The 113,457-nt window shown below is 69.8% G+C and carries 105 protein-coding genes and 3 pseudogenes (2 of these 108 cut by a window edge); 79 read left to right on the top strand and 29 right to left on the bottom strand.

The genetic code is table 11. The features are described from left to right. The 8 genes from whiA to pgi form a co-directional block, all read left to right on the top strand. Positions 1-958, top strand: partial view of a DNA-binding protein WhiA gene (gene whiA / locus QF027_RS12465; RefSeq protein WP_031057649.1) — the 3' portion only. The gene continues 32 nt to the left of window position 1, outside the view; the window shows 958 of its 990 coding nt (coding positions 33-990); the start codon falls outside the window, past its left edge; its stop codon occupies positions 956-958. Positions 959-1,104: 146 nt separating this feature from the next. Continuing rightward, on the top strand, positions 1,105-4,056 hold the full coding sequence (locus QF027_RS12460) for a M14 family metallopeptidase (protein ID WP_307074503.1): 2,952 nt from the start codon (positions 1,105-1,107) through the stop codon (positions 4,054-4,056). 213 nt (positions 4,057-4,269) lie between these two features. Then, positions 4,270-5,280, top strand: coding sequence for a type I glyceraldehyde-3-phosphate dehydrogenase (gene gap / locus QF027_RS12455; RefSeq protein ID WP_306983135.1), 1,011 nt, complete (start codon positions 4,270-4,272; stop codon positions 5,278-5,280). A 123-nt stretch (positions 5,281-5,403) separates the two neighbouring features. Continuing rightward, on the top strand, positions 5,404-6,615 hold the full coding sequence (locus QF027_RS12450; protein ID WP_307074502.1) for a phosphoglycerate kinase: 1,212 nt from the start codon (positions 5,404-5,406) through the stop codon (positions 6,613-6,615). A gap of 5 nt (positions 6,616-6,620) precedes the next feature. After that, entirely contained in the window at positions 6,621-7,397 is a 777-nt protein-coding gene (gene tpiA, locus QF027_RS12445) for a triose-phosphate isomerase (protein ID WP_307074500.1), read from the top strand. Positions 7,398-7,499: 102 nt separating this feature from the next. After that, on the top strand, positions 7,500-7,730 hold the full coding sequence (secG, locus tag QF027_RS12440) for a preprotein translocase subunit SecG (RefSeq protein ID WP_020120079.1): 231 nt from the start codon (positions 7,500-7,502) through the stop codon (positions 7,728-7,730). Positions 7,731-7,944: 214 nt separating this feature from the next. Next, positions 7,945-8,280, top strand: a complete 336-nt coding sequence (locus QF027_RS12435) for an RNA polymerase-binding protein RbpA (protein WP_003957010.1) — start codon at positions 7,945-7,947, stop codon at positions 8,278-8,280. Positions 8,281-8,534: 254 nt separating this feature from the next. Then, positions 8,535-10,190 carry a glucose-6-phosphate isomerase gene (gene pgi / locus QF027_RS12430; protein ID WP_307074499.1) on the top strand — a complete coding sequence of 552 codons (1,656 nt, stop codon included), beginning with the start codon at positions 8,535-8,537 and terminating at the stop codon, positions 10,188-10,190. A 65-nt stretch (positions 10,191-10,255) separates the two neighbouring features. On the opposite strand, the gene pgl is transcribed toward pgi, so the two are convergent. From pgl to tkt, 5 genes are read right to left on the bottom strand one after another with little or no spacing between them, the layout of a single operon-like run. After that, positions 10,256-11,038 carry a 6-phosphogluconolactonase gene (gene pgl, locus QF027_RS12425; protein WP_307074497.1) on the bottom strand — a complete coding sequence of 261 codons (783 nt, stop codon included), beginning with the start codon at positions 11,036-11,038 and terminating at the stop codon, positions 10,256-10,258. After that, positions 11,035-12,186 carry a glucose-6-phosphate dehydrogenase assembly protein OpcA gene (gene opcA, locus QF027_RS12420; RefSeq protein WP_307074494.1) on the bottom strand — a complete coding sequence of 384 codons (1,152 nt, stop codon included), beginning with the start codon at positions 12,184-12,186 and terminating at the stop codon, positions 11,035-11,037. Before opcA ends, pgl begins: the two co-directional genes overlap by 4 nt. After that, entirely contained in the window at positions 12,183-13,706 is a 1,524-nt protein-coding gene (zwf, locus tag QF027_RS12415) for a glucose-6-phosphate dehydrogenase (protein ID WP_306983148.1), read from the bottom strand. The genes opcA and zwf overlap by 4 nt, the downstream gene beginning before the upstream one ends. A gap of 4 nt (positions 13,707-13,710) precedes the next feature. Beyond that, on the bottom strand, positions 13,711-14,829 hold the full coding sequence (gene tal, locus QF027_RS12410) for a transaldolase (protein ID WP_307074492.1): 1,119 nt from the start codon (positions 14,827-14,829) through the stop codon (positions 13,711-13,713). 33 nt (positions 14,830-14,862) lie between these two features. Then, complete coding sequence (gene tkt / locus QF027_RS12405; protein ID WP_307074490.1) at positions 14,863-16,950, bottom strand: transketolase; 2,088 nt, start codon at positions 16,948-16,950, stop codon at positions 14,863-14,865. Positions 16,951-17,305: 355 nt separating this feature from the next. On the opposite strand from tkt, the gene QF027_RS12400 reads away from it, so the two are divergent. The 4 genes from QF027_RS12400 (at position 17,306) to QF027_RS12385 (ending at position 20,722) form a co-directional block, all read left to right on the top strand. Further along, positions 17,306-18,259, top strand: coding sequence for a heme o synthase (locus QF027_RS12400; protein WP_062038391.1), 954 nt, complete (start codon positions 17,306-17,308; stop codon positions 18,257-18,259). Positions 18,260-18,303: 44 nt separating this feature from the next. Further along, the gene (locus tag QF027_RS12395; protein WP_307074488.1) at positions 18,304-18,636 is read left to right on the top strand and encodes a hypothetical protein; all 333 of its coding nucleotides are present in this window, start codon (positions 18,304-18,306) and stop codon (positions 18,634-18,636) included. A gap of 231 nt (positions 18,637-18,867) precedes the next feature. Further along, entirely contained in the window at positions 18,868-19,974 is a 1,107-nt protein-coding gene (locus QF027_RS12390) for an amidohydrolase family protein (protein ID WP_307074485.1), read from the top strand. 19 nt (positions 19,975-19,993) lie between these two features. Then, on the top strand, positions 19,994-20,722 hold the full coding sequence (locus QF027_RS12385) for a nucleotidyltransferase domain-containing protein (protein WP_307074483.1): 729 nt from the start codon (positions 19,994-19,996) through the stop codon (positions 20,720-20,722). On the opposite strand, the gene QF027_RS12380 is transcribed toward QF027_RS12385, so the two are convergent. From QF027_RS12380 to QF027_RS12365, 4 genes are all read right to left on the bottom strand, one after another. Further along, on the bottom strand, positions 20,677-21,699 hold the full coding sequence (locus QF027_RS12380) for a COX15/CtaA family protein (RefSeq protein ID WP_307074481.1): 1,023 nt from the start codon (positions 21,697-21,699) through the stop codon (positions 20,677-20,679). The two genes, QF027_RS12385 and QF027_RS12380, sit on opposite strands and share 46 nt — an antisense overlap. Positions 21,700-21,736: 37 nt before the next feature. Then, on the bottom strand, positions 21,737-22,507 hold the full coding sequence (locus QF027_RS12375; protein WP_307074479.1) for an ABC transporter permease: 771 nt from the start codon (positions 22,505-22,507) through the stop codon (positions 21,737-21,739). A 272-nt stretch (positions 22,508-22,779) separates the two neighbouring features. Further along, positions 22,780-23,703 carry an ABC transporter ATP-binding protein gene (locus QF027_RS12370; RefSeq protein ID WP_306983167.1) on the bottom strand — a complete coding sequence of 308 codons (924 nt, stop codon included), beginning with the start codon at positions 23,701-23,703 and terminating at the stop codon, positions 22,780-22,782. 10 nt (positions 23,704-23,713) lie between these two features. Continuing rightward, positions 23,714-24,583, bottom strand: coding sequence for an aminoglycoside N(3)-acetyltransferase (locus QF027_RS12365; RefSeq protein ID WP_307074477.1), 870 nt, complete (start codon positions 24,581-24,583; stop codon positions 23,714-23,716). 161 nt (positions 24,584-24,744) lie between these two features. On the opposite strand from QF027_RS12365, the gene QF027_RS12360 reads away from it, so the two are divergent. The 8 genes from QF027_RS12360 (at position 24,745) to QF027_RS12325 (ending at position 31,308) form a co-directional block, all read left to right on the top strand. Beyond that, entirely contained in the window at positions 24,745-25,488 is a 744-nt protein-coding gene (locus tag QF027_RS12360; protein WP_306983173.1) for a helix-turn-helix transcriptional regulator, read from the top strand. Next, the gene (gene sufB, locus QF027_RS12355; protein WP_306983174.1) at positions 25,485-26,906 is read left to right on the top strand and encodes a Fe-S cluster assembly protein SufB; all 1,422 of its coding nucleotides are present in this window, start codon (positions 25,485-25,487) and stop codon (positions 26,904-26,906) included. The genes QF027_RS12360 and sufB overlap by 4 nt, the downstream gene beginning before the upstream one ends. Positions 26,907-26,968: 62 nt before the next feature. Continuing rightward, positions 26,969-28,150, top strand: a complete 1,182-nt coding sequence (gene sufD, locus QF027_RS12350) for a Fe-S cluster assembly protein SufD (RefSeq protein WP_306983177.1) — start codon at positions 26,969-26,971, stop codon at positions 28,148-28,150. Then, on the top strand, positions 28,150-28,467 hold the full coding sequence (locus tag QF027_RS12345) for a non-heme iron oxygenase ferredoxin subunit (protein ID WP_057618340.1): 318 nt from the start codon (positions 28,150-28,152) through the stop codon (positions 28,465-28,467). Before sufD ends, QF027_RS12345 begins: the two co-directional genes overlap by 1 nt. Positions 28,468-28,474: 7 nt before the next feature. Next, positions 28,475-29,239, top strand: coding sequence for a Fe-S cluster assembly ATPase SufC (sufC, locus tag QF027_RS12340; RefSeq protein ID WP_306983180.1), 765 nt, complete (start codon positions 28,475-28,477; stop codon positions 29,237-29,239). Next, complete coding sequence (locus QF027_RS12335; RefSeq protein ID WP_306983181.1) at positions 29,236-30,492, top strand: cysteine desulfurase; 1,257 nt, start codon at positions 29,236-29,238, stop codon at positions 30,490-30,492. The genes sufC and QF027_RS12335 overlap by 4 nt, the downstream gene beginning before the upstream one ends. 16 nt (positions 30,493-30,508) lie before the next feature. Then, positions 30,509-30,979: a Fe-S cluster assembly sulfur transfer protein SufU gene (gene sufU / locus QF027_RS12330; protein WP_306983183.1), complete on the top strand. Its 471-nt coding sequence runs from the start codon at positions 30,509-30,511 to the stop codon at positions 30,977-30,979. Next, positions 30,976-31,308 carry a metal-sulfur cluster assembly factor gene (locus QF027_RS12325; protein ID WP_028809645.1) on the top strand — a complete coding sequence of 111 codons (333 nt, stop codon included), beginning with the start codon at positions 30,976-30,978 and terminating at the stop codon, positions 31,306-31,308. The genes sufU and QF027_RS12325 overlap by 4 nt, the downstream gene beginning before the upstream one ends. 68 nt (positions 31,309-31,376) lie before the next feature. On the opposite strand, the gene QF027_RS12320 is transcribed toward QF027_RS12325, so the two are convergent. Further along, complete coding sequence (locus QF027_RS12320) at positions 31,377-32,195, bottom strand: AbfB domain-containing protein (RefSeq protein ID WP_307074476.1); 819 nt, start codon at positions 32,193-32,195, stop codon at positions 31,377-31,379. Between the two features lie 303 nt (positions 32,196-32,498). On the opposite strand from QF027_RS12320, the gene QF027_RS12315 reads away from it, so the two are divergent. The 4 genes and pseudogenes from QF027_RS12315 to QF027_RS12300 all read left to right on the top strand — a co-directional run bounded on the left by QF027_RS12315 (position 32,499) and on the right by QF027_RS12300 (position 35,838). Next, on the top strand, positions 32,499-32,819 hold the full coding sequence (locus tag QF027_RS12315; RefSeq protein ID WP_306983188.1) for a DMT family transporter: 321 nt from the start codon (positions 32,499-32,501) through the stop codon (positions 32,817-32,819). Beyond that, the gene (locus tag QF027_RS12310; RefSeq protein WP_306983189.1) at positions 32,819-33,376 is read left to right on the top strand and encodes a TetR/AcrR family transcriptional regulator; all 558 of its coding nucleotides are present in this window, start codon (positions 32,819-32,821) and stop codon (positions 33,374-33,376) included. The genes QF027_RS12315 and QF027_RS12310 overlap by 1 nt, the downstream gene beginning before the upstream one ends. Before the next feature lie 565 nt (positions 33,377-33,941). Beyond that, positions 33,942-34,931: a 2,3,4,5-tetrahydropyridine-2,6-dicarboxylate N-succinyltransferase gene (gene dapD, locus QF027_RS12305; protein ID WP_307074474.1), complete on the top strand. Its 990-nt coding sequence runs from the start codon at positions 33,942-33,944 to the stop codon at positions 34,929-34,931. 340 nt (positions 34,932-35,271) lie between these two features. Beyond that, positions 35,272-35,838: pseudogene (locus QF027_RS12300) on the top strand (SigE family RNA polymerase sigma factor). Here QF027_RS12300 and QF027_RS49590 read toward each other — a convergent pair. After that, positions 35,811-36,032, bottom strand: a complete 222-nt coding sequence (locus tag QF027_RS49590) for a hypothetical protein (protein ID WP_373431090.1) — start codon at positions 36,030-36,032, stop codon at positions 35,811-35,813. The pseudogene QF027_RS12300 and the gene QF027_RS49590 sit on opposite strands and share 28 nt — an antisense overlap. Between QF027_RS49590 and QF027_RS12295 the strand changes: the two are divergent. Further along, a pseudogene (locus QF027_RS12295) lies at positions 36,006-37,060 on the top strand (WD40 repeat domain-containing protein). The gene QF027_RS49590 and the pseudogene QF027_RS12295 overlap by 27 nt on opposite strands. Here QF027_RS12295 and dapA read toward each other — a convergent pair. Continuing rightward, complete coding sequence (dapA, locus tag QF027_RS12290) at positions 37,061-37,954, bottom strand: 4-hydroxy-tetrahydrodipicolinate synthase (protein ID WP_306983196.1); 894 nt, start codon at positions 37,952-37,954, stop codon at positions 37,061-37,063. It lies immediately after the preceding pseudogene. A gap of 152 nt (positions 37,955-38,106) precedes the next feature. On the opposite strand from dapA, the gene QF027_RS12285 reads away from it, so the two are divergent. From QF027_RS12285 to QF027_RS12270, 4 genes are read left to right on the top strand one after another with little or no spacing between them, the layout of a single operon-like run. Continuing rightward, the gene (locus QF027_RS12285) at positions 38,107-38,235 is read left to right on the top strand and encodes a hypothetical protein (protein WP_263973619.1); all 129 of its coding nucleotides are present in this window, start codon (positions 38,107-38,109) and stop codon (positions 38,233-38,235) included. Further along, positions 38,232-38,924, top strand: coding sequence for a hypothetical protein (locus QF027_RS12280; protein WP_307074472.1), 693 nt, complete (start codon positions 38,232-38,234; stop codon positions 38,922-38,924). Before QF027_RS12285 ends, QF027_RS12280 begins: the two co-directional genes overlap by 4 nt. A gap of 52 nt (positions 38,925-38,976) precedes the next feature. Continuing rightward, entirely contained in the window at positions 38,977-39,396 is a 420-nt protein-coding gene (locus QF027_RS12275; protein ID WP_307074470.1) for a phage holin family protein, read from the top strand. After that, positions 39,393-39,896 (top strand): DUF3618 domain-containing protein, encoded by a 504-nt coding sequence (locus tag QF027_RS12270; RefSeq protein WP_307074468.1) that lies wholly within the window; start codon positions 39,393-39,395, stop codon positions 39,894-39,896. The genes QF027_RS12275 and QF027_RS12270 overlap by 4 nt, the downstream gene beginning before the upstream one ends. A gap of 55 nt (positions 39,897-39,951) precedes the next feature. Here QF027_RS12270 and QF027_RS12265 read toward each other — a convergent pair whose 3' ends face one another. Then, on the bottom strand, positions 39,952-40,923 hold the full coding sequence (locus QF027_RS12265; protein ID WP_307074467.1) for a YihY/virulence factor BrkB family protein: 972 nt from the start codon (positions 40,921-40,923) through the stop codon (positions 39,952-39,954). A 115-nt stretch (positions 40,924-41,038) separates the two neighbouring features. Here QF027_RS12265 and QF027_RS12260 point away from each other — a divergent pair, with 115 nt between their 5' ends. The 3 genes from QF027_RS12260 to QF027_RS12250 all read left to right on the top strand — a co-directional run bounded on the left by QF027_RS12260 (position 41,039) and on the right by QF027_RS12250 (position 43,154). Further along, positions 41,039-41,740, top strand: coding sequence for an antibiotic biosynthesis monooxygenase (locus tag QF027_RS12260; RefSeq protein WP_306983212.1), 702 nt, complete (start codon positions 41,039-41,041; stop codon positions 41,738-41,740). Positions 41,741-41,819: 79 nt separating this feature from the next. Continuing rightward, the gene (locus QF027_RS12255; protein WP_306983214.1) at positions 41,820-42,416 is read left to right on the top strand and encodes an ArsR/SmtB family transcription factor; all 597 of its coding nucleotides are present in this window, start codon (positions 41,820-41,822) and stop codon (positions 42,414-42,416) included. 3 nt (positions 42,417-42,419) lie between these two features. Continuing rightward, positions 42,420-43,154, top strand: a complete 735-nt coding sequence (locus QF027_RS12250) for an SRPBCC domain-containing protein (RefSeq protein ID WP_307074465.1) — start codon at positions 42,420-42,422, stop codon at positions 43,152-43,154. 11 nt (positions 43,155-43,165) lie between these two features. Here the strand turns inward: QF027_RS12250 and QF027_RS12245 are convergent, their stop codons facing one another. Then, positions 43,166-44,989 (bottom strand): endonuclease/exonuclease/phosphatase family protein, encoded by a 1,824-nt coding sequence (locus QF027_RS12245; RefSeq protein WP_307074462.1) that lies wholly within the window; start codon positions 44,987-44,989, stop codon positions 43,166-43,168. Between the two features lie 277 nt (positions 44,990-45,266). Here QF027_RS12245 and QF027_RS12240 point away from each other — a divergent pair, with 277 nt between their 5' ends. From QF027_RS12240 to QF027_RS12205, 8 genes are all read left to right on the top strand, one after another. After that, complete coding sequence (locus QF027_RS12240) at positions 45,267-46,691, top strand: hypothetical protein (protein ID WP_307074460.1); 1,425 nt, start codon at positions 45,267-45,269, stop codon at positions 46,689-46,691. Between the two features lie 233 nt (positions 46,692-46,924). After that, a complete protein-coding gene (locus QF027_RS12235; protein ID WP_306983224.1) occupies positions 46,925-48,370 on the top strand; it encodes an alkaline phosphatase PhoX in 1,446 nt (481 codons plus the stop codon). 454 nt (positions 48,371-48,824) lie between these two features. Continuing rightward, a complete protein-coding gene (locus QF027_RS12230) occupies positions 48,825-50,405 on the top strand; it encodes a TROVE domain-containing protein (RefSeq protein ID WP_306983229.1) in 1,581 nt (526 codons plus the stop codon). Between the two features lie 93 nt (positions 50,406-50,498). Further along, complete coding sequence (locus QF027_RS12225) at positions 50,499-51,146, top strand: GntR family transcriptional regulator (RefSeq protein ID WP_306983231.1); 648 nt, start codon at positions 50,499-50,501, stop codon at positions 51,144-51,146. Positions 51,147-51,175: 29 nt separating this feature from the next. Then, positions 51,176-52,216: a 1-aminocyclopropane-1-carboxylate deaminase gene (locus QF027_RS12220; RefSeq protein WP_306983233.1), complete on the top strand. Its 1,041-nt coding sequence runs from the start codon at positions 51,176-51,178 to the stop codon at positions 52,214-52,216. A gap of 21 nt (positions 52,217-52,237) precedes the next feature. Beyond that, positions 52,238-53,278 carry a LacI family DNA-binding transcriptional regulator gene (locus QF027_RS12215; RefSeq protein ID WP_307074457.1) on the top strand — a complete coding sequence of 347 codons (1,041 nt, stop codon included), beginning with the start codon at positions 52,238-52,240 and terminating at the stop codon, positions 53,276-53,278. 52 nt (positions 53,279-53,330) lie between these two features. Then, entirely contained in the window at positions 53,331-54,215 is an 885-nt protein-coding gene (locus QF027_RS12210; RefSeq protein ID WP_307074455.1) for a LysR family transcriptional regulator, read from the top strand. Positions 54,216-54,288: 73 nt separating this feature from the next. Then, positions 54,289-55,347 (top strand): tartrate dehydrogenase, encoded by a 1,059-nt coding sequence (locus QF027_RS12205; RefSeq protein ID WP_306983239.1) that lies wholly within the window; start codon positions 54,289-54,291, stop codon positions 55,345-55,347. Positions 55,348-55,434: 87 nt separating this feature from the next. On the opposite strand, the gene QF027_RS12200 is transcribed toward QF027_RS12205, so the two are convergent. Then, positions 55,435-57,057: a PucR family transcriptional regulator gene (locus tag QF027_RS12200; protein ID WP_307074452.1), complete on the bottom strand. Its 1,623-nt coding sequence runs from the start codon at positions 57,055-57,057 to the stop codon at positions 55,435-55,437. A 279-nt stretch (positions 57,058-57,336) separates the two neighbouring features. On the opposite strand from QF027_RS12200, the gene solA reads away from it, so the two are divergent. From solA to QF027_RS12130, 14 genes and pseudogenes are all read left to right on the top strand, one after another. After that, complete coding sequence (solA, locus tag QF027_RS12195; protein WP_307074450.1) at positions 57,337-58,491, top strand: N-methyl-L-tryptophan oxidase; 1,155 nt, start codon at positions 57,337-57,339, stop codon at positions 58,489-58,491. Between the two features lie 112 nt (positions 58,492-58,603). Then, positions 58,604-59,284 (top strand): haloacid dehalogenase type II, encoded by a 681-nt coding sequence (locus tag QF027_RS12190; protein ID WP_306983247.1) that lies wholly within the window; start codon positions 58,604-58,606, stop codon positions 59,282-59,284. A 98-nt stretch (positions 59,285-59,382) separates the two neighbouring features. Next, positions 59,383-60,477: an ABC transporter substrate-binding protein gene (locus tag QF027_RS12185; RefSeq protein ID WP_307074448.1), complete on the top strand. Its 1,095-nt coding sequence runs from the start codon at positions 59,383-59,385 to the stop codon at positions 60,475-60,477. Further along, entirely contained in the window at positions 60,470-61,636 is a 1,167-nt protein-coding gene (locus QF027_RS12180) for an ABC transporter ATP-binding protein (protein ID WP_306983251.1), read from the top strand. The genes QF027_RS12185 and QF027_RS12180 overlap by 8 nt, the downstream gene beginning before the upstream one ends. 3 nt (positions 61,637-61,639) lie before the next feature. Further along, entirely contained in the window at positions 61,640-62,542 is a 903-nt protein-coding gene (locus tag QF027_RS12175; RefSeq protein WP_306983252.1) for an ABC transporter permease, read from the top strand. Beyond that, positions 62,539-63,378, top strand: coding sequence for an ABC transporter permease (locus QF027_RS12170; protein WP_307074446.1), 840 nt, complete (start codon positions 62,539-62,541; stop codon positions 63,376-63,378). Before QF027_RS12175 ends, QF027_RS12170 begins: the two co-directional genes overlap by 4 nt. Positions 63,379-63,411: 33 nt before the next feature. Then, the gene (locus QF027_RS12165) at positions 63,412-64,692 is read left to right on the top strand and encodes an NAD(P)/FAD-dependent oxidoreductase (RefSeq protein WP_307074444.1); all 1,281 of its coding nucleotides are present in this window, start codon (positions 63,412-63,414) and stop codon (positions 64,690-64,692) included. A 43-nt stretch (positions 64,693-64,735) separates the two neighbouring features. Next, positions 64,736-66,187: an NAD-dependent succinate-semialdehyde dehydrogenase gene (locus QF027_RS12160; protein ID WP_307074442.1), complete on the top strand. Its 1,452-nt coding sequence runs from the start codon at positions 64,736-64,738 to the stop codon at positions 66,185-66,187. Position 66,188: 1 nt separating this feature from the next. Then, complete coding sequence (locus tag QF027_RS12155; RefSeq protein ID WP_306983260.1) at positions 66,189-67,172, top strand: D-2-hydroxyacid dehydrogenase; 984 nt, start codon at positions 66,189-66,191, stop codon at positions 67,170-67,172. Positions 67,173-67,205: 33 nt separating this feature from the next. Beyond that, positions 67,206-67,532, top strand: a pseudogene (locus QF027_RS12150) (carbohydrate ABC transporter permease); the annotation flags it as partial. Beyond that, positions 67,522-67,647 (top strand): hypothetical protein, encoded by a 126-nt coding sequence (locus QF027_RS12145; protein ID WP_307074440.1) that lies wholly within the window; start codon positions 67,522-67,524, stop codon positions 67,645-67,647. The pseudogene QF027_RS12150 and the gene QF027_RS12145, both read left to right, overlap by 11 nt. Before the next feature lie 11 nt (positions 67,648-67,658). Continuing rightward, on the top strand, positions 67,659-67,799 hold the full coding sequence (locus QF027_RS12140; RefSeq protein ID WP_307074438.1) for a hypothetical protein: 141 nt from the start codon (positions 67,659-67,661) through the stop codon (positions 67,797-67,799). 421 nt (positions 67,800-68,220) lie between these two features. Then, entirely contained in the window at positions 68,221-68,625 is a 405-nt protein-coding gene (locus QF027_RS12135) for an NUDIX hydrolase (protein ID WP_306983263.1), read from the top strand. Between the two features lie 61 nt (positions 68,626-68,686). After that, positions 68,687-69,253 (top strand): TetR/AcrR family transcriptional regulator, encoded by a 567-nt coding sequence (locus QF027_RS12130; protein ID WP_307074436.1) that lies wholly within the window; start codon positions 68,687-68,689, stop codon positions 69,251-69,253. An 11-nt stretch (positions 69,254-69,264) separates the two neighbouring features. On the opposite strand, the gene QF027_RS12125 is transcribed toward QF027_RS12130, so the two are convergent. The 8 genes from QF027_RS12125 to QF027_RS12090 form a co-directional block, all read right to left on the bottom strand. Further along, entirely contained in the window at positions 69,265-70,029 is a 765-nt protein-coding gene (locus QF027_RS12125) for a class I SAM-dependent methyltransferase (protein ID WP_307074434.1), read from the bottom strand. A 114-nt stretch (positions 70,030-70,143) separates the two neighbouring features. Beyond that, on the bottom strand, positions 70,144-71,382 hold the full coding sequence (locus tag QF027_RS12120; RefSeq protein ID WP_307082346.1) for a TerD family protein: 1,239 nt from the start codon (positions 71,380-71,382) through the stop codon (positions 70,144-70,146). Between the two features lie 73 nt (positions 71,383-71,455). Further along, positions 71,456-72,445, bottom strand: a complete 990-nt coding sequence (locus QF027_RS12115) for a zinc-dependent alcohol dehydrogenase family protein (RefSeq protein WP_306983269.1) — start codon at positions 72,443-72,445, stop codon at positions 71,456-71,458. Continuing rightward, positions 72,442-73,278, bottom strand: coding sequence for a carbohydrate ABC transporter permease (locus tag QF027_RS12110; protein WP_306983271.1), 837 nt, complete (start codon positions 73,276-73,278; stop codon positions 72,442-72,444). The genes QF027_RS12115 and QF027_RS12110 overlap by 4 nt, the downstream gene beginning before the upstream one ends. Beyond that, positions 73,275-74,213 carry a carbohydrate ABC transporter permease gene (locus tag QF027_RS12105; RefSeq protein ID WP_059206220.1) on the bottom strand — a complete coding sequence of 313 codons (939 nt, stop codon included), beginning with the start codon at positions 74,211-74,213 and terminating at the stop codon, positions 73,275-73,277. The genes QF027_RS12110 and QF027_RS12105 overlap by 4 nt, the downstream gene beginning before the upstream one ends. Next, on the bottom strand, positions 74,210-75,583 hold the full coding sequence (locus tag QF027_RS12100) for an ABC transporter substrate-binding protein (protein WP_306983274.1): 1,374 nt from the start codon (positions 75,581-75,583) through the stop codon (positions 74,210-74,212). Before QF027_RS12100 ends, QF027_RS12105 begins: the two co-directional genes overlap by 4 nt. Positions 75,584-75,660: 77 nt before the next feature. Beyond that, positions 75,661-76,431, bottom strand: coding sequence for a DeoR/GlpR family DNA-binding transcription regulator (locus QF027_RS12095; protein ID WP_306983276.1), 771 nt, complete (start codon positions 76,429-76,431; stop codon positions 75,661-75,663). Between the two features lie 258 nt (positions 76,432-76,689). Further along, positions 76,690-77,499: an NAD-dependent epimerase/dehydratase family protein gene (locus QF027_RS12090; RefSeq protein WP_306983278.1), complete on the bottom strand. Its 810-nt coding sequence runs from the start codon at positions 77,497-77,499 to the stop codon at positions 76,690-76,692. A 217-nt stretch (positions 77,500-77,716) separates the two neighbouring features. Here QF027_RS12090 and QF027_RS12085 point away from each other — a divergent pair, with 217 nt between their 5' ends. Beyond that, positions 77,717-78,658, top strand: coding sequence for a 5-dehydro-4-deoxyglucarate dehydratase (locus QF027_RS12085; protein WP_307074433.1), 942 nt, complete (start codon positions 77,717-77,719; stop codon positions 78,656-78,658). Further along, the gene (locus tag QF027_RS12080; RefSeq protein ID WP_306983280.1) at positions 78,655-79,815 is read left to right on the top strand and encodes a hypothetical protein; all 1,161 of its coding nucleotides are present in this window, start codon (positions 78,655-78,657) and stop codon (positions 79,813-79,815) included. Before QF027_RS12085 ends, QF027_RS12080 begins: the two co-directional genes overlap by 4 nt. Here the strand turns inward: QF027_RS12080 and QF027_RS12075 are convergent. Next, positions 79,752-81,164 (bottom strand): MFS transporter, encoded by a 1,413-nt coding sequence (locus QF027_RS12075; protein WP_307074431.1) that lies wholly within the window; start codon positions 81,162-81,164, stop codon positions 79,752-79,754. The genes QF027_RS12080 and QF027_RS12075 overlap by 64 nt on opposite strands. 134 nt (positions 81,165-81,298) lie before the next feature. On the opposite strand from QF027_RS12075, the gene QF027_RS12070 reads away from it, so the two are divergent. From QF027_RS12070 to QF027_RS11970, 21 genes are all read left to right on the top strand, one after another. Then, positions 81,299-81,883: a TIGR03086 family metal-binding protein gene (locus QF027_RS12070; RefSeq protein ID WP_306983284.1), complete on the top strand. Its 585-nt coding sequence runs from the start codon at positions 81,299-81,301 to the stop codon at positions 81,881-81,883. A gap of 74 nt (positions 81,884-81,957) precedes the next feature. Beyond that, a complete protein-coding gene (locus QF027_RS12065; RefSeq protein WP_307074429.1) occupies positions 81,958-82,713 on the top strand; it encodes an MBL fold metallo-hydrolase in 756 nt (251 codons plus the stop codon). Between the two features lie 161 nt (positions 82,714-82,874). Then, the gene (locus QF027_RS12060) at positions 82,875-83,531 is read left to right on the top strand and encodes a GntR family transcriptional regulator (RefSeq protein WP_306983288.1); all 657 of its coding nucleotides are present in this window, start codon (positions 82,875-82,877) and stop codon (positions 83,529-83,531) included. Beyond that, positions 83,528-84,439 (top strand): dihydrodipicolinate synthase family protein, encoded by a 912-nt coding sequence (locus QF027_RS12055; protein WP_307074427.1) that lies wholly within the window; start codon positions 83,528-83,530, stop codon positions 84,437-84,439. Before QF027_RS12060 ends, QF027_RS12055 begins: the two co-directional genes overlap by 4 nt. Further along, a complete protein-coding gene (gene araD / locus QF027_RS12050) occupies positions 84,436-86,166 on the top strand; it encodes an L-arabinonate dehydratase (protein ID WP_306983295.1) in 1,731 nt (576 codons plus the stop codon). Before QF027_RS12055 ends, araD begins: the two co-directional genes overlap by 4 nt. A gap of 129 nt (positions 86,167-86,295) precedes the next feature. Then, positions 86,296-87,231, top strand: coding sequence for a carbohydrate ABC transporter permease (locus QF027_RS12045; RefSeq protein WP_306983297.1), 936 nt, complete (start codon positions 86,296-86,298; stop codon positions 87,229-87,231). After that, a complete protein-coding gene (locus QF027_RS12040; RefSeq protein WP_306983300.1) occupies positions 87,228-88,124 on the top strand; it encodes a carbohydrate ABC transporter permease in 897 nt (298 codons plus the stop codon). The genes QF027_RS12045 and QF027_RS12040 overlap by 4 nt, the downstream gene beginning before the upstream one ends. Positions 88,125-88,516: 392 nt before the next feature. Then, positions 88,517-88,690 (top strand): hypothetical protein, encoded by a 174-nt coding sequence (locus QF027_RS12035; protein ID WP_307074425.1) that lies wholly within the window; start codon positions 88,517-88,519, stop codon positions 88,688-88,690. After that, a complete protein-coding gene (locus QF027_RS12030) occupies positions 88,687-89,970 on the top strand; it encodes a pectate lyase family protein (RefSeq protein WP_307074422.1) in 1,284 nt (427 codons plus the stop codon). The genes QF027_RS12035 and QF027_RS12030 overlap by 4 nt, the downstream gene beginning before the upstream one ends. Further along, entirely contained in the window at positions 89,967-91,121 is a 1,155-nt protein-coding gene (locus QF027_RS12025) for a Gfo/Idh/MocA family protein (protein ID WP_307074420.1), read from the top strand. Before QF027_RS12030 ends, QF027_RS12025 begins: the two co-directional genes overlap by 4 nt. Further along, positions 91,118-91,963, top strand: a complete 846-nt coding sequence (locus tag QF027_RS12020) for a DUF6807 domain-containing protein (protein ID WP_306983306.1) — start codon at positions 91,118-91,120, stop codon at positions 91,961-91,963. Before QF027_RS12025 ends, QF027_RS12020 begins: the two co-directional genes overlap by 4 nt. Then, entirely contained in the window at positions 91,960-93,459 is a 1,500-nt protein-coding gene (locus QF027_RS12015) for a glycoside hydrolase family 43 protein (RefSeq protein WP_307074418.1), read from the top strand. Before QF027_RS12020 ends, QF027_RS12015 begins: the two co-directional genes overlap by 4 nt. A 33-nt stretch (positions 93,460-93,492) precedes the next feature. Then, the gene (locus QF027_RS12010; protein ID WP_307074416.1) at positions 93,493-95,466 is read left to right on the top strand and encodes a pectinesterase family protein; all 1,974 of its coding nucleotides are present in this window, start codon (positions 93,493-93,495) and stop codon (positions 95,464-95,466) included. 73 nt (positions 95,467-95,539) lie between these two features. Then, a complete protein-coding gene (locus QF027_RS12005; RefSeq protein ID WP_306983312.1) occupies positions 95,540-96,883 on the top strand; it encodes an ABC transporter substrate-binding protein in 1,344 nt (447 codons plus the stop codon). Between the two features lie 93 nt (positions 96,884-96,976). Beyond that, a complete protein-coding gene (locus QF027_RS12000; protein WP_306983314.1) occupies positions 96,977-97,771 on the top strand; it encodes a rhamnogalacturonan acetylesterase in 795 nt (264 codons plus the stop codon). A 35-nt stretch (positions 97,772-97,806) separates the two neighbouring features. Further along, complete coding sequence (locus QF027_RS11995; protein WP_307074413.1) at positions 97,807-99,126, top strand: pectate lyase family protein; 1,320 nt, start codon at positions 97,807-97,809, stop codon at positions 99,124-99,126. A 109-nt stretch (positions 99,127-99,235) separates the two neighbouring features. After that, the gene (locus QF027_RS11990; protein WP_307074411.1) at positions 99,236-100,366 is read left to right on the top strand and encodes a pectinesterase family protein; all 1,131 of its coding nucleotides are present in this window, start codon (positions 99,236-99,238) and stop codon (positions 100,364-100,366) included. 1 nt (position 100,367) lies between these two features. Next, positions 100,368-101,396 (top strand): pectinesterase family protein, encoded by a 1,029-nt coding sequence (locus QF027_RS11985; protein WP_307074409.1) that lies wholly within the window; start codon positions 100,368-100,370, stop codon positions 101,394-101,396. Continuing rightward, the gene (locus QF027_RS11980; protein WP_307074407.1) at positions 101,383-102,540 is read left to right on the top strand and encodes a dienelactone hydrolase family protein; all 1,158 of its coding nucleotides are present in this window, start codon (positions 101,383-101,385) and stop codon (positions 102,538-102,540) included. Before QF027_RS11985 ends, QF027_RS11980 begins: the two co-directional genes overlap by 14 nt. A gap of 38 nt (positions 102,541-102,578) precedes the next feature. After that, positions 102,579-103,691 carry a right-handed parallel beta-helix repeat-containing protein gene (locus QF027_RS11975; RefSeq protein WP_307074405.1) on the top strand — a complete coding sequence of 371 codons (1,113 nt, stop codon included), beginning with the start codon at positions 102,579-102,581 and terminating at the stop codon, positions 103,689-103,691. A 95-nt stretch (positions 103,692-103,786) separates the two neighbouring features. Continuing rightward, positions 103,787-104,584 (top strand): HAD family acid phosphatase, encoded by a 798-nt coding sequence (locus QF027_RS11970; protein WP_307074403.1) that lies wholly within the window; start codon positions 103,787-103,789, stop codon positions 104,582-104,584. Here the strand turns inward: QF027_RS11970 and QF027_RS11965 are convergent. Continuing rightward, positions 104,581-106,779 (bottom strand): family 43 glycosylhydrolase, encoded by a 2,199-nt coding sequence (locus tag QF027_RS11965; protein WP_307074401.1) that lies wholly within the window; start codon positions 106,777-106,779, stop codon positions 104,581-104,583. The two genes, QF027_RS11970 and QF027_RS11965, sit on opposite strands and share 4 nt — an antisense overlap. Before the next feature lie 208 nt (positions 106,780-106,987). Between QF027_RS11965 and QF027_RS11960 the strand changes: the two genes are divergently transcribed. Continuing rightward, positions 106,988-108,142, top strand: a complete 1,155-nt coding sequence (locus QF027_RS11960) for a right-handed parallel beta-helix repeat-containing protein (protein ID WP_307074400.1) — start codon at positions 106,988-106,990, stop codon at positions 108,140-108,142. 99 nt (positions 108,143-108,241) lie between these two features. On the opposite strand, the gene QF027_RS11955 is transcribed toward QF027_RS11960, so the two are convergent. The 3 genes from QF027_RS11955 to QF027_RS11945 form a co-directional block, all read right to left on the bottom strand. Then, a complete protein-coding gene (locus QF027_RS11955) occupies positions 108,242-109,942 on the bottom strand; it encodes a rhamnogalacturonan lyase B N-terminal domain-containing protein (RefSeq protein ID WP_307074398.1) in 1,701 nt (566 codons plus the stop codon). 89 nt (positions 109,943-110,031) lie between these two features. Continuing rightward, on the bottom strand, positions 110,032-110,883 hold the full coding sequence (locus QF027_RS11950) for a hypothetical protein (RefSeq protein ID WP_307074396.1): 852 nt from the start codon (positions 110,881-110,883) through the stop codon (positions 110,032-110,034). Beyond that, positions 110,880-111,446: a SigE family RNA polymerase sigma factor gene (locus QF027_RS11945; RefSeq protein ID WP_307074394.1), complete on the bottom strand. Its 567-nt coding sequence runs from the start codon at positions 111,444-111,446 to the stop codon at positions 110,880-110,882. Before QF027_RS11945 ends, QF027_RS11950 begins: the two co-directional genes overlap by 4 nt. A gap of 235 nt (positions 111,447-111,681) precedes the next feature. Between QF027_RS11945 and QF027_RS11940 the strand changes: the two genes are divergently transcribed. Next, on the top strand, positions 111,682-113,085 hold the full coding sequence (locus QF027_RS11940; RefSeq protein ID WP_307074392.1) for an NCS2 family permease: 1,404 nt from the start codon (positions 111,682-111,684) through the stop codon (positions 113,083-113,085). A 13-nt stretch (positions 113,086-113,098) separates the two neighbouring features. On the opposite strand, the gene QF027_RS11935 is transcribed toward QF027_RS11940, so the two are convergent. Then, a protein-coding gene (locus QF027_RS11935; protein WP_307074390.1) for a peptidoglycan D,D-transpeptidase FtsI family protein crosses the window boundary here: on the bottom strand, positions 113,099-113,457 show its 3' portion. It continues 1,093 nt past the right edge of the window; 359 of the gene's 1,452 nt are visible here — the last part of the coding sequence; the start codon falls outside the window, past its right edge; it ends in the stop codon at positions 113,099-113,101.

Genomic DNA, 113,457 nt, shown 5'->3' with positions numbered 1-113,457 from the left:
CTCCCGGCTCCCCGTCACCCGGACCTGCTGCAGAAAGGCGGAGGTCTCCGCCATCCTGCGGTTCGCCGGCGGCCTCCACCTGGTGAGCGGGCGCATTGTGATCGAGGCGGAGCTGGACACCGCGATGGCGGCCCGCAGACTGAAGCGGGACATCCTGGAGATCTTCGGCCACAGCTCCGAACTGATCGTGATGGCACCGGGCGGACTGCGCCGCGGTTCGCGTTACGTCGTCCGGGTCGTGGCCGGCGGTGACCAGCTGGCCCGCCAGACCGGCCTGGTCGACGGCCGGGGACGCCCGATCCGGGGGCTTCCCCCGCAGGTCGTCTCCGGTGCCACCTGCGACGCCGAGGCCGCCTGGCGCGGAGCCTTCCTGGCGCACGGCTCGCTCACCGAGCCCGGCCGCTCTTCCTCCCTGGAGGTGACCTGCCCGGGCCCCGAGGCCGCGCTCGCCCTGGTCGGCGCCGCCCGCCGCCTCTCGATCGCCGCCAAGGCCCGCGAGGTCCGCGGCGTGGACCGCGTGGTCGTCCGGGACGGTGACGCGATCGGTGCCCTGCTCACCCGGCTGGGTGCCCACGAGTCGGTGCTCGCCTGGGAGGAGCGCCGGATGCGCCGCGAGGTGCGGGCCACGGCGAACCGTCTCGCCAACTTCGACGACGCCAACCTCCGCCGCTCCGCGCGCGCGGCCGTGGCCGCCGGAGCCCGGGTCCAGCGGGCCCTGGAGATCCTCGCCGACGACGTTCCCGAGCACCTCGCCGCCGCCGGGCGGCTGCGCATGGAGCACAAGCAGGCCTCCCTGGAGGAGTTGGGCGCGCTCGCCGACCCGCCGCTGACCAAGGACGCCGTCGCCGGCCGTATCCGCCGCCTGCTGGCCATGGCCGACAAGCGCGCCTCCGACCTCGGCATTCCGGGCACGGAGTCCAGCATCACCGAGGAGATGGCCGACAACCTGGTCGGCTGACCGTCACTCACCACGCCGGTGCCGACGCCCACTTGGGACGTCGGCACCGGCGTTTGCGTATCCGTGAGGCGCCCTTGACTGGATCATCAAGTGTCATGAGCCTGGCATCTGTTCGCTGCTGTGGCGGACCACCGCAAGGGGGGCTCATGAGACGAAGAGCGAGACCGATCCTCGCCGTTGGCGCGCTCCTGCTCGGCGGCGCGGGCATCGCGCCCGTCGCCCAGGCCGCGGAGAGCGCAGGTTCTCCTGATCCGAACGAAGTCAAGGTCTTCCGCGCCGAGGTGACCAGCGGGCAGGTACCCCTGCTGCTGGCGGCCGGGCAGGACGGCCACGAACTGAGCGAGCAGGTGCCCGCGAAGGGCACCGCGACCGTCGAGGTCTACCTCACCGACCAGGAGGCCCGGAAGCTCGAAGGGCAGGGCGTCGAGCTCACCGAGCACACCCTGACCGCCAAGGCCGAGGCCCGCGTGGACAAGGCCGCCGAGGGTGTGTTCCGGCCGTACAGCGGAAGCGGCGGCCTCCAGGAGGAGATCCTCGCGACGGCCCGGGCCAACCCCGGCCTCACCAAGGTCGTCTCCATCGGCAGGACCGTGAACGGCCAGGACATCCTCGCGCTCAAGCTGACCAAGAACGCGAAGAAGTCCAAGGACGGCGCCAAACCCTCCGTCCTCTACATGTCCAACCAGCACGCGCGCGAGTGGATCACGCCGGAGATGACCCGCCGGCTGCTCCACCACTACGTCGACAACTACAAGAGCGACAAGCGCGTCAAGAAGATCGTCGACTCCACCGAGCTGTGGTTCGTCCTGTCGGCCAACCCCGACGGCTACGACCACACCTTCCAGAGCGACGGCAACCGCCTGTGGCGCAAGAACCTGCACGACAACAACGGCGACGGCACCATCGGTGTCGGCGACGGCGTCGACCTCAACCGCAACTTCTCCTACAAGTGGGGCTACGACAACGAGGGTTCGTCCCCCAACCCCACCAGTGAGACCTACCGCGGCGCGGCCCCCTCCTCGGAGCCCGAGACCAAGGCACTGGACGCCTTCGAGAAGCGGATCGGCTTCACGTACGGCATCAACTACCATTCCGCCGCCGAACTCCTCCTCTACGGCGTCGGCTGGCAGGTGGCCACCGACACGCCCGACGACATCATGTACAAGGCGCTCGCCGGCACCCCCAACAACTCCGCCATCCCCGGCTACCGTCCGCAGGTCTCCTCGGAGCTGTACACCACCAACGGCGAGGCGGACGGCCACGCGTCGAACGTCAACGGCCTGGCGATGTTCACCCCCGAGATGTCGACCTGCCAGACCGCCTCGGACCTCGACCCGAACGACCAGTGGAACGCGGCGGACTGCCAGTCGGTCTTCAACTTCCCGGACGACGAGAGGCTGATCCAGCAGGAGTTCGAGAAGAACATCCCCTTCGCGCTCTCCGTCGCCGAGTCCGCGGCCAAGCCCGACCAGCCGAAGTCGTCGCTCGGCCTGAAGGCCGCCGACTTCACCCCGAAGCCGTTCACCACCTCCTACTCGCGCGGTGCGGACCAGGAGGTCTCCGTCGTCGTACGCAGGTCCGTGCGCGACAAGGAGCTCAAGTACCGCGTCAACGGCGGCCGTACGAAGGACATCGCGCTCAAGGCCTGGAAGGGCGGCGAGACGTACGGCGGTGAGGACAACCTCTCCTTCGACGAGTACCGCGCCAAGGTCGCCGACGGCGATCCGGGCGACAAGGTCGAGGTCTGGTTCACCGGCCGGACGAAGAGCGGAAAGCCCAGCTCCAGCGCGCACTTCACCTACACGGTGGCCGAGCGGCCGCGCGCGGACGTGCTCGTGGTCGCCGAGGAGGGCGCGACCGCCGAACAGGCGCAGACCTACGTGGACGCCCTCAAGGCGGCCGGCCGCAGGGCGATCGTCTGGAACGTCGCCACACAGGGCGCGCCCGACGCGCTCGGCGTGCTGGACCACTTCAGGACCGTCGTTCACTACTCGGGCGCGACCGTCCCGGGCAACCCCACCCAGCTCCAGCTACGCGCCTTTCTGAACGAGGGCGGCAAGCTGATCGAGGCGGGCGAGCGGGCCGGCGGCAGCGTCGACCTGGGCGGCGGCACCCTGTCGAACGACTTCAGCCAGTACTACCTGGGCGCCTACACCCGTACGACCCTGCCGGGCGCCTCGGCCTTCCAGGGCACCGGCAGACTCGCCGGAGCCGGCGCGAGCCTCGCAGCCGCCCCCGGCAACCCGCTGGACACGGCCGGATCCTTCAGCGTCACCTCGGACAACCTGCCCGTGGCGACCTTCCCGCAGTTCGCGAGCGCGGGAGCCGGCACGTACCCCGGCACACCCAACCCGTACGGACCGTACGAGGGCACCTCCATGGCGGCCGTCACGCACAGCGACTACGCCTGGAACCGCCTCACCCGCACCATCGACCTCACCCAGGTGACCGCCGCGCAGGCGCCCACGCTGCGCACCCGGATGCTCTGGGACACCGAGGAGGGCTACGACCACGCCGCCCTGGAGGCGCACACTGCCGGGGCGGACGACTGGACCACGCTCCCCGAGAAGGGCGGCGCCACCAGTACCGCCGTGCCCGAGGAGTGCGGTGCCGGGTTCTTCATCGCGGCCCACCCCGCTCTCGAGCGCTATCTGACCCTGGGCACCGACGGCTGCACGGCCTCCGGCACCAGTGGCCGGTGGAACAGCCTCACCGGGGCCTCGGCCGGCTGGCAGGAGGTCTCCTTCGACCTCTCCGCGTACGCGGGCAAGAAGGTCGAGGTGTCCTTCAGCTACATCACCGACCCCGGGTCCGGCGGTCGCGGCGTCCTCGTCGACAACACCTCGGTCGTCGTCGGCGGCCAGAACGTCGAGACAGAGGGCTTCGAGACCTCGCTCGGCGCGTGGAGCGTGCCCGGGCCGCCCGCGGGCAGCCCCGCGGTCGTGAAGGACTGGGGGCGCGCCGGAGAGCTGTTCAAGACCTACGGAGCGGTCACCACGGACGACACCGTGCTGCTGGGCTTCGGCCTGGAGCACGTCACCGCGGCGGCCGACCGCACGGTCCTGCTCGCCAAGGCGCTCGCGGCCATAGGCGGGTGAACGCCGCGTGACTCGATGTAGTCATTACGGGTGACCGGAGATCTCGGTCCAGGGCGGTCCGTACCCCTACTGGCGGGTACGGACCGCCCTGCCGGGTATGGGGCATCTCGATGTCACCCCGCCGGGCTCAGGGAGGTAGGGTCGGGGGTGGTCGGGGACATCCCATACAGCTCGCCGGTCTCACAACCGGCGTACCAACGAGGAGATCGGTTCGTGACGATCCGCGTAGGCATCAACGGCTTTGGCCGCATCGGTCGTAACTACTTCCGCGCGCTGCTGGAGCAGGGTGCTGACATCGAGATCGTGGCTGTCAACGACCTGGGTGACACCGCGACCACCGCGCACCTGCTGAAGTACGACACCATCCTGGGCCGCCTCAAGGCCGAGGTGTCGCACACCGCCGACACGATCACCGTCGACGGTCACACCATCAAGGTGCTGTCCGAGCGCAACCCGGCCGACATCCCGTGGGGCGAGCTGGGCGTCGACATCGTCGTCGAGTCGACCGGCATCTTCACGAAGAAGGCCGACGCCGAGAAGCACATCGCGGGCGGCGCCAAGAAGGTCCTCATCTCGGCTCCGGCCAAGGACGAGGACATCACCATCGTGATGGGCGTCAACCAGGACAAGTACGACCCGGCGAACCACCACGTCATCTCCAACGCCTCCTGCACCACCAACTGTGTGGCGCCGATGGCCAAGGTCCTCGACGAGAACTTCGGCATCGTCAAGGGCCTGATGACGACGGTCCACGCGTACACGAACGACCAGCGCATCCTGGACTTCCCGCACTCGGACCTGCGCCGCGCCCGCGCCGCCGCCGAGAACATCATCCCGACCACCACGGGTGCCGCCAAGGCCACCGCGCTGGTCCTCCCGCAGCTCAAGGGCAAGCTGGACGGCATCGCCATGCGCGTCCCGGTCCCGACCGGTTCGGCCACCGACCTGGTCGTGACGCTGCAGCGCGAGGTCACCAAGGACGAGGTCAACGCCGCGTTCAAGAAGGCCTCCGAGGACGGCGACCTCAAGGGCTACCTGTCGTACACCGAGGACCCGATCGTCTCCTCGGACATCGTCAGCGACCCGGCCTCCTGCACGTTCGACTCCTCCCTGACCATGGTCCAGGAGGGCAACTCGGTGAAGATCCTCGGCTGGTACGACAACGAGTGGGGCTACTCCAACCGCCTCGTCGACCTCACGGTCTTCGTCGGCAACCAGCTCTGATCGACCGATCAGGCACCTAGGTGTGTGAGCAAGGGCTCGGGCAGCGTGAGGACGCGTTGCCCGAGCCCTCACTCACGTGATCAGCTTTCGTACGATCCAGAGCCCTCCTCAGGAGTCCCCTTTATGAAGACGATCGACGAACTCCTCGCCGAAGGCGTGGCCGGCAAGCGGGTCTTCGTCCGCGCCGACCTCAACGTGCCGCTGTCCGGCACCACCATCACCGACGACGGCCGTATCCGAGCCGTTCTGCCGACCGTGAAGGCCCTCGCCGACGCCGGCGCCCGCGTGGTCGTCGCCTCGCACCTGGGCCGCCCCAAGGGCGCTCCGGACCCGGCCTTCTCCCTCGCCCCGGCCGCCGCCCGCCTCGGTGAACTCCTGGACGCCCCCGTGGAGTTCGCGACCGACACGGTGGGCGAGTCGGCCACCGCCACGGTCGCGGGCCTCGCCGACGGCCAGGTCGCGGTCGTCGAGAACCTCCGCTTCAACGCCGGCGAGACCTCCAAGGACGACGCCGAGCGCGGCGCCTTCGCGGACCAGCTCGCCGCCCTCGCCGATGTCTACGTCGGCGACGGCTTCGGCGCGGTCCATCGCAAGCACGCCTCGGTGTTCGACCTCCCGGCCCGGCTGCCCCACTACGCAGGGCACCTCATCGCCACCGAGGTCGGCGTCCTGAAGAAGCTCACCGACGACGTCAAGCGCCCCTACGTGGTCGTGCTCGGCGGCGCCAAGGTCTCCGACAAGCTCGCCGTCATCGACGAGCTGCTCGGCAAGGCCGACCGCATCCTCATCGGCGGGGGCATGGCCTTCACCTTCCTCAAGGCCAGGGGCCACGAGGTCGGCGCCTCCCTCCTCCAGGAGGACCAGATCCCGGCGGTTCTGGAGTACATCGAGCGCGCCGAGAAGACCGGCGTCGAGCTGGTCCTGCCGGTCGACGCGGTGGTCGCCCCCGCGTTCCCGGACCTGAAGACCAAGGCCCCGGCCGACTCCACCACCGTCGCCGCGGACGCCATCCCCGCCGACCGGATGGGCCTGGACATCGGCCCGGCGTCCGGCAAGCTGTACGCCTCGAAGATCACCGACGCCGCCACCGTCTTCTGGAACGGTCCCATGGGCGTCTTCGAACACCCCGAATTCGCCGAGGGCACCAAGGCGGTCGCCCAGGCTCTCCTCGACTCCGCGGCCTTCACGGTGGTCGGCGGTGGCGACTCCGCCGCGGCCGTCCGCACCCTGGGCTTCGACGAGAACGCATTCGGCCACATCTCGACCGGTGGCGGCGCCTCCCTCGAATACCTCGAGGGCAAGACGCTCCCCGGCCTCGCCGCACTGGAGGACTGACCTACATGAGCACGCGCACGCCGATCATGGCGGGCAACTGGAAGATGAACCTCAACCACCTCGAGGCCATCGCCCACGTCCAGAAGCTCGCCTTCGCCCTCGCGGACAAGGACTACGAGGCCGTCGAGGTCGCCGTCCTGCCGCCCTTCACCGACCTGCGCTCCGTGCAGACCCTGGTCGACGGCGACAAGCTCAAGATCAAGTACGGCGCCCAGGACCTCTCGGCGCACGACTCCGGCGCCTACACCGGCGAGATCTCCGGCTCGATGCTGGCCAAGCTGAAGTGCACGTATGTGGCGATCGGCCACTCCGAGCGCCGTCAGTACCACGCGGAGACCGACGAGATCGTCAACGCCAAGGTCAAGGCGGCCTACAAGCACGGCCTCATCCCGATCCTGTGCGTCGGCGAGGAGCTGGACGTCCGCGAGGTGGGCAACCACGTCGCCCACACCCTCAGCCAGGTCGAGGGCGGCCTCAAGGACATCCCGGCCGAGCAGGCCGAGTCCGTCGTCATCGCCTACGAGCCGGTCTGGGCCATCGGCACCGGCAAGGTCTGCGGAGCGGAGGACGCCCAGGAGGTCTGTGCCGCCATCCGCGGCAAGATCGCCGAGCTGTACTCGCAGGAGCTGGCCGACCAGGTCCGCATCCAGTACGGCGGCTCCGTCAAGGCCGGCAACGTCGCCGAGATCATGGCGCAGGCCGACGTCGACGGGGCGCTCGTGGGCGGTGCGTCACTCGACGCCGACGAGTTCGTCAAGATCGTGCGCTTCCGGGACCAGTGAGTATGCGGTAAGCGGGATCCGTCGTACCCTTGCGGGGGCACTGCCGTGAGGCTGTGCCCCTGTCGTCCATCCAGATCCGAGGAAGTTGGTCCAGCCGTGGTTATGGGGTTCTCGATCGCCCTGATCGTCTTCAGCGGCCTGATGATGCTGCTGGTGCTCATGCACAAGGGCAAGGGCGGCGGCCTCTCCGACATGTTCGGTGGCGGTATGCAGTCCTCCGTCGGCGGGTCTTCGGTCGCCGAGCGCAACCTCGACCGGATCACCATCGTGGTCGGTCTGCTGTGGTTCGCGTGCATCATCGTGCTCGGTCTCCTCATGAAGACGAACAGCTGAGCGGCGACGCCACACACAGCACGTACATTCCGCACGTAAGGCCCCATGTTCGGTACGCGCAGCTGAGCGCGGCCTATCATGGGGCTTGCGTCTAGGTGTGGGGGCTGTAACTCCAACCACTGGACGCGCGTTGGGCCTTACGTAGACTGAGGCGCTCGCAACGAAGCGACACGCCGACTCGCTTCGCGGCACCATCACGCAGGGAGTTACGACCGTGGCAAGTGGCAACGCGATCCGAGGTAGCCGGGTCGGGGCGGGGCCGATGGGCGAAGCCGAGCGGGGCGAGTCCGCGCCCCGTCTGCGCATCTCCTTCTGGTGCTCCAACGGGCACGAGACGCAGCCCAGCTTCGCCAGCGACGCGCAGGTCCCCGATACCTGGGACTGCCCCCGCTGCGGCTTTCCCGCCGGACAGGACCGGGACAACCCGCCGGACCCACCGCGCACCGAGCCGTACAAGACGCACCTGGCGTATGTACGGGAGCGGCGCAGCGACGCCGACGGCGAGGCGATCCTCGCCGAGGCGCTCGCCAAACTGAGGGGCGAGATCTAGAGTCGACAGCCGGCCGGGACACCGAGAGGTGCCTGGCCGGAGCCGTTTCCCGGTCGGCTGACGCGCTGCGAGGGTTCGCTCTGCCCTGTTCGCGACGGCCTTCTTCGTCCTGTCCATCGCCTCGCTGATACTCGCGCTCCACGCGAACGTACCTGTTGGTGCGCCGGACGCCGACGCCACCACGGGTCGAGCGCCGCGCTGATCAACTAGGTTGGAACAGCTGGCACAGGCACGAAAGAAGGCTGAAGTCGGACATGAACGAAGACGGCCGTACCAGGCTCAACCGGACGCCCGAGTGGACCGCGCTGGCCGAGCACCGCGAAGAGCTCGGCGAGGTGCGGCTGAGGGAGCTGTTCGCCGCCGATGCCGGACGCGGCACCGCGTACACACTGCGGGTCGGCGACCTGTACGTCGACTACTCCAAGCACCTCGTCACCGACGAGACACTGCGGCTGCTGCGCGAACTCGCCGCCGCGACCGACGTCTTCGGCCTGCGGGACGCCATGTTCCGCGGCGAGAAGATCAACACGACCGAGGACCGGGCCGTGCTGCACACCGCCCTGCGTGCCCCGCGCGACGCGGTCATCGAGGTCGACGGGGAGAACGTCGTCCCGGGCGTGCACGCGGTGCTCGACAGGATGAGCGACTTCGCGGGCCGCGTCCGCTCCGGCGAGTGGACCGGCCACACCGGCAGGCGTATCAAGAACGTCGTCAACATCGGTATCGGCGGCTCCGACCTGGGCCCCGCGATGGCGTACGAGGTGCTGCGCGGCTTCACCGACCGCGACCTCACCGTCCGCTTCGTGTCGAACGTCGACGGCGCCGATCTGCATGAGGCCACCCGCGACCTGGACGCGGCCGAGACGCTGTTCGTCATCGCCTCGAAGACCTTCACCACGATCGAGACGATCACCAACGCCACCTCGGCGCGCGCGTGGCTGCTCGGTGAGCTGAAGGCGGATCAGGAGGCGGTCGCCCGGCACTTCGTGGCGCTGTCGACGAACGCCGAGAAGGTGGCGGACTTCGGCATCGACACGGCCAACATGTTCGAGTTCTGGGACTGGGTCGGCGGCCGCTACTCCTACGACTCGGCGATCGGTCTGTCGCTGATGATCGCCATCGGGCCCGACCGCTTCCGCGAGATGCTCGACGGCTTCCACCTCGTCGACGAACACTTCCGCACCGCCCCGGCCGAGTCCAACGTACCTTTGCTCCTTGGCCTGTTGGGCATCTGGTACGGCAACTTCCATGACGCGCAGTCGCATGCGGTGCTGCCGTACAGCCACTACCTGTCGAAGTTCACCGCGTATCTCCAGCAGCTGGACATGGAGTCCAACGGCAAGTCGGTGGACCGTGACGGCAACCCCGCGGAGTGGCAGACCGGGCCGGTGGTGTGGGGTACGCCCGGCACCAACGGGCAGCACGCCTACTACCAGCTCATTCACCAGGGCACCAAGCTCATCCCGGCGGACTTCATCGGCTTCGCCCGTCCGATCGACGAGCTGTCCGACGCCCTCAGGGCGCAGCACGACCTGCTGATGGCGAACTTCTTCGCCCAGACCCAGGCGCTGGCCTTCGGCAAGACTCCGGACGAGGTGCGTGCGGAGGGGGTGGCCGAGGAGCTGGTCCCGCACAAGACGTTCAAGGGCAACCACCCGACGACGACGATCCTGGCCCGCGAGCTGACCCCGTCGGTCCTCGGCCAGCTCATCGCGCTCTACGAACACAAGGTGTTCGTCCAGGGCGCGATCTGGGACATCGACTCCTTCGACCAGTGGGGCGTCGAGCTCGGCAAGGTCCTGGCCAAGCGCGTCGAGCCGGCACTCACCGAGGGCGCTGAGGTGCCGGGCCTGGACGCGTCCACGAAGGCCCTGGTGACGACGTACCGGGAGCTGCGCGGACGGCAGTGAGAACGCGGACGCCGGGCTCCTCCTGGGAGGGACCCGGCGTCCGACTGCCTTCTCGAAGGCGGCTGTTACGACGAAGCCGGCGGATACAGCGACCTCGGCAGCTGGGAGGCCGCCGCCGAGTCCAGCAGCCACAAAGTGCGGGCCCGGCCACGGGCCCCGGCCGCCGGCGCCTGGATCTCACCCGCGCCGAACAGGGCGATCGCCGCGGCCTGGGCCTTGTCCTCGCCGGCCGCCAGGAGCCAGACCTCACGGGCCGCGCGGATGGCGGGCAGCGTGAGGGTGACCCGGGTCGGCGGTGGCTTCGGGGCGCCGTGGACGCCGACGACCGTGCGCTCGGTCTCCCGTACCGCGGGGAGCTCCGGGAACAGGGACGCCACGTGGGTGTCCGGGCCCACGCCCAGCATCAGGACGTCGAAGGTCGGGACCGCGCCATGGTTCTCGGGACCGGCCGCACGGGCCAGCTCCTCGGCGTAGGCCGCCGCCGCGGCCTCGACGTCGTGCCCGTGGGGACCGTCCGACGCAGGCATGGCATGCACACGCTTCGGGTCCAGCGGTACGGCGTCCAGCAGGGCCTCGCGGGCCTGCGTGACGTTGCGCTCCGGATCGCCCTCGGGCAGGAAGCGCTCGTCGCCCCACCACAGGTCCAGACGGCTCCAGTCGACGGCGTCCCGGGCGGGCGCCGCGGCCAGCGCGGCGAGCAGGCCGTTGCCGTTGCGGCCGCCCGTGAGGACCACGGACGCCGAGCCCCGGGAGGCCTGTGCGTCCACGATCTTCGTGATCAGACGGGCCGCAGCGGCCTGGGCCATCAGCTCCTTGTCGTGGTGCACGACGAGCTGCGGGGTGCTCACTTCGCCGCCTTCCCGGACAGGCCGGAAGGGACCGGCTTCAGCGATGCCGACGGCGCCGCTTCCTCCCCGGAAGCTTTCGCAGGGCCCTGGACAGGGGCTTTGACGGCGACTTCCGCGGAGGCTCCGGCTGCGACCGGCTCCGCGGAGACGGAATATCCGGAGTCGGGTTCGCCGACGGCGGAGCCGGGTTCTCCTTTGGGAGCCGGTTCCGGAAAGGGCGCCGACGGGTTCAGCCGTTCCACCCCGAACCGCAGCGCGGAGGCGTACGTGTCGTCCGGGTCCAGCCGGCGCAGCTCCTCCGCGATCAGCTCGGCGGTGTCCCGGCGCTTGAGCGCCACCGCCCGGTCCGGCTGGCCCTGGATGGAGAGCGTGGCGAGCGAGCCGTCCGCGCGGTCCAGGACGATCGGACCGCTGTCCGTGTGCAGGCGTACGGCCGTGAGGCCCGGACCGCTCGACAGCGACCGCTTCACCGGCACGTCCAGCCGGTCCGCCAGCCACATCGCCAGCAGCTCGCAGCTCGGGTTGAACTCCTCGCCCTCCACCTCGACGGCGTCCACCTTGCAGGTGACCTGGTCGAGCGCGGCGGCCAGCATCGAGCGCCACGGCGTGATCCGGGTCCAGGACAGGTCGGTGTCGCCCGGGGTGTAGGTGTCGGCGCGCGCCGTCAGCTCGCGCACCGGCTGCTCGGAGGAGTAGGTGTCGGTGACCCGCCGCTGGGCGAGCGCCCCGAGCGGGTCCCCGGCCGGGTCGAGCGGTGCGTCCACCGGCCACCAGACGACGACCGGCGCGTCCGGCAGCAGCAGCGGAAGGACGACCGACTGGGCGTGGTCGACGACCTCGCCGTACAGCCGCAGCACCACCGTCTCGCCGGTGCCGGCGTCGGCGCCCACCCGCACCTCGGCGTCGAGGCGGGACTGGGTGCGGTCACGAGGACTCCTCGACACCCGCTTGATGACCACCAGCGTGCGCGAGGGGTGCTCGCGGGACGCGTCGTTGGCGGCCTTGAGGGCGTCGTAGGCGTTCTCCTCGTCCGTGACGATGACCAGCGTGAGCACCATGCCGACGGCCGGTGTGCCGATGGCCCGGCGGCCCTTGACCAGCTCCTTGTTGATCTTGCTGGCGGTGGTGTCCGTGAGGTCTGTCTTCATGGCCGGCGCCAGCTCCGTCCCTCTCGTGCGAGCATTTCGTCCGCCTCGACCGGGCCCCAGGTACCGGAGGGGTACTGGGCGGGCTTGCCGTGCGTGTCCCAGTACTCCTCGATCGGGTCGAGGATCTTCCAGGACAGCTCGACCTCCTCCGTGCGGGGGAAGAGGTTCGAGTCGCCGAGCAGGACGTCGAGGATCAGGCGCTCGTACGCCTCGGGCGAGGACTCCGTGAACGACTCGCCGTAGGCGAAGTCCATGGACACGTCCCGGATCTCCATCGAGGTGCCCGGCACCTTGGAGCCGAAGCGGACGGTGACGCCCTCGTCGGGCTGGACGCGGATGACGATCGCGTTGGAGCCGAGCTCCTCGGTGGCCGTCGTGTCGAAGGGGGAGTGCGGTGCCCGCTGGAAGACCACCGCGATCTCGGTGACCCGGCGGCCGAGCCGCTTGCCGGTGCGCAGGTAGAAGGGGACGCCCGCCCAGCGGCGGTTGTCGATCTCCACCTTGATGGCCGCGTACGTGTCGGTCTTGGACTGCGGGTCGATGCCGTCTTCCTGGAGGTAGCCGACCGCCTTCTCGCCGCCCTGCCAGCCCGCCGCGTACTGTCCGCGCACGGTGTCCCGGCCCAGGTCCTTCGGCAGCTTCACCGCGCCGAGCACTTTGGTCTTCTCGGCTGCCAGCGCGTCCGCGTCGAAGGAGGCGGGCTCCTCCATGGCCGTGAGGGCCAGGAGCTGGAGCAGGTGGTTCTGGATGACGTCACGGGCGGCGCCGATGCCGTCGTAGTAGCCGGCCCGGCCGCCGATGCCGATGTCCTCGGCCATCGTGATCTGCACGTGCTCCACGAAGGACCGGTTCCAGATCGGCTCGAACATCGTGTTGGCGAAGCGCAGCGCCAGGATGTTCTGGACGGTCTCCTTGCCCAGGTAGTGGTCGATGCGGAAGACCTGGTCCGGGGCGAAGACCTCCTCGACGGTCGCGTTGAGCTCCTCGGCCGACTTGAGGTTGTGGCCGAAGGGCTTCTCGATGACCGCGCGCCGCCAGGAGCCGCTCGACTGGTCGGCCAGCCGGTGCTTCTTCAGCTGCTGGATGACCACGGGGAAGGCGGACGGCGGCACGGACAGGTAGAAGGCGAAGTTGCCGCCGGTGCCCTGTGCCTTGTCGAGTTCGTCGATGGTGTCGCGCAGCCGCTCGAACGAGTCGTCGTCGTCGAAAGTGCCCTGGACGAAGCGCATCCCCTGGATGAGCTGCTGCCAGACCTCCTCGCGGAACGGTGTCCTGGCGTGCTCCTTGACGGCGTCGTGGACGACTTCCGCGAAGTCCTCGTTCTCCCAGTCCCGCCGGGCGAAGCCGACCAGCGAAAAGCCCGGTGGCAGCAGACCCCGGTTCGCGAGGTCGTACACGGCGGGCATGAGCTTCTTTCGTGACAAATCGCCCGTGACGCCGAAGATGACCAGGCCCGACGGCCCCGCGATACGCGGGAGCCGTCGGTCGGCGGGGTCACGCAGCGGGTTGCTGCTCGACAAGAGTTCAGCCCTCCGATGGGGCGAGGCGCTGAAGCTCCGCCTCGGTCGACTTGAGCAGGTCGTTCCACGACGCCTCGAACTTCTCGACGCCCTCGTCCTCCAGGAGCTGCACCACCTCGTCGTACGAGATACCGAGCTTCTCGACGGCGTCGAGTTCCGCACGGGCCTGCTCGTACGTACCGGCGACCGCGTTGCCGCGGATCTGGCCGTGGTCCTCGGTGGCGAACAGGGTCGCCTCCGGCATGGTGTTCACCGTGTTCGGCGCCACCAGCTCGTCGACGTACAGCGTGTCCTTGTAGGCCTTGTCCTTGACACCGGTCGAGGCCCACAGCGGACGCTGCTTGTTGGCGCCGGCGTTCTCCAGCTTCGACCAGCGCTCGCCCGAGAAGACCTCCTCGTACGCCTGGTAGGCGAGGCGCGCGTTGGCGACGCCGGCCTTGCCGCGGGCGGCCTTGGCCTCGTCGGTGCCGAGCGCGTCGATGCGCTTGTCGATCTCGGTGTCCACACGGGACACGAAGAAGGACGCCACGGAGTGGATCTTCGACAGGTCGAGACCCCGCTCCTTGGCCTTCTCCAGGCCGGCCAGGAAGGCGTCCATCACCTCGCGGTAGCGCTCGAGCGAGAAGATCAGCGTGACGTTGACGCTGATCCCGAGGCCGATGACCTCGGTGATCGCCGGGATGCCGGCGCGGGCGGCCGGGATCTTGATGAGGGTGTTGGGGCGGTCGACCAGCCAGGCGAGCTGCTTGGCCTCGGCGACCGTCGCCTTGGTGTTGTGCGCCAGGCGCGGGTCGACCTCGATCGACACGCGACCGTCCTGGCCACCCGTGGCGTCGAAGACCGGGCGCAGGATGTCGGCCGCGTCCCGGACGTCCGCCGTGGTGATCATGCGGATGGCCTCTTCGACCGTGACCTTGCGGGCGGCGAGGTCGGACAGCTGCTGGTCGTAGCCGTCGCCCTCGGAGATCGCCTTCTGGAAGATCGACGGGTTGGTGGTGACGCCCACGACGTGCTGCTGGTCGATCAGCTCGGCGAGGTTGCCGGACGTGATCCGCTTGCGCGACAGGTCGTCCAGCCAGATCGCCACGCCTTCCTCGGAGAGGCGCTTGAGTGCGTCTGTCATGGAATTACATCTCCTACGTGTCGTATGTGAGCGTCAGCGCTGGGCGGCGGCGAGAGATTCCCGCGCCTTCGCGGCCACGTTCTCGCCGGTGAAGCCGAACTCCTGGAAGAGGACCTTGCCGTCCGCGGAAGCACCGAAGTGCTCCAGGGAAACGATGCGACCGGCGTCCCCGACGTACTTGTGCCAGGTAAGGCCGATACCCGCCTCCACCGCGACACGGGCCCTCACGGCCGGGGGCAGGACGCTGTCCCGGTACCCCTGGTCCTGCTCCTCGAACCACTCCACGGACGGCATGGAGACGACGCGCGTCGGCACCCCGTCGGCCTCCAGCTGCTCGCGTGCCTCGACGGCCACGTGCACCTCGGAACCGGTGGCGATGAGGATGACCTCGGGCGTCCCGGTGGAGGCCTCGAACAGGACGTAACCGCCCTTGACGGCGTCCTCGTTGGGCTCGTACGTCGGCACGCCCTGACGGGTCAGCGCCAGGCCGTGCGGGGCACCCTTGCCGAACTCCTTGGTCCAGCGCTTGAGAATCTCGCGCCAGGCGATCGCCGTCTCGTTGGCGTCGGCCGGGCGGACCACGTTCAGGCCGGGGATCGCGCGCAGCGCGGCGATGTGCTCGACCGGCTGGTGCGTCGGTCCGTCCTCGCCGAGGCCGATGGAGTCGTGCGTCCACACGTACGTCACCGGCAGGTGCATCAACGCCGAGAGCCGGACGGCGTTGCGCATGTAGTCGGAGAAGACGAGGAACGTACCGCCGTAGATACGGGTGTTGCCGTGCAGCGCGATGCCGTTCATCTCCGCGGCCATGGAGTGCTCGCGGATGCCGAAGTGGATCGTGCGGCCGTACGGGTCCGCCTCCGGCAGCGGGTTGTCCGCCGGGAGGAACGAACTGTTCTTGTCGATCGTGGTGTTGTTCGAGCCCGCGAGGTCGGCGGAGCCGCCCCACAGCTCGGGGATGACCGCGCCGAGGGCCTGGAGGACCTTGCCGGACGCGGCACGCGTGGCGACACCCTTGCCGGGCTCGAAGACCGGAATCGCCGACTCCCAGTCCTTGGGCAGCTCACCCGCGGCGATGCGGTCGAACTCGGCCGCGCGCTCGGAGTTGTTGTTCCGCCACTCCTGGAAGGACTTCTCCCACTCGGCCCTGGCCTGACGGCCGCGCTCCAGCGCCTGGCGGGTGTGGTCGATGACCTCGTCCGCGACCTCGAAGGACTGCTCCGGGTCGAAGCCCAGCACCCGCTTGGTCGCCGCGACCTCGTCGTCGCCGAGCGCCGAGCCGTGCGCGGCTTCGGTGTTCTGGGCGTTCGGGGCGGGCCAGGCGATGATCGAGCGCATCGCGATGAAGGACGGCTTGTCCGTCACCTGCTTCGCGGCCTCGATCGCGTTGTAGATCGCGTGCGGGTCGATGTCGCCGTCCGGCTTCGGGGCGACGCGCTGCACGTGCCAGCCGTACGCCTCGTAGCGCTTGACGGTGTCCTCGGAGACGGCCGTCTCGGTGTCGCCCTCGATCGAGATGTGGTTGTCGTCCCACAGCAGGATGAGGTTGCCGAGCTTCTGGTGACCGGCCATCGAGGACGCCTCGGCGGAGATGCCCTCCTGGAGGCAGCCGTCACCGGCGATGGCGAAGACGAAGTGGTCGAAGGGGGAGGTGCCCTCGGGGGCCTCCGGGTCGAACAGACCGCGCTCGTAGCGGGCGGCCATCGCCATGCCGACGGCGTTGGCGACACCCTGGCCGAGCGGACCGGTGGTCGTCTCGACGCCCTTGGTGTGGCCGTACTCCGGGTGGCCCGGGGTCTTCGAGCCCCAGGTGCGGAACGCCTTCAGGTCGTCCAGCTCCAGGCCGAAACCGGCCAGGTACAGCTGGGTGTACAGGGTCAGGGACGAATGGCCGGCGGACAGCACGAAGCGGTCGCGCCCGACCCAGTCGGGGTCGGCCGGGTCGTGCCGCATCACCTTCTGGAAGAGGGTGTAGGCGGCGGGAGCCAGGCTCATCGCCGTACCGGGATGGCCGTTGCCGACCTTCTGTACGGCGTCGGCGGCCAGGACGCGGGCGGTGTCCACGGCCCGCTGGTCCAGCTCGGTCCACTCGAGGTCTGTGGTGGTCGGCTTGGTGCTCACCCTGGGTCAGGGCTCCTCTCCACATGTCACGCATGTCGAAATGCCGGTGCACGGGACGCCCGGCCGTTGTCGAGCCTACCCCCGCAAGTACGTGCGTTTTTTCGAGTCATTCCAGACTGCCGGGCCGGGCGGGGATCCGCCTCCCGACTGGCCCGTACCGGCATTCGGCAAGTGAATACGCAGCCGCTCGTACGAGTGCTCAACCGAGTGACGCCGAGCTCTTCCGGGGCCGTCCTCGGACACGACTCGACCCCCGCGAATGCCCGGGTATGGGCAACGTCTACAGTGGCGTGGTACGCGCGAGCCTTTACCGGGACTTCACACGGGTGAGGCTTGCTGGGATGTCTCTGTAGGGGTGTGCGTGACGGCCGTCGAATCCCGTCCAGCGGGTGTGCTCGGTGCGAGCCAGAGCCCGGTTCACCGGCCGTTCGGGGCCCGTGTCAAGGCGTTCGTGGCGCTGACCAAGCCGCGGATCATCGAGCTGCTGCTGATCACCACCGTTCCGGTGATGTTCCTGGCGCAGCAGGGTGTGCCGGACCTGAAGCTGGTCCTGCTCACCTGCGTCGGCGGCTACCTCTCGGCAGGCGGCGCCAACGCGCTCAACATGTACATCGACCGCGACATCGACGCCCTGATGGACCGCACCTCGCAGCGTCCACTGGTGACCGGCATGGTGTCGCCGCGCGAGTGTCTGGCCTTCGGCATCACGCTGGCGGTCGTCTCGACGCTCCTGTTCGGACTCGCCGTCAACTGGCTGAGCGCCTGGCTCTCCCTCGGCGCGCTCCTCTTCTACGTCGTCGTCTACACGATGATCCTCAAGCGCCGTACCTCGCAGAACATCGTGTGGGGCGGCATCGCCGGCTGCCTGCCGGTCCTCATCGGCTGGTCGTCCGTCACGAACTCCATGTCGTGGGCGCCGATCATCCTCTTCCTGGTCATGTTCTTCTGGACGCCGCCGCACTACTGGCCGCTGTCCATGAAGGTCCGCGAGGACTACGCGCGCGTGGGCGTGCCGATGCTGCCGGTCGTCGCCTCCAACAAGGTGGTCGCCAGGCAGATCGTCATCTACAGCTGGGTGATGGTCGCGGTCTCGCTGCTGCTGACGCCGCTCGGCTACACCGGCTGGTTCTACACCGCGGTCGCGCTGCTCGCGGGCGGCTTCTGGCTGTGGGAGGCGCACGGGCTGCAGAACCGCGCCAAGGCCGAGGTGACGGGCGCGAAGCTCAAGGAGATGCGGCTGTTCCACTGGTCGATCACCTATGTGTCGATCCTCTTCCTCGCGGTGGCGGTCGACCCCTTCCTGAGGTAAGGGTCACGTCGCCGTTCCCCCTACCCGTCGGTAGCATCCTGGTCATGGCAGACACGCAGCAGGTTGACGCGAAGGCCGAGCGCAAGGCCGCCCGGCTCGCCAAGCAGATCAGCGCCTTCTCCAAGGAGCACGGCGGCGCCGAGGGACAGCTGGCCTACATCGGTGAGCGCGGCACCCGGATCGTCCTCGTCGGCGAGGACGGCGGTTGGGGCGACCTGGTGGCCCCCTCGTACGAGATCGCCGAGAAGGCCGTCGAGAAGTCCGGCATCACGGTCCACGAGGACTTCGACGGCGAGTTCGCCGCGAAGGTGAGGACGGGGCCGTACGAGTGGACCCGGATGGCGGGCATCCAGGTCGGCGGACCGAGCAACGGCTGATCAGACGCGCCCCGAAGGGTCGCGGGGCTGCTTCGACGTGCGGCCCGCCGCGTGGGCGCGATCAGCCACGACGGGCCCGCAGTCGCGGACGGCCGGTGTCATCCCTCGCGGTGGGCGAGACGGTTCAGCCCGCGGAGCGCTTCGCACGGGGTGTGTGACACCAACACCTGATGCCCGGTTCACCCGTTAGGACCTGTGAGCAGCGACACGGTCCAGCAACGGGGAGCCCGGATGATCGAAACGCCGTCCCTCGTGGACCAGTACTGCCACGGCGTACTGAGGACGGAGCTGGGTCTCGGCACCTTCGAGACCCAGCTGGCCCGCACCGAGGGCCCGCCCGCCCCGGGGACCACGCTGTTCGACACCCAGACGGGTTTCGCCGTACGACGATGGTGCCCGCCCCTGCTCGGCCTGGAACCGCACTGTCCGCCCGCCCGCTATCTGGCCCGGCGCCGGGAACTGGGTGTGCTGGAAGCGGGCCGCAGGCTGCTGCGCGGCAGTGGAATCACGACCTATCTGGTCGACACCGGGCTGCCCGGCGACCTCACGGGACCCACCGAGCTGGCCTCCGCCGCGGCCGCCGAGGCCCGCGAGATCGTGCGCCTGGAGCTCCTCGCCGAACAGGTCGCCGACACCTCCGGCACCGTGGAGTCTTTCCTCGCCAACCTCGCCGAGTCGGTGCACGGAGCCGCCGCGAGCGCGGTCGCCTTCACGTCGGTGGCGGGGGTACGGCACGGCCTGGCGCTCGCGCCCGAGCCACCGGGGCCGGGAGAGGTGCGGGGCGCGGCGGGCCGGTGGCTGGCGGGTCGCCGGGTGGGCGGCGAACTGTCCGACCCCGTTCTCCTACGGCACCTGCTGTGGATCGCGGCCGCCTCGGGCCTGCCCCTCCAGCTGCACGCCGGGCTCGGCGAACCGAGAGTGCGCATCGACCGCACCGATCCGGTCCTGCTCACCGACTTCGTCCGGGCCACCGCGGGTCTCGGCACCGACCTCGTCCTGCTGCACAGCTACCCCTACCACCGGCACGCCGCCCATCTCGCCGGCGTCTTCCCGCACGTCTACGCCGACTCCGGAGCCGCCCTCGTCCGCACCGGCGCCCGCGCGGCGACCGTCCTCGCGGAGATCCTGGAACTGGCCCCCTTCGGCAAGATCGTCTTTTCCAGCGGAGCCCACAGCCTGCCCGAACTGCATGTCGTGGGCGCCCGCCTGTTCCGCGAGGCACTGGCTCGGGTGCTGGGTGGCTGGGTCGCCGAGGGGTCCTGGTCGCCGGCGGACGCGCAGCGGGTGGCGGGGCTGATCGCGGCGGGGAACGCGCGCAGGGTGTACAGGCTGGAGTGAGCTGTACAGGATGGGGCGCATGCAGACCGAGGTGTTACTGGACCGCTTCCTGACCGGGCTCGCCCCGCTCGCCCCCGTCGCCGTCTGGGCCCACGGCTCCCTCGCGGGCGGCGACTACCAGGAGGGCCGCAGCGACCTGGACCTGATCGCCGTCCTGCCCTCGCTGACGCCCCGCACGGTCTGGCGGCTGGCGAAGACGCACGCCCGGCTGCGGGCCGAGCCGCTGGCCGGGCAACTGCACTGCACCTACCTGACGCCTGCGGCCGGCATGGGGCGCCGCCACCTCACCTGGGCGCACGAGGAGCTCTTCAAGCGGCCGGTCACCCCGGTGACCCGGCGCGAACTGCACAGCTTCGGGCGGGTGCTGCTGGGGAAACCTCCCGCGGAACTGCTGCCGCCGGTATCGGACCGCGAGCTCACCGACTTCGTCGTCCGTGACCAGCGCGACTTCTGGCGCCCGGCCCTCGACACCGCCCCGCTGTGGACCAGGGACGTGTGGGTCGACCTGGGGCTGCTGACCTTCGCCCGCGCGAGCGTCACCCTGCGGGAGGGGCGACTGATCAGCAAACGCGAGGCGCTCGAACTGCTGCCGGGACTCGGGGCGCCCGTGGAGGTCGTCGAGGACATCCGGGGGCGGCGCTACGGCGATGTCCCGCCCGCTGCCGAGGGGTGGACGCAGCGCCGGGCCGAGCTGACGCGGACCTACCTGGGCCCGGCGATCGACGAACTGGTGGGCGCGTACGACTGAGCCGGGACCTCGGCCGCCTCACCCTCGGACCGCTCCCGCAGGGCCAGCAGGACACGCAGGACCGCGATCCACACCAGGGCCGAGCCGAGCATGTGCAGGCCGACCAGGAACTCGGGCAGGTCGGTGAAGTACTGGACGTAGCCGATGACGCCCTGGGAGAGGAGGACCAGGAAGAGGTCGCGGGTGCGGTGCAGGGGGCCCTTGGGGGCGTCGACCGCCTTGAGGATGAACCACAGGGCGAAGGTCAGCGACACCACGATCCAGGCCAGGACCGCGTGCGCCTTGGCCACCGTCTCCCAGTCCAGCGGCATCCGCTCGACCTCGCTGGAGTCACCGGCGTGCGGTCCGGCGCCGGTCACGACGGTGCCAACGAGGATCAGCAGAGCGGCGGCCGCGACCAGGAACCACACCAGCTGCTGCACCGGCTTGCCGACCAGCGGGCGGGGTGCCGTGTCGCCCTCGCGGGTGCGCTGCCACATCACCGCGGCGACCGTGATCAGGGCCGTCGTCGCCACGAAGTGGGCCGCGACGGTGTACGGGTTGAGACCCACGAGGACCACGATGCCGCCGAGGATCGCGTTGCTCATCACGATCCAGAACTGCGCCCAGCCCAGCCGGTTCAGGCTGCGCCGGTACGGCTTCTCGGAGCGCGCGGCGATGATCGCCCATCCGACGGCGGCGCACAGCACATAGGTGAGCATCCGGTTGCCGAACTCGATGGCACCGTGCACCCCCATCGCGCGGGTCGCGGTCAGCGAGTCGTCCGTGCACGTGGGCCAGGTCGGGCACCCGAGCCCCGACCCGGTCAGCCGCACCGCACCGCCGGTGACCACGATGACCACCGCCATGACGAGCGCGGCGAGAGCAGCCCGCTGAACCGTCCGGGGAGTCGGGGTCCAGCGTGCGGCGATGAAGGCGAGCGGGTTGCGGACGGCCGCTACGGCGTCGGCGCGGGTCAGGTTCGGCACGCGTTCCATCGTAGGGGGCCGCTTGTGCATACGTTCACGAGGGCCCCTACTCCCAGCGGAAGAAGCGTCCGGCCAGGGCCAGACCCGCCACGGCCCACACCGCCAGGATCCCCAGGTCGCCCCACGGCATCCCGGCGCCGTGCTGCAACACGTCCCGCAGGCCGTCCGACAGGGCCGTGATCGGCAGCAGGCTCAGTACGTCCTGGGTACCTGAAGGGAACTTGGACAGGGGGACCATCACTCCGCCGCCCACCAGCAGCAGGAGGAAGACCAGGTTCGCCGCGGCCAGGGTCGCCTCCGCCTTCAGGGTGCCTGCCATCAGGAGGCCGAGGCCCGAGAACGCCGCCGTGCCCAGGATCAGCAGGAGCAGCACGGACAACGGGTTGCCGTGCGGGGACCAGCCCAGCGCGAAGGCGATCACCGTCAGGAGGATCACCTGGAGGATCTCCGTCACCAGGACCGACGCCGTTTTCGCCGTCATCAGGCCCCAGCGGGGGAGCGGGGAGGAGGCCAAGCGCTTCAGGACGCCGTATCGGCGTTCGAAGCCGGTCGCGATCGCCTGGCCCGTGAAGGCCGTCGACATGACCGCGAGGGCCAGGACGCCGGGGGTGAGGAAGTCCACCGCCTTGCCCTCGGCCGTGTCGATGATGTCCACCGAGCTGAACAGGACCAGAACCAGGGTCGGGATCACCACCGTCAGCAGGAGCTGTTCGCCGTTGCGCAGGAGCATCTTCGTCTCCAGGACCGCCTGGGTCGCGATCATGCGTCCCAGCGGTGCCGCGCCCGGCTTCGGGGTGTACATACCGGTGGCCGTCACGCGCGCAGCTCCTTGCCCGTGAGTTCGAGGCTGTGTCTTCCCGGGGGATGACCCCCGGACCCCCAGCAGGTCCTTGTGCGGGCCGGCATCATGAGCGCAGCTCCTTGCCCGTGAGTTCGAGGCTGTGTCTTCCCGGGGGATGACCCCCGGACCCCCAGCAGGTCCTTGTGCGGGCCGGCATCATGAGCGCAGCTCCTTGCCCGTGAGTTCGAGGCTGTGCCTTCCCGGGGGATGACCCCCGGACCCCCAGCAGGTCCTTGTGCGGGCCGGCATCATGAGCGCAGCTCCTTGCCCGTGAGTTCGAGGAAGACGTCTTCCAGGGTGTGCCGTTCCACCGAGATCTTCTCCGGCATCACGCCGTGCTGGGCGCACCAGGACGTCACCGTCGCCAGCAGTTGCGGGTTGACCTTGCCGACCACCCGGTAGGAGCCGGGGGTCAGTTCGGCGGCCGTGCAGTCGGCGGGGAGCGCCTTGAGGAGGGACCCCACGTCGAGCCCGGGGCGGCCCATGAAGCGCAGGGTGTTCTCGGCGCCGCCCCTGCACAGCTCCTCCGGGGTGCCCTGGGCGATGACCCGGCCGCCGTCGATGATCGCCACGTCGTCGGCGAGCTGCTCGGCCTCGTCCATGTAGTGCGTGGTGAGGATGACCGAGACGCCGTCCGCGCGCAGGTCGCGGACCAGGTCCCAGGTCGAGCGGCGGGCCTGTGGGTCCAGGCCGGCGGTGGGTTCGTCCAGGAAGACCAGTTCCGGGCGGCCGACCACGGCCATGGCGAGCGCCAGCCGCTGCTGCTGGCCGCCGGAGAGGCGCCGGTACGTCGTCCTGCCGCAGCTGCCGAGGCCCAGGCGCTCGATCAGCGCGTCCACGTCGAGCGGGTGCGCGTGGAGCCTGGCCACGTGCCGCAGCATCTCGTCGGCCCGGGCGCCCGAGTACACGCCCCCGGACTGCAGCATCACGCCGATCCTCGGGTGCAGCTCACGGGCCTGCCGCACCGGGTCGAGGCCCAGGACCCGTACCGTGCCGGAGTCCGGCTGCCGGTATCCCTCGCAGGTCTCGACCGTCGTCGTCTTGCCCGCGCCGTTCGGCCCGAGTACGGCGGTCACGCCCGCCCGGGCCACCAGGTCGAGGCCGTCCACGGCGGTCTTCGTGCCGTACCGCTTCACCAGGGCGTGGACCTGGACCACGGGCTCACTTCGCATGGGCCCGAGTCTAGGTTCGCCGCCCGCGCCGCAGACGGGCGGGTGCAGGATCTCCACCCGGATCTCCACCCAGGGCGGCCTGGGGGATGTCCTCCCATGACCGGTGCAGCGTCAGCCACCGCTGCGCGTACCGCACGGCGTCCGCCACCGGGAACAGCCGGGCGTCAGCCGCGCCCACGTTTCCGCGTACGACGACGGCCCGGTCGCGCTCGAAGTCGTGGCCCAGTTCGTCGAAGCGGTCCGAGGTGATCGAGACCTCCGTCACCACCTCCCACCCGTTCGGTCCCGGGCGGCCGACCCTCACCAGCGGGGCCGGGACGCGGTACTCGGCGAGATGGAAGCTCGTGCAGGTGTCGTAGCCCGCGCCGAGAAGCAGCACGCGCGCGTGGAGGTCCTCGAGGCGGGCCAGAGGGCTGTGCTCGCCGAGGCGGCAGTCGAGGGCGTGGCCGTCCAGGACCGCGTGCGCGCGGGGGCCTGTCGCCGCGAAGGAGGTCTGCGGGTGCGCGCTGCGCCGGGCGCCCGGCCAGGTGCGCACCGTCTCCGGGATCACCCCGACCCCGCGCGAGGGCGTGACGAGGGGGTCGTAGGCGGGCATGGCCGTCCGGATCGTGTCCCACCACTCCTCGGGCACCGGCGGATTGCTCCACACCGCCGGGTCGGAGAGGTCGCCGGTCTGGGTGGGGACCACGAGGGTGCCGTCCGGGCCGAGGGCGTCGAGCAGTCCCTGGACCACCGCGACCGCGCCCCCGCAGACCCAGCCGAGGGCGCTCAGGGAGGAGTGCACGAGGAGGATCTCGCCGCTGCGGACACCCAGCTCGCGCAGCTCCCCCGCGAGGGTGTCGCGGGTGACAAGTGGGCCGGTGGGAGGTGGTTTCGGCATGGTTCCGGAGTGTCCCTGACAGGGCCCCGACATGCCACCGGTTTGATCGATCAAAGATCGTTCTCCCAGGTCAGGTTAGGGGTGCCTAAGTGATGCAGGGCACCGTCCATCGATCGGGACGCGGCTTGCCCGGTCCTGAGGAATTACGCAACAATGGCGTTGTGAAAAACGTCGGCGAGGCTCGGGAGACCCCCACGGGGGCCCCTCAGGAGGAGCTCGCGACCGGTGAGCGGTCCACCCGCAACCGCGTCGCGCGATCCATCCTGGACCACGGGCCGTCGACCGTTGCCGAGCTGGCCGGCCGACTGGGCCTGACCCATGCGGCCGTACGGCGCCATCTGGACGCCCTGGCGGCCGACGAGGTCGTGGAGGCGCGGGAGCAGCGGGTGTACGGCGCACGGACGCGCGGCCGTCCCGCAAAGGTCTTCGCGCTCACCGACTGCGGCCGGGACGCCTTCGACCAGTCGTACGACAAGCTCGCCGCGGACGCCCTGAGCTGGATCCAGGAGCGGTTCGGCGGGGACGAGGCGGTCGTCGCCTTCGCACGCGCGAGGATCGCCGCGCAGGCCGAGGAATACCGCAAGGCCGTCGAGTCCGCCGCCCCCGAGGAGCGCACAGAAGCCCTGGCCAAGGCCCTGAGCGCGGACGGGTACGCTGCTACGGCGCGCAGCGCACCGGTCGGCGAGCAGCTCTGCCAGCACCACTGCCCGGTGGCCCATGTCGCGGAGAAGTTCCCCCAGCTCTGTGATGCGGAGACCGAGATCTTCTCCCAGCTGCTCGGAACGCACGTCCAGCGACTGGCGACCATCGCGCACGGCGACGGCGTCTGCACGACGTTCATCCCCAAGATTTCCCACATGACTGACAACGCATCTGCAAGCACGGCCGGGAGGAACCCCGCATGACTCTCCCCACGGAGACTGCCCACCCCGAGCTCGAGGGCCTGGGCAAGTACGAATACGGCTGGGCCGACTCCGACACGGCCGGCGCCTCTGCCAAGCGCGGCATCAACGAGGACGTCGTCCGCGACATCTCCGCGAAGAAGAACGAGCCGGAGTGGATGACCAAGCTCCGCCTCAAGGGTCTGCGCCTGTTCGACAAGAAGCCCATGCCGAACTGGGGCTCGGACCTCTCCGGCATCGACTTCGACAACATCAAGTACTTCGTGCGCTCCACGGAGAAGCAGGCGGAGTCCTGGGAGGACCTGCCCGAGGACATCAAGAACACGTACGACAAGCTCGGCATCCCCGAGGCGGAGAAGCAGCGCCTCGTCGCCGGTGTCGCGGCCCAGTACGAGTCCGAGGTCGTCTACCACCAGATCCGCGAGGACCTGGAGGAGCAGGGCGTCATCTTCCTCGACACGGACACCGCGCTGAAGGAGCACCCGGAGCTCTTCAAGGAGTACTTCGGCACCGTCATCCCGGTCGGCGACAACAAGTTCGCGTCGCTGAACACCGCCGTGTGGTCAGGCGGCTCCTTCATCTACGTGCCGAAGGGCGTGCACGTCGAGATCCCGCTCCAGGCCTACTTCCGCATCAACACGGAGAACATGGGCCAGTTCGAGCGGACCCTGATCATCGTCGACGAGGGCGCCTACGTGCACTACGTCGAGGGTTGTACGGCGCCGATCTACAAGTCGGACTCGCTGCACAGCGCCGTGGTCGAGATCATCGTCAAGAAGAACGCCCGCTGCCGCTACACGACCATCCAGAACTGGTCGAACAACGTCTACAACCTGGTCACCAAGCGCGCCGTGGCGTACGAGGGCGCGACCATGGAGTGGATCGACGGCAACATCGGCTCCAAGGTGACGATGAAGTACCCGGCCGTCTACCTGATGGGCGAGCACGCCAAGGGCGAGACCCTCTCCATCGCCTTCGCGGGCGAGGGGCAGCACCAGGACGCCGGCTCCAAGATGGTCCACATGGCGCCGAACACCTCCTCCAACATCGTCTCCAAGTCGGTGGCGCGTGGTGGCGGTCGTACGTCCTACCGTGGTCTCGTCGAGATCGGCGAGGGCGCCCACGGCTCCAAGTCGAACGTGCTGTGCGACGCGCTGCTCGTCGACACCATCTCCCGCTCCGACACGTACCCGTACGTGGACGTCCGCGAGGACGACGTGTCCATGGGCCACGAGGCGACCGTCTCCAAGGTCTCCGAGGACCAGCTCTTCTACCTGATGAGCCGTGGTCTGAGCGAGTTCGAGGCGATGGCGATGATCGTGCGCGGCTTCGTCGAGCCCATCGCGAAGGAGCTGCCGATGGAGTACGCGCTGGAGCTCAACCGGCTGATCGAGCTGCAGATGGAAGGCGCGGTCGGCTGACGCCCGCCCCCTTTCGGATACAGCTAGCGAAACTGACGTAGGAAGAGAGCAGACCGACAGCCATGGCTGAGGCTCAGAACATCCCGGTGGGCAGCACGACCGCCGGCCAGATCGCGGTGGCCGCCGAGTCGACCGTCGCCACGCGCATGAGCGCGCCCCCCTCCTTCGACGTGGCGGACTTCCCGGTCCCCCACGGCCGCGAGGAGGAGTGGCGGTTCACCCCGCTGGAGCGGCTGCGCGGGCTGCACGACGGCACCGCGGTCGCCACCGGCGACGGCGTGAAGGTCGACATCTCGGCCCCCGAGGGGGTCGTCATCGAGACCGTCGGCCGCGACGACGCCCGGCTCGGCAAGGCCGGCACCCCGGTGGACCGCATCGCCGCCCAGGCGTACTCGGCGTTCGAGAAGGCCGGCGTGGTCACCGTCCCCAAGGAGACGGTCCTCACCGAGCCGATCCGCATCGCCGTGCACGGCGAGGGCGGCGTCCGCTACGGCCACCAGGTCGTGGAGCTCGGAGCCTTCGCCGAGGCCGTCGTCGTCATCGACCACACCGGTGACGCGGTGCTCGCCGCCAACGTCGACTACATCCTGGGCGACGGCGCCAAGCTGACCGTCGTCTCCGTCCAGGACTGGGACGACAAGGCCGTGCACGTGGCCCAGCACAACGCGCTGATCGGCCGGGACGCCACCTTCAAGTCGTTCGTGGTCACCTTCGGCGGCGACCTTGTACGCCTCCACCCGCGCGTCTCGTACGCCGGCCCCGGTGGCGAGGCCGAGCTGTTCGGCCTGTACTTCACCGACGCGGGCCAGCACCAGGAGCACCGCCTCCTCGTCGACCACAACACCCCGCACTGCAAGTCGAACGTGGCCTACAAGGGCGCGCTCCAGGGCGAGGGCGCCCACGCGGTGTGGATCGGCGACGTGCTCATCGAGGCCAAGGCCGAGGGCACCGACACCTACGAGATGAACCGCAACCTCGTCCTCACCGACGGCGCCCGGGTCGACTCCGTGCCGAACCTCGAGATCGAGACCGGCGAGATCGTCGGAGCCGGCCACGCGAGTGCGACCGGCCGCTTCGACGACGAGCAGCTCTTCTATCTGATGGCCCGCGGCATCCCGGCCGACGAGGCCCGGCGTCTGGTCGTCCGCGGCTTCTTCGCGGAGCTGGTCCAGCAGATCGGTGTCGACGACATCGAGGAACGGCTTCTCGTGAAGATCGACGAGGAGCTGGAGGCCACGGTCTGATGGCCTTCGTACGCGCCTGCGGGCTGAGCGAGCTGGAGGAGGACACCCCGAAGCGGGTGGAACTCGACGGCACGCCGGTCTCGGTCGTGCAGACCGAGGGGGAGGTGTTCGCCATCCACGACATCTGCTCGCACGCGAACGTCTCGCTCTCCGAGGGCGAGGTGGAGGACTGCCAGATCGAGTGCTGGCTGCACGGCTCCAGCTTCGACCTGCGCACCGGCAAACCGTCCGGCCTTCCCGCGACGCGCCCCGTCCCCGTATACCCCGTAAAGATCGAAGGGGACGACGTGCTCGTCTCCCTTTCCCAGGAGTCCTGAGGCACCCATGGCAACGCTTGAAATCCGAGACCTGCACGTCACCGTCGAGGCCGACAACGCCACGAAGGAGATCCTCAAGGGTGTCGACCTGACCGTGAAGCAGGGCGAGACGCACGCCATCATGGGCCCCAACGGCTCCGGCAAGTCGACGCTCGCCTACTCGCTCGCGGGTCACCCGAAGTACACCGTCACCGGCGGCACCGTCACCCTCGACGGCGAGGACGTCCTGGAGATGTCCGTCGACGAGCGCGCCCGCGCGGGCCTGTTCCTGGCGATGCAGTACCCGGTCGAGGTTCCCGGCGTGTCCGTGTCGAACTTCCTCCGTACGTCCGCCACCGCCATCCGCGGCGAGGCCCCCAAGCTGCGCACCTGGGTGAAGGAGGTCAAGGAGACCATGCAGCGTCTCCACATGGACCCCGCCTTCGCCGAGCGCAACGTCAACGAGGGCTTCTCCGGCGGTGAGAAGAAGCGCCACGAGATCCTCCAGCTGGAGCTGCTCAAGCCGAAGGTCGCGATCCTCGACGAGACGGACTCCGGCCTCGACGTCGACGCCCTGCGGGTCGTCTCCGAGGGCGTCAACCGCGTCCGTGAGACCGGCGAGGTCGGCACCCTGCTGATCACGCACTACACGCGCATCCTGCGCTACATCAAGCCCGACTTCGTCCACGTCTTCTCCGGCGGTCGCATCGTCGAGTCCGGCGGCGCCGAGCTCGCCGACAAGCTGGAGAACGAGGGCTACGAGGCATACACGAAGGGTGGCGTATCCGCGTGACGCAGCTGCCGGGCCTCCTCGACACAGAGGCGATCCGCAAGGACTTCCCCATCCTGGACCGCCAGGTCCACGACGGTAAGAAGCTCGTGTACCTGGACAACGCGGCGACCTCGCAGAAGCCGCGCCAGGTGCTCGACGCCCTGAACGAGTACTACGAGCGCTACAACGCCAACGTCCACCGCGGTGTGCATGTGCTCGCCGAGGAGGCCACGGCGCTGTACGAGGGCGCGCGCGACAAGGTCGCCGCCTTCATCAACGCGCCGAGCCGCGACGAGGTCATCTTCACCAAGAACGCCTCCGAGTCGCTCAACCTCGTGGCGAACATGCTGGGCTGGGCCGACGAGCCCTACCGCGTGGACCACGAGACCGAGATCGTCATCACGGAGATGGAGCACCACTCCAACATCGTGCCGTGGCAGCTGCTCGCGCAGCGCACGGGCGCGAAGCTGAAGTGGTTCGGCCTGACCGACGACGGCCGGCTCGACCTCTCGAACATCGACGAGATCATCACCGAGAAGACGAAGATCGTCTCCTTCGTGCTGGTGTCGAACATCCTGGGCACGGTCAACCCCGTCGAGGCGATAGTGCGCCGCGCGCAGGAGGTCGGCGCGCTGGTCTGCATCGACGCCTCGCAGGCCGCGCCGCACATGCCGCTGGACGTACAGGCCCTCCAGGCCGACTTCGTGGCCTTCACCGGTCACAAGATGTGCGGCCCGACCGGCATCGGCGTGCTCTGGGGCCGCCAGGAGCTGCTGGAGGACCTGCCGCCGTTCCTGGGCGGCGGCGAGATGATCGAGACCGTGTCGATGCACTCGTCGACGTACGCCCCGGCGCCGCACAAGTTCGAGGCGGGCACGCCTCCGATCGCGCAGGCGGTCGGTCTGGGCGCCGCGATCGACTATCTGAACTCGATCGGCATGGACAAGATCCTCGCCCATGAGCACGCGATCACCGAATACGCGGTGAAGCGCTTCGCGGAGGTCCCGGACCTCAGGATCATCGGCCCGGCCACGGCCGAGGACCGGGGCGCGGCGATCTCCTTCACGCTCGGCGACATCCACCCGCACGACGTGGGCCAGGTCCTCGACGAGCAGGGCATCGCGGTCCGGGTCGGTCACCACTGCGCACGGCCCGTCTGCCTCCGGTACGGAATTCCCGCGACCACGCGAGCGTCGTTCTATCTGTACTCCACGCCGGCCGAGATCGACGCACTGGTCGAGGGGCTGGAGCACGTACGGAACTTCTTCGGCTGAAGGGCGTGCTGAAACCGTGAAGCTGGACTCGATGTACCAGGAAGTCATCCTGGACCACTACAAGCACCCGCACGGGCGTGGTCTGAGGGATGGCGACGCCGAGGTGCACCATGTGAACCCCACGTGCGGCGACGAGATCACCCTCCGTGTGAAGTACGACGGCAAGAGGATCGAGGACGTCTCGTACGAGGGCCAGGGCTGCTCGATCAGCCAGGCCAGCGCGTCCGTCCTGAACGATCTGCTGGTCGGCAAGGACCTGGCGGAGGCGCAGAAGATCCAGGAGACCTTCCTGGAACTGATGCAGTCGAAGGGCAGGATCGAGCCCGACGACGCGATGGAGGAGGTGCTGGAGGACGCGGTCGCGTTCGCCGGTGTCTCCAAGTACCCGGCCCGGGTCAAGTGCGCCCTCCTCAGCTGGATGGCGTGGAAGGACGCGACGGCCCAGGCGCTGGGCGCCGGCGCCGACGCCGAAAGGAAGACGGCATGAGCGAGACCGTTGAGATGAAGCCGGCCTCGGAGGAAGAGGTCCGCGAGGCGTTGTACGACGTCGTCGACCCCGAGTTGGGCATCGACGTCGTCAACCTCGGCCTGATCTACGGCATCCACATCGACGACGCAAACATCGCGACCCTCGACATGACCCTGACCTCGGCGGCCTGCCCGCTGACGGACGTCATCGAGGACCAGGCCAAGTCCGCCACGGACGGCCTCGTGAGCGAACTCCGCATCAACTGGGTGTGGATGCCGCCGTGGGGGCCGGACAAGATCACGGACGACGGCCGGGAGCAGCTTCGGGCGCTCGGGTTCAACGTCTGAGTGACCCTGTTCGTGGGAAAGCGGCGGCACCTGTCGGGTGCCGCCGCTTTCCTGTACTCGTACGCGGCTCAGGCCAGCCCGCTCACCAGCTGGAACGAGGAGTCCGCCAGGTACTGGGAGCTGTACTCGAAGCGTTCGAGGCGGACCACGAAGTTCTGGTGGCGGAGGAAGTAGCCGGGGTAGTTGACCGACTCCAGCATTTTCGCGCCGGAGTAGGAGGCGTCCCGGGAGCAGAACGTGGCGTCCTGCCTGAAGAGGGAGGAGCCGTCGTTGCGGTCGGCCCGCAGGACGAAGTCGCGGTGGCGCAGGTACTTGCCGTCGTGGGTGGTGAAGGAGTAACAGGAGCCGTTCGCCAGGCCCTTGACCAGGGTGAAGGTGGCGTCCTCGCGGGACTCCGAGCCGCTGACCGGGTCCAGGCCCACATAGCCGTCGTCCACGTGCCAGTACCGGGCGGGGTAGTTGACCGAGCGGACCGAGCGGTAGGTCACGGAAGGGCGGGGCTTCGACGAGCTGCCCTTGGACGCCGTGGACCTGGGCGGCTTCGGGTGGGCCGTGACCGTGGCGGTGGGCTCGGCTCCCTGCTGCTGGGGGTCCCGGGGAGTGGGGGACACCGACGAGAGGCCGCTGTCGCCCGGCGGAGGCGTGGTCGGCGCGGGGGGCTGCGAGGAGAAGGAGATCAGGCCGGACCCCTCGTCCCGCGCGGTTTTCGACGGTCCGCCGGGTTCGTTGTCCGTGGCGGCTATCGCCGCCACACAGGCGATGATCGTGGCCACCGCCAACGCCCCGGCGAGATAGAGCCGTCGGGTGCCGGGCGTGCGGGAGGTGTCCAACGTCCAGCCGTTCTCCCAGGGGCGGTCCTGGGGCGGCCGGGACTTGTCTTCGGGCATGCGCTGTTCCTCCGGCGCGGCGCGAGGCGACGTGCCGCTGCTGTGGTGGCGCGGTATGTGAAGGGTGAAACACAAGTGGTTCCGGGTGAACACTAGTGGTTACCGGCGGTCCCGAGCAGCCCTTTGAACCGGCTGCTTTCCACATTCCTCTCGGCGGGCTCACAGCGCATCGGCGCGGTGGTCACCTCTGCACCTGCGGCTGATGGTCGATCAGACAGGGCCGGGCGCCGCCATGTTGGGAGAACGGCTGCTGGGCGGTGGCCGCGGATCCGCTCCCGGGCTCCGTTATGTACGCTTGTACACATGGGATACCTGCTGCTCGCTGGAGCCATCGCCGCCGAGGTCGGAGCGACCACGGCCATGAAGTACACCGAGGGCTTCAGTCGGCTCGGGCCCTCGCTGCTGACCGTGCTGGGGTACGTCCTCTCCTTCGCGCTGCTCGCCCAGACGCTCAAGACGGTGTCGGTCGGCACCGCCTACGCGATCTGGGCCGGGGTGGGCACCGCGGCCATCGTCGGCATCGGGATGCTCTTCCTCGGAGAGGGGATGACGGCCACCAAGGCTGCCGGGATCGTGCTGATCATCATGGGGGTCGTGGTGCTGAACCTGGGCGGGGCGCACTGATGGCCCGGCGGCACGACCCCGAGCGCCGGCAGCGGATCATCGACGCGGCCATCCGGGTCGTGGGGGAGAAGGGGCTCGCGGGGCTCAGTCACCGCAGCGCCGCCGCCGAGGCCGATGTGCCGCTCGGTTCGACGACGTACCACTTCAAGAGCCTCGACGAGCTGATGGTGGCCGCGTTGCGCCAGGCCAGCGAGGGCTTCGCCAAGGCGGTCGCCGCGCACGGCGCCCTGGACGACCCGGGCGGTGACCTGGCCGCCGACCTCGCCCGCGTCCTCGGCGACTGGCTCGGCGGCGACCGCACCGGCGTCGAGCTGGAGTACGAGCTCTACCTCGCCGCCCTGCGCCGCCCCGCCCTGCGCCCCGTCGCCGCCGAATGGGCCGACGACCTCGCCGAACGCCTCGCCCGCCGCACGGACCCGGTCACGGCACGGGCGCTGGTCGCCCTGGCCGACGGGATCTGCCTACAGGTGCTGTTGACCGGGACACCGTACGACGAGGGGTACGCGCGGGAGGTGCTGGGGCGGGTGGTCCCCGCCGGCCCTGGTGATCCCGGTTGACCGCGGGCGATCCGCGCGACTTCGGGTAGTCCCGGTCGGCCTGGGTGAGTTTCGCCGACCGTGGGTGGTCCCCCTGGCTGCGGGTGGTTTCCGCCGGCCGTGGGTGACCCCCACGACTGTGGGTGATCCCGGTCGGCCCGGGTGATCTCCATCGGCTCTGGTGATCCCGGTTGACCGCGGGTGATCCGCGCGACTTCGGGTGGTCGCGGTCGGCCTGGGTGAGTTTCGCCGACCGCGGGTGGTCCCCCTGACTGCGGGTGAGTTTCACCGGCCGCGGGTGTTCCCCGCCGGCCCAGGTGCCCCACGACTGCGGGTGATTCTCGTCGGCCCAGGTGCCCCACGACTGCGGGTGATTCTCGTCGGCCCAGGAGAGTTTCACCGACCTCGGTGGTTCCCGTCGGCCCGGGGTGTCCCCACCGACCGCCTGTGTCTCCCGCCGGCCCGGATGATCCGTACCGGCCCAGGTGATCTTCTCCTGGGTGTCACGGGGGGCCGGGCCGCCCGACTCCTGAGACGTCCCGCGCAGGGTTCGCATCGCATGCCCTGCGCCGGTTAGGTTGCCCTCATGACCGACACGACTGCTCCGCGCACCACCGGCGCCATCGCCGCAGGCCTCGCCACCGTCGCCGCCGACGGCACCGTACTCGACACCTGGTTCCCCGCCCCCGAACTCTCGGCCGAGCCCGGCCCCGCCGGTACCGAGCGGCTGTCGGCCGAGAAGGCCGTCGAGCTGCTCGGCGAGGGTGCCGCCAAGGCGATCGGCCCGGACGCCCGCCGTGGCGTCGAGGTGATCGCGGTCCGCACGGTCATCGCCTCCCTCGACGAGAAGCCGCTCGACACGCACGACGCCTACCTGCGCCTGCACCTGCTCTCGCACCGTCTGGTCCAGCCGCACGGCCAGAGCCTGGACGGCATCTTCGGCCTCCTCCCCAACGTCGCCTGGACCTCGCTCGGCCCGGTCGCCGTGGACGAGATCGAGAAGGTGCGGCTCAACGCCCGCGCCGAGGGCATGTACCTCACGGTCACCTCGGTCGACAAGTTCCCGCGCATGACGGACTACGTGGCCCCCAAGGGCGTCCGGATCGCCGACGCCGACCGGGTCCGCCTCGGCGCGCACCTCGCCGCGGGCACCACCGTCATGCACGAGGGCTTCGTCAACTTCAACGCGGGCACGCTCGGCACGTCGATGGTCGAGGGCCGCATCTCCGCCGGTGTCGTGGTCGGCGACGGCTCGGACATCGGCGGCGGCGCCTCCACCATGGGCACGCTCTCCGGCGGCGGCAACGTCCGCATCACCATCGGCGAGCGCTGCCTGATCGGCGCCGAGGCGGGCGTCGGCATCGCGCTCGGCGACGAGTGCGTCGTCGAGGCCGGTCTCTACGTCACCGCGGGCACCCGGGTCACCATGCCCGACGGCCAGATCGTCAAGGCCCGTGAGCTGAGCGGCGCCTCGAACATCCTCTTCCGCCGCAACTCGGTCACCGGCACGGTCGAGGCCCGCCCGAACAACGCGGTCTGGGGCGGCCTCAACGACATCCTGCACAGCCACAACTGAGCCGCTCCCGGCAAAAGAAGATCACTTACGGGTTACTCGGCGTGACGTCGGCAGCGCGCACGCCGACGAGACCGACACCGCCTCGCACAACGGGCCCCGGGTCGGCCTGGTCAACGTCGGCCAGGTGGACGATCCGATGGAGGACGTGCTGGAGCACCTGCTGCTGATCGGCGACGGGTACTGCTGGAACTGACCCGCGACCCCGTGCGGAAGTCGCCGTAGCGGACCGAATTCCGCTACGGCGACTTTTTTTCGTGGCGGTGGCTGCGGCGGGCCACGGCACGCGTCACAAGGGTCGGAGGGGCGGCGCACAGGTGTCGCCGGGGAAGAGAAGGTGACGATGAATGCCGAAGGGCTGGAGAGTTTCCGGGACTTCGTGGACAGCAGGTCGTCCGCCCTGCTGAAGACCGCTGTGCCGCTGTGCGGGGGAGACCAGCACGCCGGTGAGGACCTGTTGCAGAACGCCCTGGTCAAGACGGCCGGACGGTGGCAGAAGATCGACGAACCCGAGGCCTGTGTACGGCAGGTCCTCTACCGCCAGCAGGTCAGCCGCCGGCGGTAGAGGACCTGCCGGAAGGTCAGTGTCGCGGAGCCGCCCGAACCCCCGGGCAGCGGCGAGCCCGGCGCCGACACCGCCGCCGCGGCCGAACTGCGCCTGGTGATGCGCCAGGCCCTGTCCCGGCTCACCGCACGCCAGCGCACCGTGCTGGTACTGCGCTACTTCGAGGACATGCCGGAGGCCGACGTGGCCCGGCTGCTCGGCTGCTCCGTCGGCACCGTGCGGTCCACCACCCACCGTTCGCCGGCCCGACTGCGTCAGCTCGCACCCGAACTGGCCGCCCTCGGGCCCGCCCCGGCCGAGCGGTTCGAGTCCCGTGACTACTCGCCCGTGGGAGTGCGTCCGTGAACGTCGACGACATCGTGCGCGACGCTCTGCGCGAGCAGGCCGCCGAACAGCCCCCGGCGGCAGCGGGGTTCGCCGAGCGGGTGCTCGCCGTCCGGCGCCGCCGCCGTACCCACAGGATCGCGGCCGCCGCGGTTGTCACGGTGGCCGTGGTCGCCGTCGGAGTCGGGGTGCCGCTGCTGGACTCCGGCAAGCACGACGTACGGCCCTCGGGTGGCGGTGGCCTCGTGGTGGAGAAGAAGACGAAGGCCCCCCGACCAGTCGCCACCGCGCGAGGAGATCTCCGTCGGGGGCACGACCCTGGCCGGGTACTTCGTCCCGGAGACGGTCAAGAAGACCGCGGACACCGCCGTCCACCAGCGCACCTACCACCTGCTGAACCCGAAGACCGGCAAGTACGCCAAGACCGCGGACTGGTCCTGGGTCGCCGTCGCGCCCGGCGCGAAGACCGCCGCCGTCCTCGAACAGGACCTGCCCACCTCGCGGATCGGCCTGCTCGATCTGACCACCGGCAAGGTCGAGCGGTGGATCCTGGTCGAGCGCGGGGTCGGCGGGCTCGCCTTCTCCCGCGACGGCCGCAAGCTGGTCGCGACGACGTACGGCAAGAACCCCGATCTGCGGGTCAAGACAGAGGGCGACATCGAATGGAGCCCGGAGTGGACGTCGAGCCGCTCCGGCTTCCACGTCCTCGACGTGGCCTCCGGGAAGGGCGCCTGGAACGAGGTGAGGCTCGCCTCCGACGACGGCGGGCTCGGCGGTTCCGTCCTCAACTCCCGCCAGGACTTCGCCCTCACCGATGACGGCCTGCACGTCTGGTCCGGGAACCCCATGGGGGACATCGGCAAGGAGTTCTGGGACCTCAGGGGCGACAAGGTCCCCACGCCGGCGAACGACAAGCACCTGGAGTGGTACGTGGACGCGGGGAAGTCGCCGGACGGGCAGCCTCGTCGCCGGTGACTTCGCGGGCAGGAAGTGGAAGACCTCCTCCTGGATCGTCGATGCCGCGACCGGTACGAAGACCGAGGTGCGCGGACAGCAACTGCCCGCCTGGGTGGGCGACAAACAGCTCATCGCCTGGGACATCGGCAGGAACGACAAGAGCGAATTCCCTCAGCGGCTCGTGCTGGTCACCATCGGCAGCGACAAGGAGACCCCGCTCAGCGGCTTCCGGCAGGGGAACGACGGGGACGCCGGACGCTGGGAGCCGATCTTCGCCCAGCCCTGATCAGGCGGCCACGAGTCGTTCGTACTCCGCCAGCAGCCCGTCGGCCGTCTCCCGGCCGGCGGGCCGCAGCGGGGCGCGGACCGGGCCCGCGGGCAGACCGAGCGCGTGGAGGAGGGCCTTGGCAGTGACCGTGCCGGGCAGGCCCGCCGACATCATCGCCTCGATCAGCGGCGTGGCCCGTTGTTGGAGGCGGGCGGACACGGGGGTGTCGCCCGCCTCGAACATGTCCAGGATCGCGCGGAGTTGAGCCGGGACCACGTTGGCCACCGTGCTGACGTAGCCCGCCGCGCCCACCGCGTACAGGGCGAGGATGTGCTCGTCGCAGCCCGCGTAGTACGCCAACTCCGTGCGGTTCAGGACCTTTTGGGTGCCGAGAAGGTCATAGGAACAGTCCTTGACCGCGACGATCCGGGGGTGCTCGGCGAGCCGGATCATCGTCTCCGGCTCGATGCGGGTGCCGGTGCGGCCCGGGATGTCGTAGAGCATGACGGGCAGCCCGGAGGCGTCCGCGATCTCGCTGAAGTGCGCCTCCAGCGCGTCCTGCGGTGGCCTGCTGTAGTACGGGCTGACCACCAACACCCCGTCCGCGCCCGCCTTTTCGGCCGCCAGGGTCAGCTCCACGGTGTGCCGGGTGTCGAAGGTGCCCACCCCCGCCACGACCGACGCTCGCTCGCCCACCGCCTCCTGTACCGCCATGACGAGGGCGGCCTTCTCCGCGTCCGTCGTGGTCGGCGACTCGCCTGTGGTGCCGGACAGCACGAGACCGTCGCAGCCCTGAGCCACCAGCCGCGAGGCCAGCCGCTGAGCGCCGTCGAGATCGAGCGCGCCCTCCTCGGTGAAGGGGGTGATCATGGCGCAGAGGGCGCGGCCGAAGGGTGGGGCGGTTGTCGTCATACGCGTAGTCTCGGCAGACCGACCGTGAAGCTCCACTTAATTCTTCTACGGTGTACCGGTAAGGGATGCTGCGAAAAGGTCCTATGTCCAAATCGGGCCCGCATGGGTCACCATGGTCAGGACGATGCACGACCCCTGGTCCTGGAGGCGTCATGAAGCTCGGCAAGGCACTCGCCACCGGAGTCGCGGAAGAACGGCCGGAGATCCACGACGAGGAGCTCGAGCTCCCCGAGGAGATCAAGGAGCTGAAGGCTCCCGAAGAGGTTCCGGCGGCCCGATGAGACTGCGGCTTCCGGAGGAACGCCCGACGGAGCCGCCGACCGGATACAAGATCGCCCACCCGGTGCTGTCCCAGGACGGCACCCGGGCCGGGTTCACCGGTGTGTCGCTCGGCGGCGCGCTGCCGTACGGAGTCCTGGCCGACGCGTCCTGCGTCTACGGCCTGCGGCACCGGGCGCCGAACCGTCGCTGCGACTGCGGCTTCCACTGCGTGCACGACCGCGCGGCGGCCGAGGCACTGCTGTGCACGGCCGAGCACCGTAGCGCCGTCCTCCTCGACGTCCTGGTCCTCGGCCGCTACCTCCGCTTCGAGCGCGGCTTCCGCTACGCCCGCCAGCGGGTGCGGACCGCCACGGTGGGACCCTGCGGCTGCGGCACGGTCGCCGCGGCCCTCGCCGACGCCGACTGGGGCAGACCCGGCTGGCGGGCCCTGGCGCCCTCGTGCGCGGGCTGCCTGCGCGGTCGTACGGCGCTCTCGCTCGCCGGGTTCGCGCGGCTGGCCGGAGAGGGGCTGCGGGTGGTGGCACGGCCGGCCACGGTGCTCACGCAAGGTGATCCCGGCATGCCCGAGGGCCTCGGGGTGCCCGAACTCGCCGCCGAGGCGGCCCTGTTGCAGGCCCGGCTCGACTGGTTCCAGAGTCAGCTGGCCCGGCTCGGACAGCGTGGCCCGGACGGCGGTCCGCAGGGGTAGCGGGGGACGGGCCGGGTACCCGGGAGTTCCGACCGAGAGGAGGCGGAACACCGTGACCGGAACCACGGCCCCCAGGCCGGTGCACGACGAACATCACTCGGTGGGCGAACTCGTCGGACAGGCCACCGAACAGGTCTCGCGGCTGGTACGGCAGGAAGTCGCCCTCGCGAAGGAGGAGCTGGCCGAGAAGGGTCGGCGGGCCGGCAAGGGCGGCGGGCTGCTCGGCGCGGCCGGCGCCTTCGCCTACGCAGGACTGCTCGCCCTGGCCGGGACGGCCACCGCCGCCCTCGCACTGGTGCTGTCGGTGTGGGCCTCGGCGCTGATCGTGACGGCCGTCCTGTTCGTGATCGCAGGGGTGCTCGCCGCCACCGGCCGCGCCCAGCTGCGCCGTGCCACACCCCCGACGCCCGAGGAGGCACTCGGCAGCGTCAAGGCGGATGTCGAGGAGATCAGGGAAAGGGCGCACCGATGACGGACAGGACGAGCGGCGAGCCCCCCGTGACGGGGGCCAAGGGACCCGATGAGCTGCGGCATCAGATCGAGCGGACCCGCAGCGAACTCGGCGACACGGTGGAGGAGCTGGCAGGAAAGATGGACGTGAAGGGCCGCGCGATGGCACGTGCGGCAGACCTCAGGGACAAGGCGGGCGCGATGACCGTGCAGCTGCGCAGCAGCGCCGCACAGGCCGGTCACACCGTGCACGACCGGGCCACGCAAGCCGGACACAAGGTCCAGGTCAAGGCGGCGAAGACCGGTCACCAGGTCCAGGACCGGACGCTGCGGGCGGGCCAGGTCACCCAGGGCCAGGCTTCGCGGACGAGTGCCGCGCTGGAGCGCAGGGCGGAGCACAGCGTGCCCGGGCCGGCCCGGCCCCTGGTCATGGCCGCGGTACGGCATCCGCGGCCGGCGCTGATCGTCGGCGCGGCAGTGGCCGCGGTCGTCGTGGTGGCGTGGCGGTACCCCAAGAAGTGAGCGATGCGTACGGCTGGGCGCGGGCGATGGCCCGCGCCCAGCCGTACGCGTACCGTCACCGCCCGCGGTTCGCCCGCAGCCTCGGCGGCCACTTCCGGGTGTCCCGGGGCTCCACGTACGGCTCCTGAGTCGGCTCGGCCTCGCCGGAGACGATCGCCCGCTCCCGGGCCAGTTCCGCGTCGAACTCCAGGCCCAGCAGGATCGCCAGGTTCGTCAGCCAGAGCCACACCAGGAAGACGATGGCGCCGGCGAGGGTGCCGTACGTCTTGTTGTAGGAGCCGAAGTTGGCGGCGTAGAGAGCGAAGCCCGCGGAGGCGGCGAGCCAGACCAGGGTGGCGAGGACACTGCCCGGGGAGATCCAGTGGAAGCCGCGGCCGCGGACGTTGGGGGCCGCCCAGTACAGCAGCCCGATCATCAGGACGACCAGGAGCAGCAGCACCGGCCACTTGGTCACGCCCCAGAGCGCGATCGCCGCGTCGCCGAACCCGACCGCCCTGCCCGCCCGTTCGGCCAGCGGGCCCGTGAACACCACGATCAGGGCGCTCGCCGCCAGCATCAGCATCAAGGTCACGGTCAACGCCAGCCGCAGCGGCGTCAGCTTCCACACCGGACGCCCCTCGGGAAGGTCGTACACCGCGTTGGACGTACGGATGAACGCGGCGACATACCCGGACGCCGACCACAGTGCTGCGAGCAGGCCGACGATCGCGAGCACACTGCCTGTGCCGCCGCTGTCACCGAGCTGGACCGCCGCGTCCCGCAGAATGTCCCGGGCCGGACCCGGCGCGAGGTCCCCGATGTTGTCCAGGATCTTGTCCGTGGCGCGCTGTCCCACCACGCCCAGCAGGGAGACCATCACCAGCAGGGCGGGGAACAGGGACAGGACGCCGTAGTACGTCAACGCCGCCGCACGGTCGGCGAGTTCGTCGTCCAGCAACTCCTTCCCCGTGCGCCGCAGCACCGCACGCCAGGATCGCGCGGACAACGTGGAGGGGCTGTTCGGCTGGTCCTCGGCCTGCTCGTCCATGCCGTGGCGGGTCTCCCGAAACCACCCCCCGAACCGCCGACTTGACCTGAATCCTTGTTGAGGTTGAAGGGTGGTGGGTGCACGCATGGAGCAGCGATCCGAGGAGGCCTCGCGCATGACCCGCCGTACCGACACCCATCCCGATCTCACCCGGCCCGAGGTGGGCGCGTCCCTTTTCAGTACCTGGCGAGTGGGCAACCCGCTGCGGCAGCGGCAGACCGTCCAGGCCATCGCCGGTACCTGGGAACGCCGGCCGTGGCCCGCCGACGGCCTGCTCGGCTACCACGTCTACACCGGACACGACACCGCGAGCCTCCTGCACTACTCGCAGTGGACGGACGAACAGACCTACGAGGCGTTCGCGCGGACACAGCGGCTGGAGCGCGTCGACGAGATCGACACCGCCGTCCCCCACATCGAGCGGACGGGGCTCGGCCGTTACCGGCACTACCGCAGCGTCGCCCGGGACGGTGACCGTCGGGTCCCGGGATGCATCGTGATCGTCGACATCGAGTTCGAGGGCCCCGACCCCGACCGGCAGCGGGCCTGGGTCGACGCCGTCCTCGAGGCGCTGGAGAACGAGCCGAACCCGCATCCCGGTGGCATCAGCGCCCACTTCCACCTCAGTACGGACGGCACCCGCGTCCTCAACTACGCCGAGTGGGAGAGCGCCCAGGCGCATCTCGACGCGCTCGCCGCGCCGGGGGACGGGATCGGCTCGGCCGCGGACCGCTGGGAGCGCGTGCAGACCTGGCCGGGGCTGAAGAGCAGCGTGGTCAGCCGGTACGACCACGCCCTGGGCCTCGTTCCCGACTGAGACCCGGCTCGAGCGCAGGCCTCTCACCGAAAACTCGAACCGTCTGGACAAGAAAAGTATTCGGTGCGAGGGTGGACCCATGCTGGACGTCACCGTGATCGAGGACCCCGAGGCCGCAGCCGTCTCCCTGGACCCCATAAGGGCGCGGCTGCTCGCCGAGCTGGCGGCCGGCCCCGCGTCGGCCGCCATGCTGGCCGGCAAGGTCGGGCTGCCCAGGCAGAAGGTGAACTACCACCTGAAGGCGCTGGAGCGGCACGGCCTGGTCGAGCTCGCCGGGGAGCGCCGCAAGGGCAACGTCACCGAGCGGCTGATGCGGGCGACCGCGGCGTCGTACGTGATCTCACCGCTCGCCCTCGCCGCCGTGCAGCCCGACCCGGACCGCTTCCGCGACCAGCTCTCCGCGCGCTGGCTGCTGGCGCTGGGTGCCCGGCTGGTGCGGGATGTCGGTTCGCTGATCACCGGCGCGGCGAAGGCCCGCAAGCCGCTGGCGACGTACGCGCTGGACGGCGAGGTGCGCTTCGCCTCGGCCGCCGAACGGGCCGCGTTCATCGAGGAGTTGACGGCCGGAGTCACCGGCCTGATCCGCAAGTACGACGCCCCGGACGCCGAGGGGGGCCGTGACCACCGGATCGTGGTGGCCGTCCATCCCACGCTCAAACAGACCGAGTTGGAGTAGATCATGTCCAAAGAGTTCGAGATCGCCCGCGAGTTCGAGGTCGACGCCGCCCCCGAGCAGGTGTGGGAGGCGATCACCACCGGAACCGGCGGCTATCTGTGGCCGATGGAGCCGCCCGAGCCACGCGTCGGCGGCAAGGGGCCCTTCGGGTCCACGATCACCGCCTGGGACCCGCCGCACCGCTACACCAACCGGGTCGAGGACGTCGACGGCATCTCCGAGCAGACCCTCAACCAGCTCGACTACACCGTCGAACCCCGTGACGAGGGCCGCCGGGCCTGGGTGCGGTACGTCCACAGCGGGATCTTCGTCGACGACTGGGACAACCAGTACGACGGCGCCGCCAAGCACACCGACTTCTATCTGCACACCCTGCGCGAGTACCTGACCCACTTCGCGCCCCGCCCGGCCGCCTTCGCGACCTTCGACGGACCCGAGGCGTCCAAGGCCCCCGACGCCCTCGCCGTCGTGGGGCGGGCGCTCGGCGTCGGCGAGGACGTGGCCGCCGGTACGCGCGTGACGGTCCACGGGCCGGACACCTTCGACGCCGTGGTCGACTTCCGCAACCCGTACTTCATCGGGCTGCGCACCGAGAGGAGCCTCACCCGCGTCTTCGGCCGCAACCACTGGGGCCACCCGGTCGGGATCTCCCTGCACGACTTCGCATCCGACACCGACATCAAGGAGTGCGAGAGCGAGTGGCAGGCCTGGCTGAACGGGGTGTTCAACCAGGCCTGATCCCTCATGGGTCACGGCTTGAAGCGCAGCACCTGCGGGTCGTGGTCGCTGATCTGGTCGTGGAACTCCGAGTTGATGTGCACGCTGTCGTACTCGAAGTCGCAGCCGCGCCGGATCGACGGGCTGACCAGGATCTGGTCCAGGACCTGCTGGTTGCCCTGGTAGTCGTAGGTGTAACGCTCGCTCCTGGGCAGCGACTTGATCGCCGACCAGAGCTCGCCGTCACCCTCCAGGATCTTCGCGGTGTCGGAGAACTCGAAGTCGTTGATGTCGCCGAGGGCGATGACGTCCGCGTTCTTCTGGGTGTCGAGGATGTCCTTGACGAAGGCGTTGACCAGCGTCGCCTGCTGGTGGCGCTGAATCTCCGAGCTGCGCGGCACCGGCTGGGTCGCCGAGCTCAGACCGAAGTCGCCGCCCTTGGAGTTGAGGTGGTTGGCGATCACGAAGACCGTGCGGCCACGGAAGACGAACTCGCCGGCCAGCGGCTTGCGGCTGCTGTTCCAGGCCGTGTTCGTCGGGTCGATACGGCCCGGGGAGACCGTCAGCGCGGCCTTCCCGTGGGTCTTCGTCACGCCGACGGCCGTCGTGGCGTCGCCGCCCGCGCGGTCCGTGAAGGAGACCCGCTGCGGGTTGAAGAGGAACACCTGGCGGATGTTGCCGCCCGGCTCGCCGCCGTCGGTGTCGTTGGCCGGGTCGATCGAGCGCGACTCGTACCTCGGGCCGCCCGCCGCGACGATCGCGTCGATCAGCTTGTTCACCGTCACGTCGGCGGCGGTCGTGCCGTCGTCCTTCGCGCCGTTGTTGTCCTGGATCTCCTCCAGGGACACGATGTCGGGCGACTTCAGGTTGTTCACGATCGCGGAGGCGTGCTCCTCGAAGGTGGCGTCGGACGGGTCGAGGTTCTCGACGTTGTACGTCGCGACCGCCAGCTCGCCGCTCTTCTGCTTCTGCGTGGTCTCCCGCTCGAGACCGGCGCTCTTCAGCGTGCCGATCTCGTTCGCCACCAGGGTGTAGCCGCCGAACTGGTTGTAGTCCAGCGGTCCCGCGGTGCTGCCGGTGAGGACGTCACCGACGTTCGCGACGGGGAAGGCCGAGGTCGAGCCCAGCGACTGGATCTGCAGCCGTCCGGTGTTCTGCGACGTGTAGGAGCCGTAGAGGGTGCCGCCGCGGGGGGTGGTGTTCTCGCGCGGCTTCACCGTCACCCACAGCTCGGTGTACGGGTCGGTCGCGCCGACCACACGGGTGTCGGCGACCTTGACGTTCATGCCCTCCAGGGACTCGTAGAAGTCCAGGGCGTACTTCTTCGGCTCCAGGGTCAGGCCGTTGATCGAGTTGCCCGCGGCGGGGTCGCCCGCCGGGGCGTAGACGGCAGGCACCGATGTCGCGTCGACCACCGTGGCGGCGGGGACCGCGTTGCCGCTGGAGACGACCGTGACGGTCGGCTTGGTGATCTCGGTCACCGACTGGTTCCCGCTCGACGTGCCGCCCGGGACGTACTCCGAGACCGTCCCGGTGACCGTGACGGCGTCGCCCACGGCGACCTTCGGGGTGGAGCTGGTGAAGACGAACACGCCCTCACTGGTGGCCGGGTCGGCGTCGGGGTTCGGATCCTGGATCCAGAAACCCTTGGAGGAGCCGTAGGTGCGCACGCCGGTGACGATTCCGGCCACATCCGCGACCTTCTGACCGGCGTACGGGGATATCCGGGTCGCGCCCTGGATGTCATGGATGCTCACACCGGCCGCGTGGGCGGGCGAGACGAGAACGACGGTGGAGGCCGCGGACAGGGCGGCGACGGTGAGCGCGGCGAGACGCGCGGACTTCTTGCTCGGCAACGGGGATCCCTCCGGGGACGAACGTAGGCGCCGGGACGAGGGTGAACGTGGAACGGTGGGAGCCGCGACCTGTGGGGCGGTGGCGACGCGCGTAGAAAATACAGGGAACAGATGTCCGCCGGATTTCTACGCGCGTCAATCTCCTGCCTGGTCACGCCAGTTGTCAAGGTTTCAGCCATGTACGGACCCTGTCGGGGACATGAACCGGGCGGCATAGGTGGATATCCGTCTACGCTGAGCGGCTGAGTGGCACGACGCGTCCTAGGAGAACCAGCCGATGTCAGACAGCTCCCCCCTGCCGCCGGTGCGGCTGCACCCCGAAGCGGAGCTGGCGCGGGACGCCCTGTCCACGCCGCTGCTCGCCAGGGCCGCCCGGCTCGCCCGCTGGGCCGGCGAGGACACGCGGGTCGACGCCGGGGGCGGACTCGTCGAGGAGCAGCTGCCCGCGGCGGCCGCGCACCTCGGACTGACCGGGGACGAGGCGGCAGCGTACGCGAGCGAGGCCTGGCGGGTGGCCGTCGACACCGGGCTCGTCGAGATCGTCGACGAGGAGGAGGGCACGGTCGCCACCGGCGAGGACCTGGCTCTGCTGTCCGGGTCCCCGCAGGACGTGCTCGGCGTGTGGCTGACGGTGCTGGAGACGGCGCTGGCCGACGCGAGCGTGCCGGATCTGGACGATCTGGTCGACGCGATGGACGACGGCGGCGAGGTCGACTTCGCCTCCCTGGACTGGGACCCGCAGGCCGAGCAGGAGTTCCTCGACGGGGTGCTCGGGAACCTCTACCTGCTCACGGTCAGCGAGGACGGTCCCGGCGCCGGACCCGTGCCGCTGCCCGCCCTCGCCGCGTCGATGATCGTGCCGAGCGACATGGGCGAGCCGACCAACGACGTCCTGGAGCAGGTGTCCGACGCGATGATGCGGCTGGACGACCAGTTCCGGGTCCTGGAGCCGGTGGGGATCGTCGAGTACCAGCCCGTCGACGAGGCACTGATGGCGGACACCGACGAGGAGCCCGCCGCGATCGGCGACGAGACCGACGTCTCCCGGTACGGCATGGTCAGGCTCACCCCGCTCGGGCTGTACGGGCTGCGATCGCGGCTGCTGGAGGCGGGCATCACGGCACCGGCCGTCGGCGACCTCGCCGACAAGGGAGCGGACGCACTGCTCGACGGGACCTCGACGTTCCCGCCCTCCGCCGCGCAGGCCGAGACCGAGCAGTGGCTGGACCGGCGCGAACCTCTCGCGGCGGCCCGGGAACTGCTGACGGCGGCTCGGGGGAGCGACGCGGGCGCACCCTTGCGCAGGCTGCGGTGTCAGCAGGCGTTGTCCTTGGTCGGCGCGGTCGCCGAACCCTCGTTGCGGGAGGTCCTCGACGACGCCGAGCTGGGTGGGCTGGCCCGGGTCTGGCTGACCGAGCGGGGGTTCGGGGACGTGCCCCCGCCGTCCCAGGACATGGTGTTCTGGCTGACCGTCGACACGATCGCCGCGCAGCTCGCCGCGGAGGGGAACTCCGAGGAGTTGCAGGGGCTGGTGGAAGGACTGGCCCAGCAGCACGGTGGGTTCTTCGCGGCGGCCTGGCGAGTCGACCACCCGGCCACCGCGGATGTGCTGGAGGCGATGGGGCGTTTGCATCCGGACAAGCGGGTGGCGAAGGAGGCGCGGAAGGCCGCGTTCAAGGCGCGGTCGCAGCAAGGGGGTTGATCCCGGTTTGCGAGTGCGGGTCCGTTGTGGCTGGTCGCGCCCGCGCGGCGGAGCCGCATATCGACACAGCCCCGCGCCCCTGAAGGGGCGCTTTCCCAGCCCTTTGTTGATTCATGGAACCGGGTGCACTGAAGTCTCCTGGCGTTCAACCGGTGTTCAGATGTGGGCGGGACCGTAGCGCCGACCCGAGGTCCCCCACCCTCCACGGCATACCCACCGTCTCAGGAGACACCATGTCGCTCACCCGCAGGGACTTTGCCGCGAAATCCGCGATCACCGGAGCCGGTGTCGCGCTGGCGGGCACTGTCGGCGCCCTCGCCACCGCACCCAACGCGCTCGCGGCCACCGACGGCGAGAGCGAGGGCGCGGAGATCGCGGGCGCCCACCACGGAGTCGGTTACGGGCCGCTGATCCCCGACCCCGACGGCCTGCTCGCGCTGCCCGCCGGGTTCACGTACAAGGTCATCACCTACAGCGGCAGGACCAAGCTGGAGTCCGGCGAGTTCACCCCGTCCAACCACGACGGTACGGCCACCTTCTGCGGCCCCCGCGGCGCGACCCTCCTGGTCAACAACCACGAGCTCAAGGGCCCGCGTGCCAACTGGCCCCACCCCGTGCCGCTCACCGAGGGCCTCGTCTACGACCCCGCCGCCTCCGGTGGCTGCACGGTCGTCGAGGTCCGCCACGGGCATGTCGCCGAGTGGGTCGGCATCGCCGGCACCTCCACCAACTGCGCGGGCGGCACCACCCCTTGGGGCACCTGGCTCACCGGCGAGGAGACCGAGGACAAGGCCGGCCAGAACGGCATGACCAAGGACCACGGCTACATCTTCGAGGTCGACCCCGAGGACCGCCGCGCCAACCGCGACCCCAAGCCCGTCAAGGCGTTCGGCCGATACGCCCACGAGGCGGTCGTCATCGACCCCAAGCGCGGCCACGCCTACCTGACCGAGGACGCTTCCGGCCCCAACGGCCTGCTTTTCCGCTGGACCCCGCCGGCGGGCTTCCACCACGGCCGCGGCAAGCTGCGCACCCTCGCCGACAACGCGGGGGCCCTGCAGGCCTTCAAGTGCTTCGACTCCGGCGGCAAGTTCGTCGACGACCTCTCCCGCGCCACCAGGATCGGTACGGTGTACGGCGTCGACTGGGTCGACGTGCCCGACCGCGACGCCAAGACGGTCTCCGTCCGCAAGCAGTTCACCGACGGCCAGGTCACCCGCGCCCGCAAGCTCGAGGGCATGTGGTGGGGCGACGGCGGCGCGTACGTCGTCTCCTCGTACGCCCGTGAGGAGAGCCCCGTCCAGCATGACGGCCAGGTCTGGTTCTACGACCCCAAGCGCCGCACCCTCACGCTCAAGGTCCTCCTCGGCGTGAACCCCGACCCTTCCAAGGACGGTGCCTTCGACGGCCCCGACAACATCACCGTCTCCCCGTACGGAGGCCTGGTCATCGCCGAGGACGGCGAGGGCGTCCAGCACCTGTTCGGCGCCACCGAGAGCGGCCGCACCTACCCGATCGCCCGCAACGAGCTGAACATCGGCACCGAAGAGGAGCCCGAGTACAGCGAGTTCACCGGGGTCACCTTCTCGCCCGACGGCCGGACGCTGTACGCCAACATCCAGACTCCGGGGATCATGCTGGCGATCACGGGGCCGTGGAAGCGGCAGAAGCGGGGCTGAATTTAATTCGCTCGCCCGGCCCGCGGCACGCCTCCTAGAGTGATGTACGTCCAGGTGCGAAGGCAGGACCTACTTCCACTCTTAATGGGGAGGCCGCGGGTTCGAATCCCGCCACCGGTACTTCCGTGCCGGTGTAGCTCAGAGGCAGAGCACCTAATGTCGGTTCCGCCGATCTGAACTCTGGACACCACAACTTCATGCACCTCCCGGTGCGAGCACTTTGATCTCGGGAGGTGCAGCTCATGGTGGGTGCCCGGTGCGCAGGCAGCGGATACTTCGGGAACTGGTGGGGGGAAACCCTCATGCGGGTTCGAATCCCGTCATCGACTCAGGGTCGGTGTGGCGGAACGGAAGACGCGCCAGTTATAAAGGCACCGCAGTCGACTTCGACCTCGGGCACCCTCCTTTTGCTGCGCCTCCCTCCGAAACGGAAAAGAATTCGGGGGAATTCACCATGGCGCGATTCAACAAGAAGGCCGCGCGGGCCCGCCCCACCTCGCGAGTGACGTCGACGGGACGCATCCTGCGGACGTACGAGGGCGGCCGGGGCCATGAGCGTGACGCACGCTCCGAGCTCTTTCTGCTCGCGGTCGCCAACTTCGTCTCCCAGCAGACCTCTTACGAGTCCGGCGCGGACCGCGACGACCGGTTCGCCACGCTCGTACGGCAGCTCGCCGTCACGGACCCGACCTGGACCGCCGGCCTGCTCGGCTGGCTGCGCGGCGAGGGCAACCTGCGCACCGCCTCGCTCGTGGGCGCCGCCGAGTACGTGAAGGCACGCCTCGACGTGGGTGCCACCGACGGTCCCTCGAACCGGCAGGTCGTGGCCTCGGTACTCCAGCGGCCCGACGAGCCCGGCGAGTTCCTTGGGTACTGGACGGCACAGTACGGCCGTAACGTCCCCAAGCCCGTCAAGCGCGGGGTCGCCGACGCCGTACGGCGGCTCTACAGCGGCAAGACGCTGCTGAAGTACGACACCGCGTCCAAGGGCTACCGCTTCGGCGACATCCTCAACCTCGTGCACGCGGGCCCGGACCCGGACAAGCCGTGGCAGGGCGAGCTGTTCCAGTACGCCCTCGACCGGCGGCACCACCCGGACACGGCCGTGCCGCCCGCGTCGAGCCGGATCCTGACCGCGCACCGCGAACTGATGGCGCTGCCGGTCGGGCAGCGGCGTGCCGTCGTCACGTCCGAGGGTGGGGCCGAGCGGCTGGCCGCTGCCGGGATGACATGGGAGGCCCTGGCGGGCTGGCTGCAGGGGCCCATGGACAAGGCGGCCTGGGAAGCCGTGATCCCGTCCATGGGTGCGATGGCGTTGCTCCGTAACCTGAGGAACTTCGACGAGGCCGGAGTCTCCGACGAGGTCGCGGCCCGGGTGGCGGCCCGGATCAGTGACCCGGCGGAGGTGGCACGCTCGCGGCAGTTCCCCTTCCGGTACCTCGCCGCGTACCAGCACGCGCCCTCGCTGCGCTGGGCGTACCCGCTGGAGCAGGCGCTCGGCCACTCCCTGGCCAACGTGCCCGCGCTGCCCGGCCGGACCCTGGTGCTCGTCGACCGCTCGGGCTCGATGTGGGCGCGGCTGTCCGACCGCTCGCAGCTCAACCGGGCCGACGCGGCGGCGATCTTCGGCACGGCGCTCGCACTGCGGGCGGCGGACGCGGATCTCGTCGAGTTCGGCACCACGAACCGGCGCCTGTCCATCGGCACGGGCGAGTCGGTGCTGAAGATCCTCGGCCGCTTCGGCGACCTGGGCGGCACCGACACCACCTCGGCCGTCCGCGCGCACTACCGGGGACAGGACCGGGTGCTGATCGTCACCGACGAGCAGTACACGTACCACCGGCACGGCGAACCGACCGAGCAGGTCCCGGCCGACGTGCCGGTCTACACCTGGAACCTCGCCGGCTACCGGGCGGGCCACGGCCCCTCCGGCTCCGGTAACCGCCACACCTTCGGAGGTCTCACGGACGCGGCCTTCCGGATGGTTCCGCTGCTCGAGGCGGCCCAGGACGCCGACTGGCCCTGGGCTGCCTGAGCCTCGAGCGTGGCCCGCACCTCACGGGGTGCGGGCCACTCGCATGTCCCCACCCTTGTGCGCGGGCGCGATTGACATCTAACATTTCAGTTCATGGAGGCCATACGACCCCTCGCCCGCGCCCTGCTCCGGGACCGCGCCTACGCGTCCATCCGGGACGCCATCGTGGCCGGCGAGATCGAGCCCGGGGCGGTGGTGCGGGACGCCGATCTCGCCGAGCGGCTCGGGCTGTCGCGCGCGCCGGTGCGGGAGGCCTTCGCGCGGCTCGTCGACGAGGGGCTGCTGGAGAGCAAACCGCAGAGCTACACGCGGGTGACCCAGGTCGTCGCCGCCGAGGTGCGGGACGCCGCCGCCGTGGTCGGGGCCATGCACGAACTGGTCACCCGGGTCGCCGTGCCCCGGCTGTTCGCCGCCGACATCGAGACGATGCGCACGGCCAACGAACGGTTCGCGGGCGCCGTCACCGCCGGTGACGTGGACGAAGCCCTGCACGCCGACGACGCCCTGCACGACGTCCTCGTCCGCGTCAGCGGCAACCGCGCGGCCGCCGCCACCATCGCCCGCTACACCCCGCTCATCCGACGGCTGGAGCGCCGGCGCTTCGGCGAGGGCGGCAACTGCCGCTCGGCGGGCCTGCACGACCGGCTGATCGAGGCCTGCGCGGCCGGTGACGTGGACGAGGCGGTCCGGGTCACGGCGGAGATCTGGCGGGGCCTGGCCGAGCTGGCCGACAGCGACTGAGCCCACAGCGACCGACCCGGGAGGTCCTCATGCCCCTTTCGTCCTACGCCCGTTACCCCCTCCTCTTCGGGCCGTCCCCCGTCCACCGCCTGGAGCGCCTCACCGCGCACCTCGGCGGCGCCGCGCTGTGGGCCAAGCGCGAGGACTGCAACTCCGGGATCGCGTACGGCGGCAACAAGACCCGCAAGCTGGAGTACCTGGTCGCCGACGCGCTCGCCAAGGGCTGTGACACCCTCGTCTCGATCGGCGGCGTCCAGTCCAACCACACCCGCCAGGTCGCCGCGTGCGCCGCCCGGGCCGGGCTCAAGTGCGTGCTGGTGCAGGAGAGTTGGGTGGACTGGCCGGACGCCGTCTACGACAAGGTCGGCAACATCCTGATCAGCCGGCTCGCCGGGGCCGACGTACGGCTGGTGAAGGCCGGGTTCGGGATCGGGTTCAAGGACAGCTGGGAGCAGGCGCTCAGGGATGTCGAGGAGTCGGGCGGAAAGCCGTACGCCATCCCGGCCGGCGCCTCCGACCACCCTCTCGGCGGGCTGGGGTTCGCCGCGTGGGCGTACGAAGTCGCCGATCAGGAGCGGGAGTTGGGCGTCTTCTTCGACACGGTCGTGGTCTGCTCGGTGACCGGCTCCACCCAGGCCGGTATGGTCGCCGGGTTCCGGGCGCTGGAGGAGGCGGGCGGCCGGCCCCGGCGCGTGCTCGGCATCGACGCCTCCGCCAAGCCCGTCGCCACCCGGGAACAGATCGCGCGGATCGCCCACAGCACCGGTCAACTCATCGGCGTACGGAAGGAGTTGACCGAGGAGGACGTAGAGCTCGACGAGCGGTACCACGCGGGTGTCTACGGCATCCCCGACGAGACCACGCTGGAGGCGATGCGCCTCGCCGCCCGTACCGAGGGCATGGTCACCGACCCCGTGTACGAGGGCAAGTCGATGGCCGGGATGATCGACCTGGTCCGGCGGGGCGAGATCGGCGCGGACTCCACCGTGCTCTACGCCCACCTCGGAGGGCAGCCGGCTCTCAACGGGTACAGCGCGCTGTTCCAGCCCGGGCCGCGCCCGTTGCCGTGATGGCTGGATACAGTGCATTTCATGTGGACCGACGAGCAGCAGCGGGAGCCCAGTGGTCACGCGTCCGACGGTCCTCGTCGCCGGGCCACGATTCACGACGTGGCGCAGCTCGCGGGAGTGTCACGGCAGACGGTCTCCCGGGCGGTGAACGACAAGGGTGAGATCGACCCGGACACCGAGGCGCGGGTGCTCGAAGCCGTGCGGATGCTGGACTACCGGCCCAGCCGGTTCGCGCGCGGGCTGGTGCGGAAGGGGACGGTGACCGCGGGGCTGGTCATTCCGGATCTGATGAATCCGTTCTTTCCCGAGGTGGCGGCCGGGGTCCTGGAGGCCGCCGAGGAGCGTGGCTGGCAGGTGGTGGTGTGGGACACCCGCACCGACGGTGCCAAGGAGCGGGAGGCGCTCGGCGTGCTGTCCCACCAGGCGGACGCCGTGATGGGCTACTTCAAGAACGACGACGAGGTCCTCGCCCGGTACCTCGGCGGTCTGCCGCTCGTCCTGCTGGAACGCGGCCCGCAGCAGACCCGGTTCGCGGCCGTCGGGATCGACGCCGCGGCAGGTCTCGAACAGGGCATCGCCCACCTGGTCCGGGCAGGTCACCGGCGGATCGGCATGCTGGACGGTGACCGGCTCGCCCCCGGGCCCCGACGGGAGGCGTTCCTGGCCGAGGTACGGCGGCACGGGCTGCCGGTCGATGACGGCTGGATCGTGATGTCCGTCGGCCACGGTGTCGCGGGAGGCGAGGCCGCGATGGAACAACTCCTCGACGCCCGGCCCCAGTTGACCGCGGTGTTCGGCTTCAACGACCTGATCGCCGTCGGCGCGATACGAGCCGCCCGGCGCCGGGGCCGGCGGGTGCCGGAGGACCTGGCCGTGCTGGGCTTCGACGGGCTCTCCCTGGGCGAACTGGTGGAACCCGCCCTCACCACCCTGCGGCTCGACAAGCGCCGGCTGGGGCGGCTGGCCGTCGAGCAGGTCGCACGGCTGCGGGCCGGCGAGAAGCCGCTGACCGGCGCGGATGCCTGGGTGGCACCTGAGCTGGTGGTACGCGCCTCGGCCTGAGACCTGCCGTCTCCGAGTCGTCGCTTGATTTACTGAGGGGCAGAGGGCGCGTATGGACATCCGGCAGCTGGAGTACTTCCTCGCGATTGTCGATCGCGGGGGGTTCAACCGTGCGGCCTCGGCCCTGTACGTGTCGCAGCCGTCGCTGTCACAGGCCGTGCGGGCGCTGGAGCGTGATCTCGGCTCCGAGCTGTTCCATCGCATCGGGCGCAGGGCAGTCCTGACGGAGGCCGGAAGGGCCCTGATCGAGCCTGCCCGGGAGGCCGTGCGGAGTCTGCAGACGGCGCGGGCGAGTGTCGCGGCGGTGCATGAGCTGCGTGAGGGGCGCCTGGATGTGGCATCCACGCCGTCGCAGGCGGTGGAACCGCTGACCACCTTGGTGAGTGCCTTCAGCCACCGGTATCCCGGCGTCCGGGTGAACATCAATGCGGCGTTCACGTCGCGTGATGTGATCGACATGGTGCGCACCGGTGCCGTGGAGCTGGGGCTCCTGGCGTCCGCCGGCCCGGTCTCCGACAAGGAAGTGGTCTCACATGCGCTGGGGCGGCAGCGTCTTGTGCTGGTGGTGCCGGCCGACGGCCCGTTCGCTGACCGGACGGCGGTGGAGTGCGGGGAGCTTGCGGGACAGCGGCTGATCGTCGGGCAGGTGGGAAGCGGGATGCGCGCCTACGTCGACGCGCTGCGGGAACAGGGCGTCGAGTTCACCGTCGCCGCCGAGACCGAGCACCGCGTGTCGCTCATGCCCCTGGTGCTGGCCGGGGTCGGGCTCGCGGTGGTCACGGATTCCTGGCGGGACCTCGCCGGGCGGCTGGGCGCGCGCGTCCTGGACATCGAGCCGGAGACCACCTTGGAGATCGCTCTCGTCAGCCGCCGCGGCAGCCTGTCGCCCGCAGCCGCCGCGTTCGTCACGGGCGCAACCACGCCCGCCGGCAGCTGATAGGCACCGCTTATAAGGGAGATCCGCTTTGCGTCTTGGACGCCCCACGGACCCCGTTGCTCCAATCGACGGCATGACGACCAACCACCGTATTGCCCTGATCCCCGGCGACGGCATCGGCGCCGAGGTACTGCCCCCAGCCCAGCAGGTGCTCGATGTTCTCGGCCGCCGCCACGGTTTCACCCTGTCCTACACGTCGTACGACTGGTCGTGCGAGCGGTACCTGCGGGAGGGCGCGATGATGCCCGCCGACGGGATCGACCAGCTGCGCGACAAGGACGCGATCCTGCTGGGCGCGGTGGGATACCCGGGGGTGCCCGACCATGTCTCGCTGTGGGGGCTGCTGATCCCGATCCGGCGCAGGTTCCGCCAGTACGTGAACCTCCGGCCCATCCGTGTCTTCGAAGGCATCGACAGTCCGGTGCGCGGCGCACGGCCGGGCGAGGTCGATTTCGTTGTCGTGCGCGAGAACATGGAAGGCGAGTACAGCGAGGTCGGCGGCCGACTCAACAGGGACTCCCCGGAAGAGATGGCCGTGCAGGAGGCCGTGTTCACCCGGGCCGGCGTCACACGTGTGCTGGACTACGCCTTCACGCTCGCCTCCCGGCGCGGCGGCCGCCTGACCTCCGCGACCAAGTCGAACGGCATCGTGCACACCATGCCGTTCTGGGACCAGCTCGTCACCGAGCGGGCCGCCTCGTTCCCGCAGGTCGCCTGGGACCAGGAGCACATCGACGCGCTCGCGGCCAAGTTCGTCCTCGAGCCGGCCCGCTTCGACGTCGTCGTCGCCTCCAACCTCTTCGGCGACATCCTCAGCGACCTCGCGGCCGCGGTCGCGGGATCCATCGGCGTCGCCCCGGCGGCCAACCTCAACCCCGAGCGGGACTTCCCCTCGATGTTCGAGCCGGTGCACGGCTCCGCGCCCGACATCGCGGGGCAGGGCATCGCCAACCCGCTGGGCGCGATCTGGTCCGCGGCCATGATGCTCGACCACCTCGGCCAACCCGCCGCGGCCAGGGACATCACCGACGCGATCGCCTCGATCCTGGCCAAGACCGATGTCCGCACCCGTGACCTGGGCGGAACCGCGACCACCGCCGAGTTCACCGACAGGCTGATCGAGCTCCTCTGAGCCTTCCGGAAAGTCCGCCGACGCCCGCCCGGACCGCTCGGCACTCGCCGGCCGCAATGCTGCTCAGCGTGACGGCCGGCGTTCGCGTCATGCGCCGGGAACAACTGCTTCCCGGGCGTCCAGGACCAGCACCGCGACGTGCAGGGACGTGCGCTGCAGACCTGACTCCAGGTCGCAGCCGAGGAGCCGTTCGATGGTGTGAAGGCGCTGGTAGTACGCCTGCCGGGACATGCCGGCGCGTTTCGCCGCGACCGACTTGTTCCCGGCCGCCGCCAGATAGGCGCGCAGTGCCGGGAGCAGATCGCCGCTGTTGCGGTCGTCGTGCTCGATGAGGCGGGTCAGCTGCCGTTCCGCGTACCGCTGAAGACGGGTGTCCTCCCGCAGGACGCCCAGCAACTCCGGCAGCCCGACGTCGGCGAGGACGTAGAACCACCGCTCCGGGGAGGCCGGTGTGATGGCCTCGGCCGTCTGCACCGCCTCCTGCCACGACCGGGCGATCCCGGCGAGGTCGGTCACCCCGGGGCCGACGGCGACGACGGCCTCCGGCCCCAGCTCCTCCCGGGTCAGACGGCCGATCCGCTCGGCGACCGGCTGCCAGGCGCTCGCCTGTGCCAGTGCCAGAAGAACGCCGATCCGACCCGGGGCCGTCTCGCCGACCAGGGCGCGGACGCCGGTCTGCGCCAGCGCCTTCGCGATCCGTTCGTCGAGGTGCTCACCCTCGGTGCCGGTGCAGGTGTGGCGGATGACCAGGGCGAAGAGCCGGTGCCCGAAGGCCGGGAGCCCCAGTGCCTCGGCGCGGGCGCGTGCGTCCGCGGGGGAGCGGAAGCGCCGTTCGTACAGGTCCCGCAGCACGGAGCGGTGGGCCCGGCGTTCCCACCAGGCAGGCCCGGCCAGGCGCGCCATGGTCAGCGCGACCGCCGCACGCTCCAGCACCAGGACGTGTTCCGGGTCGGGCTCGGCGTTCAGCCGGCCCTCCAGCAGGACCAGCCGCCCCCACAGCCCCCGGTGGTCCTGCACCGGCGCGATCAGCCACCCCTCCGGGCCGCTCGGCGTGATCCTCTCCGGGGTCGGGGCGGCCCGCGAACGCCGCGACCAGGCCGACACCACCGGCTCGTACGGCCGGCCGAGCAGTTCGCACATCAGGACCCGGTGGTTGAGATCCTCCAGCACCACCGGGGCTCCGGTGAGCTCCGCGGTGGTGTGCACCAGTTCCTCGGGGTCCGCGCCCCGCAGCGTCAGGGCGGTGAAGACGTCCTGGATGTCCCTCCCGCGCCGCAGCAGGGCCCCCTGGGCGTCAAGGATGAGCGCGTGCACCGTCTGCGTGACGTCGATGAACCGGACGCCTCGGGCCAGCTCGACCAGCGGCACTTGACGGGCACGGCACGCCGCCACCAGCTCGCCGGGCACCTTCCGGTACCGGTAACCGAGCTCCACGATCAGACCGGCCGCGCCGACGTCGGCGAGCTGGTCGACGTAGTCCCGCAGCTCGGAGGCGTCCTCGGGGTACGGCATGCCGGTGGTCAGGACCAGCTCGCCGCCCTCCAGGAAATCGGCGGGATTGAGCAGCTCGGTGACATGCACCCAGCGCACCGCCCTGTCCAGCTGTGACTCACCGGCCAGCACGCGCGGCATCCCTTCGGCGAGCACGGGCAGGCGCAGTACCTGCGTGATCGTGGGGAAGTGCCCGTTTGCGAGATGTCTGGGCGGCATAGGGGGTGCTTTCATCCGAGGGGATCGGGGTCACCCTCGCACCGGCCACTCACCGTGACAAGAGGGGGCCGGCATTTTGTGCGGCCCGGCCGCCCGCAGTGACAGACCGTCTCGAGAAGGCCCCAAGGTGGAACACAGTGTGGGTTGACCTGCAGGTTCCCCCGGGCCGAAAGTGAACGCCATCCCCAGTGGGACCCGAACCGGAAGAGTCCCCACGATGTCCGCACCGTGCTGGGGCCCGACTGCCACCCGGACCACACCATCGAAAGGAGCGACCTCATGCGCATCCCGAAGCGCGTCGCCGTGATCGGTGCCGGCAGCATGGGCAGCCAGGCCATGTGGCGACTGGCGGCCCGCGGAGCCGAGGTCATTGGCTACGACCGGTACGCGCCGGGTCACGACCGCGGTGCGGCCGGGGGCGAGACCCGTATCTTCCGAGCCGTCCACCTCGGCGAACCCCGCTACATTCCGCTGCTGCGGCTCGCCGACCGGATGTGGGACCACCTCCAGGGCGAGAGCCGGTTCTCGCTGCGACGCCGCAGCGGATGCCTGGTGATGGGCGAAACCGCGTCGCCCTCCATGGGCCGCCTCCTCGCCGCCGGCGCCGCCCACCGGCTGGATCACGAGGTACTGGACCGGGAGGAACTCGCCCGCCGCTACCCGCAGCACCGCCTCCCGGACGGGCACACCGCCGTCCTCGACCGGAGGGGCGCCGTCATCAGGCCCGAGGCGTCGATCCAGGCCGCCGCCACCCGTGCCGAGCAACTGGGCGCCCGGCTGCACCGCTACACCCCCGTGCGGGAGATCGCGCCCGCGGCAGGCGGCGGGGTGCACATCGTCACCGATCAGGGCACGGATCACGTGGACACCGCGGTGGTGACCGTGGGCCCCTGGGTCAACACCCTGCTCCCCGACCTGCCGCAGGCGGTCGACGTCCGCCGGCTGATCAGCTCCTGGCACATCCCCACCCGCCACGACTGGTTCGCGGGCGGCGCCCCCGCCTTCGTACGCAGCACACCCCACGACTGCTACGGGTTGCCGTCGCCCGACGGCATGTCCGTCAAGCTGGGCCTCTCCTTCAAGCTGGGCCTCCACTCCGCGCGCCATCTGCCGGTACCCGACCCCCAACGGCTCGACCGGACGGTCCGCCCGGAGGAACTCGCCACCATGCGCGAGTTCATCAGCGAGCTGATGCCCGACCTGAACCCCGACCCCATCAGGATGTCGGCCTACATGGAGGGCTACACCGACTCCGGAAACCCGCTCGTCGGCCGCCTCCCCGGCGAGGACGACATCATCGTCATGGCCGGTTTCTCCGGCAGCGGCTTCAAACTGTCGCCCGCGATGGGCGAGATCGCCGCCGACCTAGCCCTGGACGGCACCACCGACCATCCCGTCGACTTCCTGGCACCGGCCGCAGCCGACGCCGTCTGACCCGAAGTCACCTCGCTTCCCCCATGGGGAAGTCCGTCACAGGTGTGCCGGAAAAGTAGCGACAAATACCGAATCGCAGCCTGTTCCTGCAGTAAAGAACTGGAGTTCTTCCATGCCCATTCCGTCGTTTCAGTTCCGGCCGAAGTACGTCTCGTTCGACTGCTACGGCACGTTGATCGAGTGGCCGATGACCCCCATCACGCGTGAACTCGTCGGCGACCAGATCCCGGCCGAGCACTGGGACCAGTTCGTCCGGGAGTTCCGCGGCTACCGCTACGACCAGGTCCGCGGCGAGTACTACCCCTATGAGCAGGTGCTGCAGGACTCCTTCGAGAGGGTCTGCCGCAAGTGGGGTGTGAAGGCGGCGCCGGACGCGGGCAAGCGGTTCGCCGACGGCGTGCGCAGCTGGGGCCCGCACGCCGACGTGCCGGAACCGCTGAAGAAGATGGGCGAGCACTACAAGCTGGTGATCTTCTCCAACGCCGGGGACGCCTTCCTGGAGGAGAGCGTGCCCCGGCTCGGGGCGGACTTCCACGCGGTCTTCACCGCGGAGCAGGCCGGCTACTACAAGCCCCGGTACGCCGCGTTCGAGTACATGCTCGACCAGCTCGACGCGTCCCCCGAGGACTTCGTGCACGTCTCCTCGCACACCCGCTACGACCTGATGCCGATGCACGACATGGGTTTCCGCAACCTGATCCTCCTGGACCGGGGCTGCGACCCGGTCACCCACGGCTACGACTACGTGCCGGTGAAGTCCCTGGACGAGCTCAACACCATGCTCGGCATCTGAATCACGACGCACACCGTCCCGCACGGACAGCCCCGAAGGACCCCCCACCCCAGCGTTTTCCGTTCCCCCGAATCCAGACCCTCACCAGGAGGCGCCCGATGGAAGCCAACCGGATAGGCCGCAGAACCGTACTCCGCACCGCAGGCGCGCTGGCCGCCACCACCGTGGTGACCGGCTGCGGCACCCTCATGGGCAGCAGCGAAAGCCGCGGCTCGGGCGGCTCCAAGAAGCGGCTCGTCGTCAGCAACAGTGGTGGCGCCTACAACGACGCTCTGACCGAGGCGATCTACGAGCCGTTCGCCAAGGAGACCGGCATCACGGTCACGACGGTCAACTACCAGTCGGCGCAGATCATCGCCCAGGTCAAGCAGGGCCGTCCGCAGGTGGACCTGATGGACAACACACTGCTGAACTTCCAGAAGATGGCGGGGCTGGAGTGTCTGGAGCCGGTGGACCAGGACCGGCTGAAGAGTGTCAAGGGCGCCGGGATCGCGGAGCACAACCTGCCGGCACACGCGGTCGGCAAGAACGTGTGGGCGAGCGTGATGGCGTACCGCACGGACAGCCTGAAGCGTGCCCCGAAGAGCTGGGCCGACTTCTGGAACACGCACTCCTTCAGCGGTCCGCGCTCCCTGCAGAGCGCGGAGGCCGACCTGCCGGAGCTTGAGTTCGCGCTGCTGGCCGACGGGGTTCCGCTGGACAGGCTGTACCCGCTGGACGTGGACCGGGCGTTCGCGTCGATGTCGCGGATCCGCGGAGACGTGAAGAAGTTCTGGAACACCGGCGCCCTGCCGGCCGTCCTGCTCGGCCGCAAGGAGGTCGTCATGACCTCCCTGTGGGGCGGCCGCGCCGATGAACTGATCAAGCAGGGGCAGCCGGTCGCCTACCAGTGGAACGGCGCCCGCAGGATGACCAACGGCTGGGGCATCCCGAAGGGCGCGGGCAACACGGACGCGGCCTACCAGCTGATCGACTTCTCGCTGCGTCCCGAGGTGCAGGCGGCGTTCGCCAAGCTCAGCCCCACCGGCGGCCCGGTCGTCCCGGCGGCAACCAAGCTGATCTCGGAGGACGTCCTGGCCACGCTGCCGACCTCGCCGCAGAACCTCAAGATCGGGTTCGACGCGGATGCCGCCTGGTGGGACAAGAACCGTGACGCCGTCACCAAGCGCTGGCAGGAGTGGGCCGATGCCTGAGCGGACCCGGAGTCTGACCGTTGCAGAGCTCTCCGCCGACGACCTCGCCGCTGCCCTGGCCCCTCGCTCCTCCGCACCGACGGGCAAGTCGTTGTCGGTGACGGGGCTGTCCAAGTCCTATGGCGGGACGACGGTGGTCGACGGCGTGGACATGGAGATCGCGGCGGGTGAGTTCGTCACCTTCCTCGGCTCGTCCGGTTCCGGCAAGACGACCACGCTGATGATGCTGGCCGGGTTCACCGAGCCCGACTCCGGCAGCATCACCGTCGACGGCCGGGACATCACCCAACTCAATCCGGGCAAGCGTGACTTCGGTTTCGTCTTCCAGCAGTACCTGCTCTTCCCGCACATGACGGTCGCCGAGAACGTCGCCTTCCCCCTGCAGCTGCGAGGGGTGGACAAGGCGGAGATCCGCCGCCGGGTGGGGGAGACGCTGGAGGCGGCGGGCCTGTCGAAGTTCGCCGGCCGCAAGCCCCGTGAGCTCTCCGGTGGTCAGCAGCAGCGGGTCGCCCTGTGCCGGGTCCTGGTCTACCGTCCGCCGATCGTGCTGATGGACGAACCGCTGGGCGCGCTGGACAAGAGGCTCCGCGACCAGATGCAGACCGAGATCAAGTCCATCCAGCGCGAACTCGGCCTGACTGTCATCTACGTGACGCACGATCAGGAGGAGGCGCTGGTCCTGTCGGACCGGATCGCCATCATGAAGGACGGCCGCATCGAGCAGTTCGACACTCCCCGCGGCCTGTTCGAACGCCCCCGCACCCCGTTCGTCGCGGACTTCCTGGGCGCCGCCAACTTCCTCACCGGCAGGGCCGAGGACGGCGGGGGCGACGACTGCACCCGCGTACGCCTCGACACCGGGGGCGTGCTCACGGCCCGCGCCCACCCCTGCGTGCCCGGACAGAGCGTGCGGGCTGCGGTGCGGCCGGGCAAGCTGCGCCTGGTCGGCGCCGAGGAGGGCTGCTGTTCCGGCACGGTCGAGACGGCCGTCTACGTCGGCTCGCTGACCCGGATCACCGTGCGCCTGGACGGTGCCGCTCCGGGGACGCAGCCGCTGCGGATCGAGACCGCCGCCGTCCCGCCACGTCCCGGCGAGCGGGTGTGTGTCACCGCCGACCGGGACGACGTCAGCGTCTTCGACGCGACGGACGGGGGGTGAGCCGTGGCCGGCACCGCTCTCGCACCCGGCAAGGTGCGTGTGAAAACGTCCGCGATGCGCGGGCACCGCTCCCGGATCGCCCTGGTCAACGCCGTCCCCGTCACGGTGTTCCTGCTGGTGCTGTTCGTGTACCCGATCATCGGGGTGCTCTCGCTGAGCCTCAAGGGCGACACCGGCGGTTTCACCCTGCACTGGTACGCCGACGCCCTCAGCGGCGTGAACCTGTCCGTACTGCTCTCCACCTTGCGGATCTCCGCGGAGACCGCGGTGCTCAGTCTGCTGGTGGGTTTCGTCCTGGCGCACGCCATCGCCCGGATGCGGCCCGTCTTCGCCGCGCTGGCCATGCTGATCGTGGTGGTGCCGCACTTCATCAGTGCCCTCGTGCGCACCTACGGCTGGATCATCATGCTCGGTGACCACGGCCTGATCAACACGCTGTTGACGTCCCTGCACATGCCCGGGGCCCCGTTCCCGCTGCTCTACAACGAGATCGGCGTGGTCATCGGCACCACCTCGGTGATGCTGCCCTACACGGTCCTGGTCCTGCAGGGCGTGATGCGCGGTGTCGACGGCCGGCTCCTGGCCGCGGCGGCCGGCTTCGGCGCGAGCCGGTTGACGATCTTCCGCAGGATCTACCTGCCGCTGGTGGCGCCCGGGATCGGCACCGCGGGGCTGCTCAGCTTCATCCTGTGCCTGGGCTACTACATCACCCCGGCCCTGATGGGCGGCGACAAGCAGACCGTCGTCGCCGCGCTCATCGACCAGCAGGTGATGAAGCAGGACCAGTGGAACTCCGCCGCCGCCTTCGGCGTCATCCTGCTTCTGCTCACCTTCGCCGGACTGGGCGTGCTCGGCCTGGCCAAGCTCCGCCGCAAGAAGGCGGCCGCACGAAGGAGCGGCTCATGATGGAACTGCCCGCCACCCGGGCCGGACACATCGGCCGCGCCCTGAGCGCCACCGCGATCCTGCTGTTCCTGGCGATGCCCATCGTCATCATCCTGGTCACCTCCTTCGGCGCCGACGGCATCGGCACCTTCCCACCCAAGGAGTACAGCACCCACTGGTACGAGCAGATGGCCGCGCCCGGCGGCAACTGGGCCACCTCCATCGCCCTGTCCAGCCTCATCGCCTCCCTGACCACCGTGTTCTCCCTCATCCTGGGTGCCACCGCCGCCACCGCCCTGGCCCGCGGCCGACTGCCCCTGCACACGGCGGTCTACGGGCTGGTGCTGGCTCCGCTGCTCATCCCCCAAGTGGTCATCGCGCTCGGCCTGTTCCTGTTCTTCGAACCGGCCGGCATGCTCGGCAGCCCGCTGGCCATCGCTCTGGGCCACACCGTGCTCGCCGCGCCCATCGCGATCCTCATCATGATCTCCACGCTGAGGGGTATCGACGAACGGCTCGAAGACGCCGCCGCCAGCATGGGCGCCAACCGGATGACCATCGCCCGGCGCATCACCTTCCCTCTGGCCACACCCGGGTTGATCGCCGCAGCGGTGTTCTCGTTCATCACCAGCTTCGACGAGTTCTTCATCGCCCAGTTCCTGTCGACCCCCGACACCCGCACCCTGCCGGTCCTGGTCTTCAACGCCCTGCAGTTCGACGTCGACCCGACCGTCACCGCCGTCAGCGCCGTCCTCATCGCCCTGGCCGTCCTGGCCCTCGCCCTGGTCGCCCTGGTCCGCAAACTCGGCGGCCACCGCGACGGCCGGCACGCCCTCCCCGTCGAACCGCTCACCTGAGCCACTTCGAAACTTCCCCGCAGAGGACCCGAAATGAAGACGATTCCCTACTGGATAGAAACGGCTGGGGTGTTTCCCGACCGTTCCGGCAAGCCTCTGACCGAGGACACCGACCTGGTGGTCGTCGGCGCCGGCCTGACGGGTCTGTCCACCGCCCTCCACTCCGCCCGCAAGGGCGCCCGCGTCACCCTTCTCGAGAAGGGCCAGATCGGCTCCGGTGCCTCCGCGCGCAACGGAGGCATGGCCAACCTGGGCTTCACCATCGGCGTACGCCAGGCCATCCGCCGGTACGGACTCGAACGCGCCCGCGAGATCTACAACTCCTACGGCAAGGCCGTGGACACCGTCGAGCGGCTCGTGAACGAGGAGTCCATCGACTGCCAGTTCCGTCGCGTCGGACGCCTGGTCGTCGCATCCCGCCCCGCCCACTTCGAAGGCAAGAAGGCCCAACAGCGCGACCTGGCCAAGTACTTCGGACACGAGACCACTCTGGTCGGCAAGTCCGAGCTGCGTTCCGAGATCGGCTCCGACGCCTACCACGGCGGCCTGCTCGACCCGTTCAGCGCCGCACTGCACGTCGGCCGCTTCGTGCGCGGCATGGCCGAGGCGTGCGAGCGCACCGGTGTCGAGATCCACGAGCGCAACGCGGCCATCGGCGTGCGGCGTACCGCCGCCGGCCGGTTCGAGGTCAGCACCGAGCGCGGTGTCATCCGTGCCGGGCAGGTCATGATGGCCACCGACGCCTACACCGACAAGAACTTCCCGTGGCTGCGCCGCCAACAGGTCTGCGTGGGCAGCTTCATCATCGTCACCGAGCCGCTCGGCGAGGAACTCGCCCGGGACATCATCCCCAAGGCCCGCCTCATCGTGGACTCCAACAAGGTCTGCCACTACTTCCGGCTCACCCCGGACAACCGGCTGCTGTTCGGCGGCCGCGCCCGCTTCGCACCGTCCGACCCCACCTCGGACAAGAAGAGCGCAGCCGTCCTGTTCCGTGACATGTGCGAGATCTTCCCCCAGCTCTCCCGGACCAAGATCGAGTACGTGTGGGGCGGCTCCGTCGGTTTCGCGAGGGACCGCATCGTGCACGCCGGGCAGACCGAGGACGGCGTCCACTACTCCATGGGGTACGCCGGCCACGGCGTGCAGATGGCCACGCACATGGGACAGGTCATGGCCGAGGTGCTGGACGGCCACCCCGAGGCCAGCCCGGTCCGCGACCTGGCCCCGCCGCGCATCCCCCTCTACAACGGCACTGCCTGGTTCCTGCCCTTCGCGGGCGCCTATTACAAGACGCTGGACCGCATCCGCTGACCGGTCGGCAGCCCCTCACCACACATCCAAGGAGATACCCACGATGACTGTCGTCCGTGATGTTCCCAAGCAACTGTTCATCGGCGGTGACTGGCAGGACGCCGAGTCCGGCCGGACCCTGTCCGTCGACAACCCGGCCACCGGCGAGGAACTGTGCCAGGTCGCCGACGCCTCACCCGCCGACGGCCGGCGTGCCGTCGAGGCGGCGGTCGCCGCGCAGGCCGCCTGGGCCGCCACTCCGCCCCGGGTGCGCAGCGAGATCCTGCGCCGCGCCTACGACGTCATCATCGCGCGCACCGAGGACCTCGCGCTGCTGATGACCCTGGAGATGGGCAAGCCCCTGGCCGAGGCGCGTGCCGAAGTCGCCTACGGCGCGGAGTTCTTCCGCTGGTTCTCCGAGGAGGCCGTCCGTATCGACGGCGGGCTGACCACCGCCCCCGACGGCAGGAACCGCCTGCTGGTCACCCGCCAGCCCGTCGGCCCCTGCCTGCTCATCACCCCCTGGAACTTCCCCCTGGCCATGGGCACCCGCAAGATCGGCCCCGCCATCGCCGCCGGCTGCACCATCGTCCTCAAACCCGCCCCCCAGACCCCCCTGACCAGCCTCGCCCTCGCCGCGATCCTGAAGGAAGCCGGTCTGCCCGGCGGCGTCCTCAACATCGTCGTCACCACTGACGCCGCCGGCGTCGTCGAACCCCTCCTGCGCGGCGGGCAGATCCGCAAACTCTCCTTCACCGGCTCCACCCAGGTCGGCCGGATCCTGCTGGCCCAGTGCGCCGACACCGTCATCCGCACCTCGATGGAACTGGGCGGCAACGCCCCCCTCATCGTCTTCGACGACGCCGACCTCGATGTCGCCGTCGAAGGCACCATGGTCGCCAAGATGCGCAACATGGGCGAATCCTGCTGCGCCGCCAACCGCATCTACGTCCACACCTCCGTCGCCGCGGAGTTCGCCACCCGCCTCGCCGCCCGCATGGCCGCCCTGACCGTCGGCGACGGCACCGAGCCCGGCACCGACGTCGGCCCCCTCATCGACAACGCCGGCCGCAGCAAGGCCCACGACCTGGTGCGGGACGCCGTCAAGCGCGGCGCCACCGTCCTGACCGGCGGTGAACTCCCCGAGGGGCCGGGCTGCTTCTACCCGCCCACCGTCCTCACCGGCATCGCCCCCGACTCCGCGATCATCGACACCGAGATCTTCGGTCCGGTCGCAGCGATCCGTACCTTCGAGACCGAGGACGAGGCCGTCGCCGCCGCCAACGACACCGAATTCGGCCTGGCCGCCTACCTGTTCACCCAGAACCTCGACCGTGCCCTGCGCGTCAGCGAACGCCTCGAAAGCGGCATGATCGGCCTCAACACCGGACTGGTCTCCAACCCCGCCGCGCCCTTCGGCGGTGTCAAGCAGTCCGGCCTGGGCCGCGAAGGCGGACGCGTCGGCATCGACGAGTTCCTGGAGTACAAGTACATAGCCGTGCCCGTCGGAGCCTGACATGCCCGAGCGACTCGTCGTCCTCTACCGCGGCAACCGGCCCCCCGCCACCGCACTCATCGAACGCCTCGCGGACACCGTCTACGCCACGGAGGAGGAACTGCCCTACCTCCTCCCCGGCGCCGACGCCCTCCTGGCCTGGGTCACCATCACCCCGGCCATCCGCGAGGCCTGGCCCGGCAACCCGGACAAGGCACCCCGCTGGGTCCACGCGGCCTCAGCGGGCGTGGACTCCTTCCTGTTCCCCGCCCTGGTGGACGATCCGGGCGTTGTCCTGACCAACGCCCGCGGGGTCTACGACCAGCCGACCGCCGAGTACGTCCTCGGCCTGATCCTCGCCCTCGCCAAGGACTTCCCCGGCACCTGGGAGCACCAGCGGCGCCGCGAGTGGCGTCCGCGCCCCAGCGACGGCATCACCGGACGCACCGTGCTGGTCTGGGGGACGGGGCCGATCGGCAGGGCCATCGCCCGGCTGCTGCGTGCCGTCGGGATGCGGGTGTGCGGCGCGGGCCGCAAGGCCCGCACGGCCGACCCCGACTTCGGCACGGTCCACGGTGCGCCGACCCTGCGCTCCGCCCTGACGGAAGCGGACTACGTCGTCCTGGCCGCACCCCTCACCCAGGGCACCCGGGGCATGGTCGACGCCCCCGTGCTCGCCGCCATGAAGCCGGGGGCACGGCTGATCAACGTAGGCCGGGGCGGACTCGTCGACGAGGAGGCGCTCATCGACCACCTCGCCGCCGGACGGCTCGGCGGCGCGGCCCTGGACGTGTTCGCCCAGGAACCGCTGCCTGCCGAATCACCCCTGTGGGACATGCCCGGCGTGATGATCTCCCCGCACACGGCTGGCGAGACCACCAGCGAACGGGAGGCGCTCGTCGAGGTGTTCCTCGACAACCTCACCCGGCACCTCGAGGGCCGACCCCTGCGCAACGTGGTGGACAAACGGCGCGGATACGTGGTCGACGAGACGCACCCCGCCTGAGGGCGGCACCGGAGCTCGGCCCTCACGAACGAGCCCTTCGAGGCCGCCCGGGTCGACGGGGCGAGCAGCCGTCAGATGCTGTTCCGGGTCGTCGTGCCGCATCTCAGGCCGGTGATCCTGTTCGCCATCATCACCTCCACCATCGGCGGCCTCCAGATCTTCACCGTGACGATCGTGCTCTATCTGTGGCAGAAGTCCTTCAACGACCTCCAGTTCGGCTACGGCGCCGCGATGGGCTGGATCCTCTTCGCGCTGAGCGCGGTCTTCGCCGTCATCAGCTGGCGGCTGGTGTCCGGGGGCGACCGCGACAACCGCCGCGGTATCCCGCTGCTGCACAAGGGAGGCCGCAATGGCCGCTGAGCACACGAACTCCGACGCGGGCCTCGCGATCGGCGCCGGCAGCAGGCGGACCGGGGTGCTGGTACGGGTTGCCCTGCTCCTGGGGGTGCTGGTCTCCCTCTTCCCCTTCTACTGATGGTGGCGGACATGATCCCGTCGCAGCTGGCGCCAGTGCCACAGTTCGTCACCACGGTCGAGTTCGACTGGGCGGGCACGCTGAAGGCGCTGATCATCCCGGGGGGTGCCTCTATGTCCTTCATCAAGGCACCCCTGTCGGGTTTGGGGTGATTCGGTCTTGCTGGGGTCATGCGGGGAGCTCGACGTCCGCGGGCGTGCGGGATTCGTAGAAGGTGCCGTCTCGGAGCTTGGCGAACAGGACGCTGACCGCGAGCTGTCCGGCATTGCGACGGACCGGGCGGTGGCCGGACCTCTCATCAGCGTCTCCGACGGCACCTCCCGGGCCCGGTGACACCCCCCAGGTCATGCCTTCGACAGGGGGCAACAGTCATGCCGGGCCCGGAGGCCAGCGGCCCTCTTGCAGGACCGCGGAAAACATAACGGGGCGGCCAACGCATGCTGATCGTCGTCTTCCTGATCGGCGCACGGCACTTTCTGCGGGATCTGGCGGCGGGGGCGACGAAGATGTGAACGCGTACGGGAAGTCACCTTCGCGGGCCTTTGTGTCGGTGCGGGTGGGTAGGGTCCCGGGATGGGGAAGAGCGAGGGCGTTCCGGAGAAGGTGGCCTGGGTTCTGGTGCGTGACGGGCGGGTGCTGGTGACCCGCTGCCGTGGTGTGGATGTCTTCTACTTCCCGGGCGGGAAGCGGGAGCCCGGTGAGTCCGATGCCGAGACCCTGGCGCGCGAGATCGCCGAAGAACTCCGGTCCCGGGTCGATACGGCCACGATGGTGCACGTCGGCACCTTCGAGACGCGGAGGGACGACGGACGCACCGAGTTCCGGATGATCTGCTACACCGCCGAGTACACCGGTCCGCTGGTTGCCTCGATGGAGATCGAGGAGTCGGACTGGTTCGGCTACGGCGATCGTGCGCGGGTCTCGGCCGTGGACCAGATGGTCTTCGACGCGCTTCACGCCTCCGGCCGACTGCCCTGAGGGGACAGGCCGGGGTTCGGTACCATGCGGAGAGAGTCTCCGGTTCGCAAGGAGTGTCTGGATGACGCCGGTCAGGCCCATGCGCGCGGACGCTCGGCGCAACTACGAGCGGTTGCTGAAGGTGGCGGCCGAGGCCTTCGCCGAGCATGGGGAGGGTGCGTCGCTGGACGACATCGCCAAGCGGGCCGGTGTGGGGTCCGGGACGCTGTACCGGCATTTCCCCACGCGGCAGGCCCTGCTGGAGGCGGCGTACGTGGATCGCGTCGAGGGGTTCGCGCGCCGGGCCGACGAACTCGCGGAGGAGTTGCCGCCGGGGGAAGCGCTCGCGGAGTGGCTGTACGAGCTGTGCGTGGGGACGATTCAGGTGCGGGGGCTGAAGACGCTGCTGGGGTCGGCGGTGGCGGACGCGAGCAACGCGGTGCTCACGGTGTGCGGGACGCATGTGCGGGGGGCGGCGACGCGGCTCGTGGAGGCGGCGCGGGCCGAGGGGACGCTGCGGGCGGATGTCGAGCCGATCGAGTTGCTTCGGCTGGCGCACGGGGTCGTCGGCGCGGCGGAGTTGGCGGACGGCGGGGGCGAGTCCATCCGGCGGTACCTGTCCCTGCTCACGGAGGGGCTGCGGGCGTAGCCGGTCGTGGGTCAGCCGGCCAGCCGCGCTTTCCAGATCTCCTCGCTGGGCCATTGCCGGGCCCAGTCGGCGGGAACCTCCGGATAGTCCCGGTGGGCATGCCGGGGCGCTTGAATCTCCATCAGGTCTTCGACGACGAATCCGCAGGATCGAAGCAGACGGAGCATCTCACCGTGCGGCAGGACGAACTCCACGTATGATCCCCGGTGCAGCCGCGTCAGGCCGAACTGTCCGCGGGACAGGGTCGTGGACGCCGGTCCTTCGGGCGGCACGCACAGCGCGAACAGTGGTGAGTAGCGCATGAAGGCCAGTCGGCCGCCGGGAACGAGGAGCCGGGCCGCCTCCGGGATCCACTGGTAGGGGTCGCACCACAACGAGGCGCCGAATTCGCTGATCGCCAAGTCGAAGGTGTTGTCCTCGTAGGGCACCTTCTCGGCATTGCCCAGGACAAGAGGGAAGTCGATGCCGAACTCCGCCTGCATCGCGCGAGCGGTGGCGAGCTGCTTCTCCGAGAGGTCGATCCCGACCGGGTGGGCGCCCGCTCTGGCGAGCCAGGCGGACACGTAGGCGGTACCGCAGCCCAGCTCGATGGCGCGCATTCCCTCGATGCCGTCGGGAAGCACGGAGGCTTGCGACTCGGGGGTGGCCCACAGTCCCCAGGACGGTTCCGTCTGCGCCCAGTGATCACGGGCTAGCGGCCCGTGCCACGCAGCCGCCTCGTCATCCCAAAAGCGCCGGTTCTGCTCCAGATGGTCCGCAGGGCCGTCATGAGTCATGGAGGCATTCGATCGAAGACGCCGGTGCCGGGGCAACGGAGTTACACAGTCGGCGGGGGACCGACCCGCGCAGGCCCCCACCACTCACCGCCTGGCCATGCACCGCATCGTGCACTAGAGCGCCTGTGCCGCCGGCTTCACCATCCCCCTCACCGTGCGGGACTTCACGAAGTCGCCGATCGCCGTCATCTCCCACTCGCCGGAGAACTGCTTGATCAGCTTGGCCATCATCACGCCCGTCTGCGCCTCGGCGTTCGTGAGGTCGAAGCGGACCAGTTCCTCTCCGCTCGCGGCGTCGATGAGGCGGCAGTACGCCTTGGCGACCTCCGTGAACTTCTGGCCGGAGAAGGAGTTGACCGTGAAGACGAGGCCGGTGACCTCCTGGGGGAGCCGGCCGAGGTCGACGACGATCACCTCGTCGTCACCGCCGCCCTCACCCGTGAGGTTGTCACCGGAGTGCTTGATCGCGCCGCCGACGATGGACAGCTTGCCGAAGTAGCAGCTGTCGATGTGGTTGCGCTGCGGCCCGTAGGCGATGACGGACGCGTCGAGGTCGATGTCCTTGCCCCGGTACGCGGGCTCCCAGCCCAGACCCATCTTGACCTGGGAGAGAAGCGGACGCCCGCCCTTGACCAGGGACACCGTCTGGTTCTTCTGGAGGCTGACCCGGCCCTTGTCGAGGTTGATCTTCCCGGCGCCGGGAGCGGGTGGGGCGGGGGGAGCGGCGGGCGCTGACGCGGCGAGCCGCGGGTCCATGGCCGGGGCGGGCGGGGCCACCGGGGTCTGCACGGTCGGCGCGGGCGGCGGCGGAGTCACCGGCTGCGGCGGGGCGACGGGGGCCGCGGCGGGCGTCGGAGCGGGTTCCTCCACCGTCACGCCGAAGTCCGTCGCGATCCCGGCCAGCCCGTTGGCGTACCCCTGCCCCACCGCCCGGGCCTTCCAGGCGCCGTTGCGCAGGTAGACCTCCACGATCACCAGCGCCGTCTCGGTGCCGAGCTGCGGCGGCGTGAACGTGGCCAGCACGCTGTTGTCGTCCGCGTTGCGGATCGTGGCCGTCGGCTCGATGCCCTGGAAGGTCTGGCCCGCGGCGTCCGGGCTGGCGGTGACGACGATCTTCTCGATGCCGGGCGGTACGGCCGACGTGTCGACGGTGATCGCGTCGGGGGCCGTACCGCCGCCCGAGCGGTACGTCACCCCCGGGCCAGAGGGCTGGTTGTAGAAGATGAAGTCGTCGTCGGAGCGCACCTTGCCGTCGGCGGTGAGCAGCAGGCCCGATACGTCCAGCCGCACGGGCGCGGCGACGTCCACCGTCACGCGGGCGGCGGACAGGGGGATGTTCGAGCCGGGGGTCATAGCTGTCATGCCCCGTGAACGATCGGGCCCACTTTGCCGTTCCCTTACCCGACGGCCAAATGGCCCAGCGGGGCTAAGGCACGACCACGATCTTGCGTCCCACCCCCGCCGCGAACTGCTCCAGCGCCTGCGGATACCGGTCCAGAGGCAGCCGGTCGCTGATGAAGATCTCCGGGTCCAGGACACCGGTCGCGAAGAGTTCCGCCGCGCGTTCGAAGCTGTGCAGGACGGCCATGGAGCCGGTGATGGTGATCTCCTGGTTGTAGATGCGGTACGGGTCGATCGTCACCCGCGTCGCGTAGTCGGCCACGCCGAACTGGAGGAAGGTGCCCGCCTTGGCCACCCGGTCCAGGCCGTCCTGGATCGCCGCCGCGTTGCCCGTCGCGTCGATGACGAGGTCCCAGCCCTGGGGACGGTCCAGCTCGTCCGGGTTCGCGGCGGACGCTGAGACGCCGAGCCTGCGGGCCGTCTCCAGGCGGGTCGGGTTCACGTCCACCATGTCCACGCTCGCCGCGCCGGTCCGTTTGGCCAGCTCCAGCATCATCAGGCCCATCGTCCCCGAGCCGTAGATCAGGACATGGGCGCCCAGGCGGGACTGCAGGACGTCGTAACCCCGGACCGCGCAGGACAACGGCTCCACCAGCGCCGCGTCCTGGGTACGGACGTGTTCGGGCAGCCGTACGCAGTTGGCCACCGGCGCGACCGCGTACTGTGCCGCGCCACCCGCCGTCGTGACGCCGATCGCGGCCCAGCGCTCGCAGAGGTTGTTGTGGCCCGTACGGCAGTACCGGCACTCGTAGCAGTACAGGGACGGGTCCACCGCCACCCGGTCGCCGACCGCGAGCTCGGTGACCTGGGTGCCGACGCCGACCACCTGGCCGGCGAACTCGTGGCCCGGCACGATCGGCAGCTTGGGGGCGAACTCGCCCTGGAGGATGTGCAGGTCGGTGCCGCACAGGCCGCACGCGGCGACCTCGACGACGACCTCACGCGGGCCCGGCGTCGGGTCCGGGACCTCGGCGACGACGGCACGGCCCACGGACTCGATGACGGCGGCCTTCATTTCACGGCTCCCAGCGACAGGCCCTGGACCAGTTTGTCCTGGGCGGCGAACCCCGCGGCGAGTACCGGCAGGGAGATGACGAGCGACGCGGCGCACACCTTGGCCAGGAACAGGCCCTGGCTGGTGATGAAGCCGGTCAGGAAGACGGGGGCGGTCTCGGCCACCACGCCGGTGAGCACCCTCGCGAACAGCAGCTCGTTCCAGCTGAAGATGAAGCAGATCAGGGCGGTCGCCGCGATGCCGGGCAGGGCGATGGGGGCCACCACGCGCGCGAGGATGGTCGGAAGACGGGCGCCGTCCACGCGCGCGGCCTCGATCACGGCCACCGGCACCTCGGCGAGGAAGGACTGCATCATCCAGACGGCGATCGGCAGGTTCATCGACGTGTAGAGGATGACCAGCAGCCAGATGTTGTCGAGCATGTCGGTGTTCTTCGCGAACAGGTAGATGGGGAGCAGGCCCGCCACCACCGGGAGCATCTTCGTCGACAGGAAGAAGAACAGGACGTCCGTCCACTTCTTCACCGGGCGGATCGACAGCGCGTAGGCCGCCGGGAGGGCCAGGAGCAGGACGAAGAGGGTCGAGGCCAGCGAGGCGACCGTCGAGTTGATCAGCGCCGGCCAGGGGCTCGCGCCGCCGCCGGTGCCGAAGAACTCGCGGTAGCCGTCCAGGGTGAGGGCGGCGCCGAAGGAGGGCGGGTTGGTGGCCGCGTCCGTCTCCGAGTGGAAGGACGTCAGGGCCATCCACGCGATCGGCAGGAAGAAGACGATTCCCAGCAGCCAGGCCACCAGACCCAGGCCAAGTCCCTTGCGTTTCACGGTGATCGTGCTCATGCCCGGCCCACCTCCTCACGGAACAGGGACGACACCACGCGCAGGGCGAAGGTCGCGATGATGATGGAGCCGATGACGACCAGGACGCCGGCGGCCGAGGCGAGGCCGTTCTCGTGGGCCTGGTAGAAGCTCTGGTAGACGGTGTAGGGGAGGTTGGCGGTCCCGAGGCCGCCGGAGGTGATCGTGAAGACCGCGTCGAAGTTCTGGACGATGTAGATCGAGCCCAGCAGGGCGCCCAGCTCCAGATACCTGCGCAGATGCGGGAGGGTCAGATAGCGGAAGATCTGCCAGTCGCTCGCGCCGTCCACCCGCGCGGCCTCCATCTGCTGCTGGTCGCGGCTCTGGAGGCCGGCCAGCAGGATGAGCATCATGAACGGGGTCCACTGCCAGACCAGGGAGGCCTCGACGGCGAGCAGCGGGGTGTTGGAGATCCAGTCCGGCTGTGGGCCGCCCACATAGTGCAACAACCCATTGAGGAGGCCGTATTCGGGGTTGTAGAGCACATGTTTCCAGAGCAGTGCGGCTGCCACCGGCACCACCAGGAAGGGCGCGATCAGCAGGGTGCGGACTACGCCCCGGCCCTTGAAGCGACGGTCCAGGAGCAGGGCCAGGAGCAGTCCGAGGACGAGGCTGACCAGGACCACCGTCACCGTCAGCAGGACCGTCGTCCACACGGAGTGGCGCAGGTCCGCGTCGGTGAGGACGTCCTTGTAGTTGTCGACGCCGGTGAAGTGACGGGCCTTGGGATAGAGGGAGTTCCAGTCGAAGAACGAGATCACCACCGTGGCCACGAACGGCAGCTGGGTGACCACGATCATGAAGATCAGGGCGGGGAGCAGCGGGGCGCGGGTGGCCCAGGCGCGGAGGCGGGCCTTCGACGGGTCCGCGGTGCGTACGGTCTCAGTGGCCGGCGGGGCCATGGTTGTCGCGGTCATCGTCCCTCGTACTCCTCGGAGATCTTCTCGGCGAGCTGCTGGGACTTCCTCAGGGCCGACTCGACGGACTGGCGTCCGGCGATGGCCGCGCTGATCTCCTGGGAGACCCGGGTGCCGAGATCGGTGAACTCGGGGATGCCGACGAACTGGATGCCGGGCGCGGGGCGCGGCTGCACCCCCGGGTCGTTCGGCCGGGCCTGCTCGATGGCCTCCTTGGTCATCTCCTGGAAGGCGGCGGCCTCTTTGACGTAGGCGGGGTTGGTGTACGTCGACGCGCGTTTGCCGGCCGGCACGTTGGACCAGCCGATCCGGTCGCCGACCAGCTGCTCGTACTGCTTGCTGGAGGCCCAGGAGACGAACTTCCAGGCCTTGTCGGGGTTGCGTGAGGCGTCCTGGATGCCCCAGGCCCAGGTGTAGAGCCAGCCGGAGGACCTCGTCTCCTCGACGGGGGCGGGGGCGTACCCCACCTTGCCCTTGACCGGGGAGCCCTTCGCCTCCAGGGAACCCGCCGCGGAGGTGGCGTCGTACCACATGGCGACCTTGCCCTGGGTCATGTTGTTGAGGCACTCGGCGAAGCCGGACTGGGCGGCGCCGGACTCGCCGTGGTCGCGGACCAGGCCGACATAGAACTTCACCGCCTTCTCGAACTCGGGGGAGTCGAGGCGGGCCTTCCAGCCCTTGTCGAACCAGGTGCCGCCGAAGGTGTTCACGACCGTGGTGAGCGGGGCCATCACCTCGCCCCAGCCGGGCAGGCCGCGCAGACAGATGCCCTTCATGCCGGACTCGGCGCCGTCCACCTTCGCGGCCAGGTCGGCCACCTGGGTCCAGGTGGGACGGGCCGGCATCGTCAGTCCCTTCTGCTCGAAGACGTCCTTGCGGTACATCAGGAAGGACGACTCGCCGTAGAAGGGCTGGCCGTAGAGCTTGCCGTCGTCGCCGGTCAGCGACTGGCGCATCGGCGCGAGGACGTCCTGTTCGTCGTACGACGGGTCCCTGGCGACGTACGAGTTCATCTCGTGCAGCCAGCCGTTGCGGGCGTAGATCGGGATCTCGTAGTTGGACAGGGTGGCCACGTCGTACTGGCCGGCTTGGTTGGCGAAGTCCTGGCTGATCTTGTCGCGGACGTCGTTCTCGGGCAGGACGGTGAAGTTGACCTTGATCCCGGTCTCCTTGGTGAAGTGGGCCTTGGTCAGCTTCTGCAGCTCGGTCATCTGGGGGTTGTTGACCATCAGGACGTTGATGGCGTCGCCGCCCGACCCCGCCCCGCCGGCTCCGACCCAGCAGCCGGAGAGCAGCGGGGCGAGCAGCGTCCCTGCGGCGGCCATGGCGAGCGTGGCTCGCGGCGGCCGTCGTCGGCTCTGGGTTCGCATGGATCGCTCCTGGACATAGAGGGATATATAGGGCACTTCATGGCGCAGAAGGCCCGCTGATCACGGCAGTTCGACCTTCAGACCCGGATGACCTGTGGTCCCAGCAGTGAGTACCGATGGGCCTCGGACGAGGGCAGCAGCGTGCTCGTCACGATCGCCTCCAGCGCGCCGATCTCCGCGAAGCGGCAGAAGCTGACCGCGCCGAACTTGGTGTGCACGCCGGCGAACACGGTGCGGCGCGCGGCCCGGATCGCCTGTGCCTTGACCTCGCTGACCGCGGGGTCGGGGGTGGTGAGGCCGTGTTCGCGTGAGATGCCGTTGGCGCCGATGAAGGCCAGGTCGAGGACGAAGCCGGCCAGCATCCTGGTCGTCCAGTGGTCGACGGTCGCGAGGGTGCCGGGGCGGACCCGGCCGCCGAGCAGCAGGACGGAGGTGTTCTCGGCCTCGGCGAGGGCCCCCGCGACCGGCAGGGAGGCGGTGACCACGGTCAGCGGCCGGTCCCGGGGCAGAGCTTCGGCGATGAGCTGCGGGGTGAAGCCCTCGTCGACGAAGACGGTCTCGGCGTCCCCGAGCAGCTCGGCCGCGGCGGCCGCGACCCGGCGCTTCTCGGGCACATGGCTGGTGGCCCGGAACGCAAGCGTGGTCTCGAACCCGGCGCTCTCCACGGGATAGGCCCCGCCGTGCGTACGGCGCACCAGTCCGTGGTCCTCCAGGGCGCGCAGATCCCGTCGTACGGTCTCCTTGGCCACGCCCAGTTCGGCGGCGAGCGCGTTGACGTCGACCGAGCCGGTGGCACGCGCGGTCCGCACGATCTCGCGCTGGCGTTCCTCCGCGGTTCTCGCGTCCATGGCCGACACCCGCCTCTCGCACGCGCTGCTCTGCCCGTTCGGGCCCGGTGCGGCCCTTGAGGGAAGTTCTACAGCGGGTGCGGGGGACTGACCAGGCCTGTTGCGGGTCCGATGCTGCCCGTGTGTGCCCGTTTGCGGAGCGGAGTGACCGCCTCGGACCTGCGGGGGCGTCCGAAAAGGCGTGGGATCGGGCAGCGCCGGTGCCCGAACACGGCCGCGGGCGGGCCCGTTCGGTGCCCGCCCGGCCGTCTCGGGGTGTCAGTACGGCCAGATCGGCGGGTCCGTCACGAACTGGCCGCCCAGGTAGGCGTGCCCCTCGTTGCCGTCCTGGAGCTCGCCCTGCTCGGCGATCAGCTTCTCCGCGTACGGTTCGGAGTCGTCCTGCGGGTCGTAGCCGAGCGCCCGCGCGGAGGTGAGGTCCCACCACAGACGGGTGTTGGCGGAGGAGCCGTAGACCACGCTGTGGCCGACCTGCTCGGCGGTCAGGGCCGCGTGGAAGAGGCGGGCGCCGTCGGCCGGGCTCATCCACAGCGAGAGCATGCGCACGCTGGTCGGTTCGGGGAAGCAGGAGCCGATGCGCACGGAGACGGTCTCGAGGCCGTGCTTGTCCCAGTAGAACTGCGCGAGGTCCTCACCGAAGGACTTCGACAGGCCGTAGAAGGTGTCCGGGCGGCGCGGGGTGTCGATCGGGATGAGCGGGTCGGCGCCCTGGGGGCGGGGGGTGTAGCCGACGGCGTGGTTGGAGGAGGCGAAGACGATCCGTCCGACGCCCTCCGCGTGAGCGGCCTCGTACAGGTGGTAGGTGCCCTCGATGTTCGCCTTGAGGATCTTCTCGAAAGGGGCTTCCAGGGAGATGCCCGCGAGGTGGATGATCGCGTCGACACCTCGTACGGCTTCGCGCACCGCGTCCTTGTCGGCGAGGTCGGCGACGACCGCGTCCGGCTCGCCCTCGATGGGCCGCAGATCGAGCAGGCGCAGGTCGTAGCCGTAGGCCGGGAGCAGATCCCGCATCAGGGTGCCGAGCCCGCCGGCGGCACCGGTGAGCAGAACGGTACGGGGAGCGGGCATCCTCGGGTCTCCTTGGGGCGACGGCCGTATGAGTGCACGGTATTCACATTCGTGGACAAGCTAAGGATCATTCGCCTGCTCCGTCAAGGGTGGCGCGACCCATGTTCATAAATATAAACTTCGATCAGAATCCCGCACGCCCGTTCTTCGCGTTCCCTTCTAGTTCCTTCTAGTTCCTTCTAGTTCCTTCTCGTTCCACTCGTTCTAGGGAGAGCCTGTGACGTCTGCCGACCTCGCCCACCGACTCGGCATCCCCAGCGGGCCGCTGTTCTTCCCGGTCACGGCGTACGGCGCCGACGGCTCCGTCGATCTCGACACCTACCGCGCGCATGTGCGCCAGGGTGTGGCGGCGGGGGCCGCTGCCGTGTTCGCGTGCTGCGGCACCGGGGAGTTCCACGCGCTCACGCCCGAGGAGTTCGAGGCGTGCGTCCGCGCGGCCGTCGAGGAGACGGCGGGGCGGGTGCCGGTGGTGGCGGGCGCCGGATACGGCACCGCGCTCGCCGTACGGTACGCGCGGCTCGCCGAGGCGGCCGGGGCCGACGGGCTGCTCGCCATGCCGCCCTATCTCGTCGTCGCCGGGCAGGAGGGGCTGCTGCGGCACTACCGGGAGGTGGCCGCCGCGACCGCGCTCCCGGTGATCGTCTACCAGCGCGACAACGCCGTCTTCACCCCGGAGACCGTCGTCGAACTGGCCCGCACCGAGGGGATCATCGGCCTCAAGGACGGGCTCGGCGACCTCGACCTGATGCAGCGGATCGTCAGCGCGGTGCGTACCGAGGTACCCGGCGACTTCCTCTACTTCAACGGACTGCCGACCGCCGAGCAGACCCAGCTCGCCTACCACGCCATCGGCGTCCCCCTGTACTCCTCGGCCGTCTTCTGCTTCGCCCCCGAGATCGCCCTCGCCTTCCACCGCGCGCTCATCGACGGCGACCGGGCCACCCTCGACCGCCTCCTCGACGGGTTCTACCGTCCCTTCGTCGAACTACGCGCGCGTGGCCGCGGATACGCGGTCTCCCTGGTGAAGGCCGGGGTCCGGATGCGGGGCCTCGACGTGGGGGAGGTCCGCCCTCCGCTGCATGAACCGGGCGAGGATCATGTGAAGCAGCTCGCGGAGATCATCGAGCGCGGATACGCGCTCCTCGAGGAGGCACAGTGAAGGCGTCGACGTTCGTCTACCCCTGGGACGTCACCGGGGACCCGGAGGCCGCGACCCGGATCGCCGGGCTCGGCGTACAGCAGGCGACCCTCGCCGCCGCCTACCACTCCACCCGCGCCCTGACCCCCCGCCACCCGCGCCACCGCATCGTCACCGCCGAGTACGCGTCCGTGCTCTATCCGACGGACGCACGCTGGGAAGGGCGTGAACTGCGTCCGTACGCGGCCGGCGACTGGGCCCCCGGCGACGCCTTCGGCGAGGCGGCCGCGCAGCTCTCCGAGGCGGGCCTCGACGTGCACACCTGGGTCGTCCTCGCGCACAACTCCCGCCTGGGCTCCGAACATCCGGACACCTCGGTCGTCAACGCCTACGGCGACCGCTACCCGTGGGCCCCGTGCATCGCACAGCCCGCCACACGCGCGTACCTGATCGACCTCGCCGTCGAGGCGGCGCTGCGCCCGGGCGCGGCCGGCACCGAACTGGAGTCGCTGGGCTGGTACGGCCTCCAGCATCTGCACGCCCACGACAAGACCGGCGGGGTACCGCTCGGCGACGCCGGGATGTACCTCATGGCGCTCTGCTTCTGCGGGACGTGCCGCGAGGGGTACGGCGAGCAGGGGCTGGACGCCGACTCGCTGGCCGCCGCCGTACGGGCCGCCCTGGAGCCGCTGTGGCAGGGCGCGCCGGACGACGGGGGCTGGGCCGGGGTCGAGAAGCTGCTCAGTGCCGGTACGGCGGCGGCCACGCGCGCGTGGCGTGACGAAATCGCCCGTACGCTCCAGGAGACGGCGGTCCGTGCGGTCCGCGCGGCCGCTCCCGAGGGCTTCCAGATCCTGCTGCACGCCGACCCCGTGACGTACCACGTCGGTGCCAACCCGGGTGTCGACCCCGAGCACATCCTGTCCGTCGCGGACGGTGTCGTGGTGCCCTGCGCGGGCGGACCGGACCTGCTCACGCCCTTCGCCCGGGCCCGCGAGGACGCGGTGATCGCCGCCAACTTCCCCGTCGTCTCGCAGATGGGCGGCAGCCCTGGCACGCTCGCGGCGGACGTGGCGCGTGCACAGGAGCTGGGCGCGACCGAGATCCGGCTGTATCACGCGGGGTTGGCGTCGGACGGCGACCTGGACGCGATCCGTGAGGCACTGGCCGGTCTCTGAAACAACGGCACCGCCGTGGCCAGCCAGACCACCCCCAGGAGGGCCGACAGCGGCCGCTGGTCGACCAGTTCGACCAGGGCCGCGCCGGCCGCGAGGCCGAGCACGTTCGGGGTGTACACCAGCGTGTGCGCCGTGGCGACGGCACGGCCCAGGAGCGCGTCCGGCGTCTCGCGCTGTACGGCGGTGAGCGCGGCGATCAGCACGCAGGGGAGACCCGCGCCGATCGCCGCACTGCATGCGAGGGCCAGCGGGTCGGACGGGATCGCCCGCAAACCGGCGGCGACGGCGGTCAGGGCGATGCCGTACGCGGCGAACCGGCGCTCGCCCAGCCGGCGCAGAGCGGGCCCGGAGATCAGCCCCACCGCCACGGAACCGGCGCCTTGGGCGGCGTACAGCGCACCGGCGTACGCGGGGGAGTGGCCGAGTCCGTCGATCACGGCGTAGATCAGCGCGCCGTTGAGCCCGGCGAAGAGCATGGTGGTGCCGCCGGCCAGGACCAGGGGACGAAGTATGGGGTGGGCCCATATGTGGCGGGTTCCGGCGCCGACGTGGGTGCGCCTGGACGGCGTGCGTCGGTTGGTGGTGGCCGGGCTGAGGCCGGGGGTGGTGTGGCTGAGGTCGGGTGCTTCGGGTACGGCTGCCGTGCGCCTGAACAGCGTGCGGCGGCTGGGGGCGGTCGGGCCGCGCCTGAGTGGCCTTGGCGCGGCCGCCGTTCGCCCGGACGGCTCGTCCCCGCCACCCGTGCTCGTCGGCGGTGCGAGGGGATCCGGTCGCCTGTCCCGGACCCGCAGCCCGGCGTACAACAGCGCGGCCAGTACGAACGTGATCGCGTCCAGGAGTGCCACGCCCGGCCCGCCCTGGACCGCGTAGAGCCCTGCTCCCGCCAGCGGCGCCACCAGCTTCATGCCCTCCGTGACCGCCATCCGCAGCCCGTTGAAGCCGCCGAGCAACGACGGGGCGACGGCGCCGGCGACCAGGGCCGACTCCGCCGCGTCGTGGACGACGCCTGCGGCGCCGTACACGAAGAGGACCGTGAGGACGAGCCACACCCGGTCGGGGCCGTCGACGGCGAAGAGGACCGGGAGCAGGGCGGCCAGCAGCAGGCTGTCGCCGATCAGCAAGGGTTTGCGCGGGACCCGGTCGGCCAGTGCGCCGAGCAGCGGGCCCGCCAGGGTCGGTGCCCACATCGCGAGCATGCACAGCGCGGCCAGGCCGTCCGAGCCGGTGAGGTCCTTGACCCAGACGCCGGACACCAGCCACAGGGCCGAGGTGCCGAAGCCCGAGACGGTCACCGCGGTGAGAAAGAGCCTGGCGTTGCGGTCGTGGAGGACCGCCCATGTCTTCGTCATGCCTGGTCATCGTGGGCCTAAGGCCCCGGCATCGGGATGGGGCAGGTTCCCTGGATCCCCGGACGTGCGAGCGATGAGTTCTCGGGGCGGGGGCGGTCTACCCCGTACGACACCGTGAACACGAGGAGCACCGCATGACCGTCCCGCCCCTGGACCTCGGACCGCAGACACGCGTCATCGCCCTGCTGGCCGAGGGCGTCACCGATGATCAGCTGGGAAACGCCACGCCGTGTCCGAAGTACGCGGTGCACAACCTGCTCGGCCACCTGCTCGGCCTCTCCGCGGCCTTCCGTGACGCCGCCCGCAAGGACCTCGGTGTCACGACGGACACCCCGCCCACCGACTCCGTCCCGGACATCGGCCCCGGCTGGCGCGAGGAACTCCCCAAGGTCCTCGACGAACTCGCCGAGGCCTGGCGCGACCCGGCCGCCTGGACCGGAATGACCCGCGCGGGCGGCGTCGACCTGCCCGCAGAGATCGCCGCCGCGGTCGCCGTCGACGAACTGGTCGTCCACGGCTGGGACCTGGCCCGCGCCACCGGCCAGGCGTACGACCCGGACCCCGCCGCGCTCCAGGCGTCGTACGACTTCCTCCAGGCCTCCGCGGAGGATCCGAGCCGGGACGCCATCTTCGGCCCGATCGTCCCGGTGCCACAGGACGCCTCGCTGCTGGACCGGGCGATCGGGCTCAGCGGGCGGAACCCGGGCTGGACATCGTAGACACCGGTACGACCCTGCCGTAGAGGAACCGAAACGGGCGGCGGGCGGCAGGCCCGGACCGTACGCTCCCCACCATGCCGCCGCTCAGCCTCACCGTCCTCGGTACCGCCTCCCCGCACCCGGCGCCGGGCCGCCCCTGCTCCGGCTATCTGCTGCGCGGCGGGGGCGCCGAGGTGTGGGTGGACGCCGGGCCCGGAACCTTCGCGGAGTTGCAGCGGCACACGGACCCCTCCCGGCTGACGGCGATCTGGATCTCCCATCTGCACGCCGACCACAGCGCGGATCTGCTGTCCGCCGTCTACGCCTTCGCGTACGGCGGACTGACCCCGCCCGCCCCCATTCCGGTGTACGCGCCACCCGGCTGCGCCCATCGGCTCGCCGGATTCTTCGGGCGGTCCGACATCAGCTTCCTCGAGGGCATCCTCGACTTCCATCCGCTGTACGACGGCCACGCCGTCCGGCACTGGAACCTCCGGCTCGCCGCGCGGGCCGTCGCGCACGACGCCGAGGCGTACGGGCTGCGCGCCGAGTGCGCCGGACGCGTCCTCGCGTACTCCGGGGACAGCGGGCCCTGCGCCGCCCTCGTCGAACTCGCCGCGGAATCGGACGTGTTCCTGTGTGAGGCGGACATCGACCGTCATCGCGAAGGCGAACAGGTCCACCTGACGCCCGAGGACGCCGGCGACATCGCCCGCAAGGCCGGGGCGCGCGAACTGATCGTCACCCACGTCGGACCCACGCTCACCAGGGAGGCGGCCACCGCACGCGCGGCCGTCGCCTTCGCCGGGCGCACCAGTACGGCCTTCGAGGGCGCCACCCGGCTCGTCTGACCCTCGTCTTCACCGCAACTTCAACTTCCTTTGCCAGAAGCATTGACGAAACATCGCGCCCCTCCCTACCTTCAACGCGTCGTACTTCGTACGTCATATATGAGACGCGATACGCGAGATCAGATACGCAAGATCCGATACGCGAGATCCGAGAGGCGCGCATGACCTCTGTGCCCACGCCGATCCCCTCCCGCACGCAGTACGTGCTGGAGGAGATCAAACGCCGCATCCTCACCGGGCGTCTGACGCCTGGTCAGGCCCTGGTGGAGACCGAACTCGCCGCACAGTTCGGGGTGTCCAAGACCCCGGTGCGCGAGGCGCTCAAGACTCTGGCCGGGACCGGACTCGTCGTGATGAGCCAGTACAAGGGCGTCACGGTGCGCATGGTGGACGCGGACATGGCGCGCGAGGTCTACGACGTCCGGCTGCTCCTCGAACCCGAGGCGCTGAAGCGGGCCGTACGGCGCGGGGCGTCCCTCGACGCCGCCCGAGACGCGCTGACCCGGGCCGACGACGCCACCGACACCGCCGAACGCTCCCTCGCCAACCGGGAGTTCCACCGCTCCCTCTACCTGCCCTGCGGCAACCCGCTGCTCGGCCGGATGCTCGACGAGGTCCGCGACCAGGCCGCCCTGGTCTCCGCCGTCGCCTGGGCGGCCTCGCCCTCCTGGGAACGGGAGGCGGGCGAGCACCGGGAGATCCTGCGGCTCGCCCTGGAGGGCGACGCGGACGGAGCGGCCCGCGCCCTGCACGCCCACATCGCGTCCTTCGTGGAACGAGCGTTCCCCGGAGTGCTGGACCAGGAAGGTCAGGAATGAGCAGCGAGACGTTCGAGACCCGGCGAGCGGCCCTGGCCGACGTGGTGGCGATCCCGGTGACTCCGTTCGCCGAGGACGGCACCGTCGACCAGGACACCCACCGGGCCCTGCTGCGTCGGCTGCTCGACGGAGGGATCACCACCCTCACCCCCAACGGGAACACCGGCGAGTTCTACGCCCTCACCCCCGAAGAGCGCCGCCTGGTCACCGAGTTGACCGTCGAGGAGGCCGGGGACCGGGCGAACATCCTCGTCGGCGTCGGTCACGACGTCCCGACCGCCGTGGCCTCCGCCCGCCACGCCGGCGAGCTCGGCGCCGGGATGGTCATGATCCACCAGCCCGTCCACCCCTACGTCTCGCAGGGCGGCTGGGTCGACTACCACCGCGCGATCGCCTCGGCCGTCCCGGAGCTGGGAGTCGTTCCGTACATCCGCAACGCCCAGCTCGGCGGCGACCGCCTCGCCGAACTCGCCGACGCCTGCCCGAACGTGATCGGCGTGAAGTACGCCGTCCCGGACGCGGCCAGGTTCGGCGCCTTCGCACGGGACGCGGGACTCGACCGCTTCGTGTGGGTCGCCGGGCTCGCCGAGCCCTACGCGCCCTCCTACTTCTCGGCCGGTGCCACCGGCTTCACCTCGGGGCTGGTCAACGTCGCCCCCGCGGTTTCGCTGAACATGATCGAGGCGCTTCGGTCCGGTGACTACCCGGCCGCCATGAAGGTCTGGGAGCAGATCCGCCGCTTCGAGGAACTCCGCGCGGCGAACGGCTCCGCCGACAACGTCACCGTCGTCAAGGAGGCCCTCGCCTCCCTCGGCCTGTGCCGCCGCGAAGTGCGCCCGCCGAGCCGCGAGCTGCCCGAGGCCGAGCGCGCCGAGGTCGCCGCGATAGCCGCCGGGTGGTCGATATGACCGACAGGAAGCGTCCCGAAGAGCTCAGAAGTCATCAGTGGTACGGCACCGAGGGTCAGCTGCGGACCTGGTCGCACAACGCCCGTATGCGCCAGCTCGGTTACGAGGCCGAGGAATACCGGGGCCGCCCGGTGATCGCCGTCCTCAACACCTGGTCGGACATCAACCCCTGCCACGTTCATCTGCGCGAGCGCGCCGAGGCGGTCAAGCGGGGGGTGTGGCAGGCCGGGGGCTTCCCGCTCGAATTCCCGGTCTCCACCCTCTCGGAGACGTACCAGAAGCCCACCCCGATGCTCTACCGCAACCTCCTCGCGATGGAGACGGAGGAGCTGCTGCGGTCGTATCCGATCGACGCGGCGGTGCTGCTCGGCGGCTGCGACAAGTCGACGCCTGCGCTGCTCATGGGCGCCGCCTCGGCCGATGTCACCTCGATCTTCGTGCCCGCGGGGCCGATGCTGCCGGGGCACTGGCGGGGCGAGACCCTCGGGTCCGGCACCGACATGTGGAAGTACTGGGACGAGCACCGCGCGGGCAACCTGACGGACTGTGAACTGCGGGAGCTCCAGGGCGGGTTGGCGCGTTCTCCCGGTCACTGCATGACCATGGGGACCGCGTCCACGATGACCGCGGCGGCGGAGACCCTCGGCATGACCCTGCCGGGTGCCTCGTCCATCCCGGCCGTCGACTCCGCGCACGAGCGGATGGCCGCGGCCTCCGGGCGGCGCGCCGTGGAACTCGCCTGGACCGGCCCGAGGCCGTCCGAGATCCTCACCCGCGAGGCCTTCGAGGACGCCGTCACCACGGTGCTCGGGCTCGGCGGCTCCACCAACGCGGTCATCCATCTGATCGCCATGGCCGGCCGGGCGGGCATCAAGCTCACCCTGGACGACTTCGACCGCATCGCGCGTACCGTGCCGGTGCTGGCGAACGTCCGGCCCGGCGGACAGACGTACCTCATGGAGGACTTCTACTTCGCCGGCGGTCTGCCCGCCTTCCTCTCGCGGATCACCGACCTGCTCCACCTGGACCGGCCGACCGTGAACGGCACCCTGGGGGAGCAGATCGAGGGCGCCGAAGTCCACGACGACGACGTCATCCGCACCCGGGACAACCCGGTCGCGACCGAGGGCGGAGTCGCCGTCCTGCGCGGCAACCTCTGTCCGGACGGCGCCGTCATCAAGCACATCTCCGCCGAACGGCACCTGCTCAAGCACACCGGCACCGCGGTCGTCTTCGACGACTACAGGACCATGCAACGCACCATCAACGACCCGGCGTTGAACATCACCGCCGACAGCGTGCTGGTGCTGCGCAACGCCGGTCCCAAGGGCGGCCCGGGCATGCCCGAGTACGGGATGCTGCCGATCCCGGACCACCTGCTCAAGCAGGGCGTGCGGGACATGGTCCGGATCTCCGACGCCCGGATGAGCGGGACGAGCTACGGCACATGTGTGCTGCACGTGGCGCCCGAGTCGTACGTCGGCGGACCGCTCGGCCTCGTACGGACCGGGGACGACATCACCCTCGATGTCGAGGCACGCGTCCTCCAACTCAACGTGGACGACGAGGAGTTGGAGCGCCGACGGGCGGAGTGGACACCGCCGCCCGCGCGTTACGAGCGCGGCTACGGCGCGCTCTACAACGAACAGATCACCCAGGCCGACACCGGCTGCGACTTCGAGTTCCTCGCCCGCCCGGGCAAGGTCGCCGACCCGTACGCGAGCTGAACCACGACCCGCTCGGGCGGGCGGCACCATCGCACAGCACGACCTGGCACAACCCTGTGCAGAGAGAAAGCGCTTCCCGCACGACGAACGCACGTCGCACGTCCGACGTACTGAGAACGGAGAACAGTCATGGCCCAAGCCGCAGCCGTGGCGAAACCGCCCGCGCCACCCCGGCGGCGCCGTGCCTCCGCCACGCCGCGCAGACTGCCGTACCTGCTGATCGCGCCGGCGGCCCTGCTGATGCTGGGCTTCATCGCCTACCCGGTCATCAGCGTCTTCTACTACAGCCTGCAGAACTACAACCCCACCAAGCCGTGGCGGAACGGGTACGCGGGCTTCGACAACTTCGTCCAGATCTTCACCAAGGACCCGCAGTTCTGGGACACCCTGACCTTCAGCGCCAAGTGGGTCTTCGTCGAGGTCGGACTCCAGCTGCTGTTCGGCCTGGCGCTCGCGCTGATCGTCAACCAGACCTTCGTGGGCCGGGGGCTGGGGCGCGCGATGGTCTTCTCACCATGGGCCGTCTCCGGGGTGCTGACCTCCGCGATCTGGGTGCTGCTCTACAACTCCCAGACGGGCATCACCCGTTACCTCGCCGACATGGGCATCGGCTCCTACGGCACCAGCTGGCTGTCGGACACCTCCACCGTCTTCTCGGCGGCGGTCGTCGCCGACCTGTGGCGCGGGGTGCCCTTCTTCGCGATCCTGATCCTCGCCGACCTCCAGTCCGTCTCGAAGGACCTGTACGAGGCCGCAGAGGTCGACGGGGCCAGCACGATCAAGCAGTTCTGGCACATCACGCTGCCCCATCTGAAGGACGCGATCATCCTGTCCACACTGCTGCGCGCGGTGTGGGAGTTCAACAACGTCGACCTGCTCTACACACTGACCGGCGGCGGACCCGCGGGGGAGACGACCACCCTCCCGCTCTACATCGCCAACACCAGCGTCGACGCCCACAACTTCGGCTACGCGTCCGCCCTGACCACGGTCGCGTTCGTGATCCTGCTCTTCTGCTCGATGGTGTACCTGCGGCTGAGCAAGTTCGGAGGCGGTTCCAAGTGATCACCAAGGAGGCCACGGAGGTCGCGCCCGCGCCCGTGCACCAGACACCCGAACCGCCCCGGTCGGTGAAGCGCCGCCGCTCCTGGGACGAGGTCCCGCGCTGGCACATCTACACGCCGCTGTCGATCTACCTCGTCTTCACGCTCATCCCCTTCTACTGGATCCTGCTCTTCGCGCTGCGCCCGTCCGGCTCGACCTCGCTCGTACCCTGGCCGATCACCTTCGACCACTTCGAGAAGGTGTGGACGGAGCGGGCCTTCGGCACCTACTTCGAGAACAGCGTGTACGTCGGTCTCGCCACCCTGGTGATGACGACACTCGTCGCCCTGGCCGGCGGATACGCCCTCGCCCGGTTCGACTTCAAGGTCAAGAACGCGTTCATGCTGGCCCTGCTGTGCTCGCAGTTCGTGCCGGGTGCGCTGCTTCTGGTGCCGTTGTTCGAGATCTTCGCCGAGCTGAAGATGATCAACTCGCTGGGCAGTGTCATCATCGCCGAGACGGTGTTCCAGCTGCCGCTGTCGATGATCCTGATCAGCAACTTCATCAAGAACGTGCCGTACTCCCTCGAGGAGGCGGCCTGGGTCGACGGCTGCAACAGGATGACGGCCTTCCGGATCGTTGTCCTGCCGCTCCTCCGGCCCGGCCTGATCGCCGTCGGATCCTTCGCCTTCGTGCACTCCTGGAACCACTTCCTGTTCGCCCTGATGTTCCTCAACAACCAGAACAAGCAGACGATCCCGGTCGGTCTCAACACCCTGATGAGCGCGGACAGCGTCGACCTCGGCGCGCTGGCCGCCGGCGGCATCATCGCGGCCGTACCCGTGGTGATCGTGTTCGCCTTCATCCAGAAGTGGCTGATCACGGGCTTCAGCGCGGGGGCGGTGAAGGGATGAGACTCCGTCGGATCAGCGGGATGTGCGTCAGCCCGGTGCCGACCTGTGCCGGGGTCGGTGCGGCGGCCGGAGGTTGCCGTGTCAACCGGGTCCAGCGAGGCGGCGGGGGCGAGGCGAGCCTCCGGCGTGCCGGGTCGTGGGGTGCGCGGCTTGTGGTCGGGCGGCGGCGGGGCTTGGTGGGTTCGGCCGGCGGTGCGGCGGCCGGCCGGGGTGGTGTCCGCGGGGGCGTGCGCCGGGTCGAGGCCTGTGTGTATGCGGTGGGCGGTGAGGTGAGTCTCCGGCGGGTTTCGGTGGTTGGTGCCGGGTCGTGGGGTGCGCGGCTCGTGGTCGGGCGGCGGCGGGGCTTGGTGGGTTCGGCCGGCGGGGCGGCGGCTGACGGGGGCGGTGTCCGCATGGTCGCCCGCCGGGCCGAGGGTGCTCCGGTGGGGTCGATCGCCGGTGGCCGTGCGACGGTGCGTGACGGCGGCCGTCGTACCGACCTGCCCGCGCGCGGGGTCATCTGCTGGGCCCGGGCCGCGCGGAAGTCGCCGGACGCCGGACTCGACGCGGGGGCGGGGGCACGATGAGACTCCGTCAGATCACGCTCGCGGGCGTCATGGTGGGACTCCTCTGCCTCCCCGCCCACGCCGACGCCCGCGACATCAGCCGGGACACCCTGCCCGCGAACGACGGCTGGGCTTCCGAGGGAGAAGGCACCACCGGAGGCTCCGCCGCCGACGCGGCGCACGTCTACACCGTCACCGACCGGGCCGGACTGGTCCGTGCCCTCGACGGCGGCAGCGCCACCCCGAAGATCATCAGGATCGCCGGGACCATCGACGCCAACACCGACGACGACGGCGACCACCTGGGCTGCGCCGACTACGCCACCGACGGCTACCGACTGAAGAAGTACCTCGCCGCCTACGACCCCCGCACCTGGGGCGCCGCCAAGCCGAGCGGACCGCAGGAGGAGGCACGCCAGGCGTCCGCGAAGAAGCAGGCGGAGCGGGTCGAGCTGCTCGTCGGGTCCAACACCACGATCGTCGGGCTCAAGGGGGCGGTCCTGAAAGGCGGCAGCCTTCAGGTCAGGAACGCCACCAACGTCATCATCCGCAACCTCGACCTCCGCGACGCCTACGACTGCTTCCCCGTCTGGCAGCCCAACACCGGCGGCCTCGGCGACTGGAAGACGGCGTACGACAACATCTGGCTGACGGGCGCCACGCATGTGTGGGTCGACCACGTGACCCTGAGCGACAAGGGCCACCCCGACGCCGACGAGCCCACCTACTTCGCCCGCAACTACCTCCGTCACGACGGCCTGCTGGACATCACCAAAGGCTCCGACCTGGTCACCGTCTCCTGGAGCCGGTTCGCCGACCACGACAAGGCGATGCTCATCGGCAACAGCGACACGGCCACCGGCGACCGCGGCAGACTCCGGGTCACCCTGCACCACAACCAGTTCGAGTCCGTCGTCCAGCGCGCGCCCCGTGTCCGCTTCGGGCAGGTGCACCTCTACAACAACCGGTACATCGCCGGGAACGACGACTACCGCTACTCCCTCGGCATCTCCACCGACTCCGCCGTCCACGCCGAGAACAACGCCTTCCACACCCCCGGCCACATCGAGGCGGCCGACCTCGTCAAGAGCTGGAACGGCAGCGCGCTGCACCAGACCGGCACCCTCTTCAACGGCTATCCGGTGGACCTGCTCGCCATATACAACGCCTACAACTCCGGCAGCGAGCGCGACCTCACGGCGGACGTCGGCTGGACGCCTACCCTGCACACAAAGATCGACAGCGCCGAGGCGGCCGACCGGCAGGTGGCCCGCGGCGCGGGCGCAGGGAGGATCCCATGAGCACCGTAGACATCGTCCTGGCGGGCGCGCGCGGTCACGGCCGCTGGCACCTGGAGAACATCCGCCGGCTGCAGGACAAGGGCATCGTACGACTGGCGGGGATCTGCGAGCTGACCCCGCTGACCGGCGACGAGATCCCCGAAGGCCTGGGGAGGCCCGAGCAGTCCGCCGACTTCGGCGCGCTCCTCGACTCGACCGGCGCCCGCATCGCGGTGATCTGCACGCCGATCCCGACCCACACGGACCTGGCGCTCGCGGCGGCCTCCCGAGGAGTGCACCTCCTCCTGGAGAAGCCCCCCGCCCCCTCGTACGCCGAGTTCCGCCGCATGGCCGACGGAGTCGCCGCGGCCGGTGTCGCCTGCCAGATCGGCTTCCAGTCGCTGGGCTCGCACGCCGTGCCCGCGATCCGCGAGCTCGTCGAAGAGGGAGCGATCGGCGAGGTGACCGGGATCGGCGGGGCCGGCGCCTGGGCGCGTGCCGAGGCGTACTACCGGCGTGCGCCCTGGGCGGGCAAGCGGCGGATGAACGGCGTCGACGTGATCGACGGAGCACTGACCAACCCGCTCGCGCACGCCGTCGCCACCGCGCTGGCCCTGGGCGACGCGAGCCGCGCCGAGGACGTCGTCCGTACCGAGACCGAGCTGCTGCGCGCGAACGACATCGAGTCCGACGACACCTCCTGCGTCCGCGTCACCACCGCGAACGGTCTCCAGGTGACCGTCGCCGTGACCCTGTGCGCGGAGGACCCCGACGAGCCGTACGTCGTCGTGCACGGCGACCGTGGCCGGATCACCTACTGGTACAAGCAGGACCGCGTGCTGCTCCAGCGGGCCGGCCACGGCCCCGAGGAGTACGAGTACGGCCGCACCGACCTGCTGGAGAACCTGGTCGACCACGTCACCGACGGCGCCGGCCTGCTGGTCGCCCCGGACGCGACCGGCGCCTTCATGAAGGTCGTCGAAGCCGTTCGGCTGGCCCCCGACCCGACCCCGCTCCCGGCCACGGCCTGGCACCTGCTGCCCGACGAGGACCGCCGGGTCGTCCCCGGCATCGACGGGCTCGTCGCGGCCGCCGCCGACAGCCTCGCCCTGTACTCCGAGCTGGGCGCCGACTGGGCCCGGCCACACGTCGCGAACGAGGTGAGCACATGACGACCCCCGATTCCCCGGTCCTGCGTGTCGCGGGCCGCCCGGTCGGCCGCTACGTCACCCGGCCCGAACTGCCCGCCCGGCTCTCCCCTCGCCCCTACCTGCACCCCGTCACCACCCTGGCCGGCACGGCAGTCACCGAACTCAGCCCCGCCGACCACATCCACCACCTCGGCGTCGGTGTCGCCGTTCCCGACGTCGAGGGGCACAACTTCTGGGGCGGGCGCACCTACGTCCGCGACCAGGGCCCCACCGAGCTCGACAACCACGGCGCCCAGCGCCACCACTCCTTCCAGTTACGCGACCCGGACGGCTTCGTGGAGGAGCTGCGCTGGGTCGCCTCCGGAACCGAGCTGCTGCGCGAGCGCCGCACCGTCGCGGCCACCGAACTGACCGGCACCGCCTGGGCGTTGGACTTCACCTTCTCCCTCACCAACGTCACCTCGGACCCCCTGTCGATCGGCAGCCCGGCGACCAACGGCCGCCCGGGCGCGGCCTACGGCGGGTTCTTCTGGCGGGCCAGGAAGGAACAGGACGCGCCGGACGTCTTCACCGTCGACCGCGAGGGCGAGGACGCGATCCACGGCACCCGCGCCGACTGGGTCGCCCTCACCGGCGCCACCTGGACGCTCGTCTTCGCCGGGGCCACCGACCGGACCCGCCGCGACCCGTGGTTCGTGCGCGCCGGTGAATACCCGGGGGTGGGCTCCTCATTGGCGTCCGAGGAGCGGCTGGCCGTGCCACCCGGCGAGACCGTCGTCCGCCGGATCGTCACCGTCGTGGCCGACGGACGCCTGCCCCGGCTCGAAGCGGCGGCCCTGGTACGGAAGGCGGTCAGTCAGTGACGTACACGAATCCGATCCTGAACGCGGACTGGTCCGACCCCGACGTTCTCCGCGTCGGCGACGACTTCTACCTCACCGCCTCCAGCTTCGGCCGGGTCCCCGGTCTGCCGCTGCTGCACTCCCGCGACCTGGTCAACTGGACGCTGATCGGCCACGCCCTCCACCGTCTGGAGCCTGCGGGGGAGTTCACCAAGCCCCGGCACGACTGCGGGGTCTGGGCCCCCTCGCTGCGCCACCACGACGAACGGTTCTGGATCTTCTGGGGTGACCCGGACCAGGGCATCTTCCAGATCAACGCCCCCGAGATCAGGGGACCTTGGACCCGCCCGCACCTCGTCAAGTCGGGCAAGGGCCTGATCGACCCCTGCCCCCTGTGGGACGAGGAGACCGGCGAGGCGTATCTGGTGCACGCCTGGGCCAAGTCCCGCTCCGGCGTCAAGAACCGCCTCACCGGCCACCGCATGGACCTCGACGGCCGTGAACTCCTCGACGAGGGCAAGGTGATCGTCGACGGCGACCGGATCCCCGGCTGGTTCACCCTCGAAGGTCCCAAGCTCTACCAGCACGACGGCTGGTTCTGGATTCTCGCTCCGGCCGGCGGAGTCGAGACCGGCTGGCAGGGTGCCTTCCGCTCGCGCGGGTTCTTCGGCCCGTACGAGGAGAAGGTCGTCCTGGAGCAGCACGACACCGACGTCAACGGGCCGCACCAGGGCGGCTGGGTGCGCACCCCGTCCGGCCAGGACTGGTTCCTGCACTTTCAGCAGAAGGGCGCCTACGGCAGGGTCGTCCACCTCCAGCCGATGCGCTGGGGCGACGACGGCTGGCCGGTGCTCGGTGAGGACGGCGCCCCCGTCGCCGTACACGAGAAGCCCGACCTGCCGCCGCAGCCGGACGCGGCCCCCGCCACCGACGACGACTTCCCCGGCGGGCGCTTCGGCCGCCAGTGGCAGTGGACCGCGAACCCGCAGCCCGGCTGGGCCACCCACCACTCGGGCGACGGGCTACGGCTCACCTGCGTCCGTTCGGCCGACGCGCACGACCTGCGCAGACTGCCGAACGTCCTCACCCAGCGACTGCCCGGCACGCCATCGGCGGTCGAGGTGGAACTGCACCTGCACAGCGAGGAGCCGGGAGCACGCGCCGGACTAGCCGTCCTGGGCGACGCCTTCAGCTGGATCGGGCTCCAGCGCGGGGCCGACGGGAGCGTCCATCTCGTGCACCGGTTCGCCGAGGGCGTCGCCGAGCAGGAGCGGGACGCCGACCATCCGCGGCCGGCACCCACGGGACGGGCACGGTTGCGGATCGAGATCGGAGCGGGGGCGCGCTGCCGGTTCTTCTACGACGTCGGCGACGGCCCGTGCCCCAGCGGACCCGTCTTCGCCGCCACCCCCTGGCGCTGGGTCGGAGCCCTGCTCGGACTGTTCGCCCTCGCGCCCGTCGGAGGAGGACACGCCGGGGCGGCAACCTTCTCGCACTTCAGGATCAACCACCTGTAACGCACCGAACCCGTAAGCCTTTTGGGAGCCGCAATGACGCAGCACCTTCATAGCAAGCGCTTGCAGAGACCGGGATACGGCACAGTCCTGGCCGCTGTCCTCGGCCTTGTGGCCGCGCTGAGCCTCGGGGCGATCGGGCAGGCCAAGGCTGCCGAAAAGACTCCGGTCGACCGCTGGAGCGACCGGGCGCACGGCTTCGCCTCCCTCGCCGGCGGTACCACCGGAGGGGCCGGCGGCAAGGTCGTCACCGTCACCGACCAGGCCGCACTGGCCACTTACGCAGCGGCCGAGGAGCCGTACGTCATACGGGTCTCGGGCGCGATAGCCGTCGAGCCCTTCGGCTCGGACATCGTCGTGGCCTCGAACAAGACGATCATCGGCGTCGGCGACACCGGCGAGATCGTCCACGGCGAGCTCCATCTCAACCCCGGCACGCACAACGTGATCATCCGCAACCTGACGATCCGTGACTCGTACGTCGAGGGCGACTGGGACGGCAAGACGACCGACTTCGACGCGATCCAGATGGACACCGTCGACCATGTCTGGATCGATCACAACCGTTTCGAGCACATGGGCGACGGGCTGCTCGACATCCGCAAGGACAGCCGGTACATCACCGTCTCCTACAACCAGTTCACGAACCACAACAAGGCGTTCGGGATCGGCTGGACCACCAATGTGCTCACCGAGATGACGATCGACCACAACTGGTTCCACGGCACGAAGCAGCGCAACCCCTCGGCGGACAACCTCGCCTACGCCCACCTGTACAACAACTACCTGTCCTCGCAGGTCGCCGACGGTGACCCGGTGTGGACGTACGGGAACTGGGCGCGCGGCAAGACCAAGATGGTCATCGAGAACAGTTACTACGACGGTGTCCAGCATCCCTACCAGGCCGACACCACCGCCGAGTTGGTGCAGCGCGGGTCGATCCTGAAGAACACGACCGGTCGAACGGACGCGTGGGGTACGGCATTCGATCCTCGGTCCTTCTACGACTACCGGCTGGACCCGGCCGCCGCCGTGCCGTCGCTGGTGTCGAGGTTCTCCGGACCGCAGCAGCGGATCGGGGTGACCCTGCACGTCCCCGGTGACTACCCGACCGTGCAGGCCGCGGTGGACGCCGTGCCCGACGGCAACGCCGTGCCGGTGACGATCGCCGTCGCGCCGGGTACCTACCGTGCCAAGGTCTCCATCCCGGCGACCAAGCCCAGGATTGTGCTCCAGGGGACTGGACACGACCGGTCCGACACCATCATCGTCTACGACACCCCCGCCGAGTACGGCGGTTCGACGGGCAGTGCGACGGTCCGGATCGCCGCGAACGACGTCACCGCCCGCCACCTCACCTTCAGCAACGACTTCGACGAGGCCGCGGTCGAGCTGAAGGGCGAGCAGGCCCTCGCGATGAAGACGACCGGTGACCGGATCGTCTTCGAGGACACCGCCTTCCTGGGCAACCAGGACACCCTGATGACCGACAGCCCCAAGCTGGACGTGATCAGCCGGGTCTACATCCGCGACTCGTACATCGAGGGCGATGTCGACTTCGTCTACGGCCGGGCGACGACGGTGATCGAGCGGTCCGTGATCCGGGCGCTGAGCCGGGGCTCGGACACCAACAACGGCTACATCACGGCCGCTTCGACCTGGACCGGCAACCCGTACGGGTTCCTGATCACCCGGTCGAAGGTCGTGAGCGACGCGCCGGACCAGTCCTTCCATCTGGGACGGCCGTGGCACCCGGGCGGTGAACCGGCCGCCGTGGCGCAGGTTTTGATCCGCGACACCGAGCTGCCGGCCGCCGTGAAGTCCTCTCCGTGGACCGACATGAGCGGTTTCTCGTGGAAGGACGCGCGGTTCGCCGAGTACCGCAACTCCGGGCCGGGCGCGGCCGCGAGCGCCGACCGGCCACAGCTCGGTGCCGCCGACGCGAGGACCTACACCGTCGCGAACTACCTCAAGGGCACGGACGGCTGGGCGCCGTACGCCGCCCACTGACGTCCGGGCGCCACCGACTTCCCCCCACAACTTCATATCTCCGCTGGAATCAGAAGAAGAAGAGAGCCGATCAATGAAGATCAGTATCCGCAGAAGCAGGCGCGCTGCCATAGCCGTCGCCCTCGGGTCCGTCCTGGCACTGACCGCCACCGCCTGCGGTGACGACGGCAGCGGGTCCGGCGGTGACAAGGGAGACGAGGGCAGCGGCAAGGGCAAGATCGTCTTCTGGGACAACAACGGCGGTGTCCGCACCGACATCTGGAAGGAGGTCATCGCCGACTTCCAGAAGGCGAACCCGGACATCAAGGTCGAGTACGTCGGCATCGCGTCCACCGAGTACCAGTCCAAGGTCGACACCGCCATCCAGGGCGGCGGCCTGCCGGACGTCGGTGGTGTCGGCGCGGCCATGCTCGCCGGGTTCTCCGCGCAGAACGCCCTGGAGCCGCTGGACGACCGGCTCGCCAAGTCCTCCCTGAACGGCAAGCTCAACGAGGACATGGTCGGCGTGCTGAAGGCGTCGGGGGGCGGCGACGGGACGCTGTACTCGATCCCGACCTCCGCCAACAACGGCGTGCTGTACTACCGGACCGACCTGTTCAAGAAGGCGGGCCTCGACGAGCCGACGACCTGGGACAAGTTCTACGAGGCCGCGGACAAGCTCACCGACGCCAAGAAGAACGAGTTCGGTTACACCATCCGCGGTGGCGCCGGGTCCATCGCCCAGGCCCTGGACGCGATGTACGGGCAGAGCGGGATCACCTCGTTCTGGGACGGCGACAAGACCACGGTCAACGACCCGAAGAACGTGGCGGCGCTGGAGAAGTACGCGGCGCTGTACAAGAAGGTCACTCCGGCGGCCGACCTCAACAACGACTTCACCAAGATGGTCGCCCAGTGGGACTCCGGCACGATCGGGATGCTGAACCACAACCTGGGGTCGTACCAGGACCACGTGAAGGCGCTCGGGGTCGACAAGTTCCGGGGCATTCCGCAGCCGATCGGCGCCTCCGGCAAGCGGGTGCAGGTGTCCAACCCCGTCGACGGGATGGGGGTGTTCAAGAGCTCGAAGAACAAGGACGCGGCCTGGAAGTTCATCGAGTTCGCGACCTCGGCCGCGGAGAACTCGAAGTTCAACAAGGCCGCCGGGCAGGTGCCGTCGAACAACGACGCCGCCAAGGACGCCTGGATCTCGGAGGCCGAGCCCACGAAGCTGGCCGCCGCCGCGCTGACCGACGGGTCCACGACCATCGTCCAGCTGCCGTACTACCTGCCCGACTGGAACACGATCTCCAAGGCGGACAACGAGCCGAACTTCCAGAAGGTGCTGCTGGGTGACATGAGTGCGAAGGACTTCCTGGACACCATGGCCGACCAGCTGAACAAGGCTCAGGCCGAGTGGAAGGAACAGAACGGCTAAGAGCTCGGGTGAATGCGGTCGTGGGGAGCTGCGGGTTCGTCGTGGCCGGTCGCGCAGCTCCCCGCGGCCCTGAGGGAAGAGAGGCCACCCAAGGTGTCACTCACACGCAGACAGGTCACCGTGGCGGCAATGGCCGCCGTGCCCGTCGCTTTCAGTACAACCGGTACTGCCCAAGCCAAGGAACAGCGCACCCTCTACATCGCCGGTGACTCCACCGCCGCCCAGAAATACGCCGACGCCGCGCCCGAGACCGGGTGGGGCATGGCGCTCCCCTTCTTTCTGCACAAGGATCGGCGTGTCGCCAATCACGCGGTGAACGGGCGGAGTTCGAAGTCCTTCGTCGACGAGGGACGGCTCGATGTCATTCTCGGTGCCATTCGGCCGGGCGACTTCCTGCTGATCCAGTTCGGACACAACGACGAGAAGACCGCGGATCCCGCCCGCTACACCGAGCCCTGGACGACGTACCAGGACTATCTGCGCCTGTACGTCGACGGTGCCCGCGCCCGTGGTGCCCGGCCCGTGCTGGCCACCTCGGTCGAGCGGCGGAAGTTCGACGCCTCCGGCACCGCCGTGCCGACCCACGGCGACTATCCGGCGGCGATGCGGGCGCTCGCCACCGAGGAGGGCGTCGCGCTGCTCGACATCCAGGCCCTGTCGCTCGCCCTGTGGCAGAGGCTCGGGGTCGAGGAGACCAAGAAGTACTTCAACTGGACCGACACCGAGCAGGACAACACGCACTTCAACCCACCCGGTGCCATTGCCGTAGCGCGCCTGGTCGCCCGTGAGCTGCTGCGGCACCGCGTGCTGGCGCCCCGGGACGTGCGCCGGCTCGACGCCGAGATCCCGGAGTCCTGGATCACCTGGCCGTCGTCGGCCACCGCCTGACCACTCCTTCTTCGTTGTGGAAAGAGAGCCGCACAATGAACGCACAGCTATGGCATGGGCATGTCATAACCAAGGCGATGGCCGTGGCGGGTTGTGCCGCCCTGGTCCTCGCTGTCACCGGCCCCACCGCCCAGGCCAAGGGCCATGACGTCGCCCGCGAGACCCTCGCCACCGGCGACGGCTGGGGCTCCGACGGCACCGGCACCACCGGAGGCGCGGCCGCCGACGCCGCCCACGTCTACACCGTCACCGACTGGGCCGGCTTCAAGGCGGCCCTCGCCGCCGGTGGCAGCGCCCCGAAGATCATCAAGGTGAAGGGGACCATCGACGCCGTCTCCGAGGGCTGCGACTCCCTCGCGGCGCCCGGGTACGACTTCGACGCCTACCTGGCGAAGTACTCGCCCGAGGCCTGGGGCCTGGACACCGACCTGAGCGCCGAGCCCGACGACAGCCCCGAGGGGCTGCGCCGCGTCTCCGCGGCCCACCAGGACCAGACCATCAAGGCGAACGTGCCCGCCAACACCACGATCGTCGGGGTCGGCAAGAACGCCGGGTTCAAGGGCGCGAGCCTGCAGATCAAGGCCGTCGACAACGTCATCGTCCGCAACCTCACCTTCGAGAGCCCGATCGACTGCTTCCCGCAGTGGGACCCGACCGACGGCGACAAGGGCAACTGGAACTCCGAGTACGACACCGCCGTCGTCTACGGGTCCACCCATGTGTGGCTGGACCACAACACCTTCACCGACGGCAGCCACCCCGACAGTGCCGCGCCGACCTACTTCGGCATGCTCTACCAGCAGCACGACGGCGAGCTGGACATCGTCCGCGGCGCCAACTACGTCACCGCCTCCTGGAACGTCTTCACCGAGCACGACAAGACGATCCTGATCGGCAACAGCGACAGCGAGTCCACGGCGGCGGGGGACCGGGGCAAGCTCAAGGTCACCTTCCACCACAATCTGTTCTCCGACCTCGTCGAGCGCGCGCCCCGCGTCCGCTTCGGCCAGGTCGACTCCTACAACAACCACTTCGTGGCGAACGACGACTACGCCTACAGCTTCGGCATCGGCAAGGAGTCCCAACTCGTCGCCGAGCACAACGCGTTCACGCTGCCGGAGGGGATCAGCGCGGCCAAGGTGCTCAAGCGGTGGAACATCTCACCGCTCACCGCCGCCGACAACTACGTCAACGGCAAGCTCACCGACCTGATCGCCGTCCACAACGCCGAGATCCCCGCCGAGACCCTGGAGTCCGGCGCGGGCTGGACGCCCACCCTGCGCACGAAGGTCGACCCGGCCAAGAAGGTGCCCGGGATCGTCGACCGCGGCGCGGGCGCCGGGCGCGTCTGCTGACACCACCCCCTGACCGGCCGGGGCGGAATCCAGCGGCCGCCCCGGCCACCCACCTCACCCCCCCCGCGAGGCAACCCCCGTCTGAGCCGCACGCCCAAGGAGCACCCGCATGTCCTCGCACCACGACCGACTCCCCCTGTCCAGAAGGGGTTTCCTGCTCGCGAGCACCGGAGCGGCAGCCGCGCTCGCCCTCTCATCGGCCCCTGCGCACGCCACCGGCGCCCGGCGCCCCTTCGGCCGCTTCGGATCACCCGCCGCCCGGCTCACCCCGCAGACCCTGTACGTCGACCCGCGGGGCCGTGGCGACCACACCACCGTGAAGGACGCCGTCACCGCGGCCACCGGCAGCGGCTGGACCCTGGTCCTCGCCCCCGGCACCTACAGGGAGACCGTCGCCGTCGACGTCACCCGCACCGAGGCGACCTGGATCGGCGCCTCCGAGGACCCCCGGGACGTCGTGATCGTGTACGACAACGCGGCCGGCACCCCCAAGCCCGGCGGCGGCACCTACGGCACCACCGGGTCGGCCACCACGACCGTGCAGGCCGACGGCTTCACCGCCCGCTGGATCACCTTCGCCAACGACTGGCTGCGCGCCGACCACCCCGACATCACCGGCACGCAGGCCGTCGCCGTCAAGGTCCAGGGCGACCGCTCCGCCTTCCACCACTGCCGCTTCCTCGGCCACCAGGACACCCTCTACGCCGACTCGATCGCCCTCACCTCCTTCGCCCGCCAGTACTTCTCGCACTGCTACGCCGAGGGAGACGTCGACTTCGTCTTCGGGCGGGCCACGGCCGTCTACGAGAACTGCCACTTCCGGACCCTGGACCGGACCGACCTGGCGGCGGCCCCGTACGGCTTCGTCTTCGCGCCCTCCACGGCGGGCGCCAACCCGCGCGGCTACCTCGTCACCAGGAGCCGCGTCAGCAGCGAGGCACCCGATGCCTTCTACAAGCTGGCCCGCCCGTGGGTCCCGAGCTCCGACACCACCGCGCGGCCCTCGCTCGTGGTGCGGGACACCTGGCTGGGCCCCGGAATCGACGCGGCCGCCCCCTACACCAACATGTCGGACGCCTTCCCCTGGCAGAACCAGCGCTTCGCCGAGTACCGCGACACCGGTCCCGGCGCCAGGATCACCGTCCCGGAGAACCGGCCCCAACTCACCCGCGAGCAGGCCGAGTCCGCGACCCGGGAGACCTACCTCGGCGACTGGCAGCCGTGGAAGGAGGCGTGCTGAGATGCGGAGACGGATCTTCATGGCCGCCGCTGCGGGACTCGTCGTCGCGGTGTCCACTCCGGCCCACGCCGGCACTCGCCGCGTCCTCCACGTCCGCCCCGGTGACTCCGTCCAGGCCGCCGTGGACGCGGTCACCGGCCCCGGCTGGACGATCGTCGTGCACCCAGGCACATATCGCGAGGTCGTCAGCATCCCCGACGACAAGGCGGAGCTGACCGTGCGCGGCGCGAGCCCGGACCCGCGCGCCACGGTCATCGTCTACCACAACGCCAACGGCACCCAGAAGCCGGACGGTTCGGGCACCTACGGCACCGCGGGCTCCGCCACCTTCACCTCCGCGGCCCCCGGCCTCACTGTCCGCGACCTCACCCTCGCCAACGACTGGCTGCGCGCCGACCACCCCGACATCACCGGCACCCAGGCGGTGGCCGCCTACACCTACGGCGACCGTACCCACTTCGAGAACGTCCGCCTCCTGGCCCACCAGGACACCCTCTTCGTCGAGACCACCGCGCTCACCGCCTTCGACCGGCAGTACTTCCGGCGTTGCTACATCGAGGGCGACGTCGACTTCGTCTTCGGCAGGGCCACCGCCGTCTTCGAGGAGTGCCATTTCCACACCCTCCAGCGGGACGTCGACTTCACCCCCAAGGGCATGGTCTTCGCCCCGTCCACGGCCCGCGCCAACCCCTACGGCATCCTCGCCGTCCGCTCCCGCATCACCTCGGGGGCCGAGGACGCGGCGTACAAACTGGCACGGCCCTGGGTGCCGTCGTACGAGACGACCGCCTGGCCGTCCCTCGTGGTACGGAACAGCCGGATCGGGCCCGGGATCGACCCGGTCGCGCCCTACACCAACATGCGCGAGGCCTATCCCTGGCAGACCATGCGCTTCCGGGAGTACGCCAACTCCGGTCCCGGCGCGGTGATCTCCGTCCCCGACAACCGGCCCCAGCTGACCGCCGAAGAGGCCGCGGTGCACACCCGGCGGACGTATCTCGGGGACTGGAGGCCCTATGAGCGCCGGTGACCCGGTGGGCCGACGGGCGTTCGTGGTGGGCGCCGGAGCGGCCATGCTGGCCGGGGGAGCGGTGAGCCCCGCGGAAGCCGGGGTCGTGGACGGCCCGCTGCCCGACTTCCACCCGGCGCTCAAGGCCGAGCTGGACTTCCCGCTGGCCTGGGGGACGTCGCCGGTCCGTGACTTTCGCACCTGGCGACGGACCGCTCGTGCCACGGTCGAGGAGCACCTCCTCGTCGACCGCGAGGACGGGACGTCGTACGCACCCGAATTCGCCAGTCGCTCTCAAGGAAACGGCTACACCAGGGAGTTGGTCACCCTCTCCCTCACCCGTCACGAACGCGTCCGCGCCGCCCTGCTCACCCCGGACGGCCCCGGGCCGTTCCCCGCCGTGCTGCTTCTCCACGATCACGGGGCGAAGTTCGACATCGGTAAGGAGAAACTGGTCCGGCCCTGGTACGACGACACCCGGCTCGCCTCCGCGCAGACCTGGACGGACAAGTACTTCAGCGGCCGGTTCGTCGGTGACGAGCTGGCCCGGCGCGGCTATGTCGTGCTGTGCGCGGACGCCCTCGGCTGGGGCGACCGCGGGCCCGTCACCTACGACCAACAGCAGGCTCTGGCAAGCAACTTCTACAACCTCGGCTCCTCCCTCGCAGGTCTCATGGCCCGCGAGGACGCCCGCGCCGCCGGGTTCCTCGCCGGTCTCGACCGGGTGGATGCCGCAAGGATCGCGGCCGTCGGATTCTCCATGGGCGCCTACCGCGCCTGGCAGACCGCCGCGCTGACCGACGTCGTCAAGGCCACGGCAGCCGTCTGCTGGATGACCGGCCTCAAGGAAATGATGGTGCCCGGCAACAACACGCTGCGCGGGCAGTCCAGTTACTACATGCTCCACCCGGGGCTGCCCCGGTTCCTCGACTTCCCCGACGTGGCAAGCATCGCCGCCCCCAGGCCGATGCTCTTCTTCAACGGCGGGCTCGACCCGCTGTTCCCCGCCGACGGCGTACAGGTCGCGTACGACAAGCTGCGCGCCGTCTGGCACTCCCGCCACGCCGAGGAGCGGTTGCATCTGAAGACCTGGCCCGACCTCGGCCATGTCTTCGTCGACCGCATGCAGGACGAGGTCTTCACCTGGCTCGACGCCGTCCTGTGAACCATCCCCCCACCCGCACGAGAAGGGACCCGCACTCCATGTCTCGTCGTACCGCTCTCATTGCCACGGCCGCCCTCGCCCTCGGCTCCGGCCTCGCCGTTCTCCCCACTCAGGCCCAGGCCGCGACGGTCGTCGTCAGCAACTCGACCGACCTGTCCAACGCCATCAAGAACGCCACCGCCGGCACCGTCATCCAGGTCCGAGGCGGCACCTACTACCCGACGGCCACCCTCCAGTCCACGGCCAACGGCAGCTCCTCCGCGCCGGTCACGCTCACCGCGTACGGCTCGGAGACCGTGAAGATCGACGGCTCGTCGCTGCCCGACGGCGACTGGATCTTCAAGCTGACCGCCGACTACTGGAACGTCTCCAACATCACCTTCCAGAACTCCCCGGACAGCGCGGTCGTCTGCCAGTCCTGCACCGGGACGGTCTGGAACAACATCAAGACCATCAACGGCGGCGACTCGGGCTTCACGCTCACCGGCGACGGGACCGTGAACAACACCGTCAAGAACATCGACTCCTACGGCAACTACGATGCCGCGAACCACGGCGAGAACGCCGACGGCATCGCCGTGAAGTTCGGCTCCGGCACCGGCAACCTCATCACCGGCGCCCGCCTCTACAACAACGCGGACGACGGGATCGACTTCTGGTCCTTCTCCTCGCCCGTCACCATCGAGCACACCTGGTCCATGGGCAACGGCGTCAACCGCTGGTCCGACTCCGCCTTCGCGGGCGACGGCAACGGCTACAAGCTGGGCGGCGACGGCGAGGTCGTCGCGCACGTCATCAACAACTCCGCCGCCTGGGGCAACGCCGGCAACGGCTTCACCGAGAACTCCAACACCGGAGCCATCGTCATCAACCGCACCACCGCCTACGCCAACAGCAAGTGGGGCTACTACTTCGCCACCAGCTCCGCCAAGCTCGGCAAGAACCTCGCGGTGAGCAACGGCGGCGGCTCGGTCAACAAGGGCTCCAAGGTCACCTCGTCCGGCAACAACTGGGACAGCGGGATCAGCACCCCCGCCTTCAGGTCGACGGACGCCTCGACGACGTACAACGCCCGCAGCTCCAGCGGCACCCTGCCCGCCACCACCTTCCTGACGACGGGCAGCACCACCATCGGCGCGACCATGGACTGACACCACCGCAGAAAGCCCCCGGCTCAGGGCGCTTGACCCGTTTTTTACCGGGCGGGTCTCGCGCCCGACATGGTGACGCGCGTAGAACGTCTGTCATGCATAAGCCATTGCGTATCGCAGCCGTCACCGCGGCGTGTGCCGTCGCCGCCGGCGCCCTCTACGGCGCCGGCGCGGCCACCGCCGGCCAGTCCACGGCGAACTCCACGCACGAGCCCTACAACATCGGGCTCCTGGTCAAGGACATCGACACCTACTACGGCACCGCGCCCGACGCGAACGGTGTCTACCAGGCGTCCCCCACCAGCCCGTACGCCAAGGACCTCGCGTCCCTCGACAAGGCGGCCCGGAAGTACATCGACCAGGCCGCCCGCAAGGCGCACCACAAGGGTGAGAAGCCCGCCGTCGTCTTCGACATCGACGACACGCTGCTGCTCAGCCTCGACTACGAGAAGCGCTACAACTACACCTACAACGCGACCACGTGGGCCGACTACGTGAACCGGGCCGACCGCCCGGCCGTCTTCGGCAGCCCCGAGCTCGTGCAGTACGCCGAGAAGAAGGGCGTCGAGGTCTTCTACAACTCGGGCCTCAGCGAGGCGCAGCGCTCGGCCGCGGTCGAGAACCTGAAGAAGATCGGCGCCGATGTGAACCTCGACGCCGACCACGTGTTCCTCAAGGACAAGGCGAACCCGCCGTCCTACCTGAGCGCCTGCGCCACGCCGGGCACCTGGACCTGCACCACCGTGCAGTACAAGTCCGGCACCCGCGCGCACATCGAGAACGACCTCGGGTACGAGATCATCGCCAACTTCGGCGACCAGTACTCCGACCTCGAGGGCGGCTACGCCGACAAGACGTACAAGCTCCCGAACCCGACGTACTTCGTGAGCTAGTTCCTCACCGGCCGGATCCCCTCGAGGGTCGGCACCACGGGCTTGATCGTGCCGTCTGCCGCGAACTCCAGTCGGTCGATGGTCGTTTCGCGGTGCATACCGTCGCCGCCGGGCTTCCCCGGCCCGTTCAGGGCGAACCGGTGATAGACGATGTACCAGTCGTCGGTGCCGGGGACGTTCACCACGGAGTGGTGGCCGGTGGCGTGGATGCCGTACTCGGGACGCTTGGACAGGATCGTCCCCTTCTTGGTCCACGGGCCGAGCGGGGACGGTCCCGTCGCATAGGCGACGTGGTAGTTCTCGCTGCGGGTGTCGTCCTCGGACCACATGAAGTAGTACGTGCCCTTCCGCTTGATCACGAAGGAACCCTCGCGGAAGTTGTCCGGCGTGATGTCCTTCACCGCGGCGGCGTCGTAGGACGTCATGTCGTCGTTCAGCGGGACGACATAGCCGTGTCCGTTGCCCCAGTAGAGGTACGACGTCCCGTCGTCGTCCGTGAAGACGGCCGGGTCGATCATCTGGCCCTGCAGCGAGCCGCCCTTCGCCACCAGCGGCTTGCCCAGCGCGTCCTTGAAGGGACCGGCGGGGGAGTCCGCCACCGCCACGCCGATCTGCTGCTCGGCGCAGAAGTAGAAGTAGTACTTGCCGTTCTTCTCCGCGATGGCCGGGGCCCACGCGTACTTGTCGGCCCACGACACGTCCGCGCCGAGGTCGAGGATGACCCCGTGGTCCTTCCAGTGGACCAGGTCCTTCGACGAGTACGCCTTGAACCGTGTCCCGCTCCAGCCGTTGAAGCCGTCGGTGGTCGGGTAGATCCAGTACTCGCCGTTCAGATAGTGCACGTCGGGGTCGGCGTTGAGGCCGGGGAGGACGGGGCTTCCGGTCCGCACCGCCTCGACCGTCCAGCTGCGGCTGCTGCCGTCGGCGGCTGTCACGGTGTACGACTGTGGCCTGCGGAAGTCACGCCGGGTACCGGACCTGGGGGCGATGCTCGCGCCCTCACCCACGGCGATCTTCGGAGCGAGGTGCGTGAGGTCGGTGTCGGTCTGCACCGGGAGCACGACCTTCGACGCGGCCTCCGTGACGATCGCGTACCCCTTCTGACCCTTGGCCGTCGCGTCCACCACAGAGGCGGACGTCGACGGATACGCGGCCAGCAGCCGGTCGTACTCCTTCTGCGTCACCGGAAGCACCGTGCCGTGCCGGGGACTCGCGGGCAGCTGGTAGTTCGTGGACGCGGTCCACTTGCCCGAGTCGAGGTCGGTGGTCTCGAAGGGGACGTACCCGCGACCGCCGTACTCGTCGATGAACAGGTACCACTTCTTCTCGGTGTTCGACTTGAACACCGTCGGCCCCTCGCCCCGGTCCATCGCACCGCTGCCGATGCAGTCCGCGACCAGGTCGTACTTCGTCGAGGTCAGACTCGTCGACTTCTCGCCGGTGATGAACTTGGCGCAGGGCGAGCTGGAGGTGGGGTCCCGCTCGTCCTTGGTGTAGCGGTAGTAGGTGTCCTTGTACTTCACGACGGTCGAGTCGATGACCGAGTAGCCGGGGTCGTCCCAGACCTTGGGCGCGCTGAAGCTGCGGAAGTCCTTCGTGGTCGCGTACAGCATCTTGTTGTACGTCGATCCCGTGTGCCCGGGGTCGTCGTCGGCGTACAGCTTCGACGCCCAGAAGACGACGTACTCGCCGAGGCCGGCGTCCCAGTAGGCCTCCGGCGCCCAGGTGTTGCCCGCGTTGTCCGGGGCGACCTTCACCAGGCGCTGGTCGGTCCAGTGGACCAGGTCGGTGGACTCCCAGATCATGATCGACTTGCTGCCGTGCCGCTGGACGTCGTCCCAACTGCCGCTGCTGTTCTTGTACATACGCAGGTCGGTCGCGATCAGAAAGAACTTGTCGCCCTTGGGGGAGCGGATCACGAAGGGGTCGCGCAGACCCTTCTCACCGGTCGTCGACGTCAGCACCGGCTTGCCCTGGTTCAGCTCGCGCCAGTGCAGGGGGTCGTTGCCCCGGCTGAGGGCGTAGCGGATCTGCTCGCCGTCGGCGGTGCCCTCGCCGGTGAAGTAGGCGAAGAGATAGCCGGCGTACTTGGGGTGGTTCACGGGCGGTGCTCCTGAGTGGGCGGAACCGGGCGGTGCGGTGAGAAGGGCCAGCAGTAGCGAGAGACAGGCGACGAGGAGGATACGGGGGCGCATGTCGCTCCTGTGAGTGTGGGGGTGTGGGGGTTTCTGTTGAGGGCTGTGCGCGCCTTCGGAGTGTTACGAGTGGGAAACAGCACGTCAATCGATGAGTGCGCGAGGAGAAGCAGCGAAAGTTTCGATTGTTTTCGTCGAGGCGCGGCAACCTCGTCGGCGACGGCGGCGACTTCAGGGCGTCCCCATTCCCCAGGAAAGGAACGCCTCCGTGCGTCACAGCACCGGACGCCACCGCCGGACCCGCACGCTCTCCATCGCCGCGGCGGTCGCCGTCGCCGCGTGCGCGGGCGGCGTCCATCTCGGCCTGTCGGGCGGCGGGGCGGAGGCCGCGTCGACGACGGTCACCGTGTCCGGCACGGCTCAGCTGGAGGCGGCTGTGAAGAACGCCACCGCGGGCACGGTCATTCAGGTCCGCGCCGGTACATACACTCCGTCGGCCACCCTCAAGTCCACGGCCGACGGCACCAGTTCGGCACGGATCACCTTGCGGGCGTACGGCAGCGAGAAGGTGAAGATCGACGGGTCCAGACTGCCCGCCGGGTCCTGGCTGGCCGGGATCTACGGCGACTACTGGACCGTCCAGAACCTCACCTTCCAGAACTCCCCGGCCCAGGGCTTCGTGGTCACCTCCTCCGTCGGCGGTGTCTTCAAGAACCTCGTCACCGCGAACAACGGGGACTCCGGGTTCACCCTGCGCGGAGACGGGACCAGCGACAACCTCGTGCAGAACCTGGACAGTTACGGCAACTACGACCCGGCCGGGCACGGGCAGAACGCCGACGGGATCGCCGTGAAGTTCGGGTCCGGCACCGGCAACCGGATCACCGGGGCGCGGCTCTACAACAACTCCGACGACGGGCTCGACCTGTGGCAGTTCTCCTCCCCGGTCACCGTCGAGCACAGCTGGGCCTTCGGGAACGGCAAAAACCGGTGGCGGGACGGCGCCTTCGAGGGCAACGGCAACGGGTTCAAGCTGGGCGGCGGGGGCGTCAAGGTGGCGCACCTCGTCAACAACAACGCGGCCTGGGGCAACACGCTGAACGGGTTCACCGAGAACTCCAACACCGGGGCGATCGTGCTGAACCGCAACACCGCGTACTCCAACGCCGAGGCCGGGTTCTACTTCGCCACGGGCAAGGCCCGGTTGGCGCGGAATCTGGCGGTGAGCAACAAGGGCGGGTCGTCGAAGCGGAGTTCGTCCACGGTGTCCGCGGCGAACAACTGGGACAGCGGGGTGCCGACCCCGGCGTTCAGGTCGACGGATGCCACCACGGCGTACGGCACCCGCGGACCGGGCGGTTCGCTGCCCTCGACGGCCTTCCTGACCACCGGCTCCACCGTCATCGGCACCACGATGAACTGAGCGGGGAACGACGGAACGCCCCGCCTGTCGTCACAGGCGGGGCGTTCCTCGTGCCGGCCCGAGGGGGGCTCCAGCCGGCAACTGCTGGCCGAGGGGGGCTCAGGCCAGCAGGTCCACGCAGTCGAACGACGTGCCCGCGCTGAGATAGGCACTGCCGCCCGAGCCGCTCACGATGTCGAGCTTCAGGACGTTGTACTGCGTGGTGTCCGTCTTCCACGCACTACTAGGGACGTTGAAGATGAACGAATGGTTGTTCCCCCGGTACGAACCCGTGGTGAGGGAGCGCGTGCCGGGCTGCGTGGGGGCCGTGGGAATGGCCGAAACCCAGTCGTTGACGCTGACGCGGGGACGGCCGCCCGCGAAGGCGTCGGTCACCCCGACCCGCAGCGTGTGCGCGACGGCCGCCTGGGCCTTGGTCAGCTTGAAGTAGACCAGGACGCCGTTGTTGACGTCCTTCCACATGTACGCCGGGAAGGACGCCGCCTCGCCTCCGGCGCCGATCGTGACGTTGCCGGTCCACTTGGCCGCGCGGCCGTCGGAGGGGTGGGCGTACGTCATCAGCTTGGCGTTCTTGAACTCGCCGGGCGTACCGTCCCAGTCGCCGAGCCGCCAGACGGCCTTGGCGGTGGACGGGTCGCCGGTGATCGTGAGGCTGTGCAGGGAGGTCACAGCGCCCGCCGTGACCTTCACCGACCCGGTGTGGACGGCGAGTTCGCCCTTGTAGACGGTCATCGTGTACGTCCCGGGCAGCATCCCCTTGCAGGAGTAGGCGCCGGTGCCGGCCGCGGCCTTCGCCCAGTACTGTGCGTCCGCGTTGGCGAAGCCCACCGTGTACGGGTATGCGGCGTCCATGCCCTTCAGGCCGACCCCGGCCACCCTGCCGCGGCCTGCCGCCCCGACCCAGCCGGTGATGCCGAGACCATCGACCCAGCCGGTGTCGAGCCGGTCGTGGAAGAGCGCGGACGACGGAGCGCCACCGTCGGTGAAGGAGAGGACGTACGGGCCCTGGAGGCCGAAACGTTCCGCCTCGGTCTGCGCCTCGTTGTAGTGCAGGATCTCGTAGAGCCCGGCGCCCTTGTCGTTCGAGTGCCGCAGGAGCGAGCGGTAGAAGGGGCCGCCGGAGGCCTTCTCATGGTTGGAGCGCACCAGCCAGAGGCCCACCGAGCCGGTGGTGAAGCCGACGTGGTCGTAGTCGATGGTCCGCTTGCCCGAGTAGTGCTTGGAGTGGGTCGTGCCGTCGGCGCGCTTCCAGACGTCACCGGCCTCGATGATCTTGTCCGAGGTCTCGATCCAGCTGTCCGGGCCCGTGTTCGGGAACATCCCGGGCTTGAGGCGGACGATGTAGCGGGTCGCGGTGAAGGAGGCGTCCTTCTTGTCCGTCCAGAGGTAGACGTTGTTCTGGCCGCTGCGGGCCGCGTACCACTGGGTGATCGCGCCGTGCACGACCTTGATCAGGACGACCGGTCCGGACTTCCTGACGGTGACCGTGGAGGCCCCGAGCCCCGACTCGACATGCGAGTTCCTGCCGCCGTAGCCCTGGTACTCCTTGCCCTTGTAGACCAGGGACGTGAGGTCGCCGGTCGTCTTCGAGACCTTGAAGACCAGGGAGCTTCCGGTGTCGACGACGTAGTTCCTGCCGTCGTCCGAGTAGCCGAAAGTCGCCGCGGAGGCGGCGGAGAGGAGGCCGGTGCCTCCCGCGACGGCGGCACCGGTGGCGGCCACGCCGAGCGCCGAGGCGCCGAGCACCCGTCGGCGGGTGAGAGGTCTCTTGTGCGTGCTCAAGGGGAAGCGCTCCGTCATCAGGGGGATCGTGCACCCATTAAGTGGCCGCTGATGAGGAAACGGTTGCCGCGCCCAGGGAGGTTTTTGGTAAGACTCCGGCAAGAGGCCTAGGAGTCCCCTTCGTCCGCGCCGTCGTCCTGGGCCGCGAAACCGCCCTTCACAGTGAGGTTCCCGGACTTCGCGGTCGCCGTCGCCGTGTAGCCGTCGCCCTTCGCGTCCCGGCCACCGCGCTCGTGGTTGTACTGGCCGGCGAACACCCACTCGCCCTTCGGCACCGTACGGCCGTCCTTGAGCACCCAGGTGTAGACGAGGAAGCCGTTCTGCTCGGCGACCGTCAGCGAGAAGTCGGCTTCGGGCAGCGAGCGCCAGGTGCCGGTGTTGGTGACACCGCCGGTCTGCCCGATCCTCAACTCGACCGTGAGCTCGGTCAGTTGCTCGGACGTCCTGAGGGTCACATTGCTCTGCGCCCAGAACTCGTTGCTGTGCGGGTCCACCGAGCCGTCCGACCACAGCGGGCCGTCCTCGACGCCGGAATCCTGCACCTCGGTGGAGGCGCTCGGCGTGCGCGAGGGCGTACCGCTCGGCTTCTCGGCCTCCTGCGCGGGGGTGGTGCTCGGCCTCGGATCCGCCGGCGGGGCGGGCGGCCGGCTGGTCGCGTCGGGCGACGGAGTGGGCGTGCCGGTGGTCGCGACCGACGTCTGGGCGGGTGTCTCGTCCTTGACCGCGGACGCCACCGCGTAACCGCCGAGTCCCAGCACACAGGCGACCGCGGCCGTGGCGCTCACCACCCGCACCCAGCCGTAGACCGGTGGCCGGGTCGCCCGGTGGTCGGGGCGGGTCTGCTCCGACATACCGCGCTCGATCCGGGCGAGGATCTGCTCGCGGTTCGGCTCGTGCGCCTCGGCCGCGTGCTGCAGCCGGGCGCGCAGTGCGCCGTGCACGTCCCGCTGCATGGTCATCGGTCCCTTCCTGCGGCGTCACCGGTGCGCGCCATCGCGGCGTGCATCTTCAGCGGAGCGTTCTGAGGGCCGAGCAGCCGCTGCAACTCGGCCATCCCCTTCGAGGTCTGGCTCTTCACCGTACCGACCGACACACCCAGGGCCAGCGCGGTGTCCTTCTCCGAGAGATCGAACGCGTGCCGCAGCACGACACACGCCCGCTTGCGGAACGGCAGCCTGCGCAACGCCTCCTGGACGTCGATCACGCCCGCCACGTCCGGGTTCTCGACCTTCTCCTCGCGCTGGGACCAGAACAGGGCGACGCGCCGGCGCTCACGGACCGCGCTGCGGATGCGGGTCCGGGCCAGATTGGCGACCACTCCGCGCGCGTATGCCGCCGGGTGGTCGGCCGCGCGCACCCGGTCCCAGCGGTGCCACAGCGCCAGCAGGGCGTCCGCCGCCAGATCGTCGGCGGCGTCCGACTCGCCGGTCAACAGATGGGCGAGGCGGGACAGTTCGGCATAGTGGCGTTCGAAGAAGGCGTGGAACTCCACGGAGGCGGCGTCGTCGACGACTGTGCCCACGGGCTCCCTCTCCTTTGCGTGTCATGTGAATGACATGTGATCGTCCGGGGCTGGCCGGGCGGAGATCCGGAAGCGTAGCAGTGATCGAGTACGTGCTTTCGTACGGTCTTTCGAACGGTGTATGACGGGGCGGCCCCCGAATCCGTAACACGAAGAAAACCTGAAGCGCGTTCAACGCAGGAACAATCCAGCCAGCATCCGCACACGATCATTCAGGCACCAAGGAGCATCGACCATGTCCGTCGACCGGTACTTCAGGATCTCCGAGAGGGGCTCCAGCTTCGCCCGTGAGATACGCGGCGGCTTCGCCACGTTCTTCACGATGGCCTACATCCTTGTCCTGAATCCCATCATTCTCGGCAGCGCGAAGGACAAGTTCGGACACCAGTTGGATGCGGTGCAGTTGACCACCGCGACGGCTCTGGTGGCCGCGGTGATGACGATCGTCATGGGCGTGGGTGGCAACCTGCCGCTCGCGCTCGCCGCCGGGCTCGGGCTGAACGCGGTCGTCGCCTTCCAGATCGCCCCGCTGATGAGCTGGGACGACGCGATGGGCCTCGTCGTCCTGGAAGGTCTGCTCATCTGTGTGCTGGTGGTCACCGGTCTGCGGGAGGCCGTCATGCACGCCATTCCGCAACCGCTCAAGCAGGCGATCAGTGTCGGGATCGGGCTGTTCATCGCGTTCATCGGCTTCGTGGACGCCGGGTTCGTGAGCCGTATCCCCGACGCCGCGAACACCACCGTGCCGGTGCAGCTCGGGGGCACCGGCGCCCTCACCGGCTGGCCGATCCTCGTCTTCTGTCTCGGAGTGCTGCTGACGATCGGGCTGCTCGCGCGCAAGGTCAAGGGCGCGATCCTGATCAGCATCGTGACCATGACCGTCCTCGCGATGATCATCAACTCCATCGCCGACATCAAGGCCTGGGGGCTGACGACACCGGCATGGCCCGACAAGGTCGTCGACACCCCCGACTTCGGGCTGATCGGTCACTTCAGCCTGTTCGGTTCCTTCAGCGCGCCCGGCGTGGGGATCGTCACGGTCGTCCTGCTGATCTTCACGCTGATCCTGTCCGACTTCTTCGACACGATGGGAACGGTCGTCGGGATCACCGCGGAGGCGGGGCTGCTGGACGAGGAGGGCAAGGTGCCCAACCTCGGCCGGGTCCTGCTGATCGACGGAGCGGCGGCGGTGGCCGGTGGTGCGGCGTCCGCGTCCTCCGCCACGTCGTACATCGAGTCGGCGGCGGGCGTCGGCGAGGGCTCGCGCACCGGGTTCTCGAACCTGGTCACCGGTGGGCTGTTCGGCCTGGCGCTGTTCCTGACCCCGCTGCTGACCATCGTCCCGCTCCAGGCCGCCGCGCCCGCCCTGGTCGCCGTGGGCTTCCTGATGATGACGCAGGTCAAGCACATCGACTGGGACAGGTACGACATCGCGATCCCGGCGTTCCTGACCATCGCCGTGATGCCGTTCACCTACTCGATCACGAACGGGATCGGGGCCGGCTTCCTGGCGTACGTCGTGATCAAGGCGGTGCTGGGGAAGGCCAAGGAGATCCACTGGCTGTTGTGGGCGGCCTCGGCGCTGTTCCTCGTGTACTTCGCGATCGACCCGATCGAGCAGATCCTCGGCGCCAAGTAGCCACCGGGACGCCTCAGTTCTTGAGGGCCGCCTCCATCATGGCCTTGGCCACGGGGGCGGCCAGCCCGTTGCCGCTCACCTCCGAGCGGGCCGCGTTCGACTGCTCCACGACCACCGCCACGGCAACCTCCTTGCCGTCGGCCTTTCCATAGGACGTGAACCAGGCGTACGGCGTCTGGCTGTTGTTCTCGCCGTGCTGGGCCGTGCCGGTCTTGCCGCCCACCGTGACGCCGTCGATCAGGGCGTTGGTGCCGGTGCCCTTCTCCACCACCGTCTGCATCGCCGACTGGAGTTGTTCCGCCGTGTCGGAGCTGACGATCTGCTCGGTGCTCGCCTCGTCGTCGTAGTTCTTCAGGACGTCGCCGCCGTTGT

It is taken from the genome of Streptomyces canus, assembly GCF_030816965.1.
GTDB lineage: Bacteria > Actinomycetota > Actinomycetes > Streptomycetales > Streptomycetaceae > Streptomyces > Streptomyces canus_E.
This window is presented reverse-complemented; position numbering and strand designations above follow the sequence as displayed.

What these genes read in the sequence shown, in the direction of transcription:
- QF027_RS12260 (WP_306983212.1), top strand. Translation starts at nt 41,039, where the DNA reads ATGACCCGCCGTACCGACACCCATCCCGATCTCACCCGGCCCGAGGTG.
- QF027_RS12115 (WP_306983269.1), bottom strand. Translation starts at nt 72,445, where the DNA reads ATGAAGGCCGCCGTCATCGAGTCCGTGGGCCGTGCCGTCGTCGCCGAG.
- QF027_RS12230 (WP_306983229.1), top strand. Translation starts at nt 48,825, where the DNA reads ATGGCGCGATTCAACAAGAAGGCCGCGCGGGCCCGCCCCACCTCGCGA.
- QF027_RS12385 (WP_307074483.1), top strand. Translation starts at nt 19,994, where the DNA reads ATGCAGACCGAGGTGTTACTGGACCGCTTCCTGACCGGGCTCGCCCCG.
- QF027_RS12010 (WP_307074416.1), top strand. Translation starts at nt 93,493, where the DNA reads ATGACGCAGCACCTTCATAGCAAGCGCTTGCAGAGACCGGGATACGGC.
- QF027_RS12005 (WP_306983312.1), top strand. Translation starts at nt 95,540, where the DNA reads ATGAAGATCAGTATCCGCAGAAGCAGGCGCGCTGCCATAGCCGTCGCC.
- dapD (WP_307074474.1), top strand. Translation starts at nt 33,942, where the DNA reads ATGACCGACACGACTGCTCCGCGCACCACCGGCGCCATCGCCGCAGGC.
- QF027_RS12310 (WP_306983189.1), top strand. Translation starts at nt 32,819, where the DNA reads ATGGCCCGGCGGCACGACCCCGAGCGCCGGCAGCGGATCATCGACGCG.
- QF027_RS12225 (WP_306983231.1), top strand. Translation starts at nt 50,499, where the DNA reads ATGGAGGCCATACGACCCCTCGCCCGCGCCCTGCTCCGGGACCGCGCC.
- QF027_RS12090 (WP_306983278.1), bottom strand. Translation starts at nt 77,499, where the DNA reads ATGCCCGCTCCCCGTACCGTTCTGCTCACCGGTGCCGCCGGCGGGCTC.
- tal (WP_307074492.1), bottom strand. Translation starts at nt 14,829, where the DNA reads ATGACAGACGCACTCAAGCGCCTCTCCGAGGAAGGCGTGGCGATCTGG.
- QF027_RS12240 (WP_307074460.1), top strand. Translation starts at nt 45,267, where the DNA reads ATGTCAGACAGCTCCCCCCTGCCGCCGGTGCGGCTGCACCCCGAAGCG.
- QF027_RS12395 (WP_307074488.1), top strand. Translation starts at nt 18,304, where the DNA reads ATGGCAGACACGCAGCAGGTTGACGCGAAGGCCGAGCGCAAGGCCGCC.
- QF027_RS12370 (WP_306983167.1), bottom strand. Translation starts at nt 23,703, where the DNA reads ATGCGAAGTGAGCCCGTGGTCCAGGTCCACGCCCTGGTGAAGCGGTAC.
- QF027_RS12255 (WP_306983214.1), top strand. Translation starts at nt 41,820, where the DNA reads ATGCTGGACGTCACCGTGATCGAGGACCCCGAGGCCGCAGCCGTCTCC.
- QF027_RS12380 (WP_307074481.1), bottom strand. Translation starts at nt 21,699, where the DNA reads ATGGAACGCGTGCCGAACCTGACCCGCGCCGACGCCGTAGCGGCCGTC.
- QF027_RS11985 (WP_307074409.1), top strand. Translation starts at nt 100,368, where the DNA reads ATGCGGAGACGGATCTTCATGGCCGCCGCTGCGGGACTCGTCGTCGCG.
- QF027_RS12460 (WP_307074503.1), top strand. Translation starts at nt 1,105, where the DNA reads ATGAGACGAAGAGCGAGACCGATCCTCGCCGTTGGCGCGCTCCTGCTC.
- QF027_RS12285 (WP_263973619.1), top strand. Translation starts at nt 38,107, where the DNA reads ATGAAGCTCGGCAAGGCACTCGCCACCGGAGTCGCGGAAGAACGGCCG.
- opcA (WP_307074494.1), bottom strand. Translation starts at nt 12,186, where the DNA reads ATGAAGACAGACCTCACGGACACCACCGCCAGCAAGATCAACAAGGAG.
- QF027_RS12145 (WP_307074440.1), top strand. Translation starts at nt 67,522, where the DNA reads ATGGCCGCTGAGCACACGAACTCCGACGCGGGCCTCGCGATCGGCGCC.
- QF027_RS12135 (WP_306983263.1), top strand. Translation starts at nt 68,221, where the DNA reads ATGGGGAAGAGCGAGGGCGTTCCGGAGAAGGTGGCCTGGGTTCTGGTG.
- sufC (WP_306983180.1), top strand. Translation starts at nt 28,475, where the DNA reads ATGGCAACGCTTGAAATCCGAGACCTGCACGTCACCGTCGAGGCCGAC.
- QF027_RS12345 (WP_057618340.1), top strand. Translation starts at nt 28,150, where the DNA reads ATGGCCTTCGTACGCGCCTGCGGGCTGAGCGAGCTGGAGGAGGACACC.
- QF027_RS12065 (WP_307074429.1), top strand. Translation starts at nt 81,958, where the DNA reads ATGCCGCCGCTCAGCCTCACCGTCCTCGGTACCGCCTCCCCGCACCCG.
- QF027_RS12205 (WP_306983239.1), top strand. Translation starts at nt 54,289, where the DNA reads ATGACGACCAACCACCGTATTGCCCTGATCCCCGGCGACGGCATCGGC.
- QF027_RS12165 (WP_307074444.1), top strand. Translation starts at nt 63,412, where the DNA reads ATGAAGACGATTCCCTACTGGATAGAAACGGCTGGGGTGTTTCCCGAC.
- QF027_RS11955 (WP_307074398.1), bottom strand. Translation starts at nt 109,942, where the DNA reads ATGACGGAGCGCTTCCCCTTGAGCACGCACAAGAGACCTCTCACCCGC.
- QF027_RS12180 (WP_306983251.1), top strand. Translation starts at nt 60,470, where the DNA reads ATGCCTGAGCGGACCCGGAGTCTGACCGTTGCAGAGCTCTCCGCCGAC.
- QF027_RS11950 (WP_307074396.1), bottom strand. Translation starts at nt 110,883, where the DNA reads ATGACCATGCAGCGGGACGTGCACGGCGCACTGCGCGCCCGGCTGCAG.
- QF027_RS12265 (WP_307074467.1), bottom strand. Translation starts at nt 40,923, where the DNA reads ATGGACGAGCAGGCCGAGGACCAGCCGAACAGCCCCTCCACGTTGTCC.
- QF027_RS12280 (WP_307074472.1), top strand. Translation starts at nt 38,232, where the DNA reads ATGAGACTGCGGCTTCCGGAGGAACGCCCGACGGAGCCGCCGACCGGA.
- QF027_RS12110 (WP_306983271.1), bottom strand. Translation starts at nt 73,278, where the DNA reads ATGAGCACGATCACCGTGAAACGCAAGGGACTTGGCCTGGGTCTGGTG.
- QF027_RS12035 (WP_307074425.1), top strand. Translation starts at nt 88,517, where the DNA reads ATGGTCGCCCGCCGGGCCGAGGGTGCTCCGGTGGGGTCGATCGCCGGT.
- sufB (WP_306983174.1), top strand. Translation starts at nt 25,485, where the DNA reads ATGACTCTCCCCACGGAGACTGCCCACCCCGAGCTCGAGGGCCTGGGC.
- QF027_RS12055 (WP_307074427.1), top strand. Translation starts at nt 83,528, where the DNA reads ATGAGCAGCGAGACGTTCGAGACCCGGCGAGCGGCCCTGGCCGACGTG.
- QF027_RS12100 (WP_306983274.1), bottom strand. Translation starts at nt 75,583, where the DNA reads ATGCGAACCCAGAGCCGACGACGGCCGCCGCGAGCCACGCTCGCCATG.
- QF027_RS12125 (WP_307074434.1), bottom strand. Translation starts at nt 70,029, where the DNA reads ATGACTCATGACGGCCCTGCGGACCATCTGGAGCAGAACCGGCGCTTT.
- QF027_RS12220 (WP_306983233.1), top strand. Translation starts at nt 51,176, where the DNA reads ATGCCCCTTTCGTCCTACGCCCGTTACCCCCTCCTCTTCGGGCCGTCC.
- secG (WP_020120079.1), top strand. Translation starts at nt 7,500, where the DNA reads ATGGGGTTCTCGATCGCCCTGATCGTCTTCAGCGGCCTGATGATGCTG.
- QF027_RS12140 (WP_307074438.1), top strand. Translation starts at nt 67,659, where the DNA reads ATGATCCCGTCGCAGCTGGCGCCAGTGCCACAGTTCGTCACCACGGTC.
- QF027_RS12325 (WP_028809645.1), top strand. Translation starts at nt 30,976, where the DNA reads ATGAGCGAGACCGTTGAGATGAAGCCGGCCTCGGAGGAAGAGGTCCGC.
- QF027_RS12020 (WP_306983306.1), top strand. Translation starts at nt 91,118, where the DNA reads ATGACGACCCCCGATTCCCCGGTCCTGCGTGTCGCGGGCCGCCCGGTC.
- araD (WP_306983295.1), top strand. Translation starts at nt 84,436, where the DNA reads ATGACCGACAGGAAGCGTCCCGAAGAGCTCAGAAGTCATCAGTGGTAC.
- QF027_RS12130 (WP_307074436.1), top strand. Translation starts at nt 68,687, where the DNA reads ATGACGCCGGTCAGGCCCATGCGCGCGGACGCTCGGCGCAACTACGAG.
- QF027_RS12030 (WP_307074422.1), top strand. Translation starts at nt 88,687, where the DNA reads ATGAGACTCCGTCAGATCACGCTCGCGGGCGTCATGGTGGGACTCCTC.
- QF027_RS12270 (WP_307074468.1), top strand. Translation starts at nt 39,393, where the DNA reads ATGACGGACAGGACGAGCGGCGAGCCCCCCGTGACGGGGGCCAAGGGA.
- QF027_RS12215 (WP_307074457.1), top strand. Translation starts at nt 52,238, where the DNA reads ATGTGGACCGACGAGCAGCAGCGGGAGCCCAGTGGTCACGCGTCCGAC.
- QF027_RS12120 (WP_307082346.1), bottom strand. Translation starts at nt 71,382, where the DNA reads ATGACCCCCGGCTCGAACATCCCCCTGTCCGCCGCCCGCGTGACGGTG.
- QF027_RS11965 (WP_307074401.1), bottom strand. Translation starts at nt 106,779, where the DNA reads ATGCGCCCCCGTATCCTCCTCGTCGCCTGTCTCTCGCTACTGCTGGCC.
- QF027_RS12170 (WP_307074446.1), top strand. Translation starts at nt 62,539, where the DNA reads ATGATGGAACTGCCCGCCACCCGGGCCGGACACATCGGCCGCGCCCTG.
- QF027_RS12185 (WP_307074448.1), top strand. Translation starts at nt 59,383, where the DNA reads ATGGAAGCCAACCGGATAGGCCGCAGAACCGTACTCCGCACCGCAGGC.
- QF027_RS12060 (WP_306983288.1), top strand. Translation starts at nt 82,875, where the DNA reads ATGACCTCTGTGCCCACGCCGATCCCCTCCCGCACGCAGTACGTGCTG.
- QF027_RS11995 (WP_307074413.1), top strand. Translation starts at nt 97,807, where the DNA reads ATGAACGCACAGCTATGGCATGGGCATGTCATAACCAAGGCGATGGCC.
- QF027_RS12390 (WP_307074485.1), top strand. Translation starts at nt 18,868, where the DNA reads ATGATCGAAACGCCGTCCCTCGTGGACCAGTACTGCCACGGCGTACTG.
- QF027_RS11970 (WP_307074403.1), top strand. Translation starts at nt 103,787, where the DNA reads ATGCATAAGCCATTGCGTATCGCAGCCGTCACCGCGGCGTGTGCCGTC.
- QF027_RS12315 (WP_306983188.1), top strand. Translation starts at nt 32,499, where the DNA reads ATGGGATACCTGCTGCTCGCTGGAGCCATCGCCGCCGAGGTCGGAGCG.
- QF027_RS11990 (WP_307074411.1), top strand. Translation starts at nt 99,236, where the DNA reads ATGTCCTCGCACCACGACCGACTCCCCCTGTCCAGAAGGGGTTTCCTG.
- QF027_RS11975 (WP_307074405.1), top strand. Translation starts at nt 102,579, where the DNA reads ATGTCTCGTCGTACCGCTCTCATTGCCACGGCCGCCCTCGCCCTCGGC.
- pgi (WP_307074499.1), top strand. Translation starts at nt 8,535, where the DNA reads ATGAACGAAGACGGCCGTACCAGGCTCAACCGGACGCCCGAGTGGACC.
- QF027_RS12105 (WP_059206220.1), bottom strand. Translation starts at nt 74,213, where the DNA reads ATGACCGCGACAACCATGGCCCCGCCGGCCACTGAGACCGTACGCACC.
- QF027_RS12075 (WP_307074431.1), bottom strand. Translation starts at nt 81,164, where the DNA reads ATGACGAAGACATGGGCGGTCCTCCACGACCGCAACGCCAGGCTCTTT.
- QF027_RS12320 (WP_307074476.1), bottom strand. Translation starts at nt 32,195, where the DNA reads ATGCCCGAAGACAAGTCCCGGCCGCCCCAGGACCGCCCCTGGGAGAAC.
- sufD (WP_306983177.1), top strand. Translation starts at nt 26,969, where the DNA reads ATGGCTGAGGCTCAGAACATCCCGGTGGGCAGCACGACCGCCGGCCAG.
- QF027_RS12450 (WP_307074502.1), top strand. Translation starts at nt 5,404, where the DNA reads ATGAAGACGATCGACGAACTCCTCGCCGAAGGCGTGGCCGGCAAGCGG.
- QF027_RS12155 (WP_306983260.1), top strand. Translation starts at nt 66,189, where the DNA reads ATGCCCGAGCGACTCGTCGTCCTCTACCGCGGCAACCGGCCCCCCGCC.
- QF027_RS12250 (WP_307074465.1), top strand. Translation starts at nt 42,420, where the DNA reads ATGTCCAAAGAGTTCGAGATCGCCCGCGAGTTCGAGGTCGACGCCGCC.
- QF027_RS12095 (WP_306983276.1), bottom strand. Translation starts at nt 76,431, where the DNA reads ATGGACGCGAGAACCGCGGAGGAACGCCAGCGCGAGATCGTGCGGACC.
- QF027_RS12210 (WP_307074455.1), top strand. Translation starts at nt 53,331, where the DNA reads ATGGACATCCGGCAGCTGGAGTACTTCCTCGCGATTGTCGATCGCGGG.
- QF027_RS11980 (WP_307074407.1), top strand. Translation starts at nt 101,383, where the DNA reads ATGAGCGCCGGTGACCCGGTGGGCCGACGGGCGTTCGTGGTGGGCGCC.
- QF027_RS12200 (WP_307074452.1), bottom strand. Translation starts at nt 57,057, where the DNA reads ATGCCGCCCAGACATCTCGCAAACGGGCACTTCCCCACGATCACGCAG.
- dapA (WP_306983196.1), bottom strand. Translation starts at nt 37,954, where the DNA reads ATGACGACAACCGCCCCACCCTTCGGCCGCGCCCTCTGCGCCATGATC.
- tpiA (WP_307074500.1), top strand. Translation starts at nt 6,621, where the DNA reads ATGAGCACGCGCACGCCGATCATGGCGGGCAACTGGAAGATGAACCTC.
- QF027_RS11940 (WP_307074392.1), top strand. Translation starts at nt 111,682, where the DNA reads ATGTCCGTCGACCGGTACTTCAGGATCTCCGAGAGGGGCTCCAGCTTC.
- QF027_RS12235 (WP_306983224.1), top strand. Translation starts at nt 46,925, where the DNA reads ATGTCGCTCACCCGCAGGGACTTTGCCGCGAAATCCGCGATCACCGGA.
- solA (WP_307074450.1), top strand. Translation starts at nt 57,337, where the DNA reads ATGCGCATCCCGAAGCGCGTCGCCGTGATCGGTGCCGGCAGCATGGGC.
- QF027_RS12025 (WP_307074420.1), top strand. Translation starts at nt 89,967, where the DNA reads ATGAGCACCGTAGACATCGTCCTGGCGGGCGCGCGCGGTCACGGCCGC.
- QF027_RS12045 (WP_306983297.1), top strand. Translation starts at nt 86,296, where the DNA reads ATGGCCCAAGCCGCAGCCGTGGCGAAACCGCCCGCGCCACCCCGGCGG.
- QF027_RS12365 (WP_307074477.1), bottom strand. Translation starts at nt 24,583, where the DNA reads ATGCCGAAACCACCTCCCACCGGCCCACTTGTCACCCGCGACACCCTC.
- QF027_RS12190 (WP_306983247.1), top strand. Translation starts at nt 58,604, where the DNA reads ATGCCCATTCCGTCGTTTCAGTTCCGGCCGAAGTACGTCTCGTTCGAC.
- QF027_RS12070 (WP_306983284.1), top strand. Translation starts at nt 81,299, where the DNA reads ATGACCGTCCCGCCCCTGGACCTCGGACCGCAGACACGCGTCATCGCC.
- QF027_RS12160 (WP_307074442.1), top strand. Translation starts at nt 64,736, where the DNA reads ATGACTGTCGTCCGTGATGTTCCCAAGCAACTGTTCATCGGCGGTGAC.